At 30.8% G+C, this 83,937-nt stretch carries 79 protein-coding genes and 2 pseudogenes (1 of these 81 running past the window's edge); 8 read left to right on the top strand and 73 right to left on the bottom strand.

Annotated features, from left to right (window positions below):
• The 30 genes and pseudogenes from C1715_RS20170 to C1715_RS02015 all read right to left on the bottom strand — a co-directional run.
• Positions 1-545, bottom strand: a pseudogene (locus C1715_RS20170) (DMT family transporter) (its annotated part extends 310 nt beyond the left edge of the window); the annotation flags it as partial.
• Between the two features lie 62 nt (positions 546-607).
• Entirely contained in the window at positions 608-2,032 is a 1,425-nt protein-coding gene (locus tag C1715_RS01875) for a potassium/proton antiporter (protein WP_102398985.1), read from the bottom strand.
• Positions 2,033-2,105: 73 nt separating this feature from the next.
• Positions 2,106-2,885, bottom strand: a complete 780-nt coding sequence (gene fdhD / locus C1715_RS01880; protein ID WP_102398986.1) for a formate dehydrogenase accessory sulfurtransferase FdhD — start codon at positions 2,883-2,885, stop codon at positions 2,106-2,108.
• A 12-nt stretch (positions 2,886-2,897) separates the two neighbouring features.
• Positions 2,898-3,500, bottom strand: coding sequence for a molybdenum cofactor guanylyltransferase (gene mobA, locus C1715_RS01885; protein ID WP_102398987.1), 603 nt, complete (start codon positions 3,498-3,500; stop codon positions 2,898-2,900).
• 4 nt (positions 3,501-3,504) lie between these two features.
• Complete coding sequence (gene fdhF, locus C1715_RS01890; RefSeq protein ID WP_102398988.1) at positions 3,505-6,192, bottom strand: formate dehydrogenase subunit alpha; 2,688 nt, start codon at positions 6,190-6,192, stop codon at positions 3,505-3,507.
• Between the two features lie 21 nt (positions 6,193-6,213).
• Positions 6,214-7,155, bottom strand: coding sequence for an NADH-quinone oxidoreductase subunit G (locus tag C1715_RS01895; RefSeq protein WP_102398989.1), 942 nt, complete (start codon positions 7,153-7,155; stop codon positions 6,214-6,216).
• Between the two features lie 16 nt (positions 7,156-7,171).
• Positions 7,172-9,067: an NADH-quinone oxidoreductase subunit NuoF gene (locus C1715_RS01900; protein WP_102398990.1), complete on the bottom strand. Its 1,896-nt coding sequence runs from the start codon at positions 9,065-9,067 to the stop codon at positions 7,172-7,174.
• A gap of 16 nt (positions 9,068-9,083) precedes the next feature.
• On the bottom strand, positions 9,084-9,569 hold the full coding sequence (nuoE, locus tag C1715_RS01905) for an NADH-quinone oxidoreductase subunit NuoE (protein ID WP_102398991.1): 486 nt from the start codon (positions 9,567-9,569) through the stop codon (positions 9,084-9,086).
• Positions 9,570-9,880: 311 nt separating this feature from the next.
• Complete coding sequence (locus tag C1715_RS01910) at positions 9,881-10,915, bottom strand: homoserine dehydrogenase (RefSeq protein WP_102398992.1); 1,035 nt, start codon at positions 10,913-10,915, stop codon at positions 9,881-9,883.
• Entirely contained in the window at positions 10,912-11,442 is a 531-nt protein-coding gene (citX, locus tag C1715_RS01915) for a citrate lyase holo-[acyl-carrier protein] synthase (RefSeq protein ID WP_180963960.1), read from the bottom strand. Before citX ends, C1715_RS01910 begins: the two co-directional genes overlap by 4 nt.
• 431 nt (positions 11,443-11,873) lie before the next feature.
• Positions 11,874-13,406, bottom strand: a complete 1,533-nt coding sequence (citF, locus tag C1715_RS01920) for a citrate lyase subunit alpha (RefSeq protein WP_102398994.1) — start codon at positions 13,404-13,406, stop codon at positions 11,874-11,876.
• Positions 13,396-14,295, bottom strand: a complete 900-nt coding sequence (citE, locus tag C1715_RS01925) for a citrate (pro-3S)-lyase subunit beta (RefSeq protein ID WP_102398995.1) — start codon at positions 14,293-14,295, stop codon at positions 13,396-13,398. Before citE ends, citF begins: the two co-directional genes overlap by 11 nt.
• A complete protein-coding gene (gene citD, locus C1715_RS01930) occupies positions 14,295-14,594 on the bottom strand; it encodes a citrate lyase acyl carrier protein (RefSeq protein ID WP_102398996.1) in 300 nt (99 codons plus the stop codon). Before citD ends, citE begins: the two co-directional genes overlap by 1 nt.
• A 64-nt stretch (positions 14,595-14,658) precedes the next feature.
• On the bottom strand, positions 14,659-15,876 hold the full coding sequence (locus C1715_RS01935; RefSeq protein ID WP_102398997.1) for an NADP-dependent isocitrate dehydrogenase: 1,218 nt from the start codon (positions 15,874-15,876) through the stop codon (positions 14,659-14,661).
• A 57-nt stretch (positions 15,877-15,933) separates the two neighbouring features.
• Positions 15,934-17,853, bottom strand: a complete 1,920-nt coding sequence (locus tag C1715_RS01940; protein ID WP_102398998.1) for an aconitate hydratase — start codon at positions 17,851-17,853, stop codon at positions 15,934-15,936.
• Between the two features lie 253 nt (positions 17,854-18,106).
• Positions 18,107-20,470 (bottom strand): YhgE/Pip domain-containing protein, encoded by a 2,364-nt coding sequence (locus tag C1715_RS01945; protein ID WP_102398999.1) that lies wholly within the window; start codon positions 20,468-20,470, stop codon positions 18,107-18,109.
• Positions 20,471-20,863: 393 nt separating this feature from the next.
• Entirely contained in the window at positions 20,864-21,547 is a 684-nt protein-coding gene (locus C1715_RS01950; RefSeq protein ID WP_102399000.1) for a Crp/Fnr family transcriptional regulator, read from the bottom strand.
• A gap of 152 nt (positions 21,548-21,699) precedes the next feature.
• Entirely contained in the window at positions 21,700-22,161 is a 462-nt protein-coding gene (locus C1715_RS01955; protein ID WP_102399001.1) for a gamma-glutamylcyclotransferase family protein, read from the bottom strand.
• Positions 22,155-22,799: a pyroglutamyl-peptidase I gene (gene pcp / locus C1715_RS01960; protein ID WP_102399002.1), complete on the bottom strand. Its 645-nt coding sequence runs from the start codon at positions 22,797-22,799 to the stop codon at positions 22,155-22,157. Before pcp ends, C1715_RS01955 begins: the two co-directional genes overlap by 7 nt.
• A 72-nt stretch (positions 22,800-22,871) precedes the next feature.
• Positions 22,872-23,828: a DUF979 domain-containing protein gene (locus tag C1715_RS01965; protein ID WP_035292226.1), complete on the bottom strand. Its 957-nt coding sequence runs from the start codon at positions 23,826-23,828 to the stop codon at positions 22,872-22,874.
• A complete protein-coding gene (locus tag C1715_RS01970) occupies positions 23,821-24,528 on the bottom strand; it encodes a DUF969 domain-containing protein (protein ID WP_035292228.1) in 708 nt (235 codons plus the stop codon). Before C1715_RS01970 ends, C1715_RS01965 begins: the two co-directional genes overlap by 8 nt.
• 255 nt (positions 24,529-24,783) lie before the next feature.
• Positions 24,784-25,185 carry a hypothetical protein gene (locus C1715_RS01975; RefSeq protein ID WP_102399003.1) on the bottom strand — a complete coding sequence of 134 codons (402 nt, stop codon included), beginning with the start codon at positions 25,183-25,185 and terminating at the stop codon, positions 24,784-24,786.
• Positions 25,186-25,317: 132 nt separating this feature from the next.
• Entirely contained in the window at positions 25,318-25,851 is a 534-nt protein-coding gene (locus C1715_RS01980; protein ID WP_102399004.1) for a flavodoxin domain-containing protein, read from the bottom strand.
• Positions 25,852-26,541: 690 nt separating this feature from the next.
• Positions 26,542-27,360, bottom strand: coding sequence for a MerR family transcriptional regulator (locus C1715_RS01985; protein ID WP_102399005.1), 819 nt, complete (start codon positions 27,358-27,360; stop codon positions 26,542-26,544).
• A gap of 201 nt (positions 27,361-27,561) precedes the next feature.
• Complete coding sequence (locus tag C1715_RS01990; protein WP_102399006.1) at positions 27,562-29,634, bottom strand: methyl-accepting chemotaxis protein; 2,073 nt, start codon at positions 29,632-29,634, stop codon at positions 27,562-27,564.
• A gap of 407 nt (positions 29,635-30,041) precedes the next feature.
• Complete coding sequence (locus C1715_RS01995; RefSeq protein ID WP_102399007.1) at positions 30,042-31,781, bottom strand: FAD-binding oxidoreductase; 1,740 nt, start codon at positions 31,779-31,781, stop codon at positions 30,042-30,044.
• The gene (locus C1715_RS02000; RefSeq protein ID WP_102399008.1) at positions 31,778-33,334 is read right to left on the bottom strand and encodes an FGGY-family carbohydrate kinase; all 1,557 of its coding nucleotides are present in this window, start codon (positions 33,332-33,334) and stop codon (positions 31,778-31,780) included. The genes C1715_RS01995 and C1715_RS02000 overlap by 4 nt, the downstream gene beginning before the upstream one ends.
• Positions 33,335-33,371: 37 nt before the next feature.
• Positions 33,372-33,746 carry a DUF1667 domain-containing protein gene (locus C1715_RS02005; protein WP_102399009.1) on the bottom strand — a complete coding sequence of 125 codons (375 nt, stop codon included), beginning with the start codon at positions 33,744-33,746 and terminating at the stop codon, positions 33,372-33,374.
• Positions 33,743-34,999, bottom strand: coding sequence for an NAD(P)/FAD-dependent oxidoreductase (locus tag C1715_RS02010; RefSeq protein ID WP_102399010.1), 1,257 nt, complete (start codon positions 34,997-34,999; stop codon positions 33,743-33,745). The genes C1715_RS02005 and C1715_RS02010 overlap by 4 nt, the downstream gene beginning before the upstream one ends.
• Positions 34,996-36,723, bottom strand: a complete 1,728-nt coding sequence (locus tag C1715_RS02015) for an NAD(P)/FAD-dependent oxidoreductase (protein ID WP_102399011.1) — start codon at positions 36,721-36,723, stop codon at positions 34,996-34,998. The genes C1715_RS02010 and C1715_RS02015 overlap by 4 nt, the downstream gene beginning before the upstream one ends.
• A 373-nt stretch (positions 36,724-37,096) precedes the next feature.
• On the opposite strand from C1715_RS02015, the gene C1715_RS02020 reads away from it, so the two are divergent.
• Complete coding sequence (locus C1715_RS02020) at positions 37,097-37,666, top strand: TetR/AcrR family transcriptional regulator (RefSeq protein WP_035292244.1); 570 nt, start codon at positions 37,097-37,099, stop codon at positions 37,664-37,666.
• Between the two features lie 62 nt (positions 37,667-37,728).
• On the opposite strand, the gene C1715_RS02025 is transcribed toward C1715_RS02020, so the two are convergent.
• The 12 genes and pseudogenes from C1715_RS02025 to rlmD form a co-directional block, all read right to left on the bottom strand.
• Positions 37,729-38,286, bottom strand: coding sequence for a cysteine hydrolase family protein (locus C1715_RS02025; RefSeq protein WP_102399012.1), 558 nt, complete (start codon positions 38,284-38,286; stop codon positions 37,729-37,731).
• A 448-nt stretch (positions 38,287-38,734) separates the two neighbouring features.
• Positions 38,735-39,001, bottom strand: a pseudogene (locus tag C1715_RS02030) (DDE-type integrase/transposase/recombinase); the annotation flags it as partial.
• Between the two features lie 157 nt (positions 39,002-39,158).
• Positions 39,159-39,992: a DUF2785 domain-containing protein gene (locus C1715_RS02035; protein ID WP_102399014.1), complete on the bottom strand. Its 834-nt coding sequence runs from the start codon at positions 39,990-39,992 to the stop codon at positions 39,159-39,161.
• 449 nt (positions 39,993-40,441) lie between these two features.
• The gene (locus C1715_RS20175) at positions 40,442-40,612 is read right to left on the bottom strand and encodes an NUDIX domain-containing protein (protein WP_341457731.1); all 171 of its coding nucleotides are present in this window, start codon (positions 40,610-40,612) and stop codon (positions 40,442-40,444) included.
• A gap of 106 nt (positions 40,613-40,718) precedes the next feature.
• The gene (locus C1715_RS02045) at positions 40,719-41,126 is read right to left on the bottom strand and encodes a P-loop NTPase family protein (RefSeq protein ID WP_102399015.1); all 408 of its coding nucleotides are present in this window, start codon (positions 41,124-41,126) and stop codon (positions 40,719-40,721) included.
• Positions 41,127-41,218: 92 nt separating this feature from the next.
• Positions 41,219-41,731, bottom strand: coding sequence for a hypothetical protein (locus tag C1715_RS02050; RefSeq protein WP_102399016.1), 513 nt, complete (start codon positions 41,729-41,731; stop codon positions 41,219-41,221).
• A 202-nt stretch (positions 41,732-41,933) separates the two neighbouring features.
• Positions 41,934-44,837 carry an excinuclease ABC subunit UvrA gene (gene uvrA / locus C1715_RS02055; RefSeq protein ID WP_102399017.1) on the bottom strand — a complete coding sequence of 968 codons (2,904 nt, stop codon included), beginning with the start codon at positions 44,835-44,837 and terminating at the stop codon, positions 41,934-41,936.
• A gap of 19 nt (positions 44,838-44,856) precedes the next feature.
• The gene (locus C1715_RS02060) at positions 44,857-45,747 is read right to left on the bottom strand and encodes a hypothetical protein (RefSeq protein ID WP_102399018.1); all 891 of its coding nucleotides are present in this window, start codon (positions 45,745-45,747) and stop codon (positions 44,857-44,859) included.
• 1,547 nt (positions 45,748-47,294) lie between these two features.
• Positions 47,295-48,032 (bottom strand): ABC transporter permease, encoded by a 738-nt coding sequence (locus tag C1715_RS02070; protein ID WP_102399019.1) that lies wholly within the window; start codon positions 48,030-48,032, stop codon positions 47,295-47,297.
• Positions 48,029-48,763 (bottom strand): ABC transporter ATP-binding protein, encoded by a 735-nt coding sequence (locus tag C1715_RS02075; RefSeq protein WP_102399020.1) that lies wholly within the window; start codon positions 48,761-48,763, stop codon positions 48,029-48,031. The genes C1715_RS02070 and C1715_RS02075 overlap by 4 nt, the downstream gene beginning before the upstream one ends.
• Positions 48,760-49,089, bottom strand: a complete 330-nt coding sequence (locus C1715_RS02080; protein ID WP_102399021.1) for an AbrB/MazE/SpoVT family DNA-binding domain-containing protein — start codon at positions 49,087-49,089, stop codon at positions 48,760-48,762. Before C1715_RS02080 ends, C1715_RS02075 begins: the two co-directional genes overlap by 4 nt.
• A 375-nt stretch (positions 49,090-49,464) precedes the next feature.
• Positions 49,465-50,802, bottom strand: coding sequence for a 23S rRNA (uracil(1939)-C(5))-methyltransferase RlmD (rlmD, locus tag C1715_RS02085; protein ID WP_102399022.1), 1,338 nt, complete (start codon positions 50,800-50,802; stop codon positions 49,465-49,467).
• A 383-nt stretch (positions 50,803-51,185) separates the two neighbouring features.
• On the opposite strand from rlmD, the gene C1715_RS02090 reads away from it, so the two are divergent.
• Positions 51,186-51,923, top strand: coding sequence for an alpha/beta hydrolase (locus C1715_RS02090; protein ID WP_102399023.1), 738 nt, complete (start codon positions 51,186-51,188; stop codon positions 51,921-51,923).
• Positions 51,924-52,297: 374 nt separating this feature from the next.
• On the opposite strand, the gene C1715_RS02095 is transcribed toward C1715_RS02090, so the two are convergent.
• The 4 genes from C1715_RS02095 to C1715_RS02110 form a co-directional block, all read right to left on the bottom strand.
• Entirely contained in the window at positions 52,298-52,825 is a 528-nt protein-coding gene (locus C1715_RS02095; RefSeq protein WP_180963962.1) for a hypothetical protein, read from the bottom strand.
• A gap of 20 nt (positions 52,826-52,845) precedes the next feature.
• Complete coding sequence (locus C1715_RS02100; RefSeq protein ID WP_102399025.1) at positions 52,846-54,711, bottom strand: LTA synthase family protein; 1,866 nt, start codon at positions 54,709-54,711, stop codon at positions 52,846-52,848.
• Positions 54,712-54,877: 166 nt separating this feature from the next.
• Positions 54,878-55,717, bottom strand: coding sequence for an MBL fold metallo-hydrolase (locus tag C1715_RS02105; RefSeq protein ID WP_180963963.1), 840 nt, complete (start codon positions 55,715-55,717; stop codon positions 54,878-54,880).
• A gap of 337 nt (positions 55,718-56,054) precedes the next feature.
• On the bottom strand, positions 56,055-56,270 hold the full coding sequence (locus tag C1715_RS02110) for a hypothetical protein (RefSeq protein WP_102399027.1): 216 nt from the start codon (positions 56,268-56,270) through the stop codon (positions 56,055-56,057).
• 115 nt (positions 56,271-56,385) lie between these two features.
• Between C1715_RS02110 and C1715_RS19100 the strand changes: the two genes are divergently transcribed.
• The gene (locus C1715_RS19100; protein WP_180963964.1) at positions 56,386-56,550 is read left to right on the top strand and encodes a hypothetical protein; all 165 of its coding nucleotides are present in this window, start codon (positions 56,386-56,388) and stop codon (positions 56,548-56,550) included.
• A 429-nt stretch (positions 56,551-56,979) separates the two neighbouring features.
• On the opposite strand, the gene C1715_RS02115 is transcribed toward C1715_RS19100, so the two are convergent.
• Together C1715_RS02115 and C1715_RS02120 are read right to left on the bottom strand one after the other, a co-directional pair.
• Positions 56,980-57,390 (bottom strand): DUF3795 domain-containing protein, encoded by a 411-nt coding sequence (locus tag C1715_RS02115; RefSeq protein ID WP_102399028.1) that lies wholly within the window; start codon positions 57,388-57,390, stop codon positions 56,980-56,982.
• A gap of 2 nt (positions 57,391-57,392) precedes the next feature.
• The gene (locus tag C1715_RS02120) at positions 57,393-57,812 is read right to left on the bottom strand and encodes a DUF3788 domain-containing protein (RefSeq protein WP_180963965.1); all 420 of its coding nucleotides are present in this window, start codon (positions 57,810-57,812) and stop codon (positions 57,393-57,395) included.
• A gap of 375 nt (positions 57,813-58,187) precedes the next feature.
• Between C1715_RS02120 and C1715_RS19675 the strand changes: the two genes are divergently transcribed.
• Entirely contained in the window at positions 58,188-58,388 is a 201-nt protein-coding gene (locus C1715_RS19675) for a hypothetical protein (protein ID WP_146005356.1), read from the top strand.
• A 79-nt stretch (positions 58,389-58,467) separates the two neighbouring features.
• Positions 58,468-58,692 carry a hypothetical protein gene (locus C1715_RS19680; protein WP_146005357.1) on the top strand — a complete coding sequence of 75 codons (225 nt, stop codon included), beginning with the start codon at positions 58,468-58,470 and terminating at the stop codon, positions 58,690-58,692.
• A 957-nt stretch (positions 58,693-59,649) separates the two neighbouring features.
• On the opposite strand, the gene C1715_RS02135 is transcribed toward C1715_RS19680, so the two are convergent.
• From C1715_RS02135 to C1715_RS19960, 4 genes are all read right to left on the bottom strand, one after another.
• Positions 59,650-60,066, bottom strand: coding sequence for a VOC family protein (locus C1715_RS02135; RefSeq protein WP_102399030.1), 417 nt, complete (start codon positions 60,064-60,066; stop codon positions 59,650-59,652).
• A gap of 93 nt (positions 60,067-60,159) precedes the next feature.
• The gene (locus C1715_RS02140; RefSeq protein ID WP_102399031.1) at positions 60,160-61,074 is read right to left on the bottom strand and encodes a transglutaminase-like domain-containing protein; all 915 of its coding nucleotides are present in this window, start codon (positions 61,072-61,074) and stop codon (positions 60,160-60,162) included.
• A gap of 192 nt (positions 61,075-61,266) precedes the next feature.
• The gene (locus C1715_RS02145) at positions 61,267-62,202 is read right to left on the bottom strand and encodes an IS701 family transposase (protein ID WP_102399032.1); all 936 of its coding nucleotides are present in this window, start codon (positions 62,200-62,202) and stop codon (positions 61,267-61,269) included.
• A gap of 162 nt (positions 62,203-62,364) precedes the next feature.
• Positions 62,365-62,490, bottom strand: coding sequence for a hypothetical protein (locus C1715_RS19960; protein WP_278320075.1), 126 nt, complete (start codon positions 62,488-62,490; stop codon positions 62,365-62,367).
• Between the two features lie 204 nt (positions 62,491-62,694).
• Between C1715_RS19960 and C1715_RS02150 the strand changes: the two genes are divergently transcribed.
• Entirely contained in the window at positions 62,695-63,609 is a 915-nt protein-coding gene (locus C1715_RS02150) for an AraC family transcriptional regulator (RefSeq protein ID WP_102399033.1), read from the top strand.
• A 49-nt stretch (positions 63,610-63,658) separates the two neighbouring features.
• Here the strand turns inward: C1715_RS02150 and C1715_RS19965 are convergent, their stop codons facing one another.
• The 7 genes from C1715_RS19965 to C1715_RS02170 all read right to left on the bottom strand — a co-directional run bounded on the left by C1715_RS19965 (position 63,659) and on the right by C1715_RS02170 (position 68,407).
• Entirely contained in the window at positions 63,659-63,793 is a 135-nt protein-coding gene (locus C1715_RS19965; protein WP_278320076.1) for a hypothetical protein, read from the bottom strand.
• Positions 63,794-63,914: 121 nt separating this feature from the next.
• A complete protein-coding gene (locus C1715_RS19235; protein WP_207654958.1) occupies positions 63,915-64,088 on the bottom strand; it encodes a hypothetical protein in 174 nt (57 codons plus the stop codon).
• 42 nt (positions 64,089-64,130) lie between these two features.
• Positions 64,131-64,292, bottom strand: coding sequence for a hypothetical protein (locus C1715_RS19240; RefSeq protein WP_180963968.1), 162 nt, complete (start codon positions 64,290-64,292; stop codon positions 64,131-64,133).
• Between the two features lie 452 nt (positions 64,293-64,744).
• Complete coding sequence (locus C1715_RS02160) at positions 64,745-66,442, bottom strand: recombinase family protein (protein ID WP_102399034.1); 1,698 nt, start codon at positions 66,440-66,442, stop codon at positions 64,745-64,747.
• A gap of 71 nt (positions 66,443-66,513) precedes the next feature.
• A complete protein-coding gene (locus C1715_RS19245; protein ID WP_021284199.1) occupies positions 66,514-66,654 on the bottom strand; it encodes an SHOCT domain-containing protein in 141 nt (46 codons plus the stop codon).
• A gap of 563 nt (positions 66,655-67,217) precedes the next feature.
• A complete protein-coding gene (locus C1715_RS02165) occupies positions 67,218-67,628 on the bottom strand; it encodes a sigma factor-like helix-turn-helix DNA-binding protein (RefSeq protein ID WP_102399035.1) in 411 nt (136 codons plus the stop codon).
• A gap of 227 nt (positions 67,629-67,855) precedes the next feature.
• On the bottom strand, positions 67,856-68,407 hold the full coding sequence (locus tag C1715_RS02170) for a hypothetical protein (RefSeq protein WP_102399036.1): 552 nt from the start codon (positions 68,405-68,407) through the stop codon (positions 67,856-67,858).
• Positions 68,408-68,568: 161 nt separating this feature from the next.
• On the opposite strand from C1715_RS02170, the gene C1715_RS02175 reads away from it, so the two are divergent.
• Together C1715_RS02175 and C1715_RS02180 are read left to right on the top strand one after the other, a co-directional pair.
• Positions 68,569-69,036: a helix-turn-helix domain-containing protein gene (locus tag C1715_RS02175; RefSeq protein ID WP_242971870.1), complete on the top strand. Its 468-nt coding sequence runs from the start codon at positions 68,569-68,571 to the stop codon at positions 69,034-69,036.
• 17 nt (positions 69,037-69,053) lie between these two features.
• Positions 69,054-69,560, top strand: coding sequence for an ImmA/IrrE family metallo-endopeptidase (locus C1715_RS02180; RefSeq protein ID WP_102399214.1), 507 nt, complete (start codon positions 69,054-69,056; stop codon positions 69,558-69,560).
• Between the two features lie 481 nt (positions 69,561-70,041).
• Here C1715_RS02180 and C1715_RS02185 read toward each other — a convergent pair whose 3' ends face one another.
• The 14 genes from C1715_RS02185 to C1715_RS19685 form a co-directional block, all read right to left on the bottom strand.
• Positions 70,042-70,389 (bottom strand): hypothetical protein, encoded by a 348-nt coding sequence (locus C1715_RS02185; protein ID WP_102399038.1) that lies wholly within the window; start codon positions 70,387-70,389, stop codon positions 70,042-70,044.
• 138 nt (positions 70,390-70,527) lie between these two features.
• Complete coding sequence (locus tag C1715_RS02190; RefSeq protein ID WP_102399039.1) at positions 70,528-71,778, bottom strand: aminoacyl--tRNA ligase-related protein; 1,251 nt, start codon at positions 71,776-71,778, stop codon at positions 70,528-70,530.
• A gap of 51 nt (positions 71,779-71,829) precedes the next feature.
• Entirely contained in the window at positions 71,830-72,429 is a 600-nt protein-coding gene (locus C1715_RS02195; RefSeq protein ID WP_102399040.1) for a hypothetical protein, read from the bottom strand.
• A gap of 82 nt (positions 72,430-72,511) precedes the next feature.
• The gene (gene istB, locus C1715_RS02200; RefSeq protein WP_102399041.1) at positions 72,512-73,276 is read right to left on the bottom strand and encodes an IS21-like element helper ATPase IstB; all 765 of its coding nucleotides are present in this window, start codon (positions 73,274-73,276) and stop codon (positions 72,512-72,514) included.
• Positions 73,273-74,868 (bottom strand): IS21 family transposase, encoded by a 1,596-nt coding sequence (gene istA, locus C1715_RS02205; protein WP_102399042.1) that lies wholly within the window; start codon positions 74,866-74,868, stop codon positions 73,273-73,275. The genes istB and istA overlap by 4 nt, the downstream gene beginning before the upstream one ends.
• Positions 74,869-74,957: 89 nt before the next feature.
• Positions 74,958-76,007, bottom strand: a complete 1,050-nt coding sequence (locus C1715_RS02210) for a BtrH N-terminal domain-containing protein (RefSeq protein ID WP_102399043.1) — start codon at positions 76,005-76,007, stop codon at positions 74,958-74,960.
• 60 nt (positions 76,008-76,067) lie between these two features.
• The gene (locus tag C1715_RS02215) at positions 76,068-77,111 is read right to left on the bottom strand and encodes a PEP/pyruvate-binding domain-containing protein (protein ID WP_102399044.1); all 1,044 of its coding nucleotides are present in this window, start codon (positions 77,109-77,111) and stop codon (positions 76,068-76,070) included.
• A 36-nt stretch (positions 77,112-77,147) separates the two neighbouring features.
• Complete coding sequence (locus tag C1715_RS02220; RefSeq protein WP_102399045.1) at positions 77,148-78,293, bottom strand: hypothetical protein; 1,146 nt, start codon at positions 78,291-78,293, stop codon at positions 77,148-77,150.
• Positions 78,294-78,348: 55 nt separating this feature from the next.
• Positions 78,349-78,699 carry a DUF3795 domain-containing protein gene (locus C1715_RS02225; RefSeq protein ID WP_102399046.1) on the bottom strand — a complete coding sequence of 117 codons (351 nt, stop codon included), beginning with the start codon at positions 78,697-78,699 and terminating at the stop codon, positions 78,349-78,351.
• A gap of 144 nt (positions 78,700-78,843) precedes the next feature.
• Positions 78,844-79,857 (bottom strand): bifunctional 3-deoxy-7-phosphoheptulonate synthase/chorismate mutase, encoded by a 1,014-nt coding sequence (locus C1715_RS02230; protein WP_242971871.1) that lies wholly within the window; start codon positions 79,855-79,857, stop codon positions 78,844-78,846.
• 6 nt (positions 79,858-79,863) lie between these two features.
• The gene (locus C1715_RS02235; protein ID WP_102399047.1) at positions 79,864-80,814 is read right to left on the bottom strand and encodes an ACP S-malonyltransferase; all 951 of its coding nucleotides are present in this window, start codon (positions 80,812-80,814) and stop codon (positions 79,864-79,866) included.
• Entirely contained in the window at positions 80,811-82,382 is a 1,572-nt protein-coding gene (locus C1715_RS02240; protein ID WP_102399048.1) for an amino acid adenylation domain-containing protein, read from the bottom strand. Before C1715_RS02240 ends, C1715_RS02235 begins: the two co-directional genes overlap by 4 nt.
• A 6-nt stretch (positions 82,383-82,388) precedes the next feature.
• Entirely contained in the window at positions 82,389-83,549 is a 1,161-nt protein-coding gene (locus C1715_RS02245; RefSeq protein ID WP_102399049.1) for an acyl-CoA dehydrogenase family protein, read from the bottom strand.
• Positions 83,550-83,565: 16 nt separating this feature from the next.
• Complete coding sequence (locus C1715_RS19685) at positions 83,566-83,781, bottom strand: phosphopantetheine-binding protein (RefSeq protein WP_102399050.1); 216 nt, start codon at positions 83,779-83,781, stop codon at positions 83,566-83,568.
• Positions 83,782-83,937 lie beyond the last annotated feature (156 nt).

The raw sequence follows: 83,937 nt of genomic DNA on the forward strand, positions 1-83,937 counted from the left end.
TAAAAAACTATAGTAGATGGATTTTCCCTATTCTTTAAAAACCTTACTAATGTATATGCTGCTCCTGCAAAAGCTGCTGACAAAAAACCAGCCGCCGCTGGTATTGCACTTAAATTCCACTGTGGTTTTATAACTAGTAATGCTCCTATAAAAACTATTATTATAGATACTATTTTCATTGAAGTTAATTCTTCTTTTAAAAATATAATAGCGAATAAAGTTATAAAAAAAGGTGATAGTTTGTTTAACATAGACGAATCTGCTAAGCATAATTTGCTTATGGAGTAAAAATAAAGAATTACTCCTGCAAGTCCTAATAAGGATCGAGCTAATAAATATTTCTGATTTTCTTTCTTTCCAAATACCGGTGCATGATTCTTTTTCAAAACTACAAAAGCAACTAGTAAACTAACTAAATTTCTAAATATAACCTTCTCCATAACAGGAATATCTCCAGATAGTTTAACCATAGCCGCCATAAATGCAAATGATAATGATGATAACAGCATATACATTACTGCTTTTGACTTGTTATTCATGTAACCACTCCTCTTAGCCTGTGATGATTTATATTATAATACAAAAGAAGCAAAGGAAGAAAAAAAAATCATTTTACACTTTTGGACATTTGTAAGAGCACTTTATTATCCCCAGCTAACATGATTAGATCACCTTCTTTTAGTACTGTAGCGCCACTAGGTGTTATTAACTTTCCATTTCTTTTTATAACAACAATTAATATATTACTTGGAAGCTCTAAATCCATTATAGCTTTTCCTGCCATGTGACTAGATCTTAAAATTTCCATTTCCAATAATTCTGATTGTATCTCTCCTGAATAATCTGTAAAGGTCTTAAGTATTGTTTCTTCTTGCCCTACTAAATTAAGTTTCTTTGCAATAGGTATGAAAAATGTTCCTTGAATTATAATTGAAACTAAAGCTACAAAGAACACAATGTTGAATATCTCATCTGCCACAGGAATTCCAGCAGTTAAAGGATAGGTTGCAAAAACAATAGAAGCGGCTCCACGAAATCCAACCCATGAAACAAGAATCTGTTCCTTGATCGGTCTTTTAAAAAATATTAAAACACAAAATACTGCCAATGGGCGCGCTACAAAAATTATAAAAAGCGCAGTGCCTATACCCATCAAGGCTACGCTTGGTAGTTTTGATGGAAATACTAGTAATCCCAAAGTGAAAAATAAGAAAATTTGCATAAGCCAAGATAAGCCATCAAAATAATGAACTAAACTATTCTTATGTACAAGTTTACCATTTCCTAAAATCAAACCTGTTATATAAACGGATAAAAAACCATTTCCTCTAAATAAATTAGCACTGGAATAAGCTAATAAAACTATTCCAATTACCAAAATCGAATAGAGTCCGTCAATGTCTAATTTTATATGATTAACAAGCCAACTACCTGCTTTGCCCACAAGAATTCCCATCATTAATCCCACTAAAATTTGCGTTAAAAGGAGAAATCCTATGCTCTGTACATCACCAACAATTAGTCCCACAAAAATAGTAGTTAGCATATATGCCATTGGATCATTAGATCCACTTTCCATTTCAAGCATTGATGCCAAGTTATTTTTAAGATTGAGCTTTTTTGAACGAAGTATAGAAAACACTGATGCAGCATCCGTAGATGAAATAATTGAGCCTAATAACATACTCTCTAAAAAACTAAACTTAAGAACAAAATACGCAAAAATTCCTATTAAAAATGCTGTAAGTGCTACACCTACTGTAGTAAGAACTGCCGAAGCAAAGGCAACTGGCTTTGCCGTTTTCCAACTTGTACCTAAGCCTCCATAAAACATGATAAATATTAAACCAACATTACATATGTTTTTTGCTAACTCTGAATTATCAAAATAAATTCCTCCAAGTCCATCTGACCCCATTAGCATACCTATGGTAAGAAATACAATCAACGTAGGTATACCAAACTTATACAATACTTTACTAGAAAGTGCACAAATAATGAAAATTATTGCTGCTAAAAATAAAATATCCATTTAATCCCTCCAATAAAAATGCGCCCTCAGGGTGATTATTATGTAGCAACCATACTATTTAAAGGTTACTATCTTACCAAACATTTGTCAAATATGAATAAATGTTCATTTTTTCTCCTCTTGCAAATCCTACTAAAGTTATATTTAACTTCCTTGCCAATTCAACAGAAAGGCTGGTAGGAGCAGATCTAGAAATTAATGCTGGAATACCCCTCTTAGCTATTTTTATCAGCATTTCAGATGATATCCTTCCTGATGATAAAACTAATTTATCTGATAAATCTATATTATCCATTAAAGCCTTTCCAAGTAGCTTATCTAAAGCATTATGCCTTCCAATATCTTCTTCAAACATTATTATTCTGGACTTATTACACAAAGCACAGCTGTGTACTCCACCAGTATCCAAGAATAATTGTGACTTATTATTAAATTCTTTTACCAAAGATTTTATTTCCTCAATTTTTATATCCAGTGGCTTCTCTATCTTCTTAGATTTAAAGGAATCTAGGACATTACAAAAAGAAGTTCCCTTACACCCACCAGAAGTTATAGTTCTTTTTCCTTGAAGCTTTTCAGTTAGTGATTTTGTCTCATTTAAATATACATAAGCAACACCTTTTTTTTCATCTAGCTGAACTTTTTCTACATTGGAAATATTATTAATAAATCCTTCAGAATATAAAAATCCTAGTGTTAACTCTTTAAGAGATTTGGGACTACATAAAAGGGTTATAACTTCTTGATCATTCAAATATATAGTAAAGGGATATTCTATTACTAGAATATCCTCTTCCTTTAAAATACCTTCATCTTTTACTCTTAATATATCTATACTTTTAGTAGGCTTCATATTATTTCGCTCCTATACATTTCCATATTTCTCTAGGTAAGAATTTAAATCTTCTTTAGTATTTAAATTTAAAAACATATCCCAGTTTGGGCTAAATTTCCTTGCCTTTTTTTCTTCAATATAATAAATTCTCAAATGTTTTAATAATGAATTTATTGATCTCCTATTAGATAGCAAATGTTTCTCTATGGCATCTACTATTTCCTTAGAATAAAATCCACTAAAAGGTTCAATCCAATCCCCAAAGCTGGTTACACAGCCATCTATTTCCTGGTTTTCAATACATTTTTTCATATATCTGATATAATCCATATTGATATTTGGCATATCGCAGGCAACTACAAGAGCATACTTAGATGACGATTCTTTAAGTCCTACATGAATACCACCTAAAGGTCCTTTATTTTCAATTTTATCTGTAATTATTTTATGACTAAGACCTATATAATATTTAGGCTTATTAGTGACAATAATAATTTCCTCAAACTCTTCATTTAGTTTGTGAACAAGAGAATCCATAAGTCTTCTCTTGTCAATTTTTAAAAATTGTTTATCAAAGCCCATTCTAGAACTTTTCCCACCAGCAAGTATTATAGCCGTACCAAATTTATTCATATAATCACCCTACCTGTATCTTTTCCATTCTCACCGCCGCTACCTTTAATTCAGGTATTTTAGCTATTGGATCTAAGGCAGTATTAGTAAGATAATTGGCTGCAGATTTTGCAAAGTGGAAAGGCATAAATAGCACATTTTCATCTATTGTATCCGTAACTTTTGCGGCTACTTGAACTTCTCCACGTCTAGATGTTAATTTTACCATTTCCCCATCTGCTATACCCATTTTGTTAGCATTAATTTCATTAATTTCAACATAACCAGCAGGAGCTTTCTGATTAAGCCCCTCTACTCTGCCTGTCATAGTCCTAGTATGATAATGATATAATATTCTTCCAGTAATAAATACAAATGGATATTGTTTATCTGGCATTTCAGCACTATCTACTTGTTCCGCTGGCATGAATAATCCCCTGCCTCTAGAAATACCCTCCTTATGCAAGTATTTTGTACCTGGATGCTTCTTATTTGGACATGGCCATTGTATGCCCATACTGTTTTCTAATCGCTTATAATCTATACCACCATAAGAAGGGGTAAGAGAAGCTATTTCATCCATTATTTCTGATGGCTCCAAGTATTTTTTCTTATATCCAAGTAAATTCATTATATCCATTAATATTTTCCAATCAGCCTTACAATTTCCAACTGGCTTTATGGCCTTCCTTACTCTTTGAATTCTTCTCTCTGTATTAGTAAAGGTACCATTTTTTTCTGCAAAGGATGTTGCTGGAAGTACCACATCAGCCATTTCACAAGTTTCAGTAAAGAATATATCTTGTACAACTAAACACTCTAAATTATTTAAAGATTTTCTAACATGATTTATATCTGGATCTGATACCATTGGATTCTCACCCATTATATACATGAATTTAATACTACCATTTTCAGCAGCATTTAGCATTTCAGAAACAGTAAGACCTACTTTTTTAGATAAATTTACATTCCATGCTTTTTCAAATTTTTCTGTTACTTCTTCTTTAAATACCTTTTGATATCCTGGTAAATCTGATGGAAGAGCTCCCATATCACAAGCACCTTGTACATTATTTTGTCCACGTAAAGGATTTACTCCTGCCGACTCCTTACCAACATTGCCACACAGTAGGGCAAGGTTAGACACAGACATTACTCCATGAGTTCCAGTGGTATGTTGAGTTATTCCCATAGTATAATATATACCAGCTTTTTCAGCTTCCCCATATATAGTGGCAGCTTTAACTATATCCTCAGCCTTTACTCCACATATTTTAGCTACTCTTTCAGGTGTATATTCTTTAACTAACCTTACTAATTCCTCATAATTTTCCGTTCTTTCTTCTATATATGTTTTATCTTGCAATCCTTTATGGATTATTACATGCATCATACCATTTAATAATGCAATATTAGTTCCTGGTTTAATTTGAAGAAATACATCTGCATAATCAGCTAATTCAATCCTTCTTGGGTCAGCAACTATTAATTTTGCACCATTTTTCTTTACTGCTTGCTTTACATTTGCTCCTATTATTGGATGATTTTCGGTAATATTTGCACCTATTACAAATAAAGCATCAGCACCTAAAATCTCTTCAATACTATTTGTCATAGCTCCACTGCCTAACGTTGTTGCAAGACCTGCAACAGTTGAGGCATGTCAGAGGCGTGCACAATGGTCAACATTATTAGTGCCTATAACAGCTCTAAATAGTTTTTGAAATAAAAAATTCTCTTCATTGGTACAACGAGCTGAAGAAAGTCCTCCAAAGGCCTCTGCTCCATTTTGATTCTTTATTTTTTTAATTTTAGATACAATTACTCTATAAGCTTCATCCCAAGATACTTCTACAAATTTTCCATTTTTCTTAATAAGAGGAGTCTTTAATCTATCCTTATGGTTAATAAACTTATACCCAAATTTGCCTTTTACACATAAAATCCCCTTATTAATACCATCAAATGCTGGCTCTACACCTACTACCTTGTGATTTTTAACTAACAAATCCATTTGACAGCCTACCCCACAATAAGAGCAGGTAGTCCTTACTTTATGAGTTTCCCAATATCTAAATTTTTCTTTAACCTTAGGGGTTAATGCTCCCACCGGACATACTGAAACACAGTTGCCGCAAGAAACACACTTAGAATTGTCTAGCCCCTTATTAAAAGGTGTAGATACTACAGTGTCAAAACCTCTATTCCCAAAATTAATGGCATTAGTATACTGAAGTTCATTACAAACTCTAACACATAATCCACATAGTATACATTTATTTGGATCATAACTATAAAAAGGATTGGAGTCATCTATTTTTTTATTTCTCATATCTCCCTTATAACTTCCCTCTACTAATCCATACTCATAAGAATAGTTTTGTAGCTTACAATTACCTGATTTTTCGCAAGTAAGACATTCCATTGGATGATTAGACAATATCAAACCTAGAACTTCTTTTCTTGCCTTAATTACTTTAGGACTTTTTGTATATATAACCATACCTGCTTGTACCTTTGTGGTACATGATGTTACAAGTTTTTTCCAGCCTTCTACTTCAACTAAGCACATTCTACAAGCTCCATAGGGCTCTAGTCTCTCATCATGGCATAAAGTTGGTATTTCTATGCCCTTTTGCATGCAAGCCTGAAGGATTGTACTATGGTTTTCTACTTGGTACTCAATACCATTTATAGTCAATTCAACCATGGTATTCATCTCCTGCCTTAACTATTTTTCTTGTGAATTTTCAACTTCTTCTATTTTATTTATTACATCTTCCATACCTATAGCCTTTGCCCAAGTACATTGAACAAATTTTCCGTCAATCTTTTTATATGGCTTGTCAGGTTTATCTAAATTCATAAGTTCTGTAGTCAACCTTCCTTTTAAACATAAAGGTCTGCCATTTGAAGGATTTTTAGCCTTTACTGCTATGTTTTTATTATTCTTAGATAATACTTCAAACTTACAACCATAATCACATACTTTACAATTTACAGTTTTAATCTCAGCATCCCAAACTCTAGTTTTTCCCATTTGCCTTTTATCTATTAATGCACCCACAGGACAAACTGTCACACATCGATTACAAGATACACATTTAGAAGTTTCAAGAGTTTTATCAGCATCTAAAACTATTCTAGTATTATATCCTCTGCCAGCAAAGGATAAGACCTTTCTATCACTTATTGCATTACAGGTTCTTACGCATTTTCCGCATAATATACACTTACTATCATCTTTTAATATATATGGACTTGAAGTATCTATAATTCTTGGTCTCACAGCTCCATCATGTTGTCTAAATTTAACATTATATCTATATGCATATTTTTGTAATAAACATTCTCCAGCTTTTTGGCAAGTTAAGCAGTCATTTGGATGACTATCTAATAGAAGTTGTAATATTTCTTTTCTCATTTTAACAACTCTATCTGTTTCAGTATTTACAATCATACCTTCTGACACTTTTGTAGAACAAGATGTTTGTAATTTTCTACTCCCCTCTATTTCAACTAAACACATTCTACAAGCAGCTACTATTTCTAAATTAGGATCATAGCACAAAGCAGGAATTTCAATGCCGAGCTTTTTTGCTGCTTCTAATATAGTATAATCTTCAGTGACTGTTACTTTCTGTCCATCTATAGTAAGAGTTACATTTTTCATCATTCTTCCTCCTTCTCTACCTTTTAACCACTGCTTTTGGTTTTAATGGACATGCTTCCATACAAGTTCCACATTTTATGCACTTTGAAGTATCAATTACATGTCTTTCTTTTATATTTCCTTCTATACAACCAACAGGACATGATCTTGCACATTTACCACATCCTACACAGTTTTCTCCAATGTAGTATTCTAAAAGATCAGAACATGAACCAGCTGGACATTTTTTATCTTTTATGTGCGCTTCATATTCATCTTTAAAATATTTTAATGTAGTGATTACCGGATTAGAAGCAGATTGCCCAAGCCCACAAAGAGATGCAGAAGTCATAATATCAGAAAGATTTTCTAACCTTTCTATATCTCCCTCTTCACCTTTTCCTTTAGTTATTCTTTCTAGTATTTCAAGCATTCTCTTTGTGCCTTCCCTACATGGGACACATTTTCCGCAGGATTCTTCTACTGAAAAATCAAGGAAAAATCTTGCAATATCCACCATACAGTTTGTCTCATCCATTACAATCATTCCACCTGAACCCATAATAGAACCTAACTTTCCTAAAGATTCATAATCCACTGGCGTATCTAGATAATCCTCTGGTATACATCCACCTGATGGTCCACCAGTCTGTACAGCTTTAAATTTCTTACCATTAGGTATTCCTCCACCTATGTCAAATATAATTTCTCTAAGTGTGGTTCCCATTGGTATTTCAACCAATCCTGTATTTTCAATTTTTCCACCTAATGCAAATACTTTAGTTCCAGGAGATTTTTCTGTACCAATGCTCCTAAACCATTCTGCACCTTTTTGAAATATTACAGGTACATTTGCAAAAGTCTCTACATTATTTATTATTGTTGGTTTTTGCCATAAACCCTTATGAGCAGTTCTATTAATCTTAGGTCTCGGCATACCCCTTCTTCCTTCAATAGACTCCATAAGAGCTGTACCCTCTCCACATACAAACGCTCCTGCACCTAGTCTAAGCTCTATATCAAAATTAAACTCTGTACCAAATATATTTTTACCTAATAATCCATATTCTTTAGCTTGTTTTATTGCTACTTCTAATCTTTGTACTGCTATTGGATATTCTGCTCTAACATAAATAAATCCTTGATCTGCACCTACTGCATATCCTGCTATGGCCATTGCTTCTAATATAGAATGAGGATCTCCTTCCAATATAGACCTGTCCATAAATGCCCCTGGATCTCCTTCGTCTGCATTGCAAATTATATACTTCTGATCCGCTTGATATTTATAAGCTGCATGCCATTTTCTACCTGTTGGAAATCCAGCACCACCTCTTCCACGTAGATTGGAATCCTTCATTTCATTTATTACTTCTTCCTGAGTCATTTCCGTTATAACTTTTGCTAATGCCGAATATCCATCAAGTGCTATGTATTCTTCAATATCCCCTGGAGCTATAATTCCACAGTTTCTAAGCGCAACTCTAGTTTGCTTTTTATAAAAATTAACTGAACTAATAGGTTTAATTTTATCGTCTACATGTGACTCTTTAAATAGTCTTCTTCTTACTATATTGCCCTTTATTATATGTTCCTCGACAATTTCTTCTACATCTGATAATTCAACATGGCTATAAAATACTCCCTCAGGATAAACTACTACATTAGGTCCTGATTTACATAAGCCTAGGCATCCTGTAAGTACTACTTGTACATCTTCACCTATTCCTTTTTCTTTTATCTTTTCCTCTAGTAGTTCCTTTATTTTTTCTCCTTTAGATGAGTGGCAACCTGTACCACCACAAACTAATATATGGTGCTTTTTAAAACCGTGAGTTTCATCAATAAATTCTTTACCTACTTCTAATTGACGAAGTTTTATTCTACTTAAAGTTTTTTCTTTTATATCTTTTAATTCATCTATTGTTATCATCTACCCCACCCCCATATTATCTATATTTATCTAATATATCCTTTACATCTTCTGGCTTTACTCTGCCGTATACATCATCATTTATGGATAAAACTGGTGCCAATCCACAGGCTCCAATACATCTACTTCCTGTTATAGAAAACTTCATATCTGGTGTAGTTTCACCTACTCCAATACCCAATTCTTCCATAACCCTTTCAAGTATCTTTTGTGAGCCTTTTACATAACAAGCTGTTCCTAAACAAACTCCAATTTTATATTTTCCTTTAGGTATAAGAGAAAATTGCGAATAAAAAGTAGCTACGCCATATATCTCTGATAATGGAATATGTAATTCTTTAGATATTATCTCTAAAACTTCTTCAGGCAAATATCCAAATAATCCTTGTGCCTTTTGTAATACTGGCATCAAAGCTCCTTTTTTATTTTCACTTTCCTTAATAAAAATTTTAAACTCTCTAATCTTTTCTTCATTCTTTTCTAAATCAAATTCAAATTCCATAAATAGCCTCCCCATCTAATATGATTTAATATCATCTTAAAATAGACAGCACCATAAAATGCTGTCTATTTTATCTTTTATTAATTTTGTAGCAAGTATTATTAACCTACTAAGATGTGCGGTGTATTAATTTTTACCCATAAATCCTAATATTATAACAATATTTTATAATATTAAAAATATATTGTCAATTTTGATATGTTCTCCTCTAAAGCCATAACACTACAATTAGACCTATCATATTCTAATATTATATTTTAGCACTAAACTTTTTTATAAATAATCCTTTATTTACTTCCTACATACATAGGTCATCTAAAAAATTCATACCCTTTATTAATATTTATAATATCTCTTAAAATAGAAGCTGCAGCAGAAACCACACCAGATGCTCCCCCTATAATTGTTAAGTCTCCTAAAACGTCTGTCTTATATGTAACTCCTTTATTCTTTCCATCTACATTATACAATGGGTGTGTACTATCTAATTTTTCAAGTCTTACTTCCATATTAATTCTTCCATTTTCTTTTACAGTTCTACCTAAGAGTTTATATTTTCTTCCTTCTTGTATACACTTTATAATTTGTTCTTTTGTAATTTCTGTTATTCCCTCTACAATAATATCTTTTAATTTTTTCTCTTCATTCATCAATATATTGGTAAGAATTAATAATTTAGAAGCAGTATCCCATCCTTCCACATCTAAGCTGGCATCAGCTTCTGCAATACCTAATTCTTGAGCCTTTTTCAAAGCTTCTAAATAAGTTACTGACTTATGCTCCATCTCATTAATAATAAAATTAGTTGTTCCATTAAGAACTCCTTCAATGGAAAGAATTTCAGCCCCAGCCAAATCAATCATCCCTCCATTGATAGCAGGCAACGCTCCACCTGTTGTACACCCAACTCCTAATTGTACATCATTATTTATGGCTAAACCCTTTAATTTTTTATAAGCTAAAAGGATTGGTCCTTTATTAGCAGTGACCACATGTATGCCATTTTCTAAACATCTTCTAATATGTGTCATTCCAGGCTCTCCTGTTTTTTTATTGGTAGATGTGACTTCTATAGCCATATCTATATCATTATTTTGGAGAATAGTATCAAAAGAAATTTCCTTACTTCCTCCTTTTTTATATTTTGTAATATCTTTTTCTGATTTTAAAAACTCCATAAGCTCTGTACAATTAATACCTTTATTATCGTATACTCCACCACTGCTATTAATTATGTAATTTATTTGTATTTCCAGCCCTTCTCTATACAGATATTCCTTTTTCTCATTAATCAATTGAGTAAAAGCCTTACCTACTCCTCCATACCCAATTACAGCAATTCTCATATAAAATAATCCTCCACCATAGATCTTATCTTAACTATTAACTCTTCCACTGTGTGCCGTCTAGCTCTTCCACACTCAAATGCATTACTGCCACATAATAAACATTTTCTTTGCTCTTTACCCAGCTCCTGCCTAGAAATTTGTTCTCTTTCTCCACTTAAAACATCGAAATCATACAACCTTCCTAAAGCATGTGTATCTTCAATATCAATGGTTATTTTTTTTATTAAGTATGGTGACATATTAAATACTCCAAAATATTCTGGTCCACTATTTTTATACAAAATCTTTTCCTCTAAAATCACCACTGAAATCTCATTTAATTTATCTTTAAAAATCTGTAGTCCTTCATCAAATACTTTTTTTATAAGCAAGTTATACTTTACAGCTCCAGGTATATTTAATTTATAAGATATAACTGTATTTTGGTATTTATTTAACAAATATTGTTGATACTGTACCCTCATATCTCTACATTTTAAGACATCATGTAAGGATTGCTCTTCACCTTGAAAATGCATGTTCATAATATTCCTCCTACTACAAATCTCCAGTACTTTCTCCCCGTTCATTGCTTCTCAAATTAGTTCTAGAATATTAACCAACTAGAACCACTAAATATTTAAATACTATATATAGATAGCAGGTGTAAGTACTAGTAGTAATATGCCAAATAATTATATTTTCTTGAACTAGTACCTAAACACCAATAACCTATAATAATGATTAACCCACAAAAAGCATTATATTACTTGAATTATGAAATTTCTCTGGAATGACTTGCATAAGAAGCGAAGGAACTGTTTAAATTTATTGTTCCGAGCTTTTATGCAAGTCATGGAGGAGAAATTTCATAATTCTACCACATTGTACCTTATTGTGGGTTAATCATAATAATATATTTTTGTATATTAAGATCTGAGAATTACAGACTTAATTATAGTTTTTTACTATTTTCCTACTTTACTTTTCTTACTACATCAATAATACTTCCATCCCTATACTCCACAATTGCAACTACTTTATCATCATATTGAATTTTTTCAGGAACGCCTACGATATTTTGGGCTTTCTCCTTTAACTGTTCAATGGTAAACATAGGTATACTTATATCCTTAAATTTTTGTATCAAATCTTTTCTTCTTGGATTTACAGCAATACCAAATTCAGTAACAAGCACATCAATACTTTCACCTGGTGTAATAACTGTATTTACAGAATCCACTATACATGGTATTCTTCCTCTAATTGTAGGAGTTACTATAATAGTTATTTTTGCACAGGCTGCTGTATCCGAATGTCCTCCAGAAGCTCCTCTTAAAACTCCATCAGAACCAGTCATAACATTTACATTAAAATCTGTATCTATCTCTAAAGCCGATAAAACAACTATATCTAATTTATTTGCAATACATCCTTTATTATGTGGATTTGCATAAAAAGAGGAATCTATTTCATGATGCATTGGATTTTTATCTATGGAATTTACAGCAGTTAAATCAAATCCCTGTACATCAAAAATATTTTTAATTAACCCTTCTTCTAACATTTCTACCATTGGTTTAGTTATTCCACCTAATGCGAAGCTTGCTTTAATTCCTCTTTCTATCATTTCATTTCTTAAAAATCTACTTACGGCTAAAGATGCTCCCCCTGTTCCAGTTTGAAATGAAAAACCATCTTGAAAATATCCAGATTCCGTTATAACTTTACTACAATATTCTGCAATTAATAGTTCCTTTGGATTTTTAGTGTATCTTGTAGCACCAGAAGCTATTCCTTCTGGATCACCTATACTATCTACCTTAACTACATAATCTACATTATGCTGCAAAATACTTGCAGGCATATTAGGGAAATCCACTAAGCAATCTGTTATTATAACTACTTTATCTGCATATAGTGCATCTATTTTGGAATATCCCAAGGATCCACAATTAGCTTTTCCCCTTGAGCCACTGGCATTGCCATATTCATCACAGGAAGAAGCACCTAAAAATGCTACATCTATTTTAATATCACCTGCTTCAATAGCACGGACTCTTCCGCCATGAGACCTTATAATTACAGGCTCTTCCATCAATCCATTAGATATCTCTTCTGCCAATCTACCTCTTAAACCGCTGGTTGAAATTTTTGTAATTACACCATTTTTAATATGCTCTACTAGTGGACTATGAATATTTGTAAGAGAGCTAGGTACTAATGTTAAATTCTTAATTCCAAGGCTAGCTATAGCATCCATTACCATATTTAGTACATAATCTCCTGCTCTAAAATGATGGTGAAATGAAATAGTCATCCCATCTTTTAAGCCACACTTGAGAATAGCTTCCTTAATACTATTTACTATTTTATTTTCACAAGGTTTAACTGGTTTAATCTTATGCCCTACTTTTACTACCTGTTGGTCCATGGAAAAAGCTCCCGCATAAAGCCTATTGCCTTTAAGAATTTCATCTGGAATTTCTCTTCCTATACTATTTTTCATCTTCCATGACCTCCTTGTATAATCCTACAGCTTCTGCTAGCTGTAGTACTCTCTCTGCTCTATCAATAATAGGTTTATCAATCATCTTTCCATTTAATGAGATAACTCCTAAGCCTTGCTTTTCTGCTTCTCTAGCTGCCCTTACTATATCTGCTGATTTATTTATTTCTTTAGCTTTAGGTGAATAAATTTCATGAACTGGCTTAATTTGTCTTGGATTTATAACGGACTTTCCATCAAAGCCAAGCTGCTTAATTAATTGTACTTCTCTTCTAAGCCCTTCTTCATTATCTACATCTGAATAAACAGTATCTAAAGCATATATTCCAGCAGCTCTTGCAGCCATAACAATTTGTGTTCTTGCCCCTAACAATTCCATACCATCTGGATACCTTTTAGTTTTCATGCTAGTTACATAATCTTCAGCACCTAGTGCTATCCCAATAAGCCTTGAACTTGAAGTGGCAATAGAATAAGCATTTATTACTCCAATGGCACTTTCAACTGCTGCCATCATCTTAGTGCTTCCCACTTCTCTACCTATTTTTCTTTCCACTTCCTCTATAACAGCTTCTACCTTCTCTATATCTTCTTTTCTCTCAGTCTTCGGAAGTCTAATTACATCTACCCCAGCTCTAACCACTGCTTCTATATCATCTCTTCCAAAAGGACTATCTAAACCATTTATTCTTACAACAATTTCTGTATCACCATAATCTAAAGTTTTTATGGCATTATAAACTACTAATCTAGCTGCGTCTTTCTGATTTATAGCAACTGCATCTTCCAAATCAAACATTAAGGAATCCGCTCCATATATAGCTGCATCCCTAATCATTCCGGGGTTACTTCCTGGAACAAACATCATAGTCCTTCTTAAGCGTTCCATTAGTCAAGCACCTCCCAATCATAATTTCCTTCAATGCCACATGCTCTATAAACTGCACACTGTAACCTAGCCTTTATTGTGCAATCTAAGGCTCCTCTATCTGTAGCTATTACTTTAGCATTTTTTACCTCTAACTTTTCTAATGTTTCCATTATAACTTTTCTAATTTGTTTGCCAAATTGCTTTTCTACATTACTTTTTAATTGTATTTCTATTCCTGAATCTTTATTTGGCAAAATCATTATTTGGATATCACTTGATTCTAAAGTTCCAACTAACGATTCTTTTATAATTTTCATAACTTTCACCTTCCATTAATATACTATATCTCAATGACCTAACTCTGAAAATTCCAAATATTCTCTACAACAAACTTTCAAGTTGCTTTGCTGCTAAATGTAGCCATTCTTCAGAATTTACAATATTTTTATCAGTTGTTTCTGAAAGCAGCGCTAAATCCTTGGTTATGATTCCTTTATCAATAGTTTCAATACAAGCCCTTTCTAGTTTGTCTGAAAAAGCTACAAGTTCCTCTATTTCATCAAGTTCTCCACGTTTTCTAAGTGCTCCAGTCCATGCAAAAATAGTAGCCATAGGGTTAGTAGAAGTCTTCTCTCCCTTTAGGTATTTATAATAATGTTTCTGTACTGTGCCATGAGCAGCCTCATATTCAAAATATCCATCTGGTGACACTAATACAGATTTCATCATAGCCAAGCTTCCAAAAGCAGTAGCCACTAAATCAGACATAACATCTCCATCATAATTTTTACATGCCCAAAGCATACCACCCTGAGATTTTACTATACGGGCAACTACATCATCAATTAAAGTATAAAAATAAACTATACCAGCTTTCTTAAATCTTTCTTTATAAGTAGTCTCATATATCCTATCAAATATAGCCTTAAAGTTAGCATCATACGTCTTAGAAATAGTATCCTTAGTAGAGAACCAAAGATCTATTTTCTTATCCAGTGCATAATTAAAACAAGCCCTTGCAAAGCTTTCAATAGACTTATTCACATTATGCATCGCCATTAAAACTCCGTTTCCCTTGAACTCATGAATAGTTTGTCTGGAAATTTCCTTTCCTTCACTATTAGTGAACACCATTTCAGCCTTTCCCGGTTCTTCAACTTTATATTCTACATTTTTATAGATATCACCATATGCATGTCTAGCGATTACAATAGGTTTTTTCCATGTACTTACATAAGGATGAATAGTATTAACTATTATAGGTTCCCTAAAAACAGTTCCATCTAAAATAGATCTAATTGTACCGTTAGGACTTTTCCACATCTTCTTTAATTTATATTCCTCCACCCTAGCCGCATTTGGAGTAATAGTTGCACATTTTACACCTACACCGTACTTTTTAATTGCCTCAGCAGCCTCAATAGTAATTTTATCATCTGTTTCATCTCTTTTTTTAATTTGAAGATCGTAACACTGAGTCTTTAAATTTACATATGGAGAAATAAGTATATCCTTAATCATCTTCCATAAAACACGAGTCATTTCATCTCCATTCATCTCTACTAAAGGAACTTTCATTTGGATTTTTTCACTTAACATATTTATTAATCCTCCTCTAATGAAATTACTTAATTATTGAATACAGATAATTATTTATTAAATTTTACTTTTAATCCAAGGCAATTTTCCTCCTAGTTTTAAAATGTGTGCATCTAATTTTGAAAGAGTATGTGTCAATGGAATATCTATATTCTTTGTAATATTTTCTAATACTACTTCTCCTGTTAAATCTCCAATGGTAACCTTCAATTCATCCCCAGCTTCAACTTTCTTATAATCCTCAGGATTTTTGAATGTTAAAGGTACAATTCCAAAATTAATTAAATTAGCCATATGAATACGAGCAAATGATTTTACAATAACTGCCTTAACTCCTAAATATTTTGGAGCCAATGCCGCATGTTCCCTACTAGAACCCTGTCCATAATTATCACCAGCTATAATAAATCCACCATTATTTTCAAGAGCTCTATTATAAAAATCACTATCTTTAGACTCAAAAACATGCTTTGATATTTCAGGTACATTACTACGTAACGGTAGTATTTTAGCTCCTGCAGGCATAATATCATCAGTGGTTATATTATCTTCTAACTTTATAAGTACCTTCCCATTTAACATATCAGGAAGAGGGTAAAAGTCAGGTAAAGGCTTAATATTAGGACCATACACCACATTTATATTCTTTGACTCTTCAATAGACACTGGCTTAACTATCATATTATCATTAACTTCAAATTTACTTGGCATTTCAATTTTTGGATATTCTCCCAAGGTTCGTGGATCAGTTAAAACACCAGTTAAAGCTGTAGCAACAGCAGTTTCAGGACTTGTTAAATAAGCTTTTGCATCTTTTGTTCCACTTCTGCCTTTAAAGTTTCTATTAAAAGTTCTCACAGTTACTCCTTCAGAACATGGTGCACATCCCATTCCAATACAAGGTCCACATGCATTTTCTAATACTCTTGCACCTGCTTTAACTAAATATTTCATATCATTACTTTCAATCAAATGCTCTACCACTTGCCTTGAACCAGGACTAATGCTTAAATGAAGCTTATCAGAGATTGTTTTATCCTTAAGCACTTTTGCAACAATTAAAAGATCTCTTAATGATGAATTAGTACAAGATCCTATATTTACTTGATCTACTTTTATGCCAGCCACTTCAGATACTTTCTTAACATTTCCCGGGCTATGTGGCAATGCAACCATAGGCTCTACTTTCTCTAAATCTATTTCTATTATTTCATCGTATTGAGCATCTTTATCCGCTATAATTTCAGTCCATTGTTCTTCTCTTCCTTGTGCTTTTAAAAACCTTCTTGTAACTTCATCACTTGGGAAAATGCTAGTAGTACATCCTGTTTCTGTTCCCATATTAGTAATTGTAGCCCTATCAGGCACACTTAAATTTTTCACACCATCTCCAAAATATTCAAATACCTTCCCCACTCCCCCTTTTACGTCCACACGTCTTAGGAGTTCTAAGATTACATCTTTTGCAGAAACCCACTTAGGAAGTTTTCCAGTTAATCTAACTCCTACAATTTTAGGATATTTTATTCTAAAAACTTCTCCTGCCATGGCAGCGGCAACGTCCATGCCTCCTGCACCTATAGCTAATGCTCCTATGCCTCCTGCAGTAGGTGTGTGACTATCAGAGCCAATTAAAGTTTTCCCTGGACAAGCAAATCTTTCTAAGAAAAGTTGATGACAGATACCATTCCCAGGTCTAGAAAAATAAATACCATATTTTTGTGCAACAGACTTTAAATAATTGTGATCATCTGCATTTCTAAAGTCTGTCTGTAACATGTTATGATCTACAAAACTTACACTTAATTCTGTTCTAACCCTTTCTATTCCAATTGCTTCAAACTGTAAATACGCCATAGTTCCTGTAGCATCTTGAGTTAAGGTATGATCGATTTTTAAAGCTACCTCCTCCCCTACTGCCGCTTTTCCTTCTATAATATGAGCCTTCAATATCTTTTCTGCAATAGTTCCTGACATTTGTAAACTCCCCCTACTCTTTTAAATTACCATTTTTTAACATTATATTACTTTAATATCCCCTAGTCAATATCATATATATTAATCATAATTTCACTTATACATGAATTATTGAAACTTATGATAAAAAATAATAATGCCCCACAAGTGATAATTTTTAAAATTATCACTTGTGGGGCATTTATCCTTTTCTAAATAGTGAACTAATTGCACTAATAAAAATACCGTGAATATATTCATAAATATAAAAACATTAAGCTACCTGAACCTCTTGTGTATCTTCAATATCCTCTTTATGGTTATTTTTTATCTTCTTTATTATAGTTCCCGTAAAAAAACCGAAAATAACAAATACACAAACAAATTTAATCATAGCAATTACATTTTCTTCAAATAAAACTTTATTCATACCAGATACTATCATTCTCATCATTTTAACTGAATATGTCATTGGTAACCATCTTCCTATAAACTCATAGAATTTAGGTGCTGTTTCTATCGGGAAAGTACCTGCACAAGATGATAATTGTAAAAGTAATGCTACAAATATTATAGGAGTTGCTACTCCTCCTATAGCATAAGATAATCCATACATAATCATAAAGAATACAATAGCAATAAATATATTATTTATATAAAAATATGCGTTATTTATTGAATGCATTCCTAAACCCTTAGTAAGTGTTATACTTAAAATTATTGCTTGAATGGCTACCATTAATGAACCTATAATAGCTTTTCCTGTAAAACTTCTTAATAATTTATTCTTAAGAACTTCTGAAAACTTCGCTAGAGTTATTATAATATTCACAAACATAGCTCCTAACCACAATGAAAGTGACATAAAGTATGGTGCTAATCCTTCTCCATAATACTTAACATCATTAACTGGCTTTTCATCAACAGTTAATGGTTCTGATATAAACTCACTCATATTCTCTGGAGTAAATTTTAGTTTTGTATTCATCTTATCATAGCCTTCACTTAAACCCTCATTTAATTCTTTACTTCCATGGCTTGCCTCTTTTAATCCGCTGCTTAAAGCAGAGGTTCCATCCTTTAATTTATTACTTCCATCTAAAAGCTGATTGACTCCATCTATACCTTGCTTTTGTTTTTCATCTATTCCTTTAGCTAACTGTATATTACCCATAGCTACTTTATTTGTTCCATCTGTAACTTGTACTGATCCATCAAAAATATTGTTTACAGCTTCTGTTGCTTTCTTTTGTCCAGCTAAAACTTCATTAGATCCATTTGAAAGTTCATTTAAAGCCCAGGATACTTGTCTAACTCCCTTAGACAACTTAGCAGCTCCTATTGAAAGTTGATCAACTGCATCGCCAACTTTATTTGTACCTACTAACATTGAAGTTGAGCCTTCTTCTAACTGCCCTAAAACCCCAACTAAAGGTTTTAATGCATCTGCATTTTCTTTTAACGGTTTTGCTATATTAGTGCTTATATCTTTACTTTTAATTCCAGCTAAAATAGCTTTGGATCCAGCTATTTTTGCTTTAGCTACATCCATATTCCCATTTGCCATATCCTGTTGAGCCTGTGCTATTAAATCATAAGCTTTATTTATATTTTTACTAACAGCTTCAACACCATCACCAGCATAATTTAATTTTTTAGAAATACCATCGCTGTCTTCTGATACTTTATACTTTACGCTCTTAATTCCATCATTCAATTTTTTAGATCCATATTGTAAATTTGGCATCTGCTTGTTTAGCTCAGATAATCCATTGCTTATTTCTATTGCTCCATTGTTTATCTGTGGTATATTAGTATTTAATTCTAATAAGCCTCCATTGAGCTTATTAACACCATCAGTCAATTGTGGCATCTTACCATTTAACGCACCTAATCCCTCACTAACCTGTTTTGCTCCACTATTTACAGCTTGGGCACCACTTATAAGTTCAGCAATCCTTGTATCTGATTGAGACAATTTGCCTTTGAACTGCTTTAATCCATCTATAACTCCATTTTGCCCATCTAGTAATTTATTTCCTCCATCATTAAGTTCTAAAAGCCCATCTTTTAATTTTCCTGAACCGTCACTAGCCTCTTTTATAGAATCTTTTACTTCATAAAGATTATTAGATAATTCCCTGGTAGTTTCCTTAGCTAAATTTGAAGCTATTTCACTTTTTATAGTGTCAGCTGCTTTAGAAGAAACTTGTGAAAATATGAAATTAGTCCCTTTATTAGGGCTATAAATTATTTCTGGCTTCTGAAACTTTCCATTAGCTGCATCAGCCACCTTTTTAGAAAAATCCTCTGGTATAATAATCATAGCATAATACTTTGTTCCATTTACACCTTTATTAGCTTCATCATAATTTACAAATTGCCATTTCACCTTTTTATTTTCCTTAAGATTATCTAATACTTCCTCACCTATATTGTATCTTTTTCCATCTTTTGTGACAGGTTTATCCAAATTTACAAAAGCAACAGGTACTTTTTGCAAGTTACCATACGGATCCCAAAATGCCTTTAAGTAAATAGCTGAATAAAGCATTGGCACAAACATTATAGCTATGATAGATATAGCTATTACAGTATATGTAGTTTTTTTACTTATCTCCTTATTACCTATCTTCATTTGTTTTTCTCCTTTATCCTGTAAAGTTTAATTATATATGACTAAAAGTCAAATATAATTAAATCATTTTTTTAAAAAAATTTCATTCCTAAAACATATACATTTATTGAAAATCCTTTATTCAATTACTATATATATTTATTATGTAATTATCCTCCATGGATTTTAATTAGTCTTTTTATGCCTTTTAATATCCATTAAATGGTGTAATTATGCGTCTGTAATCTTTTTCACAAATTTCCATCTCTTCTTATTCAAATACTAGCTTATGTGTTTCTTTTTAACAAAAAATTAATAATTTAATATAAAATAAGAGCCTTATCTACATATGATATATTCGTCAGATAAAGCTCATTTTATATTAAATTATTATTATAAATTAATATACTCATTTTATTTATTACAATTATTAGTTAAATACATTTTTAATCTATTTATATCCTTTATTACTATACTCCTATTTTCTGAAATTATTATGTTTTCTTGTTTAAACTTCTTCAGAGTTCTGGTAACTGTAATTCTTGAACATCCTATTATATCTGCAATATCTTGGTGAGTTAAATTTATTACTATTTTTTCATTATTAGTTCCTATTTCTTTTGACTGAGTCCATAATCTTATTAAAGTATCTGCTACCTTTTGTGTAGAATCATTAAAACATATATTTACCATTTGAGTCATTGATATTCTATACTTCCTAACTAAGCTATGAATTATGAATCTATATATGTCAGCATTAAAATCTAAAAGTTTTTCTACTTCTCTTGAGTGAATTATAGATATGTCAGTGTTTTGTATAGCTGTATTTATAAAACAATCAGCTACACCTTCAAAATACTCTTCCTCTCCAAAGATTTCTCCCGGTTTTAAATAATAAAGATATTTTTCATCTCCATTACTATTATAAAAACTTCTTTTCACGCTACCATTAGTAACTACAGCTATAAACCTCTTTTCCCTAATTATTATTTGCTCATTTTTGCGAAAACTTCTTTTTTCCCCATAATTACTAAAATCATTCAAGAAAAAATTTCTCATTTCTTGCTGTTTTTCACAATCAAATAATTCTTCATACATTTCTATCACCCAATTTAATGAATTTTTATTTTTTATATTTTGCTTATTATATCAAAAGGAATTTAAAAAGTGAAGAGCATTGTAGCAACAAAATACTACAATACTCTTCACTCTACTCTATAAATTTTAAATAAGAAATGTACTAGATAAAATTAACTAATATATTGTATCATAAATTTTCTCCAATCTCCATGATGCACATATATATCATTTTTATCTATTTTATTATTTTTATCATTATACTTATACACATAGGCTTTTTGAATCCTCGCTGATTCACCTTCCAAAACTTCTACATCCGTTAATATTCTATTGTATTCGTTGCTAGAATCGTTTTCCCTTATATATCCCTCCATTTTATCTAATATTTTAAGGTTTTCCTTAAAATTTTTAAAACTTATAAGCTCACCGTATACAAAATCTTTTCCATCTACTAAAGCTGGATATCCTCGTTTTGCTAAATGATAAAGTTTACCTTTAACTCTAGCTTTTTTTCTATCTAATATTATATCTCTTAGATATCTTTCATAGTTAAAAAAATTATTCATTAAACTTCCATAAACAAATACATTCTTTACTTCTTCAACTTCCATATTAACTTTAGTTTCTAACATACTTTACCACCAGTCTCTTTAATATCTTCTTTAGTTTCAATAGCTGCTTCTATAGCTAACTTTAATCCTTTAGTTATACTTTCCAACGCCATAGAAGGCATATTTCTCTTGTCTACTACTTGTTCTGGTATAAATGGAACATGTATAAATCCTCCAATAGTATTCTTAAATTCTTTATCTAAATGGTATAAAAGTCCATACATTATGTGATTACATACAAAAGTTCCTGCAGTATTAGAAACTGAAGCTGGAATACCACCTTCCTGTATCTTTTTAACCATAGCTTTTATTGGAATGCTTGCAAAATATGCATTTTCTCCATCATTAAATATTTTTTCATCTATGATACTATTTCCTTCATTATCTGGTATCCTAGCATCATCCATATTTATTGCAACTCTTTCTATAGTAATATCGTATCTTCCCCCTGCTTGTCCTACACATACCACCATATCAGGTTGTTCTGCTTTTATAGCTTCTGCAAGCTTTCTTACAGATTTTTTAAATACTGTAGGAATCTCTACTTTAACAATCTTAGCTCCGTTTATTTCTTCTGGGAGTTTTTTAACAGCTTCAAGAGCTGGATTTATGCTTTCTCCTCCAAAGGGATCAAATCCTGTAACCAATACTTTTTTCATCTTCATTCTCTCCTAACATAACGACGTAAAATTTATTTCAATATTAATCCTAAAAATCTTATAAACTCTATATTAAAATGCCCAAAAATACATAAGTAATATGTGTATAATTAACATTAATATAGCCACTGGGGCTTGATATTTTATAACTCCATATTTCCTATCTTTAATTTCTAAAATAGCTGTTGGAACTATATTAAAATTAGCTGCCATTGGTGTCAAAAGAGTTCCACAGAATCCTGCTGTTAACCCCAAAGCGGAAACTACAACAGGGTTTCCTCCCTGAGCTATAACAAAAGGAACTCCTACCCCCGCAGTAATAACTGCAAAAGCTGCAAATCCATTACCCATTATCATAGTAAATAGTGCCATGCCTACGCAATAAGCCACTACTCCTGCAAGTATATTTCCTTGTGGTATAATTCCACTTATGCCATCAGCAATTACCTTTCCAACCCCTGCACTAGCAAAAACTGAACCTAATGCTGCAAGAAGTTGCGGTAAAATATTAACAGGACCAACCATTTGGAATAATCTTCTTCCATCTTCCACCATTTCTTTTGGTTTTCCTTTTGTTATTACTATTGCAAGTATAGTAGCCAATAATGTACCTATTCCCAAAGCTACTAGGGAACCTAAAGATTCTTTAAATAGTTGTGCTACCAAAAAAGTAATTAGTGCTAAAGCTACTGCTGGTATAAATATAGCATTACCTATTTTATTAGCCATTTTATCTTTAAATTCTTGAGTTGACTGTTGATACTTTCCAGGCTTAACAACTTTAAGTGCTGACAATGCACAAAGTACTAAAATTAAATATCCTATTATAGTAGGGTTTACTCCTATCTTCTCATTTCCCCATATTAATCCTATTTTGCTGAAAGTGAATATAAATCCAAGTATAAGCCAGAACAGAGCTGTAGATATCTTAGAATTATTCTCTTTATCTTTTAAAGTCATATAACTTGTATAAAAACATACCATGCCACACAAAACATACATTATTTCAGTTAAAGATGCTTTAAGCATTTATATCCCCTCCTGACTCTGTATTTTGTTTAGCTTTCTTTTTATATTTCTTGTCAAACTTTTTATCATAATATAAGAATTGAATTGTTCCCACTATCATTATTATTACAGCAATTGGTAAGGAAGCCTTTGCCACATCAATAGCTTCTACCTTATAATTCAATTCCTTAAGTACCCCAACAATCAATAGTACTCCACCAGATGCCACAAAACCATTCTGACCAAAAAAGTTTCCATAATTCTCAACTGATCCTTCTAATCCCTTAACCACTTCTTTTCCTTCTTCATCAAAATCTTCATATCGATTTTCAGCAGCACCTTGAGCCATTGGAAGTATTAAAGGTCTTATAAATTGAACATGTCCACCTATTCTTAAACTAAAAACAGCTGAAATTGTTCTTATTATAAGATATATAGAAGTAAGTTTTCCAACTGTAGCTGTCTTTATCTTTCCTATGAGATATGCAGCTCTTTCCTTCAAACCATATCTTTCTAATAGACCTATAACTGGAAGTGAAATAATAAATAATGACATATATCTATTAGTTACAAAAGCCTCTCCCAAAATTTTCATTATATCATTGAAGGACATTCCAGAAACAAGGCCTGTGGCAATACCGGCAATAACAACTACTGCCAAAGTATCCAATTTGATTATAAAACCTATTACAATAATTAAAATTCCTATTAACTTTATCATTTATTTCCCTCCTCCTTCTGATTTTTAATATATTTATTATAAAAATTATAACAAAACGAAAAATAAAAAAATGTAGCCTAGACTACATTTTTTGAAATAATCTGAATTTTCGAACACAATAATTTATTTTTGTCCATTACCTGTGGACTCTATTTAACTAACCTTGTGAATGATTAGATGCGAAAAATAAATTTTTACATAAATAAGAGTCTTATCTGCACATAGTATATTCAGCAAATAGAACTCTTATTTATACTAGCATCTTAATTCTATACAAAGAGAACTATTATGTGAAGTATATGGAATTTCATTTTCAATATCCTCTTTTTTTAATGTTGCATTTGTCCCATCAATGCCCTTAAAAGTTATTTTTGAAAACTCCCCCACTTTACAATCTTTTAATATGGTAGATACTAATGAACCGCTTTCTTCTTTTCCTTCCATCTCTACTGATTCTGCAGGTAATTTCTTAATATCACCAATTTTATATTCTTTAACTTTTTCATTGTTGTAACTTACTTTTACCACATATTCATATTTTCCCTTGCTGTTTGTTCCTTTAGTTTCGCTAGCTTTCTTTTTCTCAGAGGTTGAACACCCTACAAAGGACAGTACCATAATTAATAATAGTAAAGCACTAATTACTTTTTTAAACATTTCCCCATCTCTCCTTTACTAAACTACCTATAGCACTATTTACTTCATTGGTACTTGTCACTCCTGTAGAGATGATTTCGTAACCTTTGGAAACCTTTTTTAGTTCATTAACACAAACTTTATTATTACTTTCTACAATATATAATTAACTAGAGTCACTATTGCACTTCTATCTGTAAAATCAACTTTATCTCCATAGGTAGCTAATAACTCTTTATCATCATCTGTTAACTTATCTTCAGGTTTTTTAGATACTACTTTTTTTAGCATTGCCATCATAGCTTTGTGTACTAAGCTTAGCTTTTTGTAATCTATTCCACCGCGAAAATGAAAAAACTTTATATTATCTATAATTTCTTTAGGGAAATTCTTTTCTATAATTGGGGCGAAAACTTCTTTTTTATCCGTAGAAGCAAGTCCCACTGTGTAAACTATTATTTTTTTATCCTTTATAATATCAAAGTTTTTAGTTATAAGTGATATACCTGAAATGCCACTAGCATAAAGTCCTCCACCGTAAACAATAGTGTCATATTCCTTTAACATTTCTACCTTTATTTCTGAAGCATCAAATAAGTCTCCCTTTACCTCCTCGGCTATCCACTGAGCATATTTTTTACTACTGCCATATTTTGATTTGTATATTACTACTATTTTATTATTCATATACTTCGCCCCCAAAATTATACAAATTCTTATTCTATGATTAACCCACAATAAGGTACAATGTAATGGAATTATGAAATTTCTCTTCCATGACTTGCATAGAAGCTCGGAACAATAAATTTAATTTAAGAAATTCTAATCTTTTAGCCATATAAAATTATCTAACGCTCACATTCAGCGTCCTGCCTCAGGTTCGCTAGCCTGGCGTCTTTGCCAGGCTTACGATAATTTTATCTGTCTAAAAGAAGAATTTCTAAAATTAAATTTAAACAGTGCTTTCGCTCCTTATGCAAGTCATTCCAGAGAAATTTCATAATTCAAGTAATGTAATACTTATTGTGGGATAATCATTCTATTATTTATATGTCATCTAAAAGCTTGGTAAAACTTTCAACATAATATGTAAAAAAGCATTTTATTTAAAACATAATAACCCTATTATATAACATCATATCTAAATTATACTACACTAAAATTACAAAGCATAGCTCATAAATTTTTATGAATCTCAATATAATAGCAAGCTTTATTGTTGTGCGAATTTTATTATGTGCATTTTTAATGCACTGTTAGAGAGGTAGGTATTTTTATGTCAAAAAATGAAAACTATCAATTTTGCGTAAATCCTGTTTTACTTATACAAGCAAAAACCGCCTGCATATTTTAGCAGACGACTTTTGTTATTCCGTTTTATTTCTTTCTTACAGGATAACATACTTCTGTTACCCATTCTTCAGGATTTTGTGTTTCATGAGGACTTACATGATAGATATTAAAGGCTAAACCATTAAACTCATAACCATTATCACTTACCCAATTTGCAACTACCTGATTAACTTCACCAATTTTATCATAACTACCTTTATAAGTAGCTGATGCAATTTGAACAGGAGGCATTGTTTTAAACACTACATTTTTTGTGTTTTTATATTTTCCCTTTACAGATTTCTGAACCTCTACATCCACATCCTTTTCCTTGTATTCTCCATCATGGAAAATAGCAAGTGTATAGCAAGGTTCTCCATCCTTAATATTAAGTGGCATAGTTTCTGTCACTAATGTATGCCATAGCATACCCTCCTGTTCGTAAGAAGGAATTATTTTACGTACACTTGCCACATATCTTTCTGTCAATTCTTTTAAAGTTACATTATAATTCATAACCTTATCACCCTTTCCAAGTCTTTTAATAGCAGTTTCAATGAGTATTAAACGCCTATTGGTTTCCTCCGCCTGTTCTCGAACTTCTGTCTTCTTAAACAATAAATATTTCTTTAGAGCCTCTGGATTATCATAGCTCTTCAGTATTTCAGAAACAGATGCCAGACTAAACCCCATATCTTTCAGTGCGTTGATACGCCCTGCAAGAGGCAGTTGCGCCTCACTATAATACCTATAACCTGTAAAATCATCTATACTTTCGGGGATAAGCAAACCAATCTCATCATAATGGCGCAGCATTCGTATGCTAATTCTTGATAATTTTGAAAAATCACCTATTCTTAACATTTATATTACCTCACATATATGTGTTTTTGAGCTCAATTACAGTATAGAGTATACCATAATGTGAGAGTCAACAAATAATAATATATTATAAAAAAAACATGAAAGCTTAGATTTTAACTAGGCCTTCATGCCAACTTTTTTGACAAGTACCATCAATAAAACAAAATATTAAATTTGCTTTTATTTTAGCATATTTTTTATTTATATTTTAAATTTATTTACTTCTTCATTCATTTCCTTTGTCATTTCACTTAGTTTCTCACCAGACAAAGCTACCTTCTTTGAACAATTATGCATTTCCTCTGAAGATGCACTTATTTCTTCTGAAGATGCAGATATTTCTTCTGAAATAGCTGAGCTACCTTCCATTTTAGATAAAACTTCTTCCTTCTCTTCATTTATAGAATATGCTGAACTATTGACATTTTGTATTTTAGGAACAATATCCTCAATAGACTCTATTATGTTTTTAAATACTCCAATTGTATCCTCTATGGTTTTAGATTGCTCATCCAGTTCTTCCTTCATTTTTCCAGTATTATCTATAATTTCTTGCTTATCTTTATCTATATTATCTACTAATTTATTTATACTTTCAGAAGATTCCTTGCTTCTTTCTGCAAGCTTTCTTATTTCATCTGCTACCACAGCAAATCCTTTTCCTGATTCTCCTGCTCTTGCAGCTTCAATTGCTGCATTTAGAGCTAAAAGATTAGTTTGCTCTGAAATACTATTTATTAAACTAGTCATCTCACCTATCTGTTCTACATTGTTATCAAGTTTCGATATTACATTTAAAAAGCTTCTAAAAAACTCTCCAATATTTTTTACTGATACTATCATATGTTCCATCTTTTTATTGCTATCATTAGCCATTAAGTTTATTCCTACAGAATTTTCACTTATTGCTGATAACTCATTTACTACTATATCAAGCTTTTCACCAAAACTTGATATGGTAGCCGTAGCTTTCACAAGGTCCCCAGCTTGATTTGAAATTCCTTCTGCTACATCGTGTATTGCCCTTGAAACTTCACTTGAGGAACCTGTCATTTCTTCTGAAGCAGCTAATAATTTTTCTTCCTCTTCCTCAACTACCTCAGAACTTTTCTTAACTTTGCTTAACATAGATTTTATTGAACTTTGCATTTTATCTAATGATTTTATAATATCTCCCACTTCATCCTGCGATTTAAAATATTTTTTTTCTATTGGAATGGTAAAATCACCTTTTCCCACTTCTTTTATATGGTCTGCTGCGTATTTAATAGGTTTCGATATTTTATTAGCTATAAATATACATACTAATACTGCAATTATAGAAAATATAATGGTGAAAATTAATGTCATAATCCCTATGTTATTTGCAGTTTTTGTAAGTTCACTCTTTTCTACAAAAGCTATATAATACCATCCTAATTTTTCATTAGAAGATTTTTGGACATTTATAAAATATTCTTTTCCATCATTCATTTTTGCACTAAAGTTATTATTTTTATATTTTGATAAATCATTTAGCTGTTCTACTTTAAGTTCTTTTATGCTTTTAGAAATAAGTCCTTGATCATTACCACTAGCTATTATTGTTCCCTTTTCGTCTGTTACAACAAGATAACCATTTTCACCTATTTTTGTTTTTTTACTCATTTGAGACAATTTTTTTAAATTTATATCAAATGTTATAACCCCTTTTAAATTTGAATTTGTATCTTTTACTTGAGCTAAAACAGACATTACCATAGAACCAGATGAAGTTTTATAAACATCTGTAAAAGAAATCTTATCTTTATTATTTTTTGCTTCATTGTACCAATCTCTTGTTCTAGGATCATATCCCTTCTTTCTTGAAATTGCTGGATACTGCATATATCCACCATTACTTTCTGAAGATATGGATACAGTCTCTATTCCATCATGAGTTTTTGTGAAATTTTCAAACTTTCCATATAAAGAAGCTTCAAAACTTCCATTTTCGAGAGGAGTCATTGGTATCTCATCTGCTTTAGATTTCTTAGCAATGTATGAAGTTACCTGATTCTCTAACTTATTTAGCTCTTTAGAAAACATATTTATATTTTCTTCAAAAGCTATAATATAATTATTAAAGCTACTATCCACTTGTGTGATTTGCTTTTCTATAGATTGTACATAGTCTTCTTTTGTTTGATTATATACTTTAGTGTACACTATAAAACCTAGTAAAACTAAACATACTAAAATCAAAGACACAAAAGAAAGTATAAGTTTATTTTTTATACTGTATTTTTTTTTCATTTCCCAGTTGCTCCTTTTTTTTTATACTTTCCCTAATTATATACTAATTTATCGTAATTTTTACACATTAATTTATATTTATTTAATTAATTACAATAATTTTAGAAATATGGTATAAAAAATATTATGATTATCCCACAATAAGCATTACATTACCTGAATTATGAAATTTCTCTAGAATGAATTGCATAAGAAGCCAAGGAACTGTTTAAATTAAATTTATTGTTCCGAGCTTTTATGCAAGTCATGGAGGAGAAATTTCATAATTCCATACCATTGTACTTTTTTGTGGTTTAATCATATTATAAATTATCAAATTTTAAATATAAAAAATTTTTATATAAATCTTATTTTACATGCATTACGTAAAAACCGTCTGCTAAAATATGCAGACGGTTTTTATTATTCTAATCAATTCCCTCTTTTAAGAAACGTTTTTCCTCTTCCTTTAAGTCAAGTCCTATGGTTCCTCCTGGATTCATGTTATAATCAGGGTCAAAGTAATTTTTTAGTGCCTTAAATACACCAAATTCTTTTCTTCCCATCTGCCCTTCCAGCCAAGGAGCAAACATTTTACCGATTCCATGATGGTGACTCATAGATGCACCAGATTTTTGAATAGCATCTAAAATACTACTATGATATTCTTTAAATTTTTCAGCTTCATTCATTCTCGTTATAAAAATAAAATATAAATTAGCACCTTGTGGATAGCAGTGTGACATATGGGTAGTTACTATAGTGTTTGGAAGCTTATGACACACTTCTCTAACATCTCTATGAACCTGTGCCATATTAGACCAATTTACAGTGCACTCTAAAGTATCCGTAATAATTCCAAAATCCATTAAAGTGTCCCTTAAATATGGATCATTAAAACGTCCTTTTTCCCAGCTCTTTGTAACATATGAAGTTAAACTCATTCCACCATGTCTTCTTGCTATTTTCTTAATGTTTTTTGCTACGTTTTTAGAATATCCATTTTCTCCATCGGTAAATCCTAAGAACAAACATCTTTCCATATCTTTATAACCACGAATTTCGAAAATACGCTGTAGTGGAGTTTCGTCCACATTATAGAGATGAAGCATTAAACTAGTTTCTTCTGGATCTGAAAGTCTAAATACAGAAGAAAAACCTGCCTCACACTGCATCATTTCCCTTGCTGCCTCTTGAGCAATCTCCCAATTCTTAAAAATATAAGAGAATCTCCTGCGATTTTCTGGCATCCAGCGAAATACTTTTAATGTAACCTCTGTCAATATACCAAAAGCGCCCTCGCCTCCCATCATTATCTGATTTAAATTAGGCCCTGTAGCTTCTCTTGGATAATGACTAGTTTGAATAGTTCCAATTGGTGTTGCATATTTTTGCCCCATTACTATATCTGTGATACATCCATAATAGGTACTATTTTGACCAGCGCCTCTTGTAACAACCCAACCTCCAACACTGCTATATTCAAATGATTGTGGAAAGTGCCCACAAGTATAAGCTCGTTTGGCACCAAATAATTTTGGTGCATTTTGTAGAGCCTCCTCTAGCTGTGGACCTGACATACCTGTTTGCACAGTTATAGTTTGATCTATTTCATTAAAGGATAGTACCTTGTTATAACGTAATCTCATATCGAGAGAAATGCCCCCCTTTGTGGGTTCTACACCTCTTGTAACACTACTCCCACCACCATATACATATAATGGAATACTATGTTTAGTGCAATATGCTACAATTTGTTCAATTTGTTCTGTAGTATCTGGATAAACTACAACATCAGGAACACAATCCACTCTTTTTTCTCTCAATCTTAGAGCATCATATCCAGTTTTTCCGTAAGCTACTGAAAGTCTACTGTAATCATCTATTGTAACAAATTCATCTCCAGCTATTTTTTTTAGAGCATCAATGTGCACCTTATCCAGCTCACATGGCTTATCTAACTTAACCTCATCAAAACCAAGGTATCCATCATACTGTTTAAAATCTTCATCTGTCATATTAAACTTTTCTTTCATAAGCTTATATAGTGATTCTTTTGGATATTTTACGAAATTAGGATCTCCCCAGCGAAATATAGAGCGATAACTATTCTTTGGTGCTGGTTCTTTTATCCATTTAGGTTCAAATTCTTTATATGGTTTGCTCATTTATCCTCTCTCCTTGTTAATATTTTTATTTTTTTATAAAGCGGCAATAATTTACTATATATTTGTGTGTAAATATTCGTATACAATTTTTGATAAGCTTCGTATTCTTCCATATTTGGAACAAATACATCTTTTTCATGAACCATAGACTTAATAGCTTCCTCATAATTATGAAATACTCCCATGGCTACAAATCCTGCAATAGAGGAACCCAGTCCTGATGCCTCATGAGTTTGTATTCTCTTTACTGGCAATCCAAACATATTGGCTGTAATTTGACATATCTCATCACTCTGAGAACCTCCTCCAGCCACAAAAATTTCCTTTATTTTCTGACCTGAGCGCCTTTCCATATTATACATTCCATCCATCAGCGCAAATCCTATACCTTCAATTATAGCTCTATACACATGAATTCTTGTGTGTACATCAGAAAAACCAATAATGGCTCCCTTTGCATTTGGTGTCACTACACCAGGGGTCCAAAATGGTTGTAGCATTAATCCATCACAACCTACTGGAATTTCACGTAATCGTTCATTTAATATACTTTCTGGAGAGCATCCTAGTCTTTCTGCCTCCACGCATTCTTTTAAAGCAAATTCTTTTTTAAACCAAGAAATAAGCCAATATCCTCTAAATATTTCTATTTCAGGGTTGTACACATCCTTTGGTACTCCTGGATAAGCTGGAAGAAATCTTTTAGGTTCAAAATATCTTTTAGTAGCAAATTGAACTATAGCCGTTGTTCCAAAAGACAGAGCCGCCTGATCCTCTTTAATTACAGATAAACCTAATGTTTCACAGCCCTTATCTGACCCCGTTGAAATAAGTGGAAGACCTACTGGAATATCTGAAGCCTCACTGATTTCTTTTGTAATGTAGCCAACAATTTCTCCTGTATCAATAAGTTCACACATCATTTCTTCTGGAATATCACACATACACCTTTTTAAATCATTTTTATTTAGCCATTTACGATTTCTATAGTCAAATGGTATATGTCCAATCATATTAGCTGCACAATCCTTCAGTTCTCCAGTTAATTTATAATTCAGATATGTTGGTAACATTACGAACTTTTTAGTTTTTTTCCATATTTCTGGTTCATTTTCCATAATCCAATTTGCAAAAGAAACCTTATATTGAGTTTTTAATACCAAATCCATATTAGCCACTTTAAGCGCCATACTAACCCACCACTTAAAAGGTTTTACATGCTTTGTTTCTCTACTATCCAGCCAAAGTATAACATCTCTTAAGGGTTTATACTCTGAATCAAGGCATACACAGGAATCACGAATTGTTGTAATTGTAACTGCAATAACATCCTCATATCCATTGGAGCTCTTTTTTTTAAGTTCTTTACCTATATTACATAATGTTTGAAAATAAAATTCAGGTTTTTGTTCTGCCCATCCAGGCTTATTTGAAAAATATGGGGCTTTATATTTATGCTGAACTAAGTTTATAATTTCACCTTTTTGATTTACAAGCATTCCCCTCATACTCTGAGTTCCTAAATCAAAGGTTAATATCAACGGATTGCCCAATATGCTCCCCTCTCTCCACTTAATATTTTCACTATATCTAGTCTTTAGAAATTGTAGTATCTTTCAATATATTACTAGTAGCTATAACATCAACTTTCAAACCTAAAACATCTTTTATTACAACATCTCCTCGCCCTATTGGAGACATAATAATCACTTTGTTAATTTCCTCCATTACTTTAAATATCATATCCTTTGGTATATCACTAGATACTCTTACTGGTAGCACTGGCACATTTTTAAAATTTGTCTTAACAGTTGTACAAATTGTTCTCATGGGGTTTGTCAATTCATTAATAGCAAAAGCTTCTCCTCTTTTGCACTTATTTCCACTAACAACCCAATTATTTTTATCTCCCTCTATGGTCAAGTTGCAGCCATTTGGACATACAATACAAACTAATTTCTTCATGCTATCTCTCCTTTCACTTCAATGCAAATAGAAGAGTTATCTTTTATATTTAATTTATTAAAATCAATTTCTAGCTTTTGCATTTCTGGTGGTCTTAAATGAGCATATTTTTTTTGGAAAACTACTATATCATCTACATTAATCTGTAAAATTGCATTATTTAGCACTTCCTTGCTTCTAAAATATAAGGTTACAACTTTATCGTCTTTAGATAAGTCAATTCTTTGAGGCACTAAATAGAGTATAGATTTGCTAATTTTAAAATCTAATAAATTTCTCTTATCATATTTATATCTTGCTGCGGCTTTTCCTGCCAGTTCTCCACTTTCTGACACATAATCCACTAAATCGTTTACATGAAGTGCATTACCACAAGAAAATATGCCTTCCACATTAGTCATGAAATCATTGTCACAAATAGGTCCTTTGGTGCGAAAATCCAATTTTACATTCAATTTCTCTGCAATTTCATTTTCTGGTATCAATCCAACTGATAAAATAAGTGCATCACATTCTACTATTTGGCTAGTTCCTCTAATGGGTTTCATTTTTTCATCCACTTCCATAATCTCCACCGCAGTAAGCCTATCCTCTCCAAATACACGGGTTACTGTATGAGATAAGAAAAGGGGAATGTTGAAATCATTTAAGCACTGCATAATATTTCTTGTTAATCCTGAAGGGGTCCTTTTAGCTTCATATACACCACATACCTTTGCCCCTTCTAACGTTAACCTTCTTGCCATAATAAGTCCGATGTCCCCACTACCTAATATAACACATTTTTTTGTTGGCATCTGTCCAAGTAAATTTGTAAAATGCTGAGCAGTACCCGCCGTAAAAATTCCTGATGGTCTAGTTCCATGTATAAAAACTTGTTTTGCAGTTCTTTCTCTACATCCAGTGGCAAGAATAATGGTATTTGCTGAGTAATCTACAACCCCTTCTCTAGTTACCACGCTAACAATAAATCCTTTACTTTTCTTTTGAATATTTGTAACAAAAGCTAATAATTTATAATCTATTTTTTCTTCATTAAACTTGTCAATGAAACGTTCTGCATATTCAGGTCCTGATAGTTTTTCTCCAAAACGCACTAATCCAAAACCATCATGTATACACTGCTTTAAAATTCCACCTAGTCTTGCTTCACGCTCAATCAGTAGTACCTCTGCACCTTGCTGTTTTGCAGAAATAGCTGCTGCTAGTCCAGCTGGTCCTCCCCCAATGACTATTACATTATACATGTTCATTTTAATCCTCCTTTTGTTTCTCCTATGGTTATATAGGAAGCGGAGTTTGATTTTTTAACTTCATTTATAGGGATATTTTTATATTCACTAATTATTTTTGCTACCAAAGGCATACAAAATCCTCCTTGACATCTTCCCATTCCAGGTCGTATTCTCTTTTTTATACCATCCACTGTATGAACTGGAATTACTGAATTAAGCGCATCAATAATCTCCCCTTTACTTATTTCCTCACAGCGACAAACTATAATTCCATAATCAGGATTTTCTTTAATTAGCTTTGTTCTTTCTTCACTGGTCATATTACGAAGAACAGGTACACCCTTTCTTTTGGGATTAAATTTTTCATTTTTCTGTACAGGAATTTCTTTAGATAATTCTTCTACTGCCATTTTTTCAACATCTAATGCTACCGCTGGTGCCGTTGTTAATCCTGGTGATTGTATACCGGCACAATGTATTAAATTCTTTGTTTTTCTTCCTTTTTCTATTACAAAATCTTCCTCAAAGGTTGCAGCACGTACTCCAGTAAAATAAGTTATAATATCTTTTTCCTTTAACCCTTTAGCAGTTTCCTTTTGTTTTTTAAACACAGCATCAATACTAGATTGTTCCGTAGCAAAATTCTCCTTTTCATAGGTTTCAATTGCATTAGGACCTACTAAAAGATTCTCATGAACAGTACGTAATATTCCTCCACCCTTTGTATGCAATTTATTCTTTGTTATTAGCTTAATAGACGCTATTGATTTAACTAAACGAGCTGATTTCTTATCTAATATTGAGTTTGTCCCCTTTCTAGGATGAATAGAATAAAATCTATCTTTTGCCATCTTTGCAATATCTTCCGCAAAAGTACCTGCCGCATTAATCACTAATTTTGGATAAATTCTTCCCCTATTTGTCATCACACTTTTAATTACTCCATCTACTACTTCCATATCTAAAACCGCTGTATTTAAAGATACCTTTGCTCCATTTTGTACTGCATTTTCACCATAAGCTATAGTAAGTCCATAAGGACATACGCATCCTGCTGTAGGATTGTATACGGCAAATGCAAATTCCTCATTTAACTCTGGCTCCCTTTTTTTCAGTTCTTTTCTGCTAATAATTCTCGTGCCTTCTACCTTACAAATATGTTTTCTTTGCCATACATATGCACGTATTATAGGATACACTGATTTTTGTTTAAAACCCACATATTGCCCTCTTCTTACAAAAGGAACTGAAAGATCACTACATACCTTTTCAAACATACTATTGCCTTTTAATACATAATGCTGCTTCAAAGTCCCCTTATTTAAGTCTATACCTGGATGCACCTCTCCATCATTTCTTCCTGATGCCTGCATAGCCAAATCGGCTTCTTTATCAACAAGTAAAATATTTAATTTCCATTTAGTAAGTTCTCTTGCAATACTAGCCCCAGAAATTCCTCCACCAATAATCAAAACATCTGGCTCTAATCCTTCTAAAGAAGCATCTTTTTCCTTTGGTAATCTCATTGATGGCATAGTAACTCCCTGCAGTTTTATGTCATTTACAACATGCATAGTGCTTTTTTTAACCACACACATCATACAAGCATCTATAATATCCTCCCATTTTGAAAGAGTTCCTGAAACAACTATGCAATTTTCTTTTATATTTACCTTTAGCATCTTATGAAATTTCTCATCTAACTTTTTTTGTAATTTCACTTCCAATACTTTATTATTCATTATTTCACTTCTTTCTTCTTAGTCGCCCACGCAACCGACTTTAACTTTAAAATATCAATTATTTTGTAAATTGTCAATATATTTGCATAAATATTTTTAATTTAATGAATATTAAAATATATTTTAATATTCATTTATGAAACTAAATAAAATAGACAAACTATTTTATAAACGTTAGGTACATGAAAAGAAATAACAAGTCAAAGATGCTGGTATATTTTGTGTCAGACAAGGAAACTCTGCCTTTGGTAGGACTATCGTCGGGTTCTGGTGACGCAGTATGACGCCAGATAGACTGGCATACTGACTTGTTATTTATTTGAATGTGCCTTATACTTTAAATAAAGTTTCACCATATTTAGGAGGTAAAGTTTTGGCAGCACCAAGAAAAGACAATGTAAAAAATTTAATATTAGACGCCACAGAAAAATTATTGGAAACAAAAAAGCTTTCAGAAATATCTTTAGCAGAAATAGCTAAAAATGCAGGAATTTCAAAAGGCACTCTATACTATCATTACAAATCTAAAAATGATATTTTATTTGATATTACTGATAAATATTTAAAAGAACAGTGGAATGATTTAATAGCTTGGACTGAAAATCCAGAAAAAGATACTTCTCTTGATAGACTGGTAAAATATGTTTTAGAAAGAGACATTTCTTCGGTAGGTATGCGTCTTCACTTCTTTTATGATGCTATGCTTGGCAACGAAGAGATTCGTATAAAATTGATGCAGCGTTATGCAGAATTTGCTGCCATTATTACAGAGAAAATTCGTGAGAGAACTGATAAAATACCTGCTGAATATTTAACTTGGTTAATTTTATTAGCTTCTGATGGATTATTTATTCATAAAACTTTGAAAAACACTAGCTTAGACGTGGATAAATTTATTGCGGAAAGCAGTCAATTTATTAAGGTTTTGTTACCTAAGAACTAATTTGAGAAATTCTATAATCAAAAAGCCGCTTGCATATTTTATGCGTACGGCTTTTCTAAATTCTAAATATGATTTTTTATACATTCTACCCATTTATCTGTAGTTAAAACTTTACTAAATCTCGTTGCTTGAATTATTAAAATAGCCTTTTGTAACTCCTTAGCACTTATTCTCCCCTGATTATTTGATATGTCAAGTGTTCCCGTTGCATCCGATAAAAATTCTACTGAAAATCCTAAATGAGATGCTTGTCTTGCAGTAGTATCACAACACATCTGGGTCATATATCCACATACTACAACTGTATCTACATTCATGTTTCTAAGTAACTCCTCTAAATTAGTTTCTGTAAAACTTCCTGGCAAATTTTTTTCAATAATACATTCATGCTTTCTTTTTTTGATTTCATCATGTATTTCCCATTCCTTGCTTCCTCTAATAAACGTTTCTGAATTATTTTCTACTTCCGTATGTTGAATTAAAATAATTGGAATATTATTTTTTGAAGCCTCATCCATAGACTTAATAATATTTTTTAAACTCCTATTAGCATGTACAATAGGTAGTTTACCAATAAAATATTCATTTTGTACGTCAATAACTAATAATGCTCTTTTCATCTCATCCTCCTCCTTATATATTAGCTGCAATATTTTATAAAAACACCTCTATTTTTAACAAATATTAACAACTCACTTTTTTAATACCTATTCAGCCATCCTAAATAATCACTATTTTTTATTTTTAATTAGCTTACTTATATAATTGTATGACAACATATTCCATTAATGTATTAAAAATATTGAATTCTGTAAATATTTCTCATGGTTTTATAAAATAAAAAACACCTTACTTTCAAATTTTTATGTATCTGAAGTAAGGTGTTGATATTAAATTTATGTATACTAAAAAGAGGTATAATACCCCTTGCCATTTCCCCAATAAACTAGACACCTTAAACTCGTTATTTCTAGCTTTTTCGTAGATTATCATATTATTTCATTTTTTATGCTACCTTCACTTTTTTATTTGTGTTATTGTAATATAAATGACTCCTGTTGGTTTTCATGCTCGCTGATACGCGTCCTTTAATGCCTTGATAACTAATTCCTTTGTCATTCTTTCACTCATCGATAAAGCGACAATTTTTTGTCCACATAAATCCATAATACTTGCAATGTATAACCAGCCTTCATCTGTCCAGAGATATGTTATATCACTTACCATTTTTTCCTTAGGTTTGTCCACGGTAAAATCACGATTCAAAATATTTTCTGCAACTAGAAGCTTGTGGTTAGAGTTAGTAGTAGCTTTAAATTTCTTTGAAACCTTTGACTTTAGCAACAAAAACTAGAAGTAAACTTCCAGTTTTTGAAAAGGGTCTGTCCTCTTACACTCATTAACATTATTAGGTTGATGGCTATGTGGATATCCCCTGCTCATTCATTTACAACCTTTGCTGCATTCTCATAGACATTCAAAAATCAGGTGCTTATGAGTAATCCTCACCAAAACGACTTGTTTTCTTTAGCACCTCTTTAACTATTTTTGCTATTTGGTCATACTTGGTATTATCAACAAGTCTAAAGTATAAGCTTTTTAAGAAAAGAGTTACATTAAATTCAATAAATAAATCATTAGGAAGTATACCTGTTTTTTCTATGTTACCAAAGCTTCTGATCCATTCCTCAATTTCCCCTACAGGAATTATATCTCTTTCCAAAACCTCCTTAACAGTCGATATCATACGCTCATCCTCGTTGTTAATATATCCATAATAATTTATGTTAATTTTTTTATATATTGAATCTAATATCTCTTTTAGTCCTTCATATCCTATTATTTGACATTGTGAAAGCTCCATTAGGGCATCAGCACCGTGGGCAGCTCCATGAGCCCAGCTTTTACCTTCTACAAAACCTCTTACATCCTTGTCCTCATTATAAAATTTCAAAACTGTATTAAAAGCCTTTAAAATATCACTATCAGATAAACGGTTCCTATGCTTATAGATTATACATGCAGCCACTTCAACGGAAAAAGTCCTATCAAAAACTGTATCGTTAATTTTCCCCAATCCTTTAAAAATATGTTTTTCGTCTAATGCTATCATAAATATGTCATGTGCTTCTTCAGGTGTTAGAACATCATTCATTATCCATTCTACAAGAACGTCAAAAACCAAGTCATTACGCATTTCACCATCAATATCCCCTATATAATCCATCAACTCTAAGGATAATTTATATGGGTTCACCCCCTCTGGTACTGTGTATTTGTTATCTTTTATATTTCTTAATAACGTCTTCAACACTTTCTTTTCCATATATTTCCCTTGTTTCTTAATATATTTCCCAATTAATCAAATGCCTGTAAAATCAACAACTAAAATGATTTTACTACAATGTGGTTATATATGTCAATAAAATATAAAGAAATGCAGAACTGAAGCATGAAAAATGGACATACTTAAACTAGGTGGTGGATAAGTATGGAAGAATACAGTAAGGGAAGTCATACTCTATATGATGTAAAATATCATATAATCTGGGTAACAAAATATAGTGGGATGTCCGAGATTGTCGTAAATCTTGGACATCCCACTTTTATTTGACGGTAACTTTATATTAAAAATAGAATGTATGACAAACATATAAATAGTAAGCAGTTTGATGCTTACCTCCTATTAGCAACAAAAACTAGAAGTAAACTTCCAGTTTTTTTGGAAAGGGTCTAACCCCTTACACTTAATGCTCTAGTGTAACTCTTATCTCTTTATTTTAAAACAATTTTCCATTTACCATCTTCTATGGGGAATTGTTTTACTCCACACAGCTTCGGATTTAACACAGTTAATCCTGTTTCCTCTCTCATCTCCCGAATTACAGCATCTACTATGGATTCTCCTTCTTCAACATGCCCACCAGGCAAGTATATCCCTTCCATTCTTCTTTTACTCTATCTTGCAATAAATATTGATTTTTTCTGTGTATCAAACATAATACCGTTAATTCTACTTTTTCTGTTCGTGCCATTGCAAGTTTTCCCCCTGTTAGAATTCCGTCAATTTAGTCAAAAGCAATTTGATAGTTTCATCAATAGGCTTTGTCCCATCGACATAAATAACGGGACAGGATATACCTTTTACCCACTCATCCGTTTTTTCCATGTTTTTCGTTACAACAGAATCAAAAAATCCCTGCTCCTGCTCATACATATCGCCACCCGCAAGGACTCTGTCTCCAAACTTATCATAAGATCGTTGCTTTACACGCTTAAGCCGAATTTCAAGAGGTACCGTAAGATAGATGACGCACTCGTATAGTGAATTGATTTTATCTCCAAGGTCGCCATTTACTGCCGATATGATAAAATTCGGATATTTAACGGTATCTAGTTTTTGTTGGGACAAAAGAATTACCGTTTCAACATGGCTTGATGCTACAATACTAATGACCATCGAGCCTAGTTCCCCCTTGGCATTAAATAGTATTTATAATATTTTTGTCTCTCGATTCTTATTTTTTCTTTAAAATATTATGGATCCTTTCATCAGATTATATTTATCAAGTATTCTTTCATTTTTTCTTTCTGAATATAATTTAGATCACACCCACATAAATGACTTTCTTTATTTAAAAAATCTATGTAGTCATTAATAGATACATTTCTTGCTATAAATGCTTTTCTAATCAATTCTTTTTGGATAACATTATCCTCTCTCATTTCTAATATTTTAATTAGTTCATACTCTCCAATACTATTATAATAAGTATATAGAGGCTCTTCTGATAAAAATTCTGGTGTGATTTTCATATTTGTAAGTAATAAGTTTCTAAGTGAAACATTTAATTTCTGAGGGATATGTTCTAGCTTTATAAAAAAATGATACTGCATATCAAAAACCATTTTTTTCACCTTATCATGTAATATTAATTCATTGTGCTTTGAAAGTTCATCAAGAACACACAGCTTAATGATTGTAACATAAAACATATTAATTGTACTCTCTGCATATAGAGAATCCAATAATGAACCAGTCAATGGTTTATGAATATACTCCATAAGCCACCTCCTTGCAAATTACTTTCATTTAACTTTATAGATGAATTTTTAATTCATAAAACATTAAATAGTTTCTGGCTAGTAATAATTTCTCTACACTTATCACCAACCACTAAACTTCTCATAAAATAATTATAATCTCTTTAATATAAAAATTAGTTCATGCCAACAATTACCAACATAAACTAATTTAAAAATTTTATTAAATTTTAAAATTATCCCTTATATATAATTTCAAATATTGGCCAGTCTTTGATTGATCACATTCAAGAATCTCTTTTAAAGTACCTTCCGCAACAACTTGACCTCCATTTTTACCTGCTTCTGGACCTATATCAATGATGTAATCTGCATCTATAATTATGTCTGGATTATGCTCTATAAGCACCACTGAATTGCCTTTGTCAATAATAGACCTAATAGCTACTAAAAGTCTTTCAATATCTTTAGAATGAAGTCCTGTAGTAGGTTCATCCATAATATAAAGCATATTCTTTTTCCCACGAATTTTACTTATTTCTTTAGCTAACCTTAATCGTTGTGCCTCTCCACCTGAAATAGTATTAATCTGCTGACCTAGCTTCATATATCCTAACCCAAGATCACATAAATATTTTAACTTGTTATATATATATGTTTGATTTTCAAAGAAAGAAAGTGCTTCTTCAAAATTCAAATCCAAAACTTGTGCTATATTTTTTCCTTTATATAATACTTCTAATACCTCACTAGTATACCTAGCGCCTTTGCACACTGGACACTCAGTTTGTAAATCCCCTAAATAGTGAACATGTGTATCTAAGTATCCCATTCCTTTACAAGATGAACATCCACCTTTGGAATTAAATGAAAAATTAGCCATATCTGTTAATCCATACTTCTTAGCATCATCACATTCTGCAAAAATATTTCTTATAGTATCAAAAATACCAATATAAGTAGCTGGTATTGATTTCTTGGATCTACTAATTGGTGATTGATCAATACAATAAACGTCTTTTATTTTTTTCATTCCTTCTATACGCAAATATTTCCCTGGAGTGATTCTAGGATCATGCAAAGTAGACCAAAAAGCTTTATAAAGAATTTCTATAGCCAACGAACTTTTCCCTGATCCAGAAACACCTGTTAAACAGACTAATCTATTTAATGGTATTGATACATCTATATTTTTCAGGTTATTTGCTTGTGCTCCAACAATCTTGATGAAATCAAATTTATTTTCACAAGGGTGTTTCATCATTACATAATCACTTCTGCGTCTTAAAAAAGGGGCAATTATTGACTTATGACTTTTCACAACGTCTTCAATAGTTCCATCTGCAACTACTTCGCCACCGTTAACACCTGCACCTGGCCCCATTTCTATAATATAATCGGCTTTTTTAATTACATCAACATCATGTTCTATAGTTATAACTGTATTTCCCTGAGCTCTCAACTGTTCTAAAAGTTCAATGATTTTTATATTGTCCATACCATGTAGTCCTACTGTTGGTTCATCAATTATATAAGTTAATCCCATTAATCCTGAACCTATTTGTCCAGCTAGTCTCACTCTCTGATATTCACCACCTGAAAGAGTATCTGCCCTTCTATTTAAACTAAGATATCCTAATCCGATTCTTATTAGTGAATTTAATCTTGTCCTAATTTCGTGTATTATTGGTAATAATGCATCTTCTTTTTCATAAGGTATTTCTATATTTTCAATAAAATACTTTAAATCACTAAGTTCCATGTTACCCAAATCATTATAGCTATACCCCATAATGTTTACAAATTGTCTTTGAGGCTTCAGTCTTGTACCATTACATGATTGACACATTTCATCACTCATAAACTTATTAAAGAAATTTTCTTCTGCTTTACTGAGTTCAAGATTTTGTTTATTCTCATAGTATTTATTTATCCTGTTTACTAACCCTTCAAACTCAACATTTTCACCAACTTTAGGAGTATAGCTGGGCATCTCTTTATCATAACCTTCTGGCCTTATCAACGGAAACCTATCCCCATTAGTTCCATAAAAAATTATCTTCTTAGCAAAGTCAGGTAAATCTTCAAAAGGCTCTTCAAATGAAAACTCATAATGTTTTGCTAAACTATACATGAGCATAAACCAAAATGAATGCTTATTGTTATAAACTTGTGTAAAGAAAGGACCTTTCTTCATACTTTTTTTGCTATTTTGTACTAATGTAGATGGATATACAACTTTCCTTAATCCACTACCATGGCACTCTTCACATGCGCTATTAAAATCATTAAATGAGAAGAAAGATGGTAGAACCTCTGCCATAACCATACCATGTTCTATACACCCATGTTTTTTGAAAAACCACTCACATTTTTTTCTTTCCTCAATATCAGGTATAACAATTCTTAAAAACCCCTCACCTTGAGAAATAGCATTCTGTATTACTTGAATCTCACTTCTAGATAGTTCTTGATGTATTTGAATTTTATCTGCAATTACCATAATAGACTTTGGTGATTTATCAACAACTATCCAATCTCGAAGATCTTTACGCTCACCATCTATCTCAACTCTTTTATAACCCTTTTTGCGTAATTCAGCAAATAATTCTTCGTATTTTTTGTTTCTAGCTTTATATACAGGAAATTGTAATTCTATAATAGTTGATTCAGGAAGCTTTTCTAGTTCTTTTATTAAATAATGAACAGAACAAATTGGGAATACGCTCCTGCAAAACGGACAGCGCGCTTCGCCAATAGTAGTATACAGATAACGTAAATATGTGCTAACTTCCGAAAGAGTTCCTATAGTAGCCCTTGGATTTTTGTTTGGCTTATATTGTTTCAAGCTAATCACAGGTGTAAGTCCTTCAATAAAGTTTACATCTGGTTGTTTGAGCTGACTTGTAAAGCGTTTTACTTGTTCTGAAAGACAATCAAGTAATCTTTTTTGCCCTGCAGCATAAATAACGTCATATGCAAGTGTGGATTTACCTGAACCACTTACCCCAACTATAACAGTATGCTTACCATGAGGTATATTTACTTCAACATTTTTTAAATTATGCTCTCTGGCACCCTTTATTTTAATGTAGTTCTCCACTATTAAAGACACCCACCTTTCCATATTGCAATACTTTATTAAATTAACTTTTTATCCTATATCCAACTTGAAAGAACTCTATATTCTGATTATTTATTTTTATTGGTTCAGCATAAATATCAACTATACCCATACGGTATAACCAATCATAATTTATTCCAAACCCATGTTCTCTTATTTTCATAGAAAACTCCTTTAAATTACCATGTTCTTTTAAATAAGAAATTATAGGTCGATAAACTTCCATTGTATTATCTTTTAAATATTGATAACACTCCTCAAGTATCTTTTCAATCATATCATTAGTCACAGATTCATTTAATATAGGTTCATATATCTTTTTAAATAATTCCGGCTTGAGCTTACTAGCTTGAGCTATAATTTCCCTTTCTGGGAAAGAACGACTCCTAGCTACTTCCAACCAAGCTATTCCTTGAACAAGAGGGAACATAAAATAAGCTGCATTTGCACTATCTTTTTTAACAAGGAAATTTTTTTGTGCTTTGTTCAAATAATATATAGCCTCTGAAAATCCTAATAACATTTCAACTTCTCTATCCCGATCTCCAATATAAAAGATATCCTCAAAGTATTCTTTTAAGATTTTATCTTTTGAAAAAAGCATAGTGCTTTTTGATAAGGCACAAAAAAAGTAATCCGAAACATTTGCACTCTCAAGATAGGTCTTAAAACTATTCCTTTTTCTTATATTAACTACTACAGGAACATTATGCTCTAAGAGATAATAATCACAACAACCTTTATAACTGTCATCATATATAAGTAATATTTGCAAATCGGACCATTCCCAAATTAAATCATGACTCATACTTCCAATTAAAAAACCAGCTATACACTTAGGGGCACTTTTAAATTTTTCAACAATGCTATTTAAAGCCTTTTCAAACTGTAAACGTAACTCTGCCTTCTCCATAACTAATTTGAACACCTTCTTTCAATAATATATATATAATATTTAAATCAAAATGCTTTATATAATATAGTTTACTATCCTCTAAATTAAAACATTTCTTAAACAATTCATTATATTTTTTTCTGAATCAATCAGTAAACATAATTCTTTTAATTTTTCTTCACTAATATCAGAAATTTTTACAGCATATATTTCCATAAAACTCCTCATTATATAATTTTATTTTTACTATAATACAAAAATACTCAATATTCATATTTTTTCATTAATCTCTATTATATAACATATATGGTAATTATTTTGTTGTTTCTTGTATCATATTTACTTTTTTTCGTGACAACTTATTAACTTTTTTTCATTTTTTTGTAGAAATAATGGTCATTTACTTATATTTTTACGATTAGTTTAATCTTATTATTTTTATTTCACAAACTACTCTCTTTTTGAACTTTAAATAGTATATAGATCATTAGACAAAATATTCTATGTATTTATCTTTCAATACTCCTTGTATAATGTAAAGTATATTGGGAAACCCTTAGGTCTCCATTTATATTAATGTCTAATTTAGAATTTCTAAAGTATGTCAAAATGACTTAAGCACTTACTTGCACATGATATACTTTACGCTATTGCTGGTGTTTCAAAGTCAGATGTCCTTTTGTTAAAGGTAAAATTAGCAGTTCTTTAGTGTTTTCAGCTTCTTTTTTCATAATGATTTCTTATTAGATTTAGTAAACAAATGCGCCTGTAAATTTACTGATTAAAATATAAATGCATATTATTTTATAAGTTTTACTTTTATGTGTTTTTTCAACAATCCGCTGGCAAAACTTCCAACACCAGATAATATTATAATAATATTCATTTTTTTTGTTCATAGTAAGCCTCATTATAAAATAATATTAGTCAAAAGGTATATAAAAAGGCTAAGTTTCGGATCATTAACTGACCTTCCACTTAGCCTTAATGTTATGAAAATTTCTTAAAAATAGCTATATCATCTATATTTTGCTCATTTTTAAGCTAAAAACCACAACATATTGTGGTTAAACCCTATTTTTTCTTCTCAGAACTACAATTCGTCATCAGTACTACCGTCTCAACATGGGTGGAGTTGATGGAATTGATGTCTTGGGCTGCTTTTTTTAACCTTACGTTTACGGGAACATGCCAATGGGTTTTTGGCTGATTTTTGAAAAACCGCCGTTCACGGGAACATATCCACGGAAAACTTATTTATGGAAACATATTCACGATATTTGCGTTGTGGGCAACATATTAACAGCAGCAAACTGAAATTTCTTACCTTATCCATCAGTTTCCCAAGCCATCTTGGATTGAGAGTTTAATAGTGATGTCCTTAGTGGACTTTTAAAGCTTATGTTCGTAGAAACATATCCCTGTGATTTCAGCTGTCTTTTGAAAAACTGAGGTATAAAGGAACATATCTATTACATTCTTTATAAAAAGATGATACATCATGACTATAACTACAAACACAGAGTATAATAATTTTAACAAAATTCAGTTTAATTAAATATAATTTAATCTGCATCACTGTTCATTCTTTTACTAAATATCAATACTGCTAAAATAAAAATTACAGTTGCATATCCTATTACCCACCAAAGATGTGGAAACATTCCACTATAGTTACCTGCAAGTGCCGATTTACCAGCATCAACTGCATGAACAAAGGGGAGTGCATAAGCAACCTGTTTAAAAGTTCCACCGACTAAATTTAAATCGAACCATGTTCCAGATAGCCATGCGGCAAGATTTGTAAGTAAAGCACCACAAACTCCCCCAACTTGTTTATCTGTAAGTAAACTTCCTGCCAATAACCCAATTCCTATAAAAAGAATGGATGTTGGAATGAGTACAATAAATACAATCAATACATTAACGCTAATTTTAAGTCCAAGGAAAAATGCTGCAATAAAACAAATAGCACTCTGCACTATTGCAAATGGCAAAAGTGGAAGTGAATAACCAAGTATAAAATTAGCTCCAGTAAGTGGAGATGAGAATAATCTCATTAAAAATGATGTACTTCTATCTTTTGCAATAAGCATTCCAGAAAATGTTGATATAAATGAAAATCCAAAAACAGCAATTCCTGGCACAAGATTTTCGATTTCAAATAAACTTACTGGGACATTAGACTGAATAATAGAAAGTAAAAACAATATAGCCAATGGAAATCCTATACCGAAAGCTAAGTTTAAAGGATCCCTTAAAATTTCCTTAGCATTTCGTGAAGCAAACGCTAATGTTTTCATATAGATACACCTCCATCTGTAGAAAGAGCAATAAATGCATCTTCAAAATTTTGTGCATTTGCACATTCCATAAGTTCCCTAGCTGTACCGACTGCTTTTAGTTTGCCTTTTGTCATAATACCAATCCTATCTGATAGAGCTTCAGTTTCTTCCAAATAATGTGTTGTGAGAATAATAGTAATTTTACCTTTTAATTCTTTTACCATAGTCCAAAGTTCACGTCTGGCGATGACATCAAGACCAAGGGTAGGTTCATCAAGAAATAAAATCTTCGGGTTAGAAATAAGAGACATTGCAATGCTTAGCCTTCTCTGCCAACCTCCTGATAATGTCTTCGCTTTACTTTTTGCTATTTCCGCAAGTCCAAAACTTTCAATTATCTCATCAGCTTTTCTTATAGCATCTTTTTTGTTATTGCCGTAAACTTCAGAAATCAATTGTAAATTCTCCTTAACTGTTAAATTTGGTGCAACTGCTGTTTCTTGCGGAGACACAGCTATTTTTTCTTTTACAGCAAAGGGATTTTTAACTATGCTATCTCCAAGTAGTATTGCATCACCACTTGTTGGGCTACACAAACATGAAAGCATTTTAATTGTTGTTGTTTTTCCGGCTCCATTTGTACCTAGCAATGAAAATAATTCTCCTTCTTTAATAGATAAATTAAGCTTGTTTAATGCTACTTTTTCTTTGTACTTTTTTTCAAGGTCTATGGTTCTTATCGCAATCATTTACCTTCATCCTCCATCTTACTAACATTTTTTATTCCTTTTGCAAATTCAGTCAAATGTTCATTATTTTCGTTATTTTCATTTCTATCAGGCTTATATTTACCGCTAAATATTTCATCAGCCATTTTATCAAAGTAATCAAGTCTCTGAATAGCTATTCCTCTTTCTACATCTGCGAGTAAAAGAAGTGTATCATCTGGTTCTATATTAAACATCTCCCGTACCTCTTTTGGAATCACTATCTGTCCCTTAGCCCCTACCTTTACAGAACCCATATACTTATCTTGTTTGTCATTTTCTCGTTTTTCCTTATTGTTATTTTTCATATAATATATCTCCTTTCTTAAAGGGTATGTTAAGTCATACGTGTTATACTTGTATAACTAATTATACTTAAGTAATCATTTCATGTCAATAAAAAAGTAGGAGTTATCATAGAGTTTTTTCTACGAATTCTCCTACTTTATGAAGAATTTTACTTAATTGCTAAAGAACTTCTTATATTTTGTTACATCCATCCCATCTTCTCAACCCTACGAATTTATCTATTCTGTCTCCTCAACCCTACCTAATTTCAGACTTATTTTACCACAAAAAAACATCCTCGATATGTTTCCATGAACACATATCGAGGGCTTAGGTTGAGTGGACAGATTTACTTTCATTTTATGAAACCCAGTATTTTCAAGGCTTTCCGAGCTTTACTTTCTAGACATCAAGACAACTGTCTCCACATGCGCCGTCATAGCAAACATGTCCACCGGCCATGCCTCCTTGGCTATATAGCCCTTCTTATTCATATACTTAAGGTCTCTTGCTAAGGTTTCTGGGTTACAGGAGATGTACACCACCCTTTTGGGACCCATCTTCACTATAGAATCCATAAATTTTTCGGTGCTACCACTTCTTGGAGGATCCATAATAACTACATCTGCACTTTCACCTCTACATGCCATGTCTTCCATAAATTCTCCAGCATCACCTGCATAGAATGTGACATTATTAATTTTATTTCTCTTTGCATTAAAAATAGCATCCCTTACAGCATCGCCATTTAATTCAACTCCAATAACCTTCTTTGCATGTTTACTTGCTATAAGTCCAATTGTACCAATGCCACAATAGGCATCAATAACCTTTTCCTTTCCTGTAAGCTCTGCAAGCTCAATGGCTTTTTCATAAAGAACTTGAGTTTGGATAGGGTTAACTTGATAAAAAGAACGTGACGAAATCCTAAAAGTACACCCTAAAAGCACATCTTCAATATAGCCTTTACCATATATGACCTGCTCCCTATCTCCAAGAACCATACTGGTGCTTTTATTATTTATATTTAGTACAATAGTGGTTATCTCTGGATGCAATTTACGAAGCGCCTTTACAAAGTTATTTTTAGATGGAAATCTTGTGCATGCCACCACTAAAACTACCATAATCTCGCCAGTTGAGAATCCTTTTCTTATTAGCACATGCCTTAAAAGTCCCTCTCTTTTATCCTCATCATAAGGATTTATTTTAAAGGACTTTAAAAGTCCACGAATAGAAACAATTATTTCATCTGCTTTTCTGTCTTCAATATAACATTTTTCCACAGGTATTACCTTGTGAGTTCCTGCCTTGTATATTCCAGAAATTATATTTCCACTTTTCTCTCTATGAAATACTGCATGAACCTTATTTCTATAATTATAAGGATTCTTCATTCCTATTACAGGATGTACATATATATTTTTTCCTAACAATTTTTTAACTTCAATTTCTTTATCTTTTAACTGTTTTTCATAAGGTATATGCAAATTTTCACATGCTCCACATTCCTTGTATTTCGGACATACTACTTGCTTGTTCTCTTTTGAATTTAATTCTTTTTCTTTTACCTTAGTATTTTTTTTGCATATTGTTTTATTATTCTCTCTAGTGGTTTTATTATTACCTCTATCAGCTTTATTATTATCTCTAATAGTTTTATTATTATTTCTAGTAGTTTTATTGCTACCTCTAGTAGCTTTATTGTTATCTCTAGTGGTTTTATTTTTCATACAAGCATTTCTCCTATTTTTGTAATTACATTTTTATTTACACTTATTTTAAGTCTGGATACTTCTTAAATTTTATCAATTTCTATCTTCTTGTGCAAGAAAAAACCTTTTGCCAAAAGGCCAAATCGCCTTTAACAGGATAACTTTCTTTCTAATATACTATAACGTAAATTAGAAAGAGGAGTTTTGTTGTTTATATAATCACATCACAGTATTACCCATTAAGTAACTATGTTTTTCTCACGTACAAAATAAAAGATTTATTTCTTAACCCTAAGTTTATTCCTTAATAGGATGGTATAATATTCTTAGTATTATTCTTAGTAATATTTAATATATTAAAATAATGCTATGAAAAAATAATCCATAATGAGGTGAAAAAAATGAAAGGCCATATACACAATTTAACCATCTCTGATTATGAGTGTTCATTATATCTTCCCTCAGAATACTACACAAGCCATAAAAATTATCCTGTTGTATATATAAATGGGGATTCTATAGAACAAGAATTTATGGAAGATATAGAACCCCACTTTGGTGCGGACTATGGCGAATTTATACTTTTAGGCATTCAGTCAAAAAACTGGAATAAGGATTTTACCCCATGGCCTGCTAAGCCTCTAACAAAAAAGGGCGAGTCTTTTGAAGGAGGTGCCCTAGATTATCTTAATGTTCTTACAAATACTATTAAGCCATTTATGGATGAGCACTATAAAACAAAACCTGAACCTTCAAATACTGCACTTATTGGATATTCTTTAGGAGGACTTGTTTCATTATACGCTCTTTATAACTTTGGAGCCTTTGGTAAAATAGGAAGCCTCTCTGGTTCATTGTGGTATGATGATTGGATAGAATTTATGAATTCTCATACACCTGTAAATGTCTCTGCAAAGGTATATATGTCTCTTGGCAAAGTGGAGGAGAAAAGCCGCAATAAACGTATGGCTAAAGTAGGAAGTTGTACCCGCGAAGCATTTGAGATATTAGAAAAGCAACTTTCATTTAAAGAAAATATTACACTTGACTGGAATGAGGGTGGGCATTTTACAAAAATACCCTATAGATTTAAAAAAGCATTATTATGGCTTATGAAAGACATGCATAAATTTATGTAAATTAAATTTATGCATTCTTCCATATAAGTCATGTAAATATTTTATATCTAATTTATCTAAGGATTAACCCACAATAAGTATTACATTGCTTGAATTATGAAATTTCTCTGGAATGAGTTGCATAAGAAGCGAAGGAACTATTTAAATTTAATTTTAGAAATTCTTCTTTTAGACAGATAAAATTATCGTAAGCCTGGCAAGGACGCCAGGCTAGCGAACCTGAGGCAGGACGCTGAATGTGAGCGTTAGATAATTTTATATGGCTAAAAGATTAGAATTTCTTAAATTAAATTTATTGTTCCAAGCTCTTATGCAAGTCATGGAGGAGAAATTTCATAATTCCATTACATTCTACCTTATTGTGGGTTAATCATCTAAGTATATATTTTTAAGAAATACTCCGTAACATGATTAACAATCAAATAAAATATTCCTAAATATGCCCATGAAATGACAGTAGTTTTAGCACACAACGCTATTCTATTTGTTCTCCCTTTATCACCCTTTGCTGCTATGGATAAACACTTTGCTGCTCCACCTATACCGATAATAGTAAGTATCAAACTTTCAATAAATATTATTGGTATAATAAGACATGCTGCTGCAAATAACCAAGCCCACCATTCAATCTTAGATTTTTCTTCCTTCAGTATATTTAGTGCACCATATTCGTTTACCGTAAGATTGTATTCATATGCTAATTTATTTGAAACTATATCCAAATTACATTGCTTATCCTCCACATTAAAAGATAACTTCACTTGATCTCCTAATAAAGCTCTCTTTTTCATAATAATTTTATCATCACAATACAGTAAACTTTTTCCACTAAAAGCATTATGTTTTAGCTTAATTATATGTTTTATATCATCATTATTAAGTTCCCAACATACTATCTTCATGCCGATTCTCCTCATTAAAATTATTTTTTATCAAAATAATTGCTCCTTATTAACTTATCTCCTAAATCTATTGTTTTAAGTGTTTGCTCCTCTTCTTCTTTAGTACCTTTTCCAATAAATTTACGAGTGGCTAAAAATGTATAATTTTTATTAGTCTTAACTAAGATACGTCCCATAGCAGTATGACTAAAATCTTTTTCTTCTATTCCCATTAAATATGCTATGGTTGGCATAATATCTAGCTGACCACCATTTATATTTATAACTTCACCTTTTGAACCTTTACTATATACTATAAATGGAACCTTCATATTTTTCTCTGCCCACCATGAATCTGAAGGCTTTATTTTTGAAATTTCATCTTGATAAAATTTATGAACACCAGTATGATCCCCAGTAATAACTACTACTGTGTTATCTAAACCAATCTCTTTATCTATATTTTCTAAAAATAATCCAATATGTTTATCTGTATAATGAAATGCTTGAAAACTTGCACCTAATTTAGTTCCTCTAAATCTTTTTTCTAAATTCAGTTCCTTTAGGTTACTTGGTAAATCAAAAGGACAATGACTTGTTAATGTAACCATAAAAGTATAAAAAGGCTTCTTTTGTTTTGATATCATTGGTACAACTTGTTTTAAATAAGTTCCATCACTAATTCCTAGTCCTATAAACTCATCTCCCTTAAAAGAAGATTCATCAATACACTTATTAAAACCTATGGAATATAGCGCTTGCATCCAATTCCAATAGGCTCCCTTATCTGGATGTATCGCCAAGCTTGAATATCCTCTATTTTCCAATAAATTTGGTAAAGAATTATACTTATTTGCTGGGTAACGGAAAAAAGTACTTCCACTCCTTACAGGTGAAACAGATGTATTAATCATTAAATCACAATCGGAACTTGTTCCATTCCAAACCTGCTCATAAACATTAGGAAAATACATACTATCCTTTAAAAGTTTATTTATATTAGGAGTAATCTCTTGTCCATTTATTTTCTTCCCTATCATAAAGCTTTCTAACGATTCTACTTGCAAAACAATTAAATTTTTACCCTTAAACATACCTTTATACTTATTATCTGGTAAGTTTTCTTGTTTTTTATCATACCACTGTTTAATTTCTTTCTTTTCGCTATCTGATAAAACATATTCTTTGCACTCATCAAAATACACGAAAATGTCGTTAATATGATATCCTATTGGACCAAGATTTGATAAAGTTTGATTAGGAGACCAACTTCCCTTCCAAATTCTTTGATTTTCAAATCCTCTCCCATAAACATCTACCTTATAATGGTCATAAACCACATAAGTAATGGATATTGTAAGAACAAAAATAAATAGAAATACATTTCTTTCTACATTTTTATATAATTTTTTATTTCTTACCGCTAAGAATATAAAAAATACTATGTCAATTATAAAAACTAAATCAATTGTATGAAACATAGACGCAATGGAGCCACCTAAATTATCTAGATTGGCAAACTGCTTTAATAAATGAGGAGATAAATAAGAGGAATATCCTCTGTAATACCATATATCTGATACGAATAATATTGTAATAATAATATCTAAAACTATTAAACTCCAAATATGCCCTCTGCCCTTAAACATAAAAGATATGGATAAAAACATTGCAATAAAAGCTAATTGCAAAATTATCGGTGGAACACTCATAAATGCGTGTATAACATCAATCTTAGAAGCATTTACACTTGGTACAATACATATAAAAAATAATCCTTTGATCATTAATGCTAAAAGAACATATTGAAAAAAAATATCACCTTTCAGTTGCTGCATATTCTTCTGCAAATAAACCCATAAACTTTTCTTTACAGGATGTTTTAAGTTCATTTGTATATCATTCACATACTTCACTCCTAACTATATCTCATGTCCAAATCCCTCTAAGCACAAACATAACTATCCTTCACAAACTATTATATAAAATTACATTTTGCCATTTGATAATACAGTAAATGTAGCAAAAGACTTTTTGGTTTACTATTGCATCTAAATAATTATGTATACTTATTTATGTTATTTTTATTATGTTTCCAGTATTATTATATATAAATTTTTCTTTAAATTCATGTTTAATTTTTTCAACAGCCTTTTCTCCTGTGCAATGAGACATTCCTAAAATTTGTATATGATTTCCTTTTAGAAAACCAATGGTTTTACTTACCCTTAATTCATCAGCTTCTATTAAATGGGTTCCCCCTATAACCCCATAGATTGGCATACCTGTTCTTTTTATAATTGTCTCTAAAATATTAATTACTCCTATATGGGAGCATCCTAATATAACCATAAGACCTTTACTCGTTCTTACTGCCAAAACTATTTCATCTGAAAAATTATCCAATACATAATTTTGATCCTGCTTTATTTTAAATTTTTCGCTTATGGTTTCAAACTTATTGTTTATTTTAAAATTAGTAAATATCATTATGTTTTCAGTAATATAAAATATATCTTCATTAATATATTTTATTGGGATATTATTTTGATTAACGAATTCCTCATTAAAAGAATTTCCTATATACTTATAAGTTCCCTCTTCTATACATTTATACTTATTGTTAAAAAAATCCTTTCCTACAAATAACTTATATGGGGTTTTAACCTTATCCACTAGTTTTCTAAAACCTCCACTATGATCATAATGACCATGGCTTAATATAACATATTTTAAATTACTTAAATCAACATCTAATTTTTCAGCGTTATTTATAAATTCTCCACCTTTACCAGTATCAAACAATATATTCACTCCATCAACTTCCATATAAAGAGACAATCCATGTTCATTATGTAAATTCAAATCACTACTAGGATTATCTTCTATAAGCGTTGTTATTTTTAGATTCATTTTAATCACCAACCCCATTTATTATTCTTACCTAATTTCAGATAACACCTATGTTAAACTAATCTTTTTGTCAATTTATATTCTATCATATCTTTTGCACTTTTTTCATTTACAAAAACACCTTCAAACCTTTCTAAATTAAATCTTTTACCTTAAAGGGCCAGACCCTTTTCAAAAACTGGAAGTTTACTTCTAGTTTTTGTTGCTAATCTATTTAAAATAGGAAAACGGCGGCTTTAAATAATATTTTAAAACCGCCGTTATGACTTAATTTTTAATTTGAGCTCACAATAACCTAAGCATCAAAACAAATTTTTTTCTTTCCATTATCCGTTAGTTAGGATGTGGTTATAAAAACAATGAATTCTTCAGGTGTTGGTATATGGCCATTGCAAGGAATTTTTTTCTCACATACAGCTCGTTTTGAATACTCTTTAATCGCTTGCTTTGAGTATCCTTCAATTTTTCCCCACCAATTATAAAGCCAATCTGTTATTATTTCAATGAAATCAGTGTCTTCCTCCGTTACTTTTACTATTTTAATTCTACTCATTTATAATAACTCCTTTTGTTTTTTGCTAATTGATAAGGCAACCATCAACACAACCACTTCCGCTACAATCATTACTGCTATAGAAAATTTGCTCATCATACCAAACGGAGATTTTTTGTGCAAAGTCATTGATGGTGATACTCTAGAAGAAAAATATTTAACTGATAAATCCTATCCTGATGGAAGTATTTTTATTGCCAAAGAGCTGTATGATATGAATATCAATTGTCATTTGGTTCCCTTTGAAATTCAGCTTCTTATAACAAAAAATGAGAAGTAGCTCAATTACGGCTTACTTCTTATTATATAAAAGCACTAAACTGCTCTATATCCTTGATCTATATATTTTCTTGCTATTTACACTTTATCTTTAATTTGAGGTTTGATTTTTTATTAGTTCTTTAAGTATTGCTATCTCTAGCTTGGCTTTTTTCACTATAGTTTAATTATGCGCGGGACAAAATAGGAAACATCATCTGATTATTCACAAACAAATTATCTTTTCCTTTTAGAACAAAAAGTGTTGTATCCTCTTCATTAAGAATTTGAGAATTAAAAGTAACATTTGTTTTAGGCGTAAAGCCAAAAACTACTGTGCGTATTTGATGTCCAGCTACCCTAGACACTACATCAAGCAGAGTGCTGATGGTAGAAAAATTAAATAAGGATATTATACGCTTAAAGTTATATCTAAAATAGCAATTCTATGTTATGGATTATTCTTTCTATATTCGTCAATTCTTGATTTATTATCATAAGCAAGTAAATACTCATTATATTTAGAAGCATCATAGTTTTGTTCTAATTTTTCTTCTGCTTCACTTGCTGAAAGGCCTTTCCTCTCATTAAAAGTTGAACAAGGATATTTGGAACAATCTCCACAATGATTTAACTTTTCATCTATAACGCATTTTCTTACTGAACAACTTGTATCAATAAGTTTTCCGTCTTCTTTCTCACACCTACAACCATCACAATATATATCTTCTACCGGAATGTCAAGGTCATAATATTCCTTCCATACTTTTGAAAGTTCTTTTCGCTGGTCATTATCTTTTATGTTTGGTGCAAATGCTTTGCATAAATCGCAACAATATCCACATCTTGTTACATTCATCATAACTATACTCTCTTTCTATTTGGTTTTTTCTTTATCAATAATAATCTTTTTATGTCTTCGATTATTGTGCCATTAATTATGTCTATATATAACCATTTCCCGTCATGGTACTGATGAGTATTATCATATAAGTTAATAATATATTCAGAGTAGTCTATCCTTGATGTTTCAAATTCTTCCCGTTCACTCTTTCCAAAAATAATTAACAAACGCATACCTTTTTCTCTTGGATACAACGCACAAAATGTTTTCCCACTTTTACGATACTTTAGTTCAAAAACGCCTGTTTTTCCCCCACCATCCCATAATATATCCATATTGTAATTATTCTTTATAAAGTTGTTGATAGAACACCATGTTTCAAATATATCCTCTCCCATCAACTGATTCAATTCTTCATCTGTTGGTACTTTTTCAAGCATAAGTATATCTCCTCCCATTTTAATAAATTGAAATAATTAAGGCTTCTATAATTATCACCTTAGATAAATTATATAGCTTGTTTATATGCAATTCAAATGAATATTCAACATAATGGAAAATATTTAATTTTTATCCTTAATTCATAAAAATATTTGAGTATAAAAACAAGAGCTTACACATCAGTAAGCTTGAACCTTTTGATATCATAGACAATCTGACCTACGGACAGTAAAAAAGGCAACATAGGTAAGTAAGGTTAAAGTTAAATATTGAAGGTAAAATTACCAATAAAAAAGTATAGAAAAAAACATAGCCAAGTCCTAAAATATAAGTTGTTACACCAAAACAAACTTATAAAACAAGAGGAAGTGGCTATGCTAAACAATCAAGAATATATTACAACAGAATTAAAAAAAATACTATATGAGATTCTACCCATAACAATCAAAAGATTAAAAAATCTTGTTTATATAATCATAGGAATAATTTTATCAAAGTCAATTGTAATCTCAGATATATCTGAGAAATTAAAGGATGATTTCACAGGTGCATATGTATCAATGATATACTTGTAACAATAGAAGGAAAAAAGAAAATTAAGTACCTAAGAGACATAACCCCTATAAAAAAGGTATAAAGAAATTTAATGGAATTTTGTTAAGTACTGAAAAATCTACATGTAACTTAGCAGTGTGTAAAGCTGAAGAATCAGAGGATATTTGGTATTTAGCAACTAATATGGATAGTAAAAAAGCTGTTAGAAAATATAAAAAAAGATTCATTATAGAAGAAATGTTTAGGGATTTAAAATCAAATGGATTTGATATGGAAGGTTCATGGACAGATGTGTGTATTTTTAAAATCTATATTTATGCTTAAGTATAGCCTATACATGGATAATAATATTAGGGGCAGATTGCTCTAACAATAAGAAAAGCAAAATTATAGGAGCTACAAAGAAATTAAAGAACAAAATGGTTAGAATATATAGCTTATTTAGTTGTAGCATAAAATGGCTCAATAGATGCTATGATTCTGATAGTAAAAAGTACAAGCTTAAATTTGATTTAGTACTTTATGATATATAAAAATTATAGAAAAATTTAACATTTGTTGATGTGTAATAGGAGAACTTTACGCTTATATACTTCCATAAATTGAACATAAATATATATTTATTATCTTAAGGATAGTATTTTCTTAATTTACAATGTTAATATGATGACAATATCAAAATGAATCCAGTTACAAATTTACCTGTTTTATCTTCACTGTTAGTTCGTTTAGATGAAATTTGTGTTATTAAATCTATTAGGTTATCATAAGTAAATACTTCACCATTATGAGAAAAAATTAATTGATTCTTGAAAATAACATTTGATTGTAACATTCTACAACATTTTAAATATTCCTTTTAAATAACTATAAATATTACAATATATTTATATTATTCATTAATATATAAAATTAAACATAAATTTCATTATATACAATTTAAAAACACAAAAAGACCATGAAGTTTCAGCCACATTAGCCTCTTCATGATCTTTCTCTACCTTATATTAAATTTACAACAACATATCCCCTTACACCCTCTCAAATTCCAACTCTTACTTTAACACCATTAATTTCTTCTTTATTCTTAAAATCATCACCTTTTGTGTTAAAGTTAAAAAAACTAGTAAAGTGCATAAATTCAAGGATTATAAGGTATCTTTGCGACGTAGTCCTACTACGTTCTCCACATGTGTAGAGTGCTGACTGTAGAAATTTTTGAATGAAACCATTTGGCTTACCTTGTTTCACTTTTAAGAATATCTTAACTTTATTACTCTACTAAATATTATTATTGGCTGGTTCATTCTGTCCAATAATATTCCCTTCATTGTCAGTAATAAAAGTACCTTTTGTAGTATCTAATATCACATACTGATTATTCCAAGGGTCTCTTACAACTGCACATTTTCCTATTTTTATATCAAAAGGTCCATATATAATTTGGTCTCCTGCTCTTTCTATTATTGCGTCAGTTACCGAATCTACTTTAATATCAATTTCTTGGGTGTTACGCTCATTTTGAATAACAATTTCTGTTATTCCTTCGCTCATTCCAAGACCTACTGCTGAATCTGATTTCCATATAACTCTCAATCCAAGACTATTGCAATAATATTCAATTCCCTGTTGTATGTTTGGAATATAAAGTTGTATACAGTCTATGTTTCTAAATAATGGTTGTTTTAATATGTCCATAAATACACTTCCTTTGATGATTAATCAATTATTCTCAATAACTTATATGTGCGCACCAAATTATAGTCTACTCATGTGCTAATGATAACGTTTCTAATTATTTTCGTTATCCCAATCTCCAACCAATGGACTATTTAGAATCCGATATTTACGATTTGAATTCCATATAGAAATTAACTTATTAAAATTCTTATCAGGTTTCAGCATTAATTTTGCTAAATCATCAATTTCTATTAAATCATTTTCTGTTAGTATATCAAATTTATCATCTATATAACATGGCTGAAATTTATATGAAATTTCATCATTCATCAATGCATGAAAATCATAAAAAATTGCTCTGATGACAGCTTTTAAAGAGTTTGTTCCCAATGCATCTGCATATACAAAATGTTTTCCATCAACTTTTCCGTTTCTGATATTTAACCATGTATCAGCCGCCCAATCAAATTGATTATTAGGAATATCAAATTGATTAAACCCTAATTCTTCATCATTGAAAAATCCATCTGCGTCAAATGTAATCCATCTATTTTCTCTTTCGTTCCAGTATTGATTAATCCAATGGTCAACACTTTCATTTTCATGAAAATATGGTGCAAAACCTGCCCTTGAACGACAAGGAATTCCTTTTGCTTTTAAAATTGCAGACATTAATACAGAAACATATCTACAAGTAACTACTAATTTATTTTCTATTGCTCTTTGTAAGATAAATCCTCTATCATCTAATCGAAAGAGCTCAGCTGTCATTGCTACCGCTGTCAATAAAATATCATCTTCACAACGTAATCTATACCATGGGTATTTTGTCATATCACCATATATCAATTTTTCATTTGCACCTGTGTTTCCTTGCTTTAATGTTACACGATGAATAACCTGTGAACAAACTAATTTTCCAAGTTCTGGAACATTGTCTGGTAAGCCCTGGTAATACTCTTTATATGGTCCTGCATACGAATACGTACCTACTTGTCTGTAATGTTCAAGAATATCTTCTATCATCTTTTTTTTACTCCTTTTCGTTTTATTTAACAATCTAATGTTCAACTTCAGAATATCATAATCTTCAGAACATTACCTGATAATTCTTGCTTTGTTTTGTCAGCTCATTTCTATGTACACTATATATAATAAAGCTATAAGCTAAATAAACTACTTTAAATGAGCAAAAACGCTTACATTATTTTACATTATTTAAGCACACTTATTATGCGATAATTTAAGAGCATCAAAAATAGCATTTAAACTAACTCCTTTTTTATATTGAGAATACACCCAAGCAATTACTTCTTGTTGGGATTGTTTACGAGCTATTTTTAAACCTTCTCCAAATTTAGAACAATCTGTACTTATGCCAAAAGTACAATAAAGATAAGTCAATTGAGTTAAAATCCAAAATCTCTTTATGGCTTTTTCACTACGAACTTGATAATTGTCAAAACCTAATTCCATCTTATTTTGACGGAAAAATACTTCAATTGTCCAACGTTCACGGTATTGAAAAAGTATTTCTTCTGTTGTGAGATTTATATCTGTTGATATAAAAGATTTTAATGCTTTTTCATTATAGAGGGCTTCTTTAGGATAACTAATAAGAATTACAACGTTTTTAAAACCATTGATTTTGCCCTCATATCTATAAACATAGTAAGAGTGCTTATTCACTGTTACGAGGTGAAAGTCTTCCTTGTTTATAGTTTTAGCAAAACCATTAATTTTATGGTTCATGCGAGAGCATTTTGGGTATATAATTCTATTAGTTTTTAATGTTCCTATATATTCAAAACCTTTTTCCTTTGCTGTTTTTATAATTATTTCAGCACTATACCAACTATCCCCTAAGACGAAACCTTGGATAGGTGGTTCGGGTAATGAAGATATTATATTTACAGCAATATTAATCTTAGTAAATTTTTTATTATCTTTATCGACGTTAGTCTTATCATAAAGCGTTAGCTGATAAGGAATTGTAACATCGCCACATTGTAGTAAAACACCTACAACTTGGTGTCCATAGACTTTTTTATTTTCTAAATGTGATTGATGGAATTGACACTTTTCTATAGGATTTTTAGCCCGTGACGAAGGCTTTGTCTTCTTACAGATAGTATCATCAATAATCACATAAATAGGCTTTCCTGTATCACGAGATAACTGCGAACTTTTGTAATGCTCTCAAAATATAATCTTCATTCCATGGGCTTTTGGATAAAAATTGACCTATGGATGTTCTATAAGTACTCTGATAGCAACTTTCAGCTATATGAATAACTTTGCCATCATACCCACGACCTACGGCTGCAAGATAAATTCACAAACATGTTTTAATTGAGGCAGTGTTAAATATAACGATAATCCAAGTTTAATTATAAAATTGTTAATCTCTTTATTGTATGGTATATTATTTTCTGTAGACATTTATATTCATCCTTTGTTTATGTTTTCTAGCAGAAATATAATACACTAGGATGTTATAAATGTCTATTTTTATTCCATAATTTATTATGAAATTTGCTCATTTAAAGTAAACTATATTTTTATGATATAATAAGACAAATATTAGCAAATAAAAACAGAAGGTTTTTTTACCTTTATTATAGGATAATACGAGGAGGAATTAATATGGACTGGATAAAAGGTTTGCAAAGAGCTATCAACTATATTGAGACAAATATTTTGGAAAACCTTGATTATGAAGATATTTCAAAATATGCGTACTCGTCAAGTTTTTACTTTCAGCGAACATTCAGTTTGCTTACTGGAATAACAGTTGGTGAATATATCCGAAATAGACGCTTGACACTTGCAGGGATTGAATTATCAATGTCAAAATCAAAAATCATTGATATTGCTTCAAAATACGGTTATGACACGCCTGAAAGCTTTTCAAGAGCCTTTACTCGATTTCATGGCATAACTCCCTCGGTAGCTCGAGAATCGGGGGCAAATTTAAAATCATTTAGTCCACTGTCAATAAAAGTTATTCTCGAAGGTGGAGATACTATGGATTATAGAATTGAAAAAATAGAAGCTTTTAGAGTAGTTGCAAAAGTTAAAAGTTTTTCTACAGATGATACTATTAACAAAGTAAAGATTCCCGATTTTTGGTCGGCTTGTTTTGCCGATGGCTCTATAAGGAATCTTCAACAATTTACTAAAGGCAATCCTTCTATCACTGGTGATGGAATACTTGGAATTTGCGATAGTTCTCTTAATAATAGTGAACATTTTAATTATGCAATAGGCGTAGAGACTAATGAAAATGAAGTGCCAAATGGATATACAATTATTGATATTCCTTCGGCAACATGGGCAGTATTCAAATGTATTGGTTTTATGCCTAAGTCTATCCAAGATATGTGGAAGAGAATATATAGTGAGTTTTTTCCACAATCTGATTATGAACCTACACAAGGTATAGATTTTGAATACTATACACAAGGTGATAACAGCAAAGATAATTATATTAGCGAAATTTGGTTGCCAGTAAATAAAAAAAGCATAAAATATGGCTATAAAACAAGAGCTTATATATAGATAAGCTCTTGTTTTGCCAAACATTACAAATAGTATATCATATACCAAATTAATTAAAGAATCTATCAATATTCAAGTTTTTTAATTTTAACTGTCCTATGTTAAGAAAATCTGATATACGATAACCTAAATTATCAATATTCACAACGGTACTTTCTAATGCCTCTAATGTCTTTTTTAACACTTCTTTCCTCTCTTTATTTTGTACACAGACTTATACATTAATTTCAAATAGCCTATTAATAAGTATTAAGGTGCTGTTCAAGGTCTATTAAATCTTTATAGCCTTTAGAAATATTATATAGTTACCCATCTTCAACTCTACTTAATTCATTGAAAATATTATTTTTAATTTCAGTCTTTTTTATAGTTCCATATAAAAACCATAAAAAGTATTTATAACTTAATTCTTTCTTTAGTATTAGTTCGTCAGCTATTATATCCTTTTGTACTTCACATATAAAAGCCAATTTACTCAAAATTGTACCAGTAGCAGGTTTATATGCTTGTGCGTTTTCATTTTAAGTTATATACATTACCCCATTACGAGATAATCTTACATACAAATTTTTATTTATTTTAGTAATGATAATTAATTCAAGCTTCTCCATTTCTCTTAAATCTTTCATTACAGCAATCTTTTCTTTACTTGAATAGTAAATTATATGTTGCAGCAAGTTCATAAATGATGAAATATCAAAAGAAGATTATGATACCTTCAAATCTTCAATAGATTTTAAAATTAAGGAACTTACCGAAAAAGAACAACAATATAAAACATTTATTGCTGAAAAATTTAACACAAACCTTCTAAATGAACTAGACGGGCTAAAAAAAAAATTATTGACTTAAAAGAACTTACCCCAGAAATCTTAAATAGATTTGTGGAACGTATAGAAGTTAAAACAGTTATCTCCTGATTTTAGAATTTCAACATACTACTAATATTAAAACTTATTAGTGGTTATTTTCCATTTTCAAAGCTAAAAATCTACTAATTTCTAACGTCTTCTCACATATCATATAGCAATTCTTATTTCGATACTCCTTTTTATATTCTAAAAGAATAGTAATTACAAAACTACTGAAACACTGGTAAAATCAAGGTTTGCGACGACATAGTCGCACAACTGTCTCAACATGTGTGGAGTTCGCTATAGGAACACACTTCTTTGTCATTTTTATCTACATCTAATTCTAACACATCTTTACCTTTTAATGAATGATTCATACCAGAATTAAATATAAAAGTTATCATATAAGGATCTATGTTTCCATCTTCATCAGTTCCACCTAATATAATTTTATTAACTGCACTTTCAAAAACTACTCTATCAAATTCTTTAATTGGTTTATTACTATCAAATACTTTTCTAAAACTATTTATTCTTTTTTTAATATCAATGCTATTTTCATTAGAAGCATCTAAATCAACTTTTTCAACTTTAAGCTTTTCTAATGCTGTAGAAAGCTCTGTGAATTTAATTTCGTAAGTAGCTTTATCAATTATTTCATCAATTCTCATATCCACTAGCTTTTTTAACTTATTTTCATAAGAAGTAATTTCTCTTTCAATTCTTTTTAATTCTTTAGCTGTATTAGTGTTATTAAGAGTATTTTCTACAGTTTCCATGAACTCTGTAACTATATCTTTATTTTGTAGACAAAACATATTAAAGGCTTCAAGAAAGGCATTTTCAATAATCTTTTCATCTATCCCTTTACTGTCTGGACAATACTTTTTACCTCTCTTAGTAGATACACAACAATGCCAAATAGTTTTTTCATGAGTTGTATTACTGTGCCATCTACGTCTACTAGCTGTGCCTCCACAAAATCCACATTCTATTTTACTACTGAAAGCAAATTTTCTGCTATACTTTTCGCCTCTTCCTTTATTGTTACTATTTACGCTACGTTTTCCAAGTATCTTTTGAGCTTCATTAAACATTTCTTCTGATATTATAGGTTCATGATTAGAGTTTATATAATACTTCTCTTCTTCTCCCATATTATCAAGTCTTCTTTTGGATATTGGGTCAACAGTAAAGGTCTTCCCTAATAATAAATCTCCTTTGTATTTTTCATTAGTTATAATTCCTCTAACTGAACCATCATTCCAATTAGTATTTCCTTTTTTAGTTTTATAATTTAACTGTGTAAGCTCTTTTGCAATAACAAAACATCCTGCACCTTCAATATATCTTTTAAAAATATATCTAACTATCTTTGCTTCTTCTTCATTTATTGTTATTACTTTATTTATTGTATCATAATCATATCCTAAGCAACCATTAAATCCTATAAGCTCTCCACGTTTCATTTTCATTTTTAGTCCCATTTTTACATTAGTTGAGATAGATTCACTTTCTTGTTGAGCTAATGAACTTAGAATAGTTAATAACATTTCTCCATTCATTGTTAATGTATTGATATTTTCTTTTTCAAATAAAATTGCAACGTTATAATCCTTCAACAACCTTACATATTTCAAAGTATCTAAAGTATTTCTAGCGAATCTTGAAATTGATTTGGTTATGATTAAATCAATCTTTCCATCTACTGCATCATTTATCATTCTTTGAAATTCTACTCTTTTATCTGTTTGTGTACCGCTTATCCCTTCATCAGCATAAATATCAACAAGACTCCACTGTGGATTAGCTTCAACCATATTTCTATAATGCTCTACTTGAGAATTGTAACTAGTTAATTGCTCTTCCGAATCAGTGCTTACTCTACAGTAAGCTGCAACTCTTAATCTATCTATCACTTTTGCATTACGTCTATCAATTCTACCTTGACTTGCTTTTATTACTTTAACATCTGCCATCTAAATCGCTCCTTACAAAGTGTATTCCTATAACTTATTAGTTTTAATTATATATATGAACATACATTGAATCAAGCATTAATAATCATAATATTATATTTTTTCATCAACTCTATTTTAATAGTGTTATATTCTTTATCTGTAATAAGTTTAAGCCCAAGCAATTGATTTAACATAGCTAACTGAATACTATATTTCATATTGTTATCCATTAAAACCATCTCCCCTACTACAAAAATTTTTAATACCAAACCAAAAGATTAAAAACAGACCTTTAATCCTTTGGTCTGTTATCAATAAATGGGCTAAAGGCAAGGCATTAACCTCACCTATAGCTCCTTATTTAATAAGCATTGTATTTGTCACACCTCCCCAATGCTGGGAATACTTTAAGCTACTTGTGATTAGCAAGTATCATAGGACTTTAACCTCTCCCACAATGTGGAAGCCACTCTCCATGGGATACCTAAGACTAAGTGGAAGTATCATTATTTTCCTGTGCAGATCATGGCAATCAGATTTATCAAATCCGTTTTGAGCAAAATTTATCGCTATACTTAATAAACAAATTTCTTTATTAAATAAAATTTCGAAATTTTATTTATGAGTGTCTTGGCGTTTTCCTCTTGTTGCTTCCAGCTTTAACTGCTGCACAGTAACGTACCTAAAGTATTGAATATTCAACTATCAAAGAACTTGTAAAAGCATTTATAAAAAAACGCCCTCACTGTATAGCCTTGGGAGACGATTAAATGTGACAAATTTAAAAAAGTTTTTATAAATTTTTTTTAAGCATTAATTTTAACTTTGCCAAAGCCCTTATATGCTTTTGTCTAACAGCATCATTTTTAAGTTGAAGCTTTACTGCTATTTCATTTAAGGAAAACCCATATCTATATCTAAGCTCTATAACCTTAAAATCTGATTCATTTAATTTCTTTAAAGCTTTATATAGGTTTGAATCACTAATAAAATCAGTAAAATCCAATAGCTCATTAACTTCTTTTTCAATTCCTAACGCATCTTTTGCATATTCAAATTCAATTGGTACATCATACTTTTGCAAGTATTCAAGAGAAAGATTATGTCTGTAATACCTCCTTTCATTGTTTTCTTCTCTTTTGTCCTCCTCTTGGAGAACTTCCATAAATTCCTCATAATTTTGTTGTTTTTCTTCTTTTGACATTTTTAATTGCTCCTTTCTGCCTGAACGCAAAAAGGAGCCGCACGAAAATCGTGCGACTCCTTCTGTGTCAGTTTTATATTTTATTTAGGAATTTTGGGTATAAAAAAAGCCCTTAAATGCAATATAGTTCTGCATTTAAGGACTTTTTTAACTCCTCAATATCCTATTGTATATATCTTAACAGTATCAAAGTATAGTGTCAGTACCAAAGCTGTATCTGTTTAGTCTCAATCTTGTATCATATCTATAGTTTTTAAAGCTTGGACCATATTAGGAAATAAATATCCCCATAATATAGTTCCTAATAAATTAATAGCCTTTTTCTTTTCCCTATAGTATGTAGCTCTTGAGCAACAAAGATATTCTATTACTTTATTCTCTGAATGCCTACAAGGTGTAATATAAATTTTATATATCAATGTATAATACCGTTCTCCATTATCAGGGTAAGACTTTAGAATTAACAATGTTTTATCAATTATTTCTATTATACTTTTACTATCTTCTATAGATTGAAGTCTGCTTTCTAACCTAGCTTGCGAAATGTAAGGGTCTACCTCTACCAAACTATATAATAATTCGTCTAATTTTCTACTTGATGATTCATAATATTCATCATTAATTTCTTGAATAGAATTATTAATTCTCCACAGTACCTTATTATAAAGTTGTAACAATAATTTTGTATTGTGATATATATTAGGGCTAACTTTCCTTTCCATTATTATTTCGCTATTTACTATGTCATTTTTACAATGTTTAATTGTCGCTAAAGCCATAACACTGATGCTCCTTTCTTAATTTATGTTGACAGTAAAATTGTTCTAATATAAAATCATATTATGAACTTTCGTTCTAATTTAAAGTATAAATTAGAACTGAAATACTGTCAATAAGTTTTCAGAACATTCGTTCTTGTAACAATTGCAACTTACCCATAATGGAGGAAAAGAAAATGAATTTTGGTAATAAAATAAAACACCTTCGTAAAAAAGCTGGTTTATCTCAAGAAGATTTAGCAGCTAAACTTGGTGTTTCTCAAAAATCTATATGCAATTATGAAAACAATACTAGATTTCCAAAAGGACAAAAAGTAATTAAGGGATTAGCCGATATATTTAATGTAACAATTGATTACTTGATCTCCGACACCGATGATACTACATCTAAACAAACTCTTTTTATCTCTTCTTCAAAAGATGAATTCGGCTATAAAGGTAAAAATGAAGCTGAAATGTTAATAGAAAGAACTGCTGCTGTACTAGCAGGTGGAGAATTGTCTGAAGAAGATAAAGATGCTTTTTTTCAATCAATAACACAATTATATTTTGAAGCAAAAAATAAGGCTAGAAAGAAATATAGTAAAAAAAACTCAAACTCTGAAACTGAAATATCTAATACTCCATAAAGGAGAGATATGTGCTTATGAGGAAGGTAATAATAAATGAAGTTAATAGGTTAATTAAAACATACCACACTAGGAATCCATTTGAATTTGCTGAAATGATGAATATTGAAATTGTATATCATGATTTAGGTAATTTAAAAGGGTACTACTTCTATCAATCAAGATTTAGATTTATAGTTATTAATAAAAATATCTCTGAAGAAATGCAAACTGTAATATGTGCTCATGAATTAGGACATGATAGATTTCATCAACATTTGGCTAAAAATGACCCTATAAAAGAATTTACTCTTTTTGATATAACTTCAAAGCCTGAGCGTGAAGCCAACCTCTTTACAGCAGAGCTTTTAATACCTGATGAAAGTATAATGTGTTTAGTTCAAGGGGAATGTACCTATAGTTCTATTGCTGCACAGCTAAATATGCCTATTGAAATTGTTGATTTTAAAAGTCAGATGTTAAGATATAAAGGTTTTGAAATAAATTCCTTTGGTACTGCTAGGGGAAATTTTTTAAGAAAATAGATTTACTTAAGAGGTTACTGAAAAACTTTAAGCTTTTCAGTAACCTACCTTATTTTAGATGATTTTTATTATGCAAAAAATAAGCAGCTAATATCTCTAGCAATGTCTCTAGTAATCACCGTTCATCCCATCTGTATAACGCGTCATTACTTTAGCGTGTCTATTTATAATTCCAATGCCTCATAAAGAACTCCCTAAGCATTACCTTTATGGCATTAATAACTTTATCATCATTTCCAAAAATATCCCACTCAACATAATTTTTATAGGTTTACGCAAATCTTTAACATGATCTACAGAAACATGATTTTGCACAAATATCTCAAATCCAAACGTATAATAATCACAATATACTATATTGATATTGAGGCTCTACATATTTTAGTATAATAACCTTTTAGCAAAGTCTGAGGAATAAATCTGTATATGTTTATAAATCTACTATATATACAATGTAAAGTAAATTTATAAGTTGTGTTTTTTATATTGAAATACCTATTAGTTTGTCGGCAGGCATTATGAGTAACTTTGATATTCTTTTATCAAACTGCTCAAAAAACTCTTTTGTAACCTGCCCATGTGAATTTTCATCTTCTACTTCTAAATGCATTACATATTTTATTGATTTCACAATTCTGGTTAAAGTTTTTGGAGGATCCCCGTTTCTAATTGAATCCATATCTGTAATACTATGAGTTCTTTTCATAAAGCTATAATAGCATACTCCCTTATAATCTGTTAAAAAAACTTTAATCTCTTCAACCATAGCTTCAAATTCTTTTTCCATCTTTGGTTGCACTTGAAAAATACATGTTTCATTTATTCTCATTCATTTTCCTCCATTTAAAATAATTTAATTTTTGTTTTCTGTCTTAGTATCATTAGTATTAACAAATTTCCATTGATTAATTTACTCCTCTTAATATCAGTAAACTTAACACTATTATGCAAATAAGATATTTTACAATTATAAATTTATCATTTTAAAATAATTTTCAAAGAAAACTTGATTACTAGTATCTCTATTATAATAGTTCTTTACAACTTCTGGCCAGTTTTCTTTATTTACACCGTATTGAGATAGAAATGCAAAGAAAATTCTCTCTATACCCACAGCAAAGCAACCAGTATATATCTTATTATTTGGATTTGCCTTTTCTGATATATTAAACTTGTAGGACAAGAACTGACTATGTAGATTAAAAGAAGCCACAGCTAAAAAGTCATCTTTATTTACTCTAAGCTTAAGCTCATATTTTGATCCAATCATTTTCTGAGCATTAATACGATTTGTATTATTTGCAGTTAAGAAGAATGGATCATTTGCAGTTTCACATACACCCTTAAGCTCTAAATCTTCTATTATATTTATTGCATACTGTTTTGATTTTTCTAAAGATTGTTCTACATAACTCTTTGTTCCTAAGAACACCAGCTCCCTCATATTAAACTCCCATAGTCTTTCAAATGGTTTTTCGTATTTATTTTCGTATCTATACACTTGGCCTACTGTGGTTACACATTTGTTATCAACTTCTGTATTTTCGTAATCCTCATAAACATGATAGCAAGCCGCAGGAGTTAATGCATAATCTGATTGACACATATACTTACCTAATTTTTCAGTTATTTTATCTTCATCATTCATATCCTTGAAATCTTCTTTAAAAGAATTAAAATTGTCTACTGTGTTTTCTAACCTATTTACAAACATAAGAAGATGAGGAAAGGATCCAAAATATCCAACTTTGTTTAAGGTCGTAGATTTAATTAAAGTTGGATATTTGTTTGATTCTGCGTTAAATTTATATTTACCTATACTCTTAAAGAGTTCACTAAAAAAATAGAATAGCTCAGTAAAAGGCTCTTTTATGCAAACAGTACCTTGAGCATACGGTTTTGCAACATCCATCTCTATCATCTTTTCAAGCACATTTTTGCTGTCTCCAACAGTTTCACAATCATCATGCCATGCACATTTACACTTTATATTTTTAAGTCCAATTATATCTTTTTCAATTACTTCATTCACATAGCTTGATAACAAATCAGTATCACATTCATCAGAAACCTCTAATTGCATACCAACTATGTCATTGCCCTTTATATCTATTTCATAATTAGTTATGCCTTCAGACATATAGTATATCTTTTTATATATTTCATCTTTAAAATCAACTTTAAAAGAATTTTTTAATGGTAAATATATTTTTCTCATTATTAACACCCCATCTACTATATTTTATTTCTTATAACAACCAATATTTAACTAATATTTGCCCAAAGTTAAAGAAAAAATATGCATATTGGGACAATCAGGCAGTATAAGCGCTTTAATATAACTATCGCTATTTATTTTGTAGTTCTTTCCAAATATATGTACATCGAAAGGAACTACTACTGTCTCATTGTTAACCACTTGTGCACGTTTACCTGTCCAAGCAATTTTCTCATCAAAATATGGTGCATTTTTACACCAATTTGACATCTGAATGCATATTTTTTCTATGGTACCATCTGTAAACTCAATTATTAAATCCTCAAAGTGGTCTCCTAAATCTGCACTTCCTAAAACCATTATACAATCATATGCATTTTCTTTAATTTCAATTTTTTGCCCTAAGCATACTACATTATCGAAGTTATTATGCTTAAACCCAGGAATCCTGAACTTCATATTTTCTATACATAATTCTGACTTATATTCTAGCTCATCAAGCACAAAAAATTTATGACCATCTGAAAATTCTGCAATTTGATTCGATAAATCTGACATCTCGTTTTGCTTTTTAACCTCACCATAGCCTTTATTATTAAAATATTCTTCTAACTCAACAAAGGTGTATTTGTCAAGTGAAAATTCCCCCATATTTCAGCTCAAAAGTCCCCCACTAAAAATAGTAAAAAAATATAATATTTGAAAAATAAATATTTAGTGGGGTATAATTTCACTATTGTTTTTCAAGCCATTTCTTTGTCTCTTTTAATCTATATGAATTACCATTCATATTCACAATATATGCTTTATGAGTAAGTCTATCAATCATTGCAGCAGTCATAATAGGATCTTTAAATATTTCATTCCACCTTTCAAATGATAAATTTGTAGTTATTATTGTTGACTTTCTGCCTGCTCTCAATGATAGATGAGTAAATAAAAGTTCTGACCCTTCTTTATCATAAGAAATATAGCCAAGCTCATCAGCTATTACTAAATCATATTTATCAAACTTATTTTCAAAAGCTCTCAATGTCTTCTGTGAACGTGTTTCTTTCAATTGAGTAACAAGGGTAGGTACAGTTGTAAACAAAACTTTATAACCGTCTAAACAAGCCTTTATTCCAAGGCCTACGGCCATATGAGTTTTTCCTGTCCCAGGATTACCAGCTAAAATAACATTTTGTCCTGTATTAATAAATTCTAGCGAATTTAATATTTTTAATTTCTTTTGAGCATCATCAGGTAAATCTTCAATTATAAGGTCTTCAATATATTTTTTATAAGGAAATTTTGCTAATCGAATTCTGTTTTGTTTACTCCTTTCTTTTCTCAAAGTGCATTCATTTTCTAATAATTTATATAGAAATTGTTCATAGCTTATATCATTGATACAAGCTTCATTTATTTCATCCTTAAAATTGGTTTTTATAGCTGGAAGCTTAAGATAACAAGCTAATTCCTCAATATTTTTATGTAACTTTTTTTTACTATTCATATTACAGCTACCTCACTATTAAAATCTTCTATAGACTTAGGTATTAAATTTTTATACATTCCAAGTAAGTTATCAGATTCAATTTCAATATTCATATTTGAGTTGATAATATTATTTGAAGTATAGTTAACATTATTTCTATTACATATAGATTTTATTTTTTCAGTTGTTATATCTGTTGGATTTATTTTCTTTAACAATTTTATTGCATTTTCAATATCCGAAATACTTTTTTCACCTATAAACAAAAGTAACTCTATAAAATCTTTTTCTCTTTTGTTATAATAGGTATTGTATATTATTTGAATTCTAGGATCAGCTTGTTGCATTGCAGTGCTTGAAGCTAATGATCCTGGTTTTCGTTTAAGAGTGTTGAGATAATGTTCTATTTTAATAGACCAGTCATAAAAGCCCAATTTTTTTTCATGTTTAGCAATTTTTTTATTATCACTAAAACAGATAATTTCATTAGAATATATTTTTATGAATATTCTTTTTCCAACATACATATCTGGTACAGAATACCGACAGGTATCCACACATATTGTTGAATACTTATCTACTCTAGGTTCTTCTATTCTTGCTGTATCAAGCTTAGGAACATGCGGCAGCATGTGTTCTTTTTCCATACTTAAAATTTCTTCTGCACTTTGCATAGCTTTTAATTTTTGAGGTTTATTATTTAGTTCACTACATATTCTTTCAAGATATTCATTAGCTTTTTCTAGGGATTCAAAGTTATCCTTTTTAGCAAACGATTTACGTCTTACGACTTCTACACTCCTTTCAACGTGACCCTTTTCATTACCTAATCGTACATTGCAAAATCTAAATTTAAAACCATAATATATAGACATTTTAAGCAGCGCGTCTGTTGGCTCTTTTTCAGTTGGACCTACAAATTTTTTAACAGCAACTTTCATATTGTCATACACCATTGTTTTGTATACTCTGCCCACATTTTCAAAAAACAAAGCATGAGATTCTTGAAAACATTCCGTATTTTGCTTAGTGAATAATTGAGCATACCTATAATTTCCTTTTGCAGATGTAAATACAGCCATTTGAAATTTTCTATCTATGCCATCAATAGTAAGCTTAACTTCCCCCCAATCAAATTCACAAACATCTCCAAGTTCGTATTCAGCTTTAATAAATGCTTCTGATCCTTTCTTCAGTAACTTATTTACATAGATGCATACAGTTGTATAACTTATATCATATCCATCTTCTTTTAACGCTTCATATATATCAATTTTTTTCTTTTGCTGCTTATGCCTACCGGCATGTCTTTTTTGCTCATTTTCTTTAAGATATCCTTCTATTTTATTCATAATTTCATCAGTTAATTTTTTCTTCTTCCTATTTTTACAGTTATATTTAGGTTTCTCTACAATACTATCCTGTAGCTCCCTTATATCATCAACTCCTCCTTTAGAATTTAAAAGTTCCTGTCTATTTGCTTCATATTGTTTAATATATTTTCTAATAGTCTTTCTATCAATTCCTGTCTCTCTGGCTATCGCCCTTTGAGACTTTCCTTTTAGATATGTTGATATTATGATGTGTTGTTTTTCTTTCAACATGATCATCTCCAATTCCCCCTCCTATGATATCTATCATAAGAGAGTTTACTTTAAGGTGGAGGAGTTTTCAATTAAAATGATGGGGTAATTTTAGATTAACATAAACAAAAGGTATGTACTTTAACTTCATTACAGTCATGCTCGCTTTTTGCTACTTCACATCCCACAATTTTTTTGTCTAAGCAAAGGCAACATAAATCATTAAAAAGCTCTTCTTCTAAATCTGCAAGTGTTCTTAATTTGTCACTTACTCGACTAATAATGGCGTTATCATTTTTATAAAATGCTTTGCACAGCAAACCAAAAGTAGAACTCCATCTATCTGCAATGTTCTTCATTCTATATGCCATAACTTCCATATCTTTAACCTCAAATTTATCTCTTATGAATTCAAATACCCTTGAATATTGCTTTCTCTTATTAGAAAGGGTATGTATTTTTTTGAATATTGATGATTTTAGAGGAGTATTCTCATATCCTCTTATTTCTGTTGAAAAACATATATAACTTTCAAAGTCATCTGCAAAGGACCTTAATTCTTCAAAGGTCTTACCTTCAAGAGTATTTTTCATATACTTAATAGTTTCAGAAAGAATATCCTTCCAATTCATATTATCTAAATCCGAATCAGTGATATGAATAGTGTAGAAGTCATTATATCCTTTCTCTATATAATCGAAGGAAACCTGAACTGCTTCTTGGGCAAATTGAGTATCAACAATTGAAAATATTTTATTTTCGTTATCAATATCAATAACCAAACAATAATGCATTGTATGTGATTTATTGTAATCTGTAACATACCATGGACAATAAAAAGTATCCATACAAATAATTACTGGTCTATCGTTAGAAATCTCTTCTTGGATGACTTTTGAAAATTCATTAAATAACTTTTTATCATTATAGCTCATAATCACACCATGATATTTAGCCAAGGACTCTAAGGATTTTCCAAAGGTACTATCGGTGATTGCATTACCAAAACTATGTTCTTCTTTATATATTTCTCTATTGTACCTAAATAACCATGAATATAGCGACATCAGCTCACAACTTCTTCCATAATATTGGGTTACTGAATTTATTAAGTTTTCTAAACAATTATATGAATCGTCATCTATAGCTTTAAAATTTGTTATCATAATAATAGCAAACCTCCTAATAGTTTATAGATTTTTACTAAACTACTGAAATTATTTATTTTATACTTTCTTTTTTAACTTAGAAATAATAGCATTACGGGTTTGCAAAATGTAGAGCTTACCAGACTCCACAGAAAACTCTATGTCTTGTGGTGCTTCATAATGTTTTTCTAACAATCTACCTATTTTTTCAAGCTCAAAATAAAGTAATGGGAATCTTTCTTCAAATACTTCTATTGAATCAGGATTTTTAATACCTGAGACAAGCTCTGCACCTTGGGCGCAATGCAAATATTCTCCTACAATTTTATTTGAACCATCCATTGGATTCTTTGTAAATATAACGCCCGTACCAGAAATATCATTATAATTTCCAAAAACCATCTCCTGCACATTAACAGCCGTTGATAAATCATCAGATATACCCTTAATTTTCCTATACATCACAGCATTTGGCTTAAGCCAAGATGCAGCAATTGCTTCTACCGCAAGCAATATCGTCTCTTCTATGTCCTCCGAAAAATATTTACCTGTTTTTTTCAGTATTAAGCTTTTATAATTATTAATCAACTGAAAATATTCTTCGGTACCTAAGTGGCATGTATTTTCTTTTTTTGCATCGAATAAAAATAAGTTCTTGTAATTCATTAATTCATCTGTGGATACATCATAAACAACTTCAGCAAAACTTACTATAAATTGCTCATAGGTAGTAAATAAAAAACTTTTGCTATAGCCCTCTTCAAGCATTTCTCTCACTAAAACTTCATTCATACCAATATTTAATACCGTATCCATCATTCCTGGCATGGAATGTTCAGCTCCTGATCTTACTGCTAAAAATAATGGAGCTTTTTTATCGCCCAAATACTTATTAGTTCTTTTCTCTATCTGTTTAACACTTTTAATAACTTCATCATTTACTTCTTTCTTATATGTTCTATTATCTTTTAAATATCTGCTAATTGCCTCTGTAGTTATGGTACATCCAAATGGTACGGGAAGATTAATTCTGGTCATTTCAGCTAAGCTTGAACCCTTTCCGCCCAATAATTTACGCATATTTTTATTTCCTTCATCGAAAAAATATATCCTTTTATCCATAGGTTACCTCTCTTAATTATTCACTTGTAATAGCTTTTATGCTTTTAGGTCTTCAAGCCCCATTACATTATCAGAAATGAGTTCGAAAAACTTTTCTTCTTCTTTAATAATTTCTTTAAAAACTTTAATATATTTTTGCTTATAGCTTACTAATGAGTTTTTAGATAAATAACACTTATCACAGAGCATGTCAACCTTTGTCCAAAGTTTCGATAAAGTATTAGCTTCATCAGAAATTCTCTGTAAAATATCATTATTGAACCTTTTTGCGAAATAACCTATTAAAACACTATAGCTAATTTTTTGTAAAAATATAGGTCGTAATAGATGTGTAACAAATAGTGGCGCATATTCTTTCTTCTGCTTCATCATCGATTCTGCCATTTCATCATAAGTATCGATAAATGAACGAATTCCACTAATATTTCTATAATATTTTCTTCCATTTAACATTACAAAATCATTTTCTTTCATCTCTAACATGGTTTGAAAATGTTTTTTAAGGATTTCAAGCTCTAAATCCTTAATATTATCTTTAGGATTTATTTTCATATACTGAAAACTGTTATTCATATCTTTATCATTATAATCAGAATGAAGTGCTTTCATGAAATCCTCTAACTTAACTTCACCTACATACCTATAAAACTTATCAACTAAAAGACATTTTTCATTTTCAAAATCAATATCTACTAGCATTGATTTATGTGTACCGCTATGGAAGTATAACATATTAGCATTTAATCTTTTGTAATCATCATAAAAATAATATATATCACAAGGAAATATTACTGGAATATCCTTATCAAGAAACTGCTTTTTTACTTCCTTAAGGTCCATATTAATATCAAAACTATTTATTGAAAAAGCAGCACTGTTTTCAATTGATTGATCAATATATGCATAGTAATCTCTTAAAAACACAGAGCCTGTTTTTCCAACAAGAATCAAAGGGTTTTCTTTTGAAATATTCTCTTCTGGAGGTAACGCATTAATAAAACTAGTAAATCCATCTACATTATAGATAAACTCGTACAAAGTATAATACAAAGCTAAATACATCATATCATTTAGCTCTAATAACCCGGAGTAATTCATACTAACGCAGTTCAGTCCTATACGTAAATCTTTATCTAATGAATATATTTTGCTTTTTAGGTATTCGTCATTTCTATTTATCAAAACACGCCTCCTAATTATTTTTATTTGTAACCAATTGTTACACTTCAAATTTTAACTATACTCCCTTAAGCCTTGCATGCACATCATCTAGCAGCTCTTTTGCATCTATATTTTTTTCATGAGGTTTCTTTAATAATTCGCAGGAGTACTTCTCACAGTGACCACAATTTTTAACTTCCCTTTTTATGCCGCATACTCTAATATCGCAATCTGCAGCAAATGATATCACTCGATTTTCACAATCACAGCACCCATAACATTTTATACTATCTTCTGTTAATGGAAATTCCTCAGTTGACCATTCATAAGCAATAGCTCTTTTCTCTTCTAAATTGTTTTCAATCGTGGCCATGTACACTCTACATTCTGAACAATTAATACCACAAAATCCAATATATTTTTCCATATTCTCACCTTCCTATTTCATCTTCTTAAACCTAATTATTTCCTATAAACGCCCGAAAAGCCGATAGCTCTAAATTCTTCAAAGTTTTCTTTACCTATTATTTCATTTATACAAACAGCATAAGATTCTACAAAAAACTCCTAATTACACAATATTTAAATTTGACATAAGGCACTGGAATTCTTGTAAATTCAACTGCTGTTCACTATCACATAATGCTTGAGAGGGATTTCTATGAACTTCTACCATAAAGCCATCTGCACCTACAGCTAAAATTCCTTTTGTTATTTGAGTTACTATATCTTTTCTACCAATTGAATGACTGACATCTGCGATAATTGGTAAATTAGTCTCTTGTTTTATAATTGGAATACTAGATATATCTAAAGTATTTCTTGTGCCAGGCTCAAATGTACGAATACCTCTTTCGCAAAGAATAATATTTTGATTACCACTGCATGCAATATACTCCGCTGCCAGTAAAAACTCTTTTACTGTTGCACTCATACCTCTTTTTAATAGTACGGGTTTTGAAGATTCACCTACTACTTTTAAGAGCTCATAGTTGTGCATATTCCTAGCACCGATTTGAATTATATCCACATATTTTTCAAATAGTTTTAAGTCTTTAGTATTAACAATCTCAGTAACAGTTATCATATTGTATTTCTTACCTATTTCATGTAAATACTCCAGCCCCATTTCCTTTAAGCCCTGAAAATCATAAGGTGAAGTTCTTGGCTTAAAAGCACCACCTCTTATGTACTTTACTCCCATACCTTTTAGATGTTTTGCTGTTTCATCTAATGCCTCGTAGGATTCTATAGCACAAGGGCCTGCAATAATCATAGGCAATGTAACGTCCTTTTTAGTAATGCTTTTGATATTTTTTATTACTGTACTCATATCAAGTAATTTTGTCCTAGTACTTTCTTTTTTCAAATTAATACTTTTAAGCTGAACCTTAAATTTCTTTAATTCACTATCAAGCATTTGATACAATTCTGATTCCAACTGAAATAAATCTTCCATACCCGCATTATCTATAATTCTATGGTTAATCTCCTTCATTAAACTAGAATGAGCAAGTACTAATTCATTAATTTTATCATTAACACAGTTAAAATAACCAAGAACTTTATAATCGCTTTTTTCCAATATAAATCACCCTTTCAAGACATTACTACGGTAAAAACCTTTTAAGTCTTCAATTCTATTAAATGTTTGAAATGAGATTCGTTTATAATAGCATTTTGAAATAAAGCTCATAACATTACTAGGTCCCATTTCTATAATGCTATTAACATTATGCTCTAAAATCCATTCAATGGTCTTTTTCCACTGGATTGGAGAAATTAGATGAGTAACCAAGGTATCCTTAATTTCATCTGAACTCTCATAGGGACGAGCATACACATTTGATAGTACAGATACTTTCGGATTGTTTAGCTTTATTGAATTTAAAGCTTCCTTGTATTCTTTTGCAGCTTCATTCATCAAAGGACTGTGAAATGGTCCTCCTATTTTTAGTGGATAAATTAAAGCGCCTTCATCTTCTAATATTTTAATTGTTTCCTTCAAAGCTTCTGTTGTCCCTGAAATAGTTGAATGATTATCAGCATTATGTGCAGATACATATACCTTTTTACCTAAGCTATTTAAACTAGTACATACATGTTGTACCATAATACTGTCTATCTCCATTACCCACAGCATGTCTCCGTCTATTTTAGCCGAATGTGCGGCAATAATCTCCTGCCTCATTTTTATTAGCTTTAATGTATCTGGAAATGATAATACACCTGCACTGCATAAGGCCGCATACTCTCCAAGACTATATCCTGCTAGAGCTTCTATCTTTGTTTCACAGTTTTCACTTAAAACTTTGTACAAAGCATAATGTAAAGTTAAAAGCATAAATTGCCCATTTTCCATCTTTTTAATTTTATCTTTATTTTTTAAGTCAAAGCATAAATCATAAACATTCTCATTAAGTACATTACTTGCCTGCTCAAAAATATCTCTTACTATTTTTGAATTGTCATATAAATCTTTATCCATACTAATTTGATTTGAACCTACACCTGGAAAAATAACTACGCTGCTATCCATCATTTTACACCTCTTGCTAATAATCCTCGGTCTATTTTACCTGATGTTGTTCTTGGCATATTATTAATCCAGATAAAATCATTTGGAATCATATATGACGGCAAGTTACTTTTTAAATAATCACGAATCCATTTTATTTCAAGCTTCTTCCTTCCAACTAAAAAAGCTTTCATCCTTACCATATTTTCGTTACTCTTATCTACTATAACAGTACATTCATCTATAGAATCTATGCCCATAATAGCTGCTTCAATTTCTCCAAGCTCAATTCTTAAGCCTCTTATCTTTACTTGATGATCCATTCTCCCTAGGAATTTAATATTACCATCCTCAAGAACCTTTGCTATATCACCTGTTTTGTATATTCTTATAGCTTTTTCGCCTATTAGCTTGGGAAATTTCTCAGCAGTCAATGCTTCATTATTCAAATAGCCTCTAGCTAAGCAATCACCTGCAATTATTAACTCACCTTCAACCCCTAAGGGCTGAATTTTACCGTCCTTCATAATAAATAGAGCTGTATTCTGAATTGCTTTACCTATTGGTATCTCAGCATCTTCTAAGCTAGAAGGACAATCAAAATATGAAACATCTACTGTGGCTTCTGTAGGACCATAAAGATTTGTTAAAGCTGTATTATTTGCTTTATACAGTAATTTATTGAATTTATTTACATGTATAGGCAGCAGTTCTTCACCACTTGAAAAAACTCTTCTTAAGGTTTTTAAATCATCTAATTCCTTCATCGTCGAAACATAATTTAAAAACCCTGATAAGGCTGAAGGTACAAAATGCATAATTGTTACTTGATTTTTATAAATTGCTTTTATTATAGCCTGAGGAAACACCTCATTTCCAGGTTCTAAAAGATAAACAGAAGCTCCTGCAAATGACCACCAAAAAAGCTCCCAAACAGATACATCAAATACATAAGGAGTTTTATGCAAAATAACATCCTTGGGGCATAAATTGTATTTCCTTTGCATCCAATCAATTCGATTGATTACAGCTTTATGTTCAATCATAACTCCTTTAGGTTTGCCAGTAGACCCTGATGTATAAATTACATAAGCCAAGTCATTTACTTTATTAATACAAGGAATGGATTTAATTTCATTACTAACCCCCTCACCTTTATCTAAAAAGAAGCGCTCTACACTGGTTTCAACTAAAGTCTCATATTTTGATAACATTAATACTAGCTTGGCTTTACTATCTTTAATAATATAATCTATCCTTTGCGGCGGATTGCTCGGCGATATTGGTAAATATGCTCCTCCAGCTTTCAATATACCTAATATGCTAATCATCATTTCAAAGGAACGCTCAAATATCATTGGAATTACATCATCTGGTCTTACCCCTTTGCCCCTTAAAAACCATGCCACCTGATTAGACTTTTCATCTAATTCCTTATAGGTTAGTTTTTCATCCTTGAATATGACTGCAACATTATCAGGATTAAGTTTTGCTTGTCTCTCAAAAACAGTATGCAGCAAGCATTCAGTGTCGTAATTAACTCTATTTTCTTCTAATTCCTTTATAATATCTTCTAAATTTAATTTATTCATAATCTATTATTTATAATTTCTCCTTAATTCTCTACCGTATTTGTTTGCAAACTTCCACCCAAGCACCATTTGATGTATTTGTGAACTACCCTCAACAACCTCAAGAATTTTAGTATCTCTATAATACCTGGCAACTTCGCTTGAGTCACAACAGCCATTTGCTCCTAAAATCTGAACAGCATTTGATGCATGCTTTGCAGCTGCTTTAGAAACAAAATACTTAGCTGACATTACCTTTTCTGCTGAATCAGTACTACCATCATCTAATGCTTCAGCCGCTTGAAGACAAAGCGCAGCAGAAGCTTGGAAGTCTACTCCCATATCTGCAATAATGGTTTTTATCATATCATGATTAATTAACGGCTGCGAAAAAGTTTTACGGCTAAGTGCATAGGCTGAAGAATTCTCTATACACCCCCTTAATATTCCCAATGCTGTAAAGGCAACACTAAGCCTTCCAAATTGTAATCCATAATTTGCGACATAGGAAAATCCAATACCTTCCTTACCAACAATATTCTCTAAAGGTATCTCACAATTGGTGAATTTAAGCTCAGCCAAATGTGCGCCTCTAAAACCTAACATGCCTTCAATCTTGATTACATTTAAACCTTCTGTTTCTTTTTCAACAATACAAGCAGTTGCTTTTCCATCTAGCTTACCAAAAACAATAAAGACATCTGCTCTGTTTCCATAGGTAATCCATCTTTTGATACCATTTATTCTTAATTTATCTCCAAAAACCTCAAAGGTTGTCTCAATACCCTTCATATCGCTGCCAGCACCTGGCTCAGTAAGAGCAAATGCTGCTATTTTTTCACCCTTTGCCATTTTAGGAAGCCAGTAATTCTTTTGAGCATCATTTCCAAACTTTAATAGCGCCTGTGATGCCATTGTATGAACATTAAATAATTCTGCTAATGATACGCTAGATGTACTTATTGCTTCATTTAATAATCCAAAAGCTTTATGATTCCACCCAACTCCACCATATTCTTTAGGTATAAGAGCACCTAAATAACCAGTGCCAGCACAATTATCAATCATATCCTCAAGTACTCCCATTTCCTTTTCCCACTTATTAGCATAAGGTTTCACATCTTTTTCAACCCATTGCTTTATTTCATTGTATAATTGTTCTAAATTCTCCTCTACCTTATAATACATATCTTCCTCCCCCAGCTTAGAAATTTTTCTTTGCTTCAATAAATTCACTAATACTATTAATAGATTTAAAATGATCAAGATCTAAATCCTCAACATTAACTTTAATATTAAATTCTTTTTCAATAAAAATCATTAATTCTATAGCAAATAAAGAATTTACAATACCTTCATTAAAAATTTCAACTTCATTGCTAATATCCTTTACCCCCTGACTTACAGACAGTAATATGATAAATTCATGATTTTATTCATAAATTAACTTGAACTTCATTATATTTGAAATGGAATAATATAAAAAAATATACTCAAAGTCTTCAAATTTGTTGAATATAAAAATATTGGAAATTAATAAATGTATAAATATCCTATAATAACTCAATATTTTTTT

Origin of the sequence: Haloimpatiens massiliensis, from assembly GCF_900184255.1 — a bacterium.
Taxonomy (GTDB): Bacteria; Bacillota; Clostridia; order Clostridiales; family Clostridiaceae; genus Haloimpatiens; species Haloimpatiens massiliensis.

Excerpts from the sequence above, each read along its gene's own strand:
- C1715_RS01875 (WP_102398985.1), bottom strand. The coding sequence starts at position 2,032 with ATGGATATTTTATTTTTAGCAGCAATAATTTTCATTATTTGTGCACTT.
- fdhD (WP_102398986.1), bottom strand. The coding sequence starts at position 2,885 with ATGAAGCCTACTAAAAGTATAGATATATTAAGAGTAAAAGATGAAGGT.
- mobA (WP_102398987.1), bottom strand. The coding sequence starts at position 3,500 with ATGAATAAATTTGGTACGGCTATAATACTTGCTGGTGGGAAAAGTTCT.
- C1715_RS01895 (WP_102398989.1), bottom strand. The coding sequence starts at position 7,155 with ATGAAAAATGTAACTCTTACTATAGATGGACAGAAAGTAACAGTCACT.
- C1715_RS01900 (WP_102398990.1), bottom strand. The coding sequence starts at position 9,067 with ATGATAACAATAGATGAATTAAAAGATATAAAAGAAAAAACTTTAAGT.
- nuoE (WP_102398991.1), bottom strand. The coding sequence starts at position 9,569 with ATGGAATTTGAATTTGATTTAGAAAAGAATGAAGAAAAGATTAGAGAG.
- C1715_RS01910 (WP_102398992.1), bottom strand. The coding sequence starts at position 10,915 with ATGAGAATTGCTGTAATTGGGTATGGAGGAGTAGGTAAGGCTTTTACT.
- citX (WP_180963960.1), bottom strand. The coding sequence starts at position 11,442 with ATGAACATGCATTTTCAAGGTGAAGAGCAATCCTTACATGATGTCTTA.
- citF (WP_102398994.1), bottom strand. The coding sequence starts at position 13,406 with ATGAAAAATAGTATAGGAAGAGAAATTCCAGATGAAATTCTTAAAGGC.
- citE (WP_102398995.1), bottom strand. The coding sequence starts at position 14,295 with ATGGAACGCTTAAGAAGGACTATGATGTTTGTTCCAGGAAGTAACCCC.
- citD (WP_102398996.1), bottom strand. The coding sequence starts at position 14,594 with ATGAAAATTATAAAAGAATCGTTAGTTGGAACTTTAGAATCAAGTGAT.
- C1715_RS01935 (WP_102398997.1), bottom strand. The coding sequence starts at position 15,876 with ATGTTAAGTGAAAAAATCCAAATGAAAGTTCCTTTAGTAGAGATGAAT.
- C1715_RS01940 (WP_102398998.1), bottom strand. The coding sequence starts at position 17,853 with ATGTCAGGAACTATTGCAGAAAAGATATTGAAGGCTCATATTATAGAA.
- C1715_RS01945 (WP_102398999.1), bottom strand. The coding sequence starts at position 20,470 with ATGAAGATAGGTAATAAGGAGATAAGTAAAAAAACTACATATACTGTA.
- C1715_RS01950 (WP_102399000.1), bottom strand. The coding sequence starts at position 21,547 with ATGTATGAAGAATTATTTGATTGTGAAAAACAGCAAGAAATGAGAAAT.
- C1715_RS01955 (WP_102399001.1), bottom strand. The coding sequence starts at position 22,161 with ATGTTAGAAACTAAAGTTAATATGGAAGTTGAAGAAGTAAAGAATGTA.
- pcp (WP_102399002.1), bottom strand. The coding sequence starts at position 22,799 with ATGAAAAAAGTATTGGTTACAGGATTTGATCCCTTTGGAGGAGAAAGC.
- C1715_RS01965 (WP_035292226.1), bottom strand. The coding sequence starts at position 23,828 with ATGCTTAAAGCATCTTTAACTGAAATAATGTATGTTTTGTGTGGCATG.
- C1715_RS01970 (WP_035292228.1), bottom strand. The coding sequence starts at position 24,528 with ATGATAAAGTTAATAGGAATTTTAATTATTGTAATAGGTTTTATAATC.
- C1715_RS01975 (WP_102399003.1), bottom strand. The coding sequence starts at position 25,185 with ATGTTTAAAAAAGTAATTAGTGCTTTACTATTATTAATTATGGTACTG.
- C1715_RS01980 (WP_102399004.1), bottom strand. The coding sequence starts at position 25,851 with ATGAATAATAAAATAGTAGTAATATACAAATCAAAATATGGCAGTAGT.
- C1715_RS01985 (WP_102399005.1), bottom strand. The coding sequence starts at position 27,360 with ATGTTAAGAATAGGTGATTTTTCAAAATTATCAAGAATTAGCATACGA.
- C1715_RS01990 (WP_102399006.1), bottom strand. The coding sequence starts at position 29,634 with ATGAAAAAAAAATACAGTATAAAAAATAAACTTATACTTTCTTTTGTG.
- C1715_RS01995 (WP_102399007.1), bottom strand. The coding sequence starts at position 31,781 with ATGAGCAAACCATATAAAGAATTTGAACCTAAATGGATAAAAGAACCA.
- C1715_RS02005 (WP_102399009.1), bottom strand. The coding sequence starts at position 33,746 with ATGAAGAAATTAGTTTGTATTGTATGTCCAAATGGCTGCAACTTGACC.
- C1715_RS02010 (WP_102399010.1), bottom strand. The coding sequence starts at position 34,999 with ATGAACATGTATAATGTAATAGTCATTGGGGGAGGACCAGCTGGACTA.
- C1715_RS02015 (WP_102399011.1), bottom strand. The coding sequence starts at position 36,723 with ATGAATAATAAAGTATTGGAAGTGAAATTACAAAAAAAGTTAGATGAG.
- C1715_RS02025 (WP_102399012.1), bottom strand. The coding sequence starts at position 38,286 with ATGAAAAGAGCATTATTAGTTATTGACGTACAAAATGAATATTTTATT.
- C1715_RS02035 (WP_102399014.1), bottom strand. The coding sequence starts at position 39,992 with ATGGAAAAGAAAGTGTTGAAGACGTTATTAAGAAATATAAAAGATAAC.
- C1715_RS20175 (WP_341457731.1), bottom strand. The coding sequence starts at position 40,612 with ATGGAAGGGATATACTTGCCTGGTGGGCATGTTGAAGAAGGAGAATCC.
- C1715_RS02045 (WP_102399015.1), bottom strand. The coding sequence starts at position 41,126 with ATGGTCATTAGTATTGTAGCATCAAGCCATGTTGAAACGGTAATTCTT.
- C1715_RS02050 (WP_102399016.1), bottom strand. The coding sequence starts at position 41,731 with ATGGAGTATATTCATAAACCATTGACTGGTTCATTATTGGATTCTCTA.
- uvrA (WP_102399017.1), bottom strand. The coding sequence starts at position 44,837 with ATGGAAAGGTGGGTGTCTTTAATAGTGGAGAACTACATTAAAATAAAG.
- C1715_RS02060 (WP_102399018.1), bottom strand. The coding sequence starts at position 45,747 with ATGGAGAAGGCAGAGTTACGTTTACAGTTTGAAAAGGCTTTAAATAGC.
- C1715_RS02070 (WP_102399019.1), bottom strand. The coding sequence starts at position 48,032 with ATGAAAACATTAGCGTTTGCTTCACGAAATGCTAAGGAAATTTTAAGG.
- C1715_RS02075 (WP_102399020.1), bottom strand. The coding sequence starts at position 48,763 with ATGATTGCGATAAGAACCATAGACCTTGAAAAAAAGTACAAAGAAAAA.
- C1715_RS02080 (WP_102399021.1), bottom strand. The coding sequence starts at position 49,089 with ATGAAAAATAACAATAAGGAAAAACGAGAAAATGACAAACAAGATAAG.
- rlmD (WP_102399022.1), bottom strand. The coding sequence starts at position 50,802 with ATGAAAAATAAAACCACTAGAGATAACAATAAAGCTACTAGAGGTAGC.
- C1715_RS02090 (WP_102399023.1), top strand. The coding sequence starts at position 51,186 with ATGAAAGGCCATATACACAATTTAACCATCTCTGATTATGAGTGTTCA.
- C1715_RS02095 (WP_180963962.1), bottom strand. The coding sequence starts at position 52,825 with ATGAAGATAGTATGTTGGGAACTTAATAATGATGATATAAAACATATA.
- C1715_RS02105 (WP_180963963.1), bottom strand. The coding sequence starts at position 55,717 with ATGAATCTAAAAATAACAACGCTTATAGAAGATAATCCTAGTAGTGAT.
- C1715_RS02110 (WP_102399027.1), bottom strand. The coding sequence starts at position 56,270 with ATGAGTAGAATTAAAATAGTAAAAGTAACGGAGGAAGACACTGATTTC.
- C1715_RS02115 (WP_102399028.1), bottom strand. The coding sequence starts at position 57,390 with ATGATGAATGTAACAAGATGTGGATATTGTTGCGATTTATGCAAAGCA.
- C1715_RS02120 (WP_180963965.1), bottom strand. The coding sequence starts at position 57,812 with ATGCTTGAAAAAGTACCAACAGATGAAGAATTGAATCAGTTGATGGGA.
- C1715_RS19675 (WP_146005356.1), top strand. The coding sequence starts at position 58,188 with ATGCTAAACAATCAAGAATATATTACAACAGAATTAAAAAAAATACTA.
- C1715_RS02135 (WP_102399030.1), bottom strand. The coding sequence starts at position 60,066 with ATGGACATATTAAAACAACCATTATTTAGAAACATAGACTGTATACAA.
- C1715_RS02140 (WP_102399031.1), bottom strand. The coding sequence starts at position 61,074 with ATGATAGAAGATATTCTTGAACATTACAGACAAGTAGGTACGTATTCG.
- C1715_RS19960 (WP_278320075.1), bottom strand. The coding sequence starts at position 62,490 with ATGTCTACAGAAAATAATATACCATACAATAAAGAGATTAACAATTTT.
- C1715_RS02150 (WP_102399033.1), top strand. The coding sequence starts at position 62,695 with ATGGACTGGATAAAAGGTTTGCAAAGAGCTATCAACTATATTGAGACA.
- C1715_RS19240 (WP_180963968.1), bottom strand. The coding sequence starts at position 64,292 with ATGAACTTGCTGCAACATATAATTTACTATTCAAGTAAAGAAAAGATT.
- C1715_RS02160 (WP_102399034.1), bottom strand. The coding sequence starts at position 66,442 with ATGGCAGATGTTAAAGTAATAAAAGCAAGTCAAGGTAGAATTGATAGA.
- C1715_RS19245 (WP_021284199.1), bottom strand. The coding sequence starts at position 66,654 with ATGGATAACAATATGAAATATAGTATTCAGTTAGCTATGTTAAATCAA.
- C1715_RS02165 (WP_102399035.1), bottom strand. The coding sequence starts at position 67,628 with ATGTCAAAAGAAGAAAAACAACAAAATTATGAGGAATTTATGGAAGTT.
- C1715_RS02170 (WP_102399036.1), bottom strand. The coding sequence starts at position 68,407 with ATGGCTTTAGCGACAATTAAACATTGTAAAAATGACATAGTAAATAGC.
- C1715_RS02175 (WP_242971870.1), top strand. The coding sequence starts at position 68,569 with ATGGAGGAAAAGAAAATGAATTTTGGTAATAAAATAAAACACCTTCGT.
- C1715_RS02180 (WP_102399214.1), top strand. The coding sequence starts at position 69,054 with ATGAGGAAGGTAATAATAAATGAAGTTAATAGGTTAATTAAAACATAC.
- C1715_RS02185 (WP_102399038.1), bottom strand. The coding sequence starts at position 70,389 with ATGAGAATAAATGAAACATGTATTTTTCAAGTGCAACCAAAGATGGAA.
- C1715_RS02190 (WP_102399039.1), bottom strand. The coding sequence starts at position 71,778 with ATGAGAAAAATATATTTACCATTAAAAAATTCTTTTAAAGTTGATTTT.
- C1715_RS02195 (WP_102399040.1), bottom strand. The coding sequence starts at position 72,429 with ATGGGGGAATTTTCACTTGACAAATACACCTTTGTTGAGTTAGAAGAA.
- istB (WP_102399041.1), bottom strand. The coding sequence starts at position 73,276 with ATGAATAGTAAAAAAAAGTTACATAAAAATATTGAGGAATTAGCTTGT.
- istA (WP_102399042.1), bottom strand. The coding sequence starts at position 74,868 with ATGATCATGTTGAAAGAAAAACAACACATCATAATATCAACATATCTA.
- C1715_RS02210 (WP_102399043.1), bottom strand. The coding sequence starts at position 76,007 with ATGATAACAAATTTTAAAGCTATAGATGACGATTCATATAATTGTTTA.
- C1715_RS02215 (WP_102399044.1), bottom strand. The coding sequence starts at position 77,111 with ATGGATAAAAGGATATATTTTTTCGATGAAGGAAATAAAAATATGCGT.
- C1715_RS02225 (WP_102399046.1), bottom strand. The coding sequence starts at position 78,699 with ATGGAAAAATATATTGGATTTTGTGGTATTAATTGTTCAGAATGTAGA.
- C1715_RS02235 (WP_102399047.1), bottom strand. The coding sequence starts at position 80,814 with ATGATGGATAGCAGCGTAGTTATTTTTCCAGGTGTAGGTTCAAATCAA.
- C1715_RS02240 (WP_102399048.1), bottom strand. The coding sequence starts at position 82,382 with ATGAATAAATTAAATTTAGAAGATATTATAAAGGAATTAGAAGAAAAT.
- C1715_RS02245 (WP_102399049.1), bottom strand. The coding sequence starts at position 83,549 with ATGTATTATAAGGTAGAGGAGAATTTAGAACAATTATACAATGAAATA.